Below are 112080 nucleotides of genomic sequence, written 5' to 3'. Positions count from 1 at the left end.
TGCCGCTGAAGGAAGTGGACCTCGCCTGACGGGCGCGACCGGGGGCGCCCGTCCGTCATGCTGAACTCGTCTCTGCATGACGGTAGCGGTTAAGCGCCCCTACCGCGCAAACCGCCGGAAAAAGCTGTCCTTGTTCCACTGCGGCCGCTTATCCTCATTGGCGACCCGCAGCGTCACCGCCGTCACATAATCGTTCAACTTCACCGACTCACCCGGCATCACCGGCTGTTTCGTGTCGTCGAAGGGCGAATGATAGATATTCGCCCGCCAGGACTTCTCCACCTCCGCTTCGGACGTTCCCGCCTTGAACCCATATTTGAAGAAGAGCGCCGGAATTCCCGCACGAATGAAGCTATATTGGTCCGACCGGATGAAGACATTGCGGTCCGGAAAGGGATCGGGCGTGATCGGCAATTGCATCTGTGCGCTCACCGCCGCCGCCTGCTGACCCAGGCTACTTTGGTCATAGCCGATGGGCGTCACGCTGGTCAGAGGGAAGATCGGCAGCGCCATGTCGAAATTGAGGTTGGCGACCATCGCACCGCGCGACACCGTCGGCCGCTCCGTGAAATATTCCGACCCCAACAGCCCCCTTTCCTCCCCCGTGACGATCGCAAACAATATGGAACGCCGGGGCTTCACCTCACCCGCCTGCAGGTTGCGAGCGATTTCGATCAGGCTTGCGACCCCCGACGCATTGTCGAAGGCCCCATTATAGATCGCATCGCCCTTCATCGGCGTACCCACGCCATAGCCATCGAGATGCGCCGACAGCACGACATACTCACGGGCCAGGCGCCTGTCCGAACCAGGCAGGACGGCGAGGAGGTTGAAGCCAGTCAAATCGGCTCGCCGCGCGGCCGTTCTCACCCTCAACCGCTGCGCCAACACAAAGCTCGGCACCGCCGCAGAACTGTCCGCCGCCTTCGCCAAACCGGCGAAATCATGCCCCGACCCCTCAAACAGCATGGCCGACTTGTCCGGGTCCAGTTGCGCGCTGAGGAAAGGCGTTGGACTGTCCCGCAGAGCGGCGTCCTTGAAATAGAGCGCAGGCTGCGCCGACAGCGCGATCCGCCGCGCCCAGGGTATCTCCACCTGCTTGGGCGTCACCAGCGTGATAAGCCCCACCGCCCCCCGCCGCGCCAGCCAGCTCGCCCGCTCCGACCGGGCATGGGATTTGAGCGCACCTGAAATCGTCGCGGGACCGCCGGAAATAACGACGACGATCTTCCCTTTGACGTCGATCCCCGCAAAATCATCATGTCCGGCTTCGGGCAGGTGCAGCCCGTAACCGGCGAAGACCAAAGGCGCGTCCAACGTCTCCGGGACCGGCCCCCCGCTACCGGAAAGGATCAGTTCGCTTGGGATAGCGAGCGCCCTGTCCCCGGAAGGCCCCGCCAGCACCGCACTGCTGCCGTCGGCAAGGATCGTCTGTTCGACAAAGTCGATGGGCTGGCGATAGCCGTCGCTACCCGCAGGCTTCAGCCCCAGTGCCCGGAACTGATCGACGACATAGGACGCCGCCCGCTCGAATCCACGCGATCCCGTCGCCCGCCCCTCATTGGCATCGCTCGCCAAAGTCTCGACATGCGCCCACCATTGCCCCGCGCGATCGGCTGCGGCCCCCTGCGCCGAAGCGCCCAGCAAAGCCAATGAAAAACAGGGCAAAAGCATGCGCATCGAAATTTCCCTCATATTTTTGAGGATGAAAAGCGATCATGCCTCTTCCCTTCCGACGAACAAGCAGAAACGAACCGCCATCTCCACTTGCCGCTGAAAAAGGCGGCGCTATCACCTTGAGCGCATAGGTTAATTTGATGAGAGGTTGGCGCCGTGGCAGGTGGATGGAAAAGCAAAGCCTGGCTGGTCGCGCCCTTCTCCGCCATGCTCGCCACGCCTGCGGCGGCAGCGACGCGCGGCTATACGATCACCAGCTTCGATGCGATCCGGGTTGATGCTCCCGTAGAGGTGATCATCACCACCGGCGCGGGCGCGTCCGCAAGGGCGGACGGGGATCAGGCCCTGCTCGACCGCCTAAAGGTGGACGTCTCCGGCCGACTGCTGATTGTGCGAATGGATCGCGCGCGCCCTGGCGAAAAATCGGGCGGCCGCGCTACCGTCAGGCTGTCCACCGGCACATTGGAAAGGCTGGTCCTGACAGGCGGCGGCTCGATTTCGGTCAGCCGCATGAAAGGGCTCCGCGGCGACATCCTCCTGGGCGGCAATGGCGACGTCAGCGTCGCGGCGGTCGATGTCGATCAACTCAATCTTGGCCTCGCAGGCGCGGGCCGCGCGACGCTGGCAGGTCGAGCGGCGATCGCCTCGGTCCGGGTGAACGGCCCCGGCGCGGTGGCGGCAGAAGGACTCCGGGTCCGGCAGGCGACGGTAGGGAATGACGGACCGGGAAATGTCGTTTTGACCGCAGACGTCACGGCGAAGGTCATGGCGTCGGGCTCGGGCGATGTGACCATCATGGGCAAGGCCGAATGCCAGGTCGATAACCGCGGCACCGGCCGGATATCCTGCGGCGGCGAGGCTTATTGAGCCTGCATGACCATCAAAAACATCAAACCATGATCCCGAAACTTCTCACCCGTTCGGGCTGAGCCTGTCGAAGCCGCCTTCCTTTGGAAAAGGGTAAAGCCCTTCGACATGCGATTGAGACAAGCAGCGCATTGCGACAGGGCGAACGGGCGTGTTGAAGTCAAACCATCTGCCACCCAATCCCAAGTCCGCTTTCCTTATCAAAGTCTTTACCGCACCACCGCTAGGACCAGAAGCCAACTAAAACCGCCGGATTTTCCGATGTTCGCTCGTTGCCTTCTTCTCTTCCTTTTCCTCGCCTCGCCGCAGACCGCGAATGCGCAGGTCGCGGTTGCGGTCGCGGATAGTGGCGACACCGGCTGGATGATCGTCTGCGCCCTGCTGGTGTTGCTCGCCGCGCTGCCGGGGCTGCTGCTGCGTAACGCGGGGCTGGTCAACGTGCGCAGCGCCCTATCGGTGGCCGCCCAAGGCATCGCTGTCGCTGCAGGCGCATCGCTGGCCTGGGCGATTGCGGGCTATAGCCTAGCCTATGCTCCAGGAAGCAGTTGGCTGGGTGGCGGCGCAAACCTGCTGCTCGCCAATCTCGGCTCTCTTCGCCAAGGGCTGACCATCCCGGAATCCGCCTTCGTCCTCTTCCAGATGGCGCTCGCCCTGCTCGCCGCCTGCCTCCTGCCCGGCGCGACGGCGGAGCGGGCGCGGCTCGGTTGGATGGCGGGGCTTGCGCCCCTCTGGCTGCTTATCGTTTACGCCCCGCTGGCCCATGCCATCTGGGGCGGGGGCTGGCTTGCGGAGTTCGGCGTCATCGATTTCGCGGGCAGCCTCGTTATCCACATGAGCGCGGGATTTTCCGCGCTGGCGCTGTCCCTGATCCTCGGCCGCCGTCGAGCTTCGCCGGTTGCGAGCCATGCGCCGGTACTCAGCCTCGCTGGCGGCACACTGATCTGGATCGGCTGGGCGGGTATCGTTGGCGGCTGGGCGCTAGGCGCAACGGACGACGCCGCTGCCGCCATCCTGAACACACATTTCGCGGCTTGCGCGGGAGCGCTGGCCTGGATGCTGGCAGACCGTGTCGCCACCGGGCGCGTGAGCGCCACCGGGGCGCTGTCTGGCGCAGTCGCGGGCTTGGTCGCCATCTCCGCTTCCGCGGCCTTGGCCGGCACGGGCGGCGCGATGCTGATTGGTCTCATCGCGGCGATTCTCTGCCGCGCCGGGAAAGCGATGCTCGGCAACCGGATCGATGACCCGGCAAGCATTTTCCTGCTCCACGGCGTTGCTGGCCTGATAGGCGCGCTGTTGCTGCCGCTATTTGTTCAGCCCTTGCTCGGCGGCGTCGGTTTTGAAGGTGACATCAGTCTGCGCGCCGTCATGCTCAGCCAGTTTGCAGGCGTCGCCGTCGTCGCACTGTGGTCAATGGCCGGAACAGCGATAGCGGCACTGTTGCTCTCCGTCGCATTGCCGATGCGTCTCACTTCGCAGGAGGCCACGGAGGGCCTCGACCAGATCGATCATGGCCAACAGGGCTGGGACTTCCGCTAGGTTCATGACGACCGCCGTCGGCATCTTCGCTCATCAGGAAGAGCGGCGGATCGGCGCTTGCCTCGCGTCTCTTCCACTGGATCGGCCAAATACCTGCTATCATATACTGGTGAACGGATCGACCGACGCTACCGCTGCGCGCGCGCGGAATGCGGCGGGGAATCGTGCGAATGTGCTGGTGCACGACATTGCAACCGGCGGAAAATCCCGGACCTGGAATCACTTCGTCCACGACCTGCTCGGTGGCGGCGAGGACGCCGTCATCTTTCTGGATGGAGACGCGGAAATCGCGCCCGGCTCGATCGACGCGTTGGTGAGAAGGCTTGGGAAAGGGCAGGCAAATGCAGCTGCGGGCATGCCGCGCAATGGCCGTATGGCAACCTACTACCGCCGGCTCCTGCGCGAGGAAGGCGGGCTCTTCGGTGATCTTTATGCGCTGTCGGGCAGCTTCGTGGATCGCATCCGTTCGCGCGAGTTGCGCCTCCCACAGGACTTGATCGGGGATGACGGCCTGGTGGCCGCCTGGGCGCACACTGACCTTGGAACCGACGCCGATTGGAGCCGCGATCGCGTCATCGCCTGCGAGGATGCCGGCTTCCTCTGCGAACCCGTGCGCCTCACTAGCCCCGCGACCTGGCGGATGCAATATCGCCGGATGATCAACTATTCGGTCCGCTTCTTCCAGAACCGGATCGTGTCGGACATCATGGGCCGGGTAGGGCCGGATGGCCTGCCGGACGAACTGCGGGATCTCTATCCGCTATGGCTCCCCCGCTTCACGCCCCGCTCCGGGCCGACGGGTTGGTTCGACCGCAAGGCACTCGCGCGGATGCGGGCAGCCGCTTAGCGGTCCTTGCCCGCCAGCTCCTTGTTGATGAACAGCGCCAAGCCGGTGACGATCGCGCCAGAGAGCAGATAAACTCCGGAAGCCGCCAATCCAAAGGTCACCGACAGCGCAAGCGCCACCAGCGGCGCGAACCCCGCCCCCACCAGCCAGGCAAGGTCCGACGTCAGCGCCGACCCGGTGTAGCGCGTCGCCGTCGAAAAGTTGGACGCCACGACGCCCGACGACTGGCCGAAGCTCAGGCCCAGCAGCATGAACCCCAGGATCATGAAAGCGATCTCAGCCAATTCCCCGCCGTTCAGCAGCAGCGGCGCGGCGATGCTGAAAATGCCAATGCCCAGCGCCGACCAGGCCAGCAGCTTGCGCCGCCCCACCATGTCCGCGACGAAGCCCGACACGATAATCGCCAGCACCCCGACAGTCGCGCCGATCGCCTCGATCACCAGGAACCGCTCCAGCGGCTGCTTCGTGTAAAGCGCGATCCAGGACAGCGGGAACACCGACACCATATGGAACAGCGCAAAGCTCGCCAGCGGAGCGAAGGCGCCGATAATGATGTTCCGCCCGTCGCTCCGCACCGTCTCCAGCACCGGCGAGGGCTGCAGCTCGCGCGCCTCGAACAGGCGCTCGAACTCATGGGTCACCACGATCCGCAGCCGGGCAAACAGCGCCACCACATTGATCGCGAACGCCACGAAGAAGGGATAGCGCCAGCCCCACTCAAGGAAGTCGGCCCGTGACAGCACCGAAAGGAAGAAGGCGAAGAGCCCGCTCGCCACCACCAGCGCCAGCGGTGCGCCCAGCTGCGGCATCATCGCATACCAGCCGCGCTTGTTCTGCGGCGCGTTGAGCGACAGCAGCGAAGCCAGCCCGTCCCATGTCCCGCCAAGCGCCAAGCCCTGCCCCGCCCGGAATATCGCCAGCAGCACCGCCGACCATATCCCGATCGTCTCATAGCCGGGCAGGAAGGCGATGAACGCGGTCGATCCACCCAACAGGAACAGCGCGATGGTCAGCTTCACCCCTCGCCCATAGGCACGATCGACCGCCATGAAGATGAAGGACCCGATCGGCCGAGTGATGAACGCCAGCGCGAAGATGGCGAATGACCAGAGCGTGCCCGCTAGCGGGCTGAGATAAGGAAAGACATGCGCCGGAAACACGATGCACGACGCGATCGCATAGACGAAGAAGTCGAAAAATTCCGACGTCCGCCCGATGATCACGCCAATCGCGATCTCGCCGGGGGCGACGCGATGATCGCGCGCGGTTACCTGGCGGGCATCGCGCTCCAGCGATGTGGAGGATGGCGTGGTGGTCGCGGCGTTCATCGGTTCGGACAGGCCTTCATGCTGCGGGAACGATCCATGCCAAACATCGTTGCAGCATAGCGAATCGTCCCGGTGGTCGAAAGGCCATTGCCCTATTTTGCGCCTGCGAGGGGATAGGACAAAAGGTCCAATGTCGATCCCGGAGAAGCCCTCCTATGCGGGCTGCATGACCGCACGTCCTGCCCGCCTCTCTCCCGCATTTTTGCGCCGATTCGCGCCTTTGCTGCTGCTTCCCCTGGGGGCGTGCAACTGGGTGGTCATGTCGCCCGCCGGCGATGTCGCGGTGCAGCAGCGGGACTTGATCCTCATCTCCACCCTGCTGATGCTGCTCATCATCCTGCCGGTCATGGCGATGACGATCTGGTTCGCCTGGCGTTACCGGGAACAGGCGCAGGCGAAGGATTATGACCCTGATTGGGACCATTCGACCAGCCTTGAACTGCTGATCTGGTCCGCCCCGCTGCTGATCATCATCGCGCTGGGCGCCATCACCTGGACCAGCACCCATCTTCTCGACCCCTACCGCCCCATCGAACGCATCGATTCCGCGCGCAAGGTCGATCCCGCCGCCAAGCGGCTCCAGGTCGAAGTCGTAGCGCTCGACTGGAAATGGCTGTTCATCTACCCGGAACTGGGCATCGCGACCGTCAATGAACTGGCCGCGCCGGTCGATCAGCCGATCGAGTTCAAGATTACCTCGGCCACGCTGATGAACAGCTTCTTCGTGCCCGCGCTCGCCGGACAGATCTACGCCATGCCCGGCATGCAGACGGTCCTCCACGCCGTCGCCAACAAGCCCGGCAATTTCGAAGGCTTCTCCGCCAACTATTCCGGCGCGGGCTTTTCCAACATGCGCTTCCGCTTCAAGGCGATGGATCAGGCCACGTTTGGCCGCTGGGTCGCCCAGGTGAAAGCCAGCAAGGCCAAGCTCGACCGCGCGGCCTATGTGAAGCTGGAACAGCCGAGCGAGAAGGTCCCGCCGATGTATTTTACGGGCGTCGAGCCCAAGCTCTTCCACGCCGCGCTCAACATGTGCGCCCAGCCCGGCAAGCGCTGCATGGACGAGGTCATGATGACCGACATGATGGGTGGCGGCGGCAAGGAATCCGCCCGCGACACGCAAGGACTACGCCATGACGGCACCATCGACGTTGGCGGCTTCCATCCGGTCGAGCCCGGCAAGAAGGGCGAGATCGCCCAGCCTGCGGGCATGACCCCGGCAGCAGAGCGCACGCCTGCCGAGCGGGGCAACGAAGCTCCGGGGCAGAAGGACGCCGATGGGCATGCTCATCATGGCCACTAAGTCCTTATATCACCCCTCTTCACCCTTCCCCCCGAGGCCCTGACGCCATGTCCCCCCATCCCGCATCCGAAAATAGCGGCATCTGGAAACTGATCCTCGGCCGCCTCGACTGGAGCGCGATCCCGATCCATGAGCCCATCGTGATGGGCACCTTCATCGCGGTCATCGTGGGCGGCGTGGCGATCCTTGGCATCGTCACCAAATATCGCCTCTGGGGCATGTTGTGGCGCGATTGGTTCACCACCGTCGATCATAAGCGCATCGGCATCATGTACATGATCCTCGGTCTCATCATGTTCGTTCGCGGCTTCGCCGACGCACTGATGATGCGCCTTCAACAGGCGTTGGCCTTCAACGGCTCCGAAGGCTATCTGAACGCGCATCATTATGATCAGATCTTCACCGCGCACGGCGTCATCATGATCTTCTTCGTCGCGATGCCGATGATCACCGGGATCATGAACTATATGGTCCCGCTGCAGATCGGCGCGCGCGACGTCAGCTTCCCCTTCCTCAACAATTTCAGCTTCTGGATGACCACCGCAGGCGCCGTCATCACCATGATGTCGCTGTTCGTGGGGGAGTTCGCGCGGACCGGCTGGCTCGCCTATCCGCCACTGTCGGGCATCGCCTATAGCCCAGGGGTCGGCGTCGATTATTATATCTGGGGCCTTCAGATAGCGGGCATCGGCACGCTGTTATCCGGCGTCAACCTGATCGCGACCATCGTCAAGATGCGCGCGCCCGGCATGAGCATGATGAAGCTGCCCATCTTCGTCTGGACCTCCCTCTGCTCGAACATACTGATCGTCGCCGCCTTCCCGGTGCTGACGGCCGTTCTCGCGCTGCTCAGTCTCGACCGCTATGTCGGCACCGCCTTCTTCACGAACGACATGGGCGGCAACCCCATGATGTATGTGAACCTCATCTGGATCTGGGGCCATCCGGAGGTTTACATCCTCATCCTGCCGCTGTTCGGCGTGTTCAGCGAAGTCACCTCGACCTTCTCGTCAAAGCGCCTCTTCGGCTATTCCTCGATGGTCTATGCGACGGTCGTCATCGCGATCCTCAGCTACCTGGTCTGGCTGCACCATTTCTTCACCATGGGATCGGGCGCCAGCGTCAACAGCTTCTTCGGGATCACGACGATGGTGATCTCCATCCCGACCGGGGCCAAGCTCTTCAACTGGCTCTTCACAATGTATCGCGGCCGCATCCGCTTCGAACTGCCGATGATGTGGACGGTCGCCTTCATGCTGACCTTCGTGGTGGGCGGCATGACCGGCGTTCTGCTTGCGGTGCCGCCCGCCGATTTCGTGCTGCACAATTCGCTGTTCCTGATCGCGCATTTCCACAATGTGATCATCGGCGGCGTGCTGTTCGGCATGTTCGCGGCGATCAACTATTGGTGGCCCAAGGCGTTCGGTTTCAAGCTCGACGGGACTTGGGGCGTGCGCAGCTTCTGGCTGTGGGTCGTGGGCTTCTGGGTCGCCTTCATGCCGCTCTATATCCTTGGCCTGATGGGCGTCACCCGCCGCATGCGCGTGTTCGACGATCCTTCGCTACAAATCTGGTTCCAGATCGCGGCCTTGGGCGCCGTGATGATCGCGGCGGGCATCGCCTGCATGTTCATCCAGTTCGGCGTGTCGATCATGAAGCGCGATCAGCTGCGCGACACGACCGGCGATCCTTGGGACGGCCGCACGCTCGAATGGGCGACCAGCTCGCCACCGCCCGACTATAATTTCGCCTTCACGCCCGTCATCCATGATGGCGACGCGTGGGCGGACATGAAGAAGCGCGGCTATCGGCGCCCGCTCTCGGGTTATGAAGCGATCCACATGCCCAGCAACACCGGCAGCGGCATCATCCTGGCGGGCCTCTCGGTGGCCTTCGGGGTCGGCATGATCTGGTACATGTGGTGGCTCGCGGGCCTCAGCTTCATCGGCATATTGGCCGTCGCGATCGGTCATACCTTTAACTACAAGCGCGACTTCTACATCCCTCAGGATGTGGTCGAGCGCACCGAGGGCGAGCGTACGCGTCAACTCGCCATGCAGGACTGAACCACCATGGCAAGCGCACCCACCCCAGATACTGTTTTTGGCGATCCCGCCTTCCTCGACAAGGACGGCAATCCGCTCTTCCACCTTCCCCATGAGCCCCATCATCCGGAAGGCTCCAGCACCATGCTGGGCTTCTGGATCTACCTGATGAGCGACTGCCTCATCTTCGCCTGTCTGTTCGCGACCTATGCGGTGCTGGGCGGCAGCTATGCGGCAGGACCGAGCCCCAAGGACCTGTTCGATCTGCCGCTGGTCGCGCTTAACACCGCGATGCTGCTCTTCTCGTCCATCACCTATGGCTTTGCCATGCTGGCGATGGAAAAGAACCGCGTGGCGGCCACGCAGGGCTGGCTGGCCATCACCGGCCTGTTCGGCCTCGCCTTCCTCTCGATCGAGCTGTACGAATTCGCGCACCTCATCCATGAAGGCGCGACCCCGATGCGCTCGGGCTTCCTGTCGGCCTTCTTCACCCTGGTCGGCACCCACGGGCTGCACGTGACCTTCGGCACCATCTGGCTGGTGACGCTGATGGTTCAGGTCGCGAAAAAGGGCCTGATCCCCGCCAATCGGCGCCGCCTCATGTGCCTGTCCTTGTTCTGGCACTTCCTGGACGTCATCTGGATCGGCGTCTTCACCTTCGTCTATCTCATGGGGATGCTGCGATGAGCGCGCAAGACCAACATCACGACGCCCATCACGCCGACGGCCATGCCCATGGCACCTTCGGCAGCTACATGATCGGCTTTGGCCTGTCGGTGATTCTGACGGCCATCCCCTTCTGGCTGGTCATGACCGGCGTGCTGAACGATCCGCAGTTGACCGCCTTCACAATCTTGGGCTTCGCGGTGGTGCAGATATTGGTCCACATGATCTACTTTCTGCACATGAACACCCGCTCCGAAGGGGGCTGGACGATGCTGGCGCTGATCTTCACGATCGTGCTGGTCGTCATCACCCTCTCAGGCTCCATCTGGGTAATGTATCATCTCAACCATAATATGATGCCGCAGATGCAAGGCATGAGCGCGCATGACATGAGCCAAATGCCGTGACAGCCGACGCACCCCGCCACCGGTCGGCGGGGTTCCTTATCGGCTTTACGATAGCGGCCGCGCTGGCCGTGGCCGGGCTTGTCAGCCTTGGCGTCTGGCAACTCAACCGTCTGACCTGGAAACGCGATCTCATCGCCAAGGTTGAAAGCCGCGTCCACGCCGCGCCAATCGCGGCCCCTTCTGCGGCAGGTCCGAACGACGCCTATCGTCGCGTGACAGCGTCGGGCCATTTTCTTCACGACCGCGCCACATTGGTTCAGGCTTCGACCGTGCGCGGGGCGGGCTATTGGGTGCTGACGCCGCTGGCGACGGATCGCGGCTTCACCCTGCTCGTCAATCGCGGCTTCGTGCCTCCTGAGAGGCGCACCCGATACACGCAGCCCACAGGACGCATCCGGATCACCGGCCTGATGCGCCTGACCGAGCCGGGCGGCGGTTTCCTGCGCAGCAATGATCCCGTCGCCAACCGCTGGTATTCGCGCGACGTGACCGCTATCGCGGCGGCGCGCCGGCTTCGCGCTCCTGTCGCCAATTATTTCATCGATGCGGAACGCGGGCCGCCTGACGCCCTGCCCGTCGGGGGCTTCACCGTCCTCCGCTTCCCCAACAGCCATTTATCCTATGCGCTCACATGGTTCGCGCTGGCGGCGCTGGTCGCTGGCGGGTACATGTTCGTCATGCGGCACGAATGGAAAGAGCGCCGGAGATGAAGCGATCGCTTCCCATAAGCGCCCGCTGGCTACCCGGTCAGTGGCCCGCCGACGCCGCCGGGCGCAAGAATATGGCGCTACTGGTGCAACTGCGCTGGATCGCCATTGCCGGACAGGTCGGCACCATCCTCTTCGTTCATTGGGGCATGGGCATTAACCTGCCGGTGGCGGCGATGCTGCTGGTGGCGTCGGTGGCCGCCGCCGTGAATGTCGTCAGCTTCGCCGCGCTCCGCCACCGCACCGATGTCGCCCGCGCCGAACTGTTCCTTGCGCTGCTCTTCGACGTGCTGCTGCTGACCGCGCAGCTTTATCTCAGCGGCGGCGCTACCAACCCCTTCATCGCGCTTTACCTGCTGCAGGTCGCGCTGGGCGTGGTTCTGCTCGACCGGCTGAGCATCTGGGGAATCGTCCTTATGGCGATGCTCTGCGCCGCGCTGCTCTCCTTCGTCTATCGCCCGCTGGGTCTCACCGACGCGCTGCAGGGGCATCTTTTCGACTTGCACATCTTCGGCACCTGGATTTGCCTCGCCATGATCGCGGTGCTGCTCGTCCTTTTCATGAGCCGCGTGACCGGCAACCTCCAGGCCCGCGAAGCCTATCTCGCTCAACTGCGCCAGCAGGCAGCGGAGGAAGAACATATCGTCCGCATGGGCCTTCTCGCCTCCGGGGCCGCCCACGAACTGGGCACCCCCCTCTCCCAGCTCGCGGTCGTGCTGGGCGACTGGCGTCACATGCCCGAAATCGCCGCCCATCCGCCCCTCCTTGAAGAGGTCGGGGAAATGCAGGCCGCCGTGCAGCGCTGCAAACAGATATTGACTAGCATTCTCATTTCGTCCGGCGAGGCGCGCGGCGAAGCCCCAGAAATCACTTCAATTCGCTATTTCATTGATGAAATCGCCGAAAGCTGGCGCTCCGCCAATCCCGGAATGCCACTCCGCTGCGACTTCGGCCCCCATGATTATCCCCGCATCATCGCCGATCCCGTAATCCGCCAAGCCATCGTCAACCTGCTCGACAACGCCCGCGAAGCCGGCGCCACCTATATCGATCTGCTCGTCGGCCGCGACAGTAGCTCGCTCAATATCGCCGTCCGCGACAATGGCAGCGGCTTTTCCGAACAGATGCTCGCCGACTTCGGCAAACCTTACCGCTCCAGCAAGGGCAAGCAGGGCGGCGGCCTCGGCCTCTTCCTCGTGGTCAACGTCGTCCGCAAACTCGGCGGCAGCGTAGCAGCCAGCAACGGCGCGGACGCCGGCGCATTGATCCTGCTCCGCCTGCCCCTCAGCACCGTCGCCTTGGAGGAACCGGCCGATGACAAGTGACAGGGTCCTCGTCCTGGTCGAGGATGACGAAGCCTTCGCCAAGACCCTTAAGCGATCCTTCGAACGACGCGGCTATCAGGTCCTGACCGCCGACAGCCACGCAGCGCTTCTCTCTCTGCTCGAAGAGCATAAACCCGGCTATGCGGTCGTCGATCTGAAGCTGGGTCCGGAATCCGGGCTGGTTTGCGTCCAGACCCTCCACGCCCATGATCCCGACATGCTGATTGTCGTGCTGACCGGCTTCGCCAGCATCGCCACCGCCGTGGAAGCGATCAAGCTCGGCGCATCCCATTATCTCGCCAAGCCATCCAATACCGACGACATCGAAGCCGCTTTCGCTCGATCGTCGGGCGATCCGTCAACGCCCCTCGCCCCCCGCCCGACGTCGATCAAGACACTGGAATGGGAACATATCCACGAAGTTCTGAAAGACAGCGACTTCAACATTTCGGAAGCCGCGCGCCGCCTCGGCATGCACCGCCGCACCCTGGCGCGAAAGCTGGCCAAGCGGCAAGTCGGCTGATCATATTTCCGATGGAGCGGGTGAAGGGAATCGAACCCTCGTCGTAAGCTTGGGAAGCTTCTGCTCTACCATTGAGCTACACCCGCGCGCTGCGAGCGGGATTAGCGGCTGTCCCGGACAACGTCAACGACCTCTCCGCAGCGCAAAAATATAGTCTAGTTTATAGCTGGCTATGCCTCACGCCGGTACAAACGGCCTATCCCGTGGAACGATCAACCAGGCGGCGTGTTGAGAAGTTTCAAGAAGATAAAATATCAAATGGGGACTTTATGAGCACGGCGGCGCCGGAGAACTCTGGAAACCGCTTCGAGTTGCTTGTCCAGAGCGTTACAGATTACGCCATCTACATGCTTTCCACGAACGGCACGGTCGTCAGTTGGAATGCGGGCGCACGCCGGTTCAAGGGATATGAAGCGGACGAGATTGTCGGCGAACACTTCTCCCGCTTCTACACGCCCGAGGATCGTGCCGCCGGCATTCCTGCGCTTGCCCTGGACACCGCCGAACGCGAGGGCCGCTTCGAAGCCGAAGGCTGGCGCGTGCGAAAGGACGGCACTCATTTCTGGGCCAATGTAGTCATCGACCCCATTCGCGATTCGACTGGCAAATTGATCGGCTTCGCCAAGGTGACGCGCGACCTGACCGAGCGGCGGCTGGCGCAGGAGGCGCTGCGGGCGAGCGAGGAGCGCTTCCGGCTGCTGGTCGAAAGCGTCACCGATTATGCGATCTATATGCTGGATCCGGTGGGCACGATCACCAGTTGGAACCCAGGCGCGCAACGCTTCAAAGGCTATACCGCGGAAGAGATCCTGGGCCAAAATTTCTCCCGCTTCTATTCCGAAGAGGACCGGATGGCAGGCGTCCCGTCCCGCGCCCTCGAAACGGCATCAAGGGAAGGCCGGTTCGAAGCCGAAGGCTGGCGCATCCGCAAGGATGGCTCCCGCTTCTGGGCCAGTGTCGTTATCGACTCTATCCGCAATCCCATGGGCACCCTGATCGGCTTCGCCAAGATCACGCGCGACCTCACCGAACGGCGCGAAGCTCAGTTGGCGTTGGAGGAAGCCCGCGAGACCATATTCCAATCGCAGAAGATGGATGCGATCGGGAAGCTTACCGGCGGCGTTGCGCATGATTTCAATAATCTGCTGGCCGTCATCATGGGCAGTCTCGATCTCGCCAGACAGCGGCTGCAAACGGGCGCCGACATTTCCCGCTATATCGACAATGCTATGACCGCAGCGGATCGCGGCGCCATCCTTACCCAACGCATGCTGGCTTTCGCGCGCAAGCAAGAATTGAAATTGCGCAACGTCGATTGCCCGGCATTGGTACGCAATATGGCGGGCCTGTTGAAATCAACCCTGGGCTCGACCGTGACGATCGAAACCCGCTTCCCCCTCATCCTCAACGCGGCCCATGCAGACCCGGCTCAGCTGGAGCTGGCGTTGCTGAACCTTGCGGTCAATGCGCGGGACGCAATGCCAGAAGGCGGGCGGATCATCATTGAGGGGATGGAAGCCCATCTGCAGGCCGAACAGCGCCCTGACCTCGGAACGGGCGATTATGTTCGCCTGTCCGTCATCGACGAGGGCGAAGGCATGGATGAAGCGACGCTGTCCCGCGCCCGCGAGCCGTTCTTCACAACGAAGGGCGTGGGCAAAGGAACGGGGCTCGGCTTGTCGATGGTGCATGGTTTCGCCCAGCAGTGCGGTGGGTCGTTGACCATTTCGAGCGAACCGGGTCAGGGAACGACGGTATCGCTGTGGTTGCCGGTCGCAACTGCTTCGGACGAACCATTGGACGAGGCTGAAAGCCAGGCCCAAGCTCCATATCCGCTAAGCGATCAGCCACTGGTCATCCTGGCCGTCGACGACGACGATCTGGTACTGACAAATACCGCAGGAATGCTCGAAGAGCTTGGCCACACCGTGTTTCAGGCGGCATCGGGCGCAGATGCCCTTCGCGTGCTGGGCGAGGGCGAAGTCGATCTGGTCATCACCGATCATGCCATGCCGCAAATGACCGGCGCGCAACTGGCCGACGCTCTGGACGAAAGCCACCCCGGCCTGCCCGTGATCATCATCACCGGCTATGCCGAGCTCCCGCCCCATGCCACGAAGCGGCTGCGCCTCGACAAACCTTTTAAGCAGGCCGATCTCGCCCGCATCGTTTCTCTCGCCCGGCTGAACCGCAGCGGCGAGCGACTGACCCCCCTCCCAGGGCGAGCCCCCCGGTTTTGACCAGAGCGCCATCCATTCTCCTCCCGTTTTGGCACGAACGCTGACCGCTCTCTTCATTATGGTCATCAATTTTCTGGAAAAAGCTGTTATAACAGCTGCGTCATAATCCCTGTCCAGCATCGCGGAGTCCGCCCGAGGACATGAACATCACGCCTACCTTTTCCGGCCCTTTCGACGATCGTGCGGACATCCTCCCGGCGCCAAGCCCCACTTCGCATTTCTTCACATCGCTTCGTACCCGCCTTCACTATATCGATTGGGGCAATCGCTCAGCCCCTACGCTCATCTTGGTTCATGGCGCGCTCGACCATGCTCGCAGCTGGGATTGGACGGCTCGGGCACTGGCGCGGGATTATCATGTCGTTGTCCCCGATTTGCGCGGCCATGGCGACAGTGCGTGGTCAGCCGAAGGCGCCTATCTGATGGCAGACTTCGTCTATGATCTTGCACAACTTGTGGAGCAGTTCGGCCGGGACAAGGTGACGTTGGTCGGCCACTCCCTCGGAGGATCGCTCGTCCTGCGCTATGCAGGGCTTTTTCCGGAGCGCGTGGAGCGGCTGGTTGCGATCGAGGGGCTGGGCCTATCGCCTGAGAGCCTCAAGGAGAAATCCTCCCGCCCCGCACCCGATCGCTGGCGGGAATGGATCGAACACCGCCGCGCAAGCGCTCGGCGGGCGCCCCGGCATTATCCCACGTTGGAGGCTGCCGTCGCCCGCATGCGAGAGCGCAATGACCACCTATCAGTCGAGCAGGCGCTGCACCTGACTGCGCATGGGGTCAACCGCAACGAAGATGGCAGCTATGGCTGGAAGTTCGATCCCTATTTGCGCAACCTCCCACCGCAAGACATGACGGATAATGATCTGCCCGATTTCTGGCGCAGGATCAGTTGTCCCATACTCCTTTGTCTTGGACTGGATAGCTGGGCATCGAACCCCATCAAGGATGGGCGCGCCGCTCATTTTCAAGACGTCCGACTGGTCGAATTTGCCGAGGCGGGACACTGGCTCCATCACGACCGGTTCGACGCATTTCTCGGGGAATTGCGCGCCTTCTTATGATTTAAACACAGAAATTGCCGCCTGATATTCATTCTTTAGTTGCTCGATAAAAGACGCCGCGGGCTGAATGTTTCGGATAGCGCCTATTCCTTGGCCAGCGCCCCACACGTCACGCCAAGCTTTCTTGCCGCACTCAGCGATAGAGCCGAAATCCATGCTCGCTGCCGTCGGCAGTTTGTCCGCGTCCAGACCGGCGGCCGCGATGCTGGGCCTTAAGTAGTTGCCATGCACGCCCGTGAAATAGTCGGAATAAACAATCTCAGCCGCACCACTATCCACTATCATCTGCTTGTAGCCGGGTTCGGCATTTGCCTCCTCCGTCGCGATAAAGGGGGAACCCATATAGGCTAGGTCAGCACCCATCATCCGGGCCGCCGCGATCGATCGACCGGTGGCGATCGCTCCTGAAAGGATCAACGGGCCGTCGAACCAGGCACGGATTTCTTCGACAAGGGCGAAAGGAGACAGTGTTCCTGCGTGCCCCCCTGCCCCTGCCGCCACGGCGATCAAGCCGTCGGCTCCCTTCTCGATCGCCTTCTTGGCAAACATATTGTTGATGACGTCATGCAATACTATCCCGCCATAGCTGTGGACCGCCTCATTCACCTCTGGCCGTGCGCCAAGCGAGGTTATGACGATAGGCACGCGATATTTGGCGCAAAGAGCTAGATCCTCCTGCAGTCGCGCATTGGTCTTGTGCACGATGAGGTTGACGGCGAAGGGCGCGTCCCGCTCCGTCAGCTCTTCTCGCAGTTGCCGAAGCCATTGTTCCAAAACGCCCGATGGCCGCGCGTTGAGCGATGGGAAGGCACCCACGATGCCGGCGCGGCATTGGGCGATCACCAGCGACGGCTGCGAGACGATGAACATCGGCGATGCGATGAGCGGCAAAGAAAGACGGCCTTCAAGCAGTGCAGGCAAAGTCATGGGATGAGCCTTCTTCCCGTTGTTCAATCCTCGCTAGCACCAGGCGTGGTCACAACAAAGCTCAACTTTGCCTTTGAGTATAATATTGAGCCTGCAAAGTCTGGAGGACTCAGTCCCGGACGATCTTGAGCAAACGACGCTCGACAGGGGCCAAAATACCCTGCAGTTCCGTTCCGCGCTTCAGAATGTCACCCGCTTCCCCCACCAGCGCCCACATGCCCTGGCGATGTCGAAGGGAGGGGCGTTTCTCGATCCGGTATTCCGGACGTTCGGTAGTCCGGCGAAATGCCGAAAAGACCGCGACATCACGGCCCAGATCGATGGCGTAATCACGCCAGTGACCGGCAGAGACCATACGTCCATAGAGGTCCATGATCCGTTGTAGCTCCAGCCGATCGAACCCCGTCTGACCCGCCGTAGTGGCTTGGGACGGGAACGGCGTGACGTTGGTCATCAGCCGCGACCACGCTCCCGAAACAAGGGGATGTCGTCATCCGGGCCGATATTCTTGCCACCCCTCTGCTCGATGAGCTCCGCCAGCCGCTTTTGCAGGTGCTGCATCTCCGCCTGAAGTTGCTCCAGCTTGTGCTTGTCCGGATCGTAGCAGTCGGTGCAAGGGGTGCCATAAGGCAGGAAATCGCGCTGATAGGCTGTGACGTCCACCAACATCTGACGTGCCGGGATACCCACCATGGTAGCGCCTTCAGGCACATTCTTCGTTACCACCGCGTTCGCCCCGATGCGGGCGCGCGAACCGACATGAACAGGTCCCAATATCTGCGCACCCGATCCAACGATCACCCCGTCTGCCAAGGTCGGGTGACGCTTGCCAGCAATGCCGTTCGCAGGATCAGTACCGCCCAGCGTGACATTCTGATAAAGGGTGACATCATCGCCAACCTCCGCAGTTTCCCCAATCACGGTAAAACCATGGTCGATAAAGAAGCGCTTGCCGATGCGGGCACCCGGATGGATGTCGTTGCCCGTCAGAAATCGTGAAAGGTGATTGACTGCACGGGCCAAGAAATACAGCCGCACATTATAAAGGCGATGCGCGACGCGATGAAAGCCAAGCGACCATACCCCTGGATAAAGCAGGATTTCCGCCCGTGAGCGCGGTGCGGGATCACGCGACTTGACCGAGTCCAGATAAGCAACAAGATTGCGGAACATGCAGACGGCCCCTGAAAACCGAACCTGCCCTACATAGGCGCATAGGGATGAGTTTTCCAGATGGCGGCTATTTCGGCTTCGTACCATAAAACAGAATGTTTCTTGGCGGCCTTTGATATACCAATCAAGGCGGTAGACAATCAACCAGAGGCCCGTGAATGACTGATCCCATCCTCGCCCATCTTGGCGATCTTCTACCCTTCATTCTGATCGGCTTCGGGGCCCAGATGATCGATGGCGCGCTCGGCATGGCCTATGGCGTCATTTCCAGCACCTTGTTGCTGGCGCTGGGGGTGCCTCCAAGCAGGGCATCCGCGAGCGTCCACGCGGCGGAAACCTTCACCACCGCGGTATCTGCGCTCAGCCACATTGCGCACCGCAATGTCGATTGGCGGCTGTTTGCGCGCCTCATTATTCCTGGCGTGATCGGCGGCGTCGCAGGCGCCTACATTCTGTCGAACATTGACGGTTCGATCATCAAGCCCTTCGTGCAGCTCTATCTCACAGGGATTGGCGTCTATCTGATCTGGCGGGGCTTTCATTTCCCCCCTCATGCACGCGATCCTAAATGGGTAGCTCCGCTTGGCCTGGTCGGCGGCTTCATGGACGCAACCGGAGGCGGCGGCTGGGGGCCAATCGTGACGTCCAACCTGCTCCTTCAAGGGTCCAGCCCACGTCACACGATCGGTACGGTGAACACGGTCGAATTCGTGCTGACCTTCGCTATCAGTCTCACCTTCATCCTGCATTTGGGCTGGCAGGCCTTTACGACTTACACTGTCGGCCTCTTGCTGGGCGGCGTCATTGCTGCGCCCTTCGGCGCGATGTTGGCCCGCCATGTCGCACCACGCGTGCTATTCACTGCGGTGGGCACGATCCTGACCGTCACCTCACTGTTCGGCGTCGCCAAATGGCTTGGATATATCGGCTAACGCTCTTATCTTCGGCTTTCTAATCGAGAAAGGCGATCAATGTCGAGCTACATGCCCACGCTGAAGCAGCTGCAATATCTGGTTGCGCTGAAACAGCATGGGCATTTCGGCAAGGCGGCCGATAGCTGCTATGTTACCCAATCCACCCTTTCGGCAGGTATCCGCGAGCTTGAGTCGCTGATTGGCGTCACTCTGGTTGAGCGGACGCGCCGCGTGGTTCGGTTCACGGCGCTTGGTGACCGCATAGTGGAGAAGGCGCATCGCGTGCTGCGCGAAGCCGAGGAACTGGCGGCGATTGCGGAGGCGTCGGGCAAGCCCCTTACAGGCGAGCTGCGGATGAGCGTCATCCCGACGATCGCCCCCTTCCTGCTGCCCCGTCTCTTGCCGCGCTTGCGTGCGGACAGGCCGGAACTCAAGCTCTATCTTCGGGAAGAGACATCCCAGGCGGCCATAGAATCCCTGCGCCATGGCAATGTCGATTGCGTGTTGCTGGCCCTTCCCTTCCCGACCGGCGAACTGGATAGCGAAGTGCTGTTTCAGGACCAGCTCTATGTCGCGTTTCCACACGACGATCCTCATGATCCACCCGAACTGATTGCGCCGGACATGATCGATGAGACAAAATTGTTGCTGCTGGAAGATGGTCATTGTCTGAAGGATCATGCCTTGGCTGCCTGCAATCGCCCCGAGATCCGCTCCAACGCGATGATGATGGGCACTTCGCTGCACACGCTTGTGCAGATGGTGGATAATGGCCTTGGCATGACGATCATGCCAGAAATGGCTATCAATGGCGGCATATTGGATCACACGCGCATCACTGCGCGGCCATTGCAATCCCAGCGATCGCATCGTGACATCGCTCTCGTCTGGCGCAAGAACAGCCCGAGGGAGAAGGAATTCCGGCTGCTCGCGGAGCTTCTGCGCGACGCTGCGGACCTCCCGCAGCCGAGCGTCGCCGCCTGACGTCAATCAGTCCAGCGGCGCGCCTTCGCCTCGTCCTCCGCTTTGGCTTCCACCCATGTGGCATTGCCCTCGGCGAAATGCTCCTTCTTCCAGAAGGGCGCTTCCGACTTCAACCAGTCGATGAGGAAGGCGCAGCTTTCCAGCGCAGCAGTGCGATGGCGCGATGCGGTACCCACGAAAACGATGCGCTCGCCGGGCGACAGTCGGCCGAAACGATGGATCACACGCACGCCCAGAAGCGGCCAGCGGGCCATCGCGTCATCCACAATGCGTTCGGCCTGTTGGGCCGTCATCGCGGGGTAATGCTGAAGCTCGAGCGCTGTCAGCCCATTCCCTCCCCGTACAATGCCGGTGAAGCTTGCAACGCCGCCACCGCCCGTTTCTTCCAGCGCTGCCAGTTCGGCTGCCGCGTCGAAATCCTCCGCCTGTATCGAAATCCGCTTCATCCGCCTGTGACCGGCGGGAAGATCGCCAGTTCCCTTGCCTGACCGATCGTTGTCTCTAGTGGAACGAACCGCTGGTCGAGTGCGACGCGCAACCGTTGATGGTCGCCGAGCGCCTCAGCGTAACCGCCCCCGCGATTTGCAAGCCTCTCGATAAGGCTGGCTATACTGCTGTCTGGAGCAGGCCGCTCAACCTCTTCATCGTCGCGACCAATCAGTTCACGGACCCAGGCGAAATAGAGGATTTTGAGCGTCGCCATGGGTCAATCCATATGCTTGACGCCGACCCGAAGATAGTCCCATCCGGTGATCAGCGTCAGTATTGCTGCGGCCCACAGCGTCGCGATGCCCACCAACTGCACGACCGGGAAATTGGGCACTGCACCAGCCAGGATCAACGCCCCCAGAGCGATCAGCTGAAATGCCGTCTTCCACTTCGCCAAGCGGGAGACCGGCACCGACACCTGAAGCCCCGCCAAGAACTCGCGCAGCCCGGATACCGCAATTTCGCGCAGCAGGATGATCATGGCGGCGACGACGTGGATACCTGCAATGTCGCGCGTGGCAGCCAGCATCAGGATGACCGCGCCCACCATGATCTTGTCGGCGATCGGATCCAGAAAGACGCCAAGCTTCGACACGGTTCCTTGTGCCCGCGCCAGATAGCCGTCGAAATAGTCGGTGATTCCCATTAGGCAATAGAGCGCGAAGGCGAAGGCATAGCCGGTCGTCCACCGCGCGCCAATTTCCGCCGGCCACAGCAGCGCGACCAGCAGCGGCACAGTGAATATCCGCGAAAGCGTCAGCAGATTTGGCAGCGTCAGCATGGCGGCGAACTGCCACAGTCCGTGCTCTTGCACAAGCAGAGGCGACAACGGCTTTCGCTGGCTTCGTGCGGACGGGGTTGGACAGAGGCCGCGGCAGCCGCTAGACCGCGCTCCGCTCGTCCACAGCGAAGAAGACCCCCTCGCCTATGCAAGCCTCCCTTAGGCTCCTCAACAAGCGACGTTTTCTGCCGCTTTTCATCACTCAGCTGCTCGGCGCCTTCAACGATAATCTGTTTAAGAACGCGATGGTGCTGTTCGTCGTGTACAGCGTCTATAATGACGAGCGGTCTGAAACATGGTTCAGCGCTCTGGCGACCGGCATATTCATATTGCCCTTTTTCTTGCTATCCGCCCTGTCGGGTCAGCTTGCCGACCAAAGGGATAAAGCGACCATCATCCGCTATGTCAAAGCCGCGGAAATCGTCATCATGCTGGTGGGTGCAACCGGACTGGGGCTCATCTGGAGCGGCTTCGCCGTCCATAGCCTCGCCATCCCGCTATTGCTCTGCGCCCTATTCGCGATGGGCATCCACTCTACGTTTTTCGGCCCGATAAAATATGCGATCCTGCCGCAGCATCTGCATGATGACGAAGTGCTGGGCGGCACGGGCCTCGTGGAGGCTGGAACCTATATCGCCATTCTAGCAGGGACAATCCTGGCCGGTATCATCCCGGTCGAAGCTGCCGCCATTGGCATAGTGATCACGGCGGCGGTCGGTTATGTGGCGGGGCGCGAAGTGCCTCCCGCCCCATCACTGCTCGACCGGCAGCCGATCGATTTCCATATCATCCGCTCTTCGGTAACGCTGGTGCGCGGCACCATGCATATCCGGCGGCTCTATCTCGCGATCATGGCGATCAGCTTTTTCTGGGCGGTGGGATCGATCCTGTTCATTCAGTTCCCACCGCTGGTCAAGAATGTGCTGACGGCCGATAAGGCTGTCGCCAGTCTATTCCTGGCCATCTTTTCGATCGGCATCGCCATCGGATCGATCGCCATCAACCGCCTGCTGAAGGGACATGTGTCGGCGCGCTATGCGCCCGCATCTGTCATCGGCATGGGCCTGTGCATAATCGCCTTTCACATCGTATGTGATCTTTGGACGCCTGCCGCGGCCGGGACGATGCTTTCGCTCCAGGGCTTCCTTGCCCATCCGCTCGCGGTGGCGCTTTCGGCCTGTTTGCTGGGCGTCGCGACATTCGGCGGCATGTTCGTGGTCCCGCTCTACGCCTTCCTCACCACTACCGTCGAAAAATGCGAGGCTGCCCGCACGGTCGCGGCGAACAATATCGTCAATTCAGGCGCCATGGTGCTGGGGTCCTTTTTCGCAATCGGCCTCAGCGTTGCCGGCATGTCTGTCGTCAATCAGTTGCTTCTGGTGGCCGCATTGTGCCTGCCCTGCGCCTGGATCGCCTGGACGCTGCACAAGGCTTGCGACTGAGGCGCAGCGTTAGAAAATGAAACTGTAGAAAGCCGTGAAGAAAGCGCAGAAGCTCAGCACGAAAAGCTTCCAGTCATTGTCATCCGACACGGCAGCCGGGACGCCCCGCGCTTCGAGCACATGATGCGGCAACCGCTGGCGGAAAGGGTGGCGGGCCGATTCAGTTGTCAAAGTGAGCGGTCGGGTTCGCATGGTCGCATGTTAACGCTTCATTTACCTTTTCGGCCATCCACAATCGTGGTTAACCAGAGAGTGTCCCGCGTCAGGACGATCTTGACTGTATCAAGTGATTAATACAGCATGGCCGAACCGATGAGAGACCCCCTCCCCGCGCCTCAGCCCGATCCACCCGCTCGCGACTTTGGCGCAGGGCCTCCCAGTGCGTTCGCTCCACCCACGCCTTGGCGGCGGCGTTTGCATATAGCAGGGTGGATCGTCGCGGCGATGCTCGCGCTGTTGATGCTGATGATCGCCTGGCTGGCGGTCACTGCTCCGCTGTCGCGCTCGCTCAAGCCGATTGCACCGCCGAGCGTGAGCCTCATGTCCGCTGACGGTCATCTCATTGCCCGGCGCGGCGCGATCATCGACCGGCCGGTCGCGATCGCCGACTTGCCCAAGCATGTGCCTCAAGCCTTCATGGCGATTGAGGACCGGCGCTTCTACAGCCATTGGGGCGTCGATCCGCGCGGCGTAGCGCGGGCCGCCTGGCACAATCTCTGGTCGGACGGGTCATCGCAGGGCGGCAGCACCATAACCCAGCAGCTTGCCAAGGGCGTGTTCCTGTCCAGCGATCGGACCTTCGGCAGAAAGGCGCGAGAGGCGATGATCGCCTTCTGGCTGGAAGCGTGGCTAACCAAGGACCAGATTTTCGAACGCTACCTATCCAACGTCTATTTTGGCGACAATGTCTATGGCCTGCGCGCGGCCTCGCTGCATTATTTCAACCGCCAGCCAGAGCGGCTCACCATCCCGCAAGCCGCGATGCTCGCCGGGCTGCTAAAGGCGCCCTCCCGCCTTGCCCCCACGACCAATCTGAAGGGCGCACGTGATCGTGCGGCGCTTGTGACCCAGGCAATGGTGGAGGCAGGCTACATCAGTAAAGCCACTCGGGATACGCTACGTCCAGCACGGCTCGACCTGAGGGAAGCGCCCAATTCCACCACGGGCACCTATTTCGCAGACTGGGTGCTGCCCGATGCGCGCGACCGCGCAGGCGCCGTCTATGGGGCGCAGACGGTCCCCACGACGCTAGATTGGCGTGTGCAGCGGCTCGCAGAGGCGGCCATCCGCCGCGCACCGCTGGGCAAGGCGGAAGCCGCGCTCGTGGCGATGAAGCCCGATGGCAGCGTCGTGGCAATGATAGGCGGCAAGAATTACCGCAAGAGCAGCTTCAACCGGGCGGTGCAGGCGAAGCGCCAGCCTGGATCAACCTTCAAACTGTTCGTCTATCTCGCCGCCTTCCGCGCAGGCATGACACCAGAAGATTTCGTGGAAGACACGCCGATCACGGCCGGCAGCTATCGTCCCGCCAACCATGGTGGCAAATATCGCGGACGAATCACCTTGCGGCAGGCCTTCGCCGCGTCGAGCAATGTCGCGGCAGTGCGATTGACGCAGAAGGTGGGTGTCGATGCTGTGATCAAGGTAGCGCGCGAGCTCGGCGTCACCGCCCCGTTGACCGAAGACCTAAGCCTCGCGCTCGGTACATCCGAAATCCCGCTGGTGGAGCTGGCGCAAGCTTATGCGACAGTAGCGGCGGGCGCTTACCCGGTGATAGCCCACGGCCTGCCGCCAGAGGAACAAGGCTGGTTCCAGCGGCTGATGAGTCGTCAGCGGCGTTTCAGTCAGGACCAGCTGGAAATGATCCGCGACCTGCTGTCGTCGGCCGCGAACCGGGGCACCGGCAGCGCGGCGGCGCTTCGCACCAGCACCTTCGGCAAGACTGGCACAACGCAGGACAGCCGCGATGCGATTTTCGTCGGCTATGCGGGCGGTCTGGTGACGGCAGTGTGGATCGGCAATGACGACAACTCGCCGCTGCCTGGCGGAGCGGCGGGCGGCGGTGTGCCTGCGCGGATTTGGCGCAATTTCATGGCAGGGGCGATCAACGAACCAGCCGAAGTGGCACCCGAGGAGCAGGATAGCGACCTGGTCAATGCCATCGCAAATGTGACGGTCGAGGCGGGGCTCGGCAATATGAGCGTCGGGATCGATCAGGACGGTATGTCCGTGAATATCGGCCCCAATCAGCTCCGCCTGCCGATCGACGAGCCCGAGCTGCCGCCTCCCGGGCCAACTCCATCGACACCGCCGCCGCGTATCGCGCCGACACAACCGGCAGACGAAGGCGTGGAACCCTGAGGATGATTGACGCCAAATTGGCGGTGACGGCATGCGCCTATGCTGAAGTAGGCGATTCGAAGGGCAGAAGATGGCATTTACCGCGAAGATATTGCTGCTGGGTTCGGGTGAACTCGGCCGCGAATTCGTCATCTCCGCCAAGCGGCTCGGATGCGAGGTGATCGCTTGCGACAGCTATGCCGGTGCCCCCGCCATGCAGGTCGCCGATGGATTCGAAATCTTCTCCATGCTTGACGCGGAACTGCTGCGCGCAGCGATCGAGCGGCACCAACCCGACTATATCGTCCCTGAAATCGAAGCGATCCGGACCGAAGTGCTGGCCGACGTAGAAGCGCAGGGCCGAACTGTCGTTCCATCCGCAAGAGCAACGATCATGACTATGAACCGCGACAGGATCAGGGAGGTGGCGGCGGTCGAACTTGGACTACGAACATCACGCTATCGCTATGCCGAAACCCTGGAGGAAGTGCTGGCTGGAGCGGAGCATACCGGCCTGCCCTGCGTCATCAAGCCAGTCATGTCATCGTCCGGCAAAGGCCAGAGCACCGTCCGGTCGCCGGACGAACTGGAGCGCGCATGGAATTATGCAGTCGCCAACATGCGCGGGGATCGCAGCCGCGTGATCGTCGAGGAATTTGTCGATTTCGACTATGAAATCACCCTGCTGACAGTGCGCAGCCGGGACGGAGTGAGCTTCTGCCCGCCGATCGGTCATCGGCAGGAACGGGGCGACTATCAGGAAAGCTGGCAGCCGGCGCCGATGACCGGCCACGCTCTTGCCGCCGCGCAAGACATGGCGCGCGCCGTGGTCGATAACCTTGGCGGATACGGCATCTTCGGCGTGGAATTCTTCGTGAAGGGCGAAGATGTGATCTTCTCCGAACTTTCCCCCCGCCCGCATGACACCGGCATGGTGACGCTGATCTCACAAGATTTAAGCGAGTTCGACCTGCATGCCCGTGCAATCCTGGGCCTGCCGGTCCCGGAGGTGCAGGCGCGCGGGGCTTCTGCCTCCGCGGTCCTGCTGGCAGATCGCGAATCGGCGGACTTTCGTGTGGAGGGATTGGCCGACGCTCTCGCCGCGCAAGAGGGACATGTTGACCTGCGCATCTTCGCCAAGCCCACGACGCGTCCCTATCGGCGCATGGGGGTGACGCTTGCCCTAGCGAACGATACCGACAGTGCCCGCCGCATAGCCGCTGACGCAGCCGCCAAACTGCGGATTATCTACGAAGGATAGCGTGATCGCCCGACCTGTCCTAAAGGGTCAAGGATGAGCGCCCCCCTCTATAACAAGGATATATTGCGGCTCGCCGCCAGCATCCCGCATCATCAGCGTTTGGCCGCCCCACAAGCAAGCGTCGAGAAGCGCTCGCCTACCTGCGGTTCGCGCGTCACGGCTGATGTGCGGATGGAGGACGGTAAGCTGGCCGCTCTCGGCCTGGATGTGAAAGCCTGCGCTCTTGGCCAGGCTTCGGCCGCCCTGATGGCGGCCCAGGCGATCGGTATGACCGCCGATGAACTGGCGGACGCGCGTGACAAGCTGACCGCCTATTTAGCGGGCCAAAGCGATGACCTGGATTTCTGGCCTGGGCTCGCCGTGCTGGCGCCCGCACGCGGATATCCGGCGCGTCATGCTTCGATACGGCTGGGTTTTGAGGCAATTGCCGAGGCCGCGCGGATGGCGGACGCTTGATGTCCAATCCGGCTGTTACAGCGGCACAGGCCCGATTTTCCGCAACTGACGTTCTACTGTCGGAAGGCGTGATCCTCCTCGGCGCGGCGGTACTGTTCGTTATGCTCTTCCGCCGCTTCGGACTTGGCGCGGTGCTGGGCTATCTCGTCGCGGGCGCACTGGTCGGACCGCAGGGGCTTGGCCTCGTCGGCGGCGGAGAATCGAAGCTGGCGATCGCGGAGATCGGCATCGTCCTGCTGCTTTTCCTCGTGGGCCTTGAACTTCATCCGGCCCGGCTGTGGCGATTGAAGCGGGACATTTTCGCGCTGGGACTTGCGCAGGTGGTGATCTGCGGACTGGCGCTGACTGCGATTATCTTCTTCACCACCGGCTTTACCTGGGGCGCGGCGATCGCGCTTGGTCTGCCGCTGGCGTTGTCGTCCACCGCGCAGGTTCTGCCCAGCCTCAAGAGCAGCGGCCGGATCAACTCACCTTTCGGTGAGAAGGTTTTTTCCATCCTGTTGTTCCAGGACCTGTCGATCGTCCCGCTGATCACAATCGTGGCGGCCCTTTCGCGCAATCCTGCTGATGCGGGAGGTCCGCCGGGTTGGATGCTAGCAGGCTATACCGTAGCCGCGATCGCCGGACTGGTCTTAGCGGGCCGATTCATCCTGCGTCCGTTATTGCAACTGGTCGGCCGCCTTGGCGAGCGGGAACTATTTGTAGCGGTAGGGCTGTTCACCGTCCTGGCCGCTGCCGCGCTGATGCATGCGCTTCACCTCTCGACCGCACTTGGCGCCTTTGTGGCAGGTGTGATGCTCGCCGACTCTCCTTACCGGCACGAGATTGAGGCGGACGTTGAACCATTCCGTTCGATCTTGCTCGGTCTCTTCTTTCTCGCCGTCGGCATGGTTCTCGACTTGCACACTGTTGCCGCCAATCCTGTCTTCGTAATCGGTATGGCGGCCATGCTGGTTCTCACCAAGGCGCTGCTGATCAGCGGCCTTGCCCGGCTGTTCGGTATGGAATGGTCGCAAGCGGTGGGTGCTGGTCTGCTTTTGAGCCAGGGCGGCGAGTTCGGCTTCGTCCTGTTCGCACAGGCGCAAAATGCCCTGCTGGTCGCGCCCGAAGGCGCCAGCCTGTTCAGTGCGATCGTCACCTTTTCCATGGCGACGACCCCCTTCCTCATGCTCTTCGCCCGCCGGTTCGAGTTCGCCAAGCCTAAAAACCCCACCGATCTGGCTGGACCGGACGAGGCGACACGCGGCACGGCGATCATCGTTGGCTATGGTCGCTTCGGCCAGACGGTGGCCCAGATGCTGATGGGCCATGGGTTCGAAGTCGTGCTGATCGACAAAAAGCCAGCGCAGATCGAGGTTTCGAGCCGGTTCGACATGAAAGTCTATTACGGCGACGGGACACGGATCGACCTGCTGCGCCGGTCAGGGGCAGAGGAAGCGCAGCTGATCGCCTTCTGCCATGACGATCCTTCGCTCGACAGCCGGGTGCTTGAACCCATTGCCGAGGCTTTCCCGCAAGCCGCCCTGCTCGTCCGCGCCTTCGATCGACGCCAACTTCTCGCTCTCAAGGACATGGATCTTGCGGGCATCGTTCGCGAAGTCTTCGAATCGGCTATCTGCATGGGCGTGCAGGCGATGGCGACATTGGGCGTTCCCCAGCCGGAGATCGAGGAAGTCGAACGCCAATATCGCCAAAATGACGAACAGCGCTTGACCGTACAGAGTGAGCAAGGAACATTGATGGCTGCCAAGGAACTGATGTTCCGGCCCGGCCGCCGCATGCATCTTATCGCGCGGGGCGAGGAAGAGGAAAAAGCATGATCGCAGTCCTGGCCGCTTTGTCGGCCGCGCTAGCCATCGCGGCGGGCGCTTTTGGTGCCCATGGTGCATCCAGCCCCCAACACGCGGAGTGGCTGCGGACCGGCGGCCTCTATCAGCTGATCCACGCGGTCGCGGCGCTCACCTTGGCCAACGCCGCACGAGGCCCTGCGCTGCTGCTTCTGACTGGCGCGGCGATCTTCGCTTTTTCGCTCTATGCGATGGCGATAGGCGGGCCGCGCTGGCTGGGTGCGATCACGCCGATCGGCGGCACCTTGATGATCGCAGGATGGCTATGGACGGCATGGATCTACTGGCGCGGCTGACAGCCTGCCCTTGCCCCGAACAGCACCCAAGCATAGATTAACCCATATGGCCGAACAGCATCACCACCATCATGAACCGACGGGGCAAAGCCTGGCGGAAGCGGCGCGCACCACGCTCGAAGCGCAGAATGAGCAGTGGACGCCGATGCGCGCTGCGATCTTTGATGCCTTGGCGGCGGAAGAAAAACCGACATCGGCCTATGACATCGCCGACAATGTCTCCAGGACGCGTGGCAAGCGGGTAGCGCCCAACAGCGTCTATCGCATCCTCGACCTGTTCGTCGCGAACAACATCGCAATGCGCGTGGAAAGCGCCAACGCCTATATCGCCAATGCGCATCCGGGCTGTCACCATGACTGCATCTTCCTCGTGTGTCGAAGCTGCAAGGAAGCGACTCATGTCGATGACGACGCAGTGACCGGCGATGTGCGCGCAGTCGCGGAACATCAGGGATTTCGGCCAGAACGCCCTGTAATCGAGATTTTGGGAACTTGCGCCAAGTGTATGGCGTGAAGGGAGCGTTGCGCTTTACCCAGGAACGGCCTAGCGCGCTCGGGAGTCTATGTCTTTCATGAATGATCGCCCCTCCACACCGCTGCTCGACCAGATTGTCTGGCCGGCGGACCTGCGCACGCTGAAGCCGGAACAGCTTCACCAGCTTGCCGACGAACTGCGGCAAGAGGTGATCTCCGCCGTTGGCGTTACCGGCGGCCATCTGGGTTCAGGACTGGGTGTAGTTGAGCTGACCACCGCCATCCATTATGTGTTCGACACGCCCAACGACAAGCTGGTCTGGGACGTCGGCCACCAATGCTATCCGCACAAGATTCTGACCGGCCGGCGCGACCGCATCCGTACGCTGCGGCAGGGCGGCGGCCTGTCTGGCTTCACCAAGCGGGCCGAAAGCGAATATGATCCGTTCGGCGCGGCGCATAGCTCGACATCGATCAGCGCGGCGCTCGGTTTTGCTGTAGCCAGCAAGCTTTCGGGCAAAGCCGGCAAAGGCATTGCGGTTATCGGTGACGGCGCCATGTCGGCCGGCATGGCCTATGAGGCGATGAATAATGCCCGCGAGGCCGGGAACCGGCTGATCGTGATCCTCAACGACAATGACATGTCCATCGCACCTCCGGTGGGCGGCCTGTCGGCCTATCTTGCGCGCCTAGTGTCCAGCCGTGAGTTCCTTGGCCTGCGCGATCTGGCGAAGCGCCTCGCGCGCCGGCTGCCCCGGCCGCTGCACAATGCTGCCCGCAAGACGGACGAATTTGCACGCGGCATGGCGATGGGCGGCACCTTGTTTGAGGAACTGGGCTTTTATTATGTAGGCCCGATCGACGGACATAATCTGGACCAGCTGATTCCTGTCCTCGAAAATGTGCGCGACGCGGCCGAAGGTCCCTGCCTCGTCCATGTTGTTACGCAAAAGGGCAAGGGTTATGCGCCCGCTGAAGCCGCAGCTGACAAATATCATGGCGTGCAGAAATTCGACGTCATCACGGGCGCTCAGGCAAAGGCTCCTCCTGGCCCGCCCAGCTATACCGCCGTGTTCGCGAAGGCGCTGATTGCCGAAGCGCAACGCGACGAGACCATCTGCGCAATCACAGCAGCGATGCCCTCGGGCACAGGCCTCGACAAATTCGCTGAGAGCTTCCCGGCTCGCTCCTTCGATGTGGGCATCGCCGAACAGCATGCAGTGACCTTCGCGGCCGGACTGGCTGCCCAAGGCATGCGCCCCTTCTGCGCGATCTATTCGACCTTCCTGCAGCGCGCCTATGATCAGGTCGTGCATGATGTTGCGATCCAGAATTTGCCGGTGCGTTTCGCTATTGATCGGGCGGGACTGGTGGGCGCGGATGGATCGACGCACGCTGGCAGTTTCGACATTACCTATCTCGCCACGCTCCCGAACATGGTTGTCATGGCTGCGGCCGACGAGGCAGAACTGGTGCACATGGTTCACACCTGCGCGGTCTATGATGATGGCCCGATCGCCGTTCGCTACCCACGCGGCAACGGCATAGGCATACCGCTGCCTGAAACGCCCGAGCGGCTGGAAATCGGCAAGGGCCGGATCGTACGAGAGGGGCGGCAGGTCGCTATTCTCTCCCTCGGAACCCGGCTTGAAGAAGCGCTGAAGGCCGCCGAGGTGCTGGAAGCCAAGGGTCTGTCCACGACCGTAGCTGACCTGCGGTTCGCCAAGCCACTCGATGAGGCGATGATCCGCCGCCTGCTGACGACCCACGAAGTCGCCGTGACGATCGAGGAGGGCGCGATCGGCGGTTTGGGCGCGCATGTGCTGACGCTGGCTAGCGACCTTGGTCTGATAGACAATGGCCTAAAGCTGCGGACGATGCGCTTACCGGACGTTTTTCAGGATCAGGACAAGCCTGAGCTGCAATATGCCGACGCGCGTCTGGACGCGGTAGCGATTGTGGAGACGGTGCTGACAGCACTTCGCCACAACAGTCCCGGCATCGGCACAGAGGCTCGCGCTTGAATCGCAACCAAATGGTTGCTTAACTCACCCAGAGGGCGCATGTCTGCAATCAGGAGGTTGCCGACATGCCTGAGTCCATCACAAAGAGCGTCGATATCGCCGCGCCCATTGAACGCGTCTGGGATGCGCTCATCAATCATGAGAAGTTCGGAACGTGGTTCCGTGTAGCGTTGGATCAGCCTTTTGTTGTCGGCCAGCCATCCACGGGACATATGACCTATCCAGGCTATGAGGATTATCGCTGGGAGGCGCGGGTAGTAGCGATCGAGCCCATGAGGCGCTTCGCATATGAGTGGCCAGCCACCGGCGGCGACAAGGAGTTGATGGAGAGTGGCGTGCCCGTCCCGGAATGGACGCTGGTGGAATTTCTACTCGAACCGACGGGGGATGGCACGCTGCTGACGGTGACCGAAAGCGGCTTTGATAAGGTGCCGGAGCCTCGACGGAGCGATGTCATGCGCTCCAATGATGGCGGTTGGACGGAGCAGGTTCAGACCATCCGCGCCTATGTTGAAGGTTGAGAACGCCCCTGCCCGGCTTTTTGCGGCTCTGGGCGATGTAACGCGGCTGGGATTGATAAGTCATCTCTCCGACGGCACGGCGCGCTCCATAGTTCAACTGGGCGAAGGCTTGCCGATCACTCGGCAGGCCGTTGCAAAGCATCTGGATGTGCTACTAGGCGCTGGATTGGTGGAACGCACCCGGAGTGGCCGGGAAGCGCTCTTCGCTCTGCGCGCGGAAGCGGTTGCGGAAGCGCGAGACTGGCTTGCTCAGGTCGGTAGCCAGTGGGAAGAAACTTTGGGCCGGTTCAAGACCTTTGTCGAGAACCAGCCCTAAGCCTTTGTTGCAATTATTGCTGTGGGACAGCCGCGCGCGCATCCTGGCCGTCGCCTTCCGGAGCGGCGATGATTTCACGAGTCGTAGCGCCCTTATCCACAACCTCGGTCCCCGGATCACCAACGGAGGAACGAATGCCCGCAGCAGCATTGGCGCGACCCGCAGCCGTCAAGGCAGCCGCCTCGGCAGCGCTGCGCTGAGCCGGGCCACCAAACATGGCTTCCACTGCAGCGCGGCTGGAATCGACTGACGCGGCGGCTGGAGTGCCGGGTGCGGGCGGGACCAGCGCGTAATCAGGCGGGATCACCAGTGGAGCCTGGCGCGACACGGCGAACTCATCGGGGCGGTCACGGTTGAAAAGGCCGCCGCCACCGCCGCAAGCGGACAGCATCGAAATCAGGCCAGCGGCGAGGATCAGTTTACGCATTAGTTCAATGACTCCGTCTTTGCGCCCTTCTCGCGCAGCAGAAGCGCCCGCGCAAGAAGGATCAACACGCCGAAAGTGATGGCCGCATCAGCCAGGTTGAAAATCAGGAAGGGCCGCCATTCACCGAAATGCAGGTCGGCATAATCGACCACATAGCCGAGGCGCACGCGATCCACGATATTGCCGATCGCACCGCCAAGGACGAGGCCGAGCGCCGCAACGTCCTGCCGCGCCTTTTCACGCCACATCCACACGCCCACGAAACCCGCGATCAACATGGTCATCCCGACCAAAATCCAGCGCATCATGTTCGTGTCCGCGTGGAAAAAGCCCATCGAAACGCCCCGATTTTCGAGCCAACGCAGGCGGAAGATCGGCAGGATTTCGATGCCGTCATCCAACCGGCTCTTAAGGGCGAGCGGATAGGTGACGGTATATTTGATGAGCTGGTCCATCGCCAAAATGACGATCGCGACAATCAACCCAAGGGGGCGGTGATTGACGACGGCCATCAGCAGTACGAGCCGCAGGATTTGAGTGGCAAAGATGACACGAGAGAACCCCAGAGAAGCGCCATATTATTCCTGTTTTCCTGCAGCCCCATCCCGCGCTGGGCATATAGCCCGGTACAGCGCGTGTAGGACAGAGCAAAGATCATGCACCAAGCACTTCATCGCAGCGGTTGCAAAGGGTGCCGTCTTCCTCAACTTCCGGCAGCAGGCGCCAGCAGCGGCCGCATTTGTGCCAGTCGCTGGGCTTGACGATAATGCCGTCGCCCACACCCGTTTCGATGCGCGCGACGATGGCGATTTCGGCGAAGTTCACACCGTCACTGGGGACCTGCTCGCCCATGGTGACGTCGGCCTCTAGGCTGGAGCGGATCACCTTTTCGCGGCGGAGCGGTTCGATGGCTTCGTTGACCTGATTGCGCTGGCTGCGCAGGGCGGTCCATTTGCCTTCGAGGCCGCTGTCGAGCCAAGCCGCATCGATCTCGGGCCATTCAAGGAAGTGCACGCTTTCTTCTTCATTTGGATAGCGGCTTTGCCACACTTCCTCAGCAGTGAAGGGTATGATCGGCGCGGCATAGCGGACGAGCGCGTGGAACAGCGTGTTGAGCACCGTGCGATAAGCGCGGCGCTTAAGGTCCGACTTCGCATCGCAGTAGAGGCAGTCCTTGCGGATGTCGAAGAAGAAAGCCGACAGGTCGCTGTTGGCGAAATCGAACAGGGCGCGGGTATAGCGGCTGAATTCCAGCCAATTCTCGCTCCCCGCCGCCTTATCGACCACGGCCCTGAGGTCCGCATCGAGCTTGGAGAGCAGGTGGAGCATGTAGCGCTCCAATTCCGGCATTTCGTTGACGGGCAGCTTTTCCTCTTCGGAAAAATCAGAAAGAGCGCCAAGCAAGTAGCGGAAACTATTGCGGAGTTTGCGATAGGCGTCAGAGGATCCGGCCAGCACTTCCTTGCCGATGCGGACGTCATCGAAATAGTCGGTGCTTGCGACCCAGACGCGAAGGATGTCGGAGCCGCTTTCGCCGATCACCTTCAGCGGATCGACCACATTGCCGAGGCTCTTCGACATTTTCCGGCCCTGGCCGTCCAGCGCGAAGCCGTGGGTGAGGACGGCGTCATAAGGTGCGCGACCGCGGGTGCCGCTGGCTTCCAGCAGCGAGGACTGGAACCAGCCGCGATGCTGGTCGGAGCCTTCGAGATAGAGGTCGGCGCGGACGCCTTCTCCATAGCGGCCCTCGACCACGAAGCTGTGGGTTGAGCCGCTGTCGAACCAGACATCGAGAATGTCGTTCACCACCTCATAGTCATTGAGGTCGTAATCGGGACCAAGAAACGCCTGGTGATCCGCACCGAACCAAGCGTCGGCGCCCGCGCTCTTGAAAGCTTCGATGATGCGAGCGTTGACCGCCTTATCAACGAGATACTCGCCCGTCTTCCGATTAACATAGAGGGCGATAGGGACGCCCCAGGCGCGCTGGCGGCTGATCACCCAATCGGGGCGGCCCTCCACCATCGAGCGGATGCGGTTGATCGAGCGCTCCGGCACCCACCGGGTCTTTTCGATGGCGTCGAGCGCGGTGCCGCGCAGGGTCGCGCCGTTACCTTGGGCAGCGAGGATCGCTTCTTCTTCGGCGCAGCGCGGGATGATGCCGTCGCCGATCGCCCGGTCCATCGGGATGAACCATTGCGGGGTGCAGCGGAAGATGATCTTCGCCTTGGAACGCCAGCTGTGGGGGTAGCTATGCTTGAAGTCGTCCGACGCGGCGAGCAGACCGCCAGCCTCCCTAAGGTCCGTGCAGATCGGTCCGTCCTTGCTGACGAACTTCGGGTTGATGACCGACCCCTGGCCGCCGAGCCACGCCCAATCCTCGCGATATTTTCCGTCATTTTCGACGGCGAAGACGGGATTGATGCCATGCGCCTTGCAGAGTGCGAAGTCGTCCTCGCCATGGTCAGGGGCCATGTGGACAAGGCCAGTGCCGGCGTCCGTGGTGACGAAATCACCGGGCAGGAACGGGCGGGGCTTGGCGTAAAAGGCGAGCGCAGCCTCATCCACAGGAGCGGGATCCTGGCTTCCGCCGGGATGACGAAGGAGGTTGTAGATCGGATGGCGCGCCACAGCTCCAGTGAGTTGCGAGCCCTTGAAGTGCTTGTGCGGCTGCGCATGGAGCAGGCCAGTGCGCTCCTTGAACGGGCCGATCAGAGCTTCGGCGATAAGGAACTTCCGCCCCTCACCTTCAAGCAGGACATAATCGACTTCCGGCCCGTAGGCCAAAGCCTGGTTCACCGGGATAGTCCAAGGCGTCGTCGTCCAGATCACCGCATGGGCGCCGACCAGTTCGGGCGCGTTGGGCGCATCGACAATCTCGAACGCCACATCGATCTGGGTCGAGACGATGTCCTCATATTCGACTTCCGCCTCGGCCAACGCAGTCTTTTCGACCGAGGACCACATGACGGGCTTCGCCCCGCGATAAAGTTGGCCGCTCTCCGCAAATTTCAGCAGTTCAGACACGATGGTAGCTTCGGCGTCGAACTTCATGGTGAGATAGGGATCGTCCCAATCACCCATTACGCCGAGGCGCTTGAACTGCTCCTTCTGAACCCCGACCCATTTGTCCGCATAGGCACGGCATTGAGCGCGGAATTCCTGTGCGGGAACCTCGTCCTTATTCTGCTTCTTTTTGCGATACTCCTCCTCGATCTTCCATTCGATCGGAAGGCCGTGGCAGTCCCAGCCGGGCACATAGGGCGCGTCCTTGCCGAGCAGCGACTGGCTGCGGACGATGATGTCCTTCAGCACCTTGTTCATCGCATGGCCCATATGGATGTCGCCATTGGCGTAGGGCGGGCCATCATGAAGGATGAAGCCTTCGCGGCCCTTCCGCCGTTCGCGCAGCTTGCCGTAGAGGTCCATTTCCTCCCATCGCGCGAGGATCGCCGGTTCTTTCTGCGCCAGGCCCGCCTTCATCGGGAAGTCGGTGACGGGGAGAAAGACGGTGGACTTGTAGTCAGGCTGATCGGTCATCTTCGGTCCGGCACTAAAACTCACCGTTCGTGCTGAGTGGGGACTGAGCTTGGCGAAGGCCCGTATCGAAGCATCTGCGCAAGACCAAATCCTTCGATACGCCATTTCGACAAGCTCAATGGCTACTCAGGACGAACGGAGTAAAATGGAAAGTGCGCCCTACGCGAGGTGTGGCGTTCTCGCAAGGATTTGCCGCGCGGCGTCGCAGTCCTTGGCGATCTGGGCTGTGAGCGCCTCCAGCCCGTCATATTTCGCCTCGGGCCGGAGATAGTCGATCAGTTGCACTTCGATGCACTGATCATAAAGGCTTTCGGCGAAATCGAAGAAGTGGGGCTCCAGCAATTCCTTCGGCGGATCGAAGCTGGGGCGGACGCCAAGATTGGCCGCTCCATCCAACACGCGGCCGTCGGGCAGCAATCCGCGAACCGCGTAGATGCCATAGGCGGGGCGAAGATAATGGCCAAGGTCGATATTGGCGGTAGGAAAGCCGATCGTGCGGCCGAGCTTGTCGCCGTGCTGAACCAGCCCCTGAATGGCGAAAGGCCGGGTCAAAAGGCGAGTAGCCGTCGCGCAATCCCCCGACTTCAGCGCTGCGCGGATGCGGCTGGAGGACACGACTTCCCCGCGCTCATCGGTGACAGGCGCGACTGCTTCGGCACTCATGCCGCGCGCCGCGCCAAGCTGCGCCAAGGTCGCCACCGTGCCGCTGCGGCCCTGGCCGAAGGTGAAATCCTGGCCTGTGACCACGCCTGCGACGCCCATCCCTTCGACCAGCAGTTCGACGAAATGCTCGGGGTCCAGCGCAGCGAGTTGGCGGGTGAAGGCGAAAACGAGCATGGCGTCCGACCCTGCCTTGGCAAAAAGAGCTTGCCGCTGATCCAGCGTGGTAAGGCGGAACCAGGGCGTATTCGGGCGGAAAAGGCGCATCGGATGCGGATCGAAGGTCGCAATGATGACGGGACGTCCTTCCGCGCGGGCGCGAGCGACTGCCCGGCCGACGACCGCCTGATGGCCGAGGTGAAACCCGTCAAAATTGCCCAGCGCCATGATGCTCCCGCGCAAATGGGCGGGGATCGGGACGCCACTTTCAAGCCGCTCCATGGCGGTGGCTATAGGGACCTGCCCCGCCGCTGGCAATGCGGCTTCATGGCGCAGTGCGGCGGCGGAAGGTGACGAAGCTGTAGGCGGGATATTCGCCCTGCGCGGCATGATCCTGCCGCGCGACCTCCTGCCATTCGGTAGCGTCGGGATAGGGAATGGCCGCATCGCCGGGCGTATCCAGATGAACCTCGGTGAGTTCGATGCGGTCGGCTTGTGGAAGGAACAGATGGTGGATTTCCGCGCCGCCGATCACCATGACCACGGGCGCGTCCGCCAAACGGATCGCTCCGGCAACGTCATGAGTGACCTCCGCGCCTTCACGGCTCCATCCGGCGTCGCGAGTGAGGACGATATGACGGCGGCTGGGAAGCAGGCCCGGCAGGCTGTCGAAAGTCTTGCGGCCCATGATCATGGGATGACCAAGGGTGAGCGCCTTGAAATGCTTGAGGTCCGCTGGAAGCCGCCAGGGGAGTCCGCCGTCCCTACCGATCACGCCATTGTCGGCGCGGGCGAGGACAAGGACGATCTCCGGCTTTGCACTCACAGCGTTAGCCGGGTGACATGGCCCATCTTGCGCCCGGCACGCGCTTCATGTTTACCGTAGAGGTGCAGATGGGCAGCCGGATCGGTCAGGATCGCCTGCCAGTCATTCGCTTCGTCGCCGATCAGGTTGCGCATTTCCACCCGCTTGGCGGCGAGGCGGGTGTCACCCAAAGGCAGACCGCAAATGGCGCGGACGTGATTTTCGAACTGGCTGGTGACGGCGCCTTCGATGGTCCAATGGCCGCTATTGTGCACGCGCGGAGCCATTTCGTTGAAGACCGGGCCATCGGCGCTGGCGAAAAACTCCAGGGTCAGTACGCCGACATAGTCCAGTGCGGCAGCGACCTGCGCGGCAAGGGCCCGCGCACCCTCTACCTGCGCCTCGATGCGTTCACCTGCAGGAGCCGTGGAGGTGGACAGGATGCCATCGACATGGACGTTGGCGGGCGAATCCCAGAAGCGGACTTCACCGTCCGCGCCGCGCGCCAGGATGACGGAAAACTCCTCCTCAAAAGTCACGAAGCCTTCAAGGATCGCGCTCTGCCGGCCGATCGCGTTCCAGGCGCCGACTGCATCGCCCGGCTCGTTCAGGCGCGCCTGCCCCTTGCCGTCATAGCCCATGCGGTTGGTTTTCAGGATCGCGCGGCTGCCGATGGTGGCGATCGCCTGCTCCAGATCGTCGAGGCTCTCGACCGATGCGAAGGGCGCGGTGAGCCCGCCCAGGTCGCGCACGAAGCTCTTTTCCGCCAGTCGGTCCTGCGCCACGCGCAACGCTTGTGCGCCCGGACGGACCAGGCCGTGGGTGGCGAGCACTTCGACCGCTGAAGGGTCGATATTCTCGAACTCATAAGTGACGACATCGACGCTGTCTGCGAAAGCCGCCAGCGCGGCTGCATCCTCATAGGCGCCCTGGGTCCAGCGCGGAGAGACGTCAGCAGCCGGGCCGCTCGTCTCGGGTGCATAAATGTGGGTGCGATAGCCCAGTTGCGCGGCGGCGATCGCGATCATGCGGCCGAGCTGGCCGCCGCCAAGAATGCCGATGGTGGAACCGGGCGCGATGGTCGTCATCTTATTCGGGCGTCTCCGCGACGTCGTTGGTCTGCTTTTCACGCCACATATCGAGCCGCTCCGCCAGCGCGTCGTCGGTGGTGGCCAGGATCGAGGCGGCGAGCAGCGCGGCGTTAATCGCGCCGGGCTTTCCGATAGCAAGAGTGCCAACAGGTATGCCGCCGGGCATCTGCACGATCGAAAGGAGGGAATCCATGCCCTTCAGCGACTTGGATTCGACCGGCACACCCAGCACCGGGAGGCGCGTCATCGAAGCGGCCATCCCGGGGAGATGAGCCGCGCCCCCTGCCCCGGCGATGATGACCTTCAGGCCGCGGGACACCGCGCCGGTCGAATAGTCGTAAAGCCGCTGCGGCGTGCGATGGGCCGAGACCACCTTGCATTCATGCGGGACGCCGAGAGCGGTCAGCGTCTCGGCCGCATGACGCATCGTTTCCCAATCGGAACGCGATCCCATGATGATGCCGACTTTAGCGGTCATTCGCCTGACTTCCCCTGATGGCGCGGAAAGCAAAGCCCCTTAGCGGCAGGACCGGAAAGGGGCAATGCGGGATTTGGAACGCTCAACGCTCCGACAGATAATAGCGCTCCTTCGCGGTCAGATCGTCGGCCAGGTCATAGACGATCGGCTGGCCGGTCGGGATCTCCAGTTCGGTGATTTCGTCATCGGGGATACCGGACAGATGCTTGACCAGAGCGCGCAGCGAATTGCCGTGGGCGGAAATAAGGACGCGCTTGCCCGCCTTCAATTCCGGCACGATCCGGCTTTCCCAATAGGGCAGCACGCGCGCGATCGTATCCTTGAGCGATTCCGTGGAAGGAATGGCGATGCCGTCATAGCGGCGGTCTTTCGACAGGTCGAACTCACCGCCCGGCTCCAGCGCCGGCGGCGGAATGTCGAAGCTGCGGCGCCAGATCTTGACCTGCGCATCGCCATGCTTAGCGGCCGTCTCCGCCTTGTTAAGGCCGGTGAGCCCGCCATAATGCCGTTCATTCAGACGCCAGTCCTTTTCGACAGGCAGCCACAGCCGGCCCATTTCCTCCAGCGCCAGGTTCAACGTCTTGATCGCGCGGGTCTGGACCGAGGTGAAGCAGCGATCGAAGTCCAGTCCCTTGGCCGACAGCAACTGGCCAGCAGCGCGCGCTTCCTCCACGCCCTTTTCCGTCAGGTCCACGTCCCACCAGCCGGTGAAGCGGTTTTCCAGGTTCCAGGCCGATTGGCCATGACGGATGAGAACGAGTGTGGGCATGAAACGCTTCTCCTGCACTAAGCGAATGTTGGCGCTTCCCATAACGCCGGAAATCACGGGCGCAAGCTTGTGCGCCCCGCGCGCCGCCCCACATTGCAGTCGGTCCGCCGATCGGATAGCTCGAAGGACAATTGAAAAAGGAACTGGCAACTTGGCATTTGTGAAGGGTGTTTGGCGCATATTGGTCGCCATCAAGGACGGGCTGGTGCTGCTGCTCCTGCTTGGTTTCTTCGGCCTGCTCTATGCCGCCCTGTCCTGGTCCCCCAAGCCTGCCCGCAGCGTCAGCAGCGGCGCCTTGCTATTGAAGCTCGACGGCACGATCGTCGAGCAGCCTGCGGAGATCGATCCCTTTTCCCTGCTGACCGGATCGGGGCAGGAGACCAGGGAATATCGGCTGTCCGACATCGTTACCGCGCTGGAAGCAGCCAGGACCGATGACAAGGTCAAGGCGGTTGTCCTGAACCTCGATGGGTTCCTGGGCGGCGGCCAAGTTGCCCTGTCACGCGTGGGCAAGGCGCTGGACGGCGTTCGCGCCGCGAACAAGCCGGTCTTCGCCTTTGCGACCATCTACAGCGATGACAGCTATCAACTTGCTGCCCATGCCAGCGAAAGCTGGGTCGATCCGCTGGGCGGCGTCGCCATTCTGGGCCGCGGCGGTTCAGGGCTTTATTACAAGGGCCTGATCGACAAGCTGGGCGTCAACACGCACGTCTATCGCGTCGGCACTTACAAGAGTTTCGTCGAACCCTTCATCCGCTCCGATCAATCGCCCGAGGCGCGGCAGGCCAATCAGGCGCTGGCTGATGCGCTGTGGGAAGGTTGGCAGCAGGAAGTCGCTCGGGCCCGCCCGAAAGCCAAGCTGGCCGCCTATGCCGCCAATCCTGCAGGCGCAGCCGAAGCCGCACGCGGCAACCTGGCGAAGGCGGCCCTGAGTGCGGGACTGATCGACCGGCTGGGCGATGAAGCGGCTTTCGGTGAGCGGGTGGCGCAAGTTGCTGGCGAACCTTCCGACGAACGGCCTGGCGACTTCGCCAGCATCGACCTTCCCACTTACGCCAAGGCGCACCGGCCAGCCAATAATGGCCAGATCGGCGTGATCACGATCGCAGGCGAGATCGTCGATGGCGATGCGGGACCCGGGAGCGCGGCCGGAGACACGATCTCCGCGCTGCTTTACAAGGCCCTGTCCGAAAAGGAACTGAAGGCGCTGGTGGTCCGCGTCGATTCCCCCGGCGGCTCCGTCATGGCATCGGAAAAGATCCGGCAGGCCATCATGGAGGCCAAGCGGGAAGGACTGCCTGTCGTCGTGTCGATGGGCAATGTCGCGGCAAGTGGCGGCTATTGGGTTTCGACCCCCGCCGACCTGATCCTCGCCGAGCCCGGCACGATCACCGGATCCATCGGCGTCTTCGGCATCTTGCCGAGCTTTGAAGGAACGCTGGCCAAGCTCGGCATCACCACGGATGGCGTGCGCACCACGCCGCTATCGGGCCAACCGGACCTTGCGGCCGGGACGACGCCGGAGTTCGATCGCATCATGCAGATGGGGATCGAGGATATTTACGGCCGCTTTGTCGGCTTAGTGGCCAAGGCCCGCCGCAAATCGCCCCAGCAGATCGACGCCATCGCCCAAGGCCGCGTCTGGGACGGCGGCACGGCGCGACAGATCGGCTTGGTCGATCGCTTCGGCGGCCTTGAAGAGGCGATCGCGGAAGCAGCCAAGCTCGCCAAGCTCGACCCCGCGAAGGCAAAAACCTACCGCATCGAGAAGGAACCCGACAAATTCGCCGAGTTCATCCAGTCGATGACCGAACGCGACGACGAGGATGCCGACACGGGACGCGACATGCTGAGCCGCCAGGCGATGATCCAGCGCCGCTGGGCAATGCAGGCCATCGCTGATGTGCGGGAATTGCTGAGCGGTGCAGGCGTGCGCGCCGATTGCCTTGAATGCAAAGGTTATGGCGCACCGAAGGCCGTGAGTGCAGCTGATCAGCGAGGCTTGATGGCGTTGCTGACTTCGATTTGGCGGGGGTGAGAGAAGTTAAAAGCGGCCATATCGCAAGACCCTTGCGCTTCGCCGATCTTCGCGCGAGGCGATTGGAACTCCCAGCGGGCGAGCACATTTGGCGAAGATGCTGCACCATATCTCCCTCGGCACGACCGACCTGGAACGAGCGCGCGCCTTTTATGACCCGGTCATGCATGAGTTGGGCATGCGGCGAACGTTGGATGTCAGTGACGCCATTGGGTACGGCGTTGGCATCACCGTCTTCAGCCTCAACCTTCCCGCAGACGGCGGCGGCGCGTCGGTTGGCAACGGGGTCCATGTTGCTTTCGAGGTTGAAAAACGAGCCGCTGTCGATGCATTTTTCAAGGCCGCAATAGCCCATGGCGGCTCAGGTGAAGGTGCGCCTGGCCTAAGACCCGAGTATGACGCCAATTACTATGCCGCCTTCGTTCGCGATCCGGACGGAAACAAGATCGAGGCTGTCACGTTCACCGCTGCCTGAAATGATACCGGCGATTGGCAAATCAAAGACGCTTTACTTACCCCGATAGACTGGCAACCCCAACCCTCTCCAGATCGCGATGGCCCGCAACAGAAAACCCAGCACCGCAGCCACGACGCCCGCGACGGGTACATCCAGCCCCCACCAATGCAGCACCACGAACAAGCCCGATGCCAATGCGGCCGCAGTCACATAAAGCTCTGGGCGTAGCAGGATGGATGGCTCATGGGCGAGCAGGTCGCGAAGAATGCCGCCTACGCAACCCGTGACCACGCCCATCATGGCTGCGACGAGAGGCGGGATGCCGTAGCTCATCGCTTTGGCGGCTCCGAACACGGCGAAGGCCGCAAGGCCGATGGCGTCTAGCCAATCCAGCGCGCGGTCGCTCCATAGCCTGCGCGGGGTGAACCAGACGAGCAGGGCCGCGATCATGCAGGTGATGGCGGGGACCGGATCATGCACCCAGAAGACCGGCGCACCGATCAGCAGATCGCGCACGGTGCCGCCTCCCACCCCCGTTATCAGTGCGAAGAAGGCGAAGGTGACAAGCGTTTGGCCCAGCCTCGCGGCGGCCAGCGCGCCAGATGCCGCAAAGACGAAGATCCCCACGATGCTGAGCGTTTCCAGCACCGGGCCGATCTGATGAAGGGCGATCGCAGATGGTATCATGAGGCGAGTTAGCCTCTGGCACCACTAGCTGTCGAGGGACGGCACAAGATAGAGTGCTGCGCCGACGTGCCGCTATTCCGGTTCGCTCGCCCTGTCGTACAGGCCGGCGCCAGAATAGCGGCGCTTGGCTTTACTTGGCCAATTCCGCCTCGATCGCCGACACCAGCGCGGGATCGTCGGGCGTGGTGGCGGGCGCGAAGCGTGCGGCGACCGTGCCGTCCTTGGCGATCAGGAATTTTTCGAAGTTCCACAGAACTTCAGGCTCTTCGGTCGGCGTCATGCCATATCCCTTGAGCTTGTCGCGGAACGCGTCGCCTTCGCCCTGCGCCTTGGGCTGCTCGCTGGTGAGGGCGGCATAAAGCGGGTGCTTTTCCGGGCCGGTCACGACGATCTTTTCGAACATGGGGAAATCGACGCCGAAATTGGTCGTGCAGAAAGTCGCAATCTCATCATTGCTGCCCGGCTCCTGCGCGCCGAAGTCGTTGGCGGGGAAACCCGCGACGACCAAGCCCTTGTCCTTATAATCGCGATAGAGCTTTTCGAGCCCCTCATATTGCGGGGTGAGGCCGCATTTGGAGGCGACATTGACCGCCAGCACCACCTTGCCCGTATAGTCCGCCAGGCTGGCGTCTGCGCCCTTGATCGTCTTCAGCGGAATTTGCTGGATCGAAGTCATGATCGTCTCCTTGAGATTCTTGAACGCGCGGACCTTGCCATCATATGGCCGCGCCGAAAAGCCTGCCCGCACCCGCCGTCACCACCATCGCCAACATGCCCCAGAAGACCACTCGGCCGACCGAACGGGCAGCCTTCCCCCCGCCCAGCCGCGCGCCGACATAACCAAGCAGCGCCAGGCACAGTAGCGATGTAATAACGATCACCGGAAGCGCTATGGAGGCAGGGCATAAGGCTGCTGCAACAACCGGGGCGAGCGCGCCCGCAGAAAAGGTCGCGGCGGATGTAAGCGCCGCCTGCACCGGCCGCGCGGTGCTGATGTCGGAAATGCCCAGCTCATCGCGGGCATGGGCGGCCAGTGCATCGGCGTCCATCAACTGCCGTGCCACCTCCCCGGCCAGTTCAGGCGTGAGGCCGCGCTCCACATAGATGCCGCGCAGTTCCTGCCACTCGACATCCGGTTGCTGCGCGATCGCTCGCTTTTCCTTGGCAAGGTCCGCCCGCTCCGTGTCGGACTGCGCGCTGACCGACACATATTCGCCGGCCGCCATGGACATGGCGCCCGCGACCAACGCTGCTATGCCCGACAGCAGAATCGCCTCACGTGCGGCCCCCGAGGCGGCGATGCCCGCAAGCAGGCTGGCGGTCGAGACGATGCCGTCATTCGCGCCTAGGACCGCCGCACGCAGCCAGCCCACGCGATTGACATAATGGACGGCGTGGTGCGCTTGCTCTGGCGCGCCTGCCGCTGATCCTTCCATCGCCGCCATGCCTTCGCGTCTCCTGCTGTCAGCCGTTTAGCCCCTCGGCCTTTTCCGCCAATTCCAGCCAGCGTTCCTCGGCCGCATCCTTGTCCGCGCGCGCCTGCTCGATCGCCTTGGTTAGCGCGGCGAAACGCTTGGGATCGCGGGCGTAGAGCGCAGGGTCAGCCATCGCCTCTTCATCGCGCGCTATGGCCTTCTCCAGTTCCTCGATGGTCTTGGGCAGCAGGTCCAGGTCACGCTGATCCTTGTAGCTGAGCTTGGTCGCGGCGGTCCTGGGCGGTGGCGGAGCGGCAGCGGCTTTCTTTTCCGCTTTGGGCGCGCTTTTCGGCTGGCGCTTGGCCACCCAGTCCGCATAGCCGCCGACGATCACATCGACCTGCCCCGAGCCGTCGAGGCCGAGCGTCACGGTCACTGTCCGGTCAAGGAAATCCCGGTCGTGACTGACAATCAGCACCGTGCCATCATAATCGGCAATGACCTCCTGCAGCAGGTCGAGCGTTTCGAGGTCAAGGTCGTTGGTCGGTTCGTCCAGCACGAGCAGGTTCGATTCGCGCGCGAACTCCCGCGCGAAGAGCAGACGCGACCGCTCGCCGCCCGACAGCGTGCCCACGCGCGCTTCGGCCAAAGACGGGTCGAAGAGAAATTCCTTCAGATAGCCGTGGACATGCTTGCGCACCCCGCGCACGTCGATCCAATCGCCGCCTTCGGCCAACACGTCGCGCACACGCTTGTCGGCCTGCATCAGGCTGCGCTGCTGGTCGATGAAGATCATGTCGAGCGACTTGGCCTGCCTCACCACACCGGAATCCGGCGCGAGCTCGCCGGTCAGCAGCTTCAAGAGCGTCGTCTTGCCCGCGCCATTGCCGCCGACGATGCCGATCCGGTCGCCGCGCTGGATGCGCAGGGTGAAGTCCTTGATGACTGTGCGCGCGCCGAAGCTCTTCGTTACATGTTCCGCGGTGATGACGCTCTTCGTCTTGCTGTCGTCGGCAGCGACGGCGATCTTGGCGACGCCCTGCGGTCCGACCATCGCGGCACGCTGGGCGCGCATTTCCCACAGCTTCGCGAGGCGGCCCTGGTTGCGCTTGCGGCGGGCGGTGACGCCGCGCTGGAGCCAATGCGCCTCGATCTTGAGCTTTGCGTCGAGCTTTTCGGCCGCGCGGGCTTCTTCGGCATATACGGCTTCCATCCAATCCTCGAACCCGCCAAAGCCGATCTCGTTGCGGCGGATGGACCCCCGATCGAGCCACAGCGTCTGCCGCGTCAACCGGGTCAGGAAGGCGCGGTCGTGGCTGATGACGATGAACGCCCCGTTGTAGCGGCCCAGCCAGCCTTCCAGCCAATCGATTGCGTCAATGTCGAGATGGTTGGTCGGCTCGTCGAGCAGCAGCAAGTCGGGCTCGCTCGCCAATGCGCGGGCGATGGCGGCGCGGCGGCGCTCGCCCCCGCTGGCAGTCGCGGCTTCGCGGGACAGGTCGATGCCGAGCTGGCTCGCAATCGCCTCCACCTCATGCGCGGGCGGTGCAAATTGACCGGCCAGCGCAAAGTCTCGCAACGTCGCGAACTCAGCAACGTCCGGGTCCTGCTCGAGCATGATGACCCGCGCGCCGGGACGGACGGATCGCGTGCCCTCATCGGGCTCTACCTGCCCCGCGATCAGCTTCAGCAGCGTCGTCTTGCCCGCGCCATTGCGACCGATCAGCGCAAGCCGGTCCCGCTCGCCCACAAAAATGTCGAGATGGCGGAAAAGCCAATGCGTGCCTTGGCTGAGGCCAAGATTTTCAAAGGAGAATATGGGTGCCGGCATGGCCGTGCAGCTAGGACTTCCAGCGCGCCGGGGCAAGAGCATGTGGAACCGGAAGCTGTCCAAAGGCTTTCAACGCCCGTCAGCGTCCATTCATCGCAGCCGTTACAAACAGGACGTCTGCTTTCCCAAGGAGATACGTCCATGAAGTCTGCCTTCGCCATGATGGCCCTCGCCGCCGCATCGCTCCCCGCAGCGGCGATCGCGCAGACGAGCGTCACCATCGCCGAAACCGCTCCGGTCGTGACACTGAATGTCACCGAAACGGTGGAAGCCGCTCCGGACCGCGCCGTTGTGGGCACCGGCGTGCAGACGCGCGCGCCCACCGCCACGCAAGCGATGCGCGACAATGCAGCGAAGATGGACCGCCTGATCGCCACGCTCGCCAAGGCAGGCATCGCCAAGAAGGACATCCAGACCAGCGGCATCAATCTCAGCGCCCAATATGACTACAGCAACCGCGAGGGACAGCCTGCCGGGCCACGCTTCATCGGCTATGAAGCGTCGAACCAACTGACCATCAAGCTGCACGACATCAAAAAGGTGGGCCCACTGCTCGATACGCTGGTCGAAGCGGGTGCGACCAATGTGAACGGTCCATCCTTCTCGATCGAAAACCCTGCGCCGATGCTGGCGCAGGCGCGCGCGGCTGCGCTGAAGAGTGCCAAGTCACAGGCGGACTTCTATGCCCAAGCGGCCGGTTACCGTTCGGCCCGCCTGATCTCCATTTCGGAAAGCAATAGCGGGGGCAATCCCCCGATGCCGATGCTCGCCGCCCGGTTCAAGGCGGATGCCGAGCAGGCTACGCCGGTCGAACCCGGGCAGGTCGGATCGTCCGTCACACTAACCGTCCAATATGCGTTGGAGCGCTAATCCCGCTCGGATCGCCGCTTTGACGCCACCATTCACCACCTGTTCAATGCTTCGGCGCTATGGCATGCCCTATGACGATGAAGCATAGCATCCTGATTACCGGTCTGGCCGCCCTCGCCGCGATGGCGGCCACGCCTTCCCAGGCCGAGATCGGGCAGCGCGGTGAACAGGACGCCGCGCGCCGCGCCATGCTCGACGGGCAAACCATGCCCTTCTCCCTCATCAAGCGCCGGGTCGATGCCGCCATGGGCGGGGCAACCTATCTTGGTGCGGAATTCAATCCCTCCTCCAACCGCTATCGCTTGAAATATGTGAAGGACGGTAAGGTGGTTTGGGTTGATGCGGACGGGCGCACAGGCGATATAACCGGCTGGGCGCACTGACGCGCCAGGCAAAACACTAAGAAACGGGGCCATATGCGTCTGCTGATCGTCGAAGATGAACCGAGCCTCGGGCAACAGCTCCGCAATACCTTGGAAGGCGCGGGCTATGCCGTGGACCTCGCAACCGATGGCGAGGACGGTCATTTCCTGGGCACGACCGAAAGCTATGACGCCGTAGTCCTGGACCTGGGCCTGCCCACCATCGACGGGCTGACCGTGCTGGACCGCTGGCGCAAGGAAGGCCGGGGCTTTCCCGTCCTCGTGCTGACCGCGCGAGACAGTTGGTCGGACAAGGTGGCGGGCCTGGATGCCGGCGCCGACGATTATCTGGCGAAGCCGTTCCAGAGCGAGGAGTTGATCGCCCGCCTGCGCGCGCTCATCCGCCGCGCGTCGGGCAACGCTTCGAGCGAACTTACCGCGGGCGACGTGCGGCTGGATACCCGCTCAGGCAAGGTCACGCTGAAGGGCGAGCCGGTAAAGCTGACCGCTCAGGAATATAAGCTGCTGTCCTACCTGCTCCATCATAAGGGCAAGGTGGTCAGCCGCACCGAACTGATCGAACATATATATGATCAGGATTTCGATCGCGATTCCAACACGATTGAAGTCTTCGTGACCCGCATCCGCAAGAAGCTGGGCGCGGATGTCATCACGACGATCCGGGGACTGGGATACAGCCTGGACGAGCCCGGCCGCTGACGACCCGTAATCTCCATTCCACGCGTATGGCTCTGACATAAGCGCCATGGCAAGCCCGTCCGAATCCACCACTCCTCCCCCAGTTCATTCCACGGGGTCGCTGAGCCGACGCATGATCGGGATTGCGGCGCTGTGGATCAGCGTCCTGTTGTTAGGCGGAGGGCTGGCGCTCGACCGGGTCTTGTCCGCGGCGATCACGCGCAATTTCGACGATGGCCTCAATTATGTGCTGACCGCGATGATCGCGTCGGCGGAAATCGGGCCGGATGGCGAAGTGCTGTTCAATCGCCCGCTAGCCGATCAACGCTTCCTGGAACCCAATAGCGGGCTTTATTATCAGATCAGCGCCAAGGGGCATGAGGATTGGCGATCGCGATCCTTGTGGGACCGTGCGCTGCGCGTTCTGCCCGAACATGATGACCGCACTTTTCACGCCTATGACAGCAAGCAGTTTCCCGGCGAAGACCTGCGCATCATGGAGCGGACGATCGTCCTGCCGGGCTCCAACACGCGATGGATGTTCATGGTCGCCGCCGCTCGCGCAGGGCTGGATGACCAGATCAGAGCCCTGCGATCGACACTGACGCAAAGCTTCGCGCTGCTCGCGCTGGGGCTGATCGTGCTGACGACGCTGCAGACCCTCTATGGGCTGCGGCCGTTGCGCCGTGTGCGGAAGGAAATCGTGCGCATGCGCACCGGGGAAAAGAGCCGCGTCACCGAACCCATGCCCGCCGAAGTGCTTCCCATGGTCGAGGAATTGAACGCGCTCCTCGCCCATAATGAGCGCCAGGCTGAAGAAGCGCGGACCCATGCAGGCAATCTGGCCCACGCGCTCAAGACGCCGCTGACGGTCATCATGAATGCCGCGACAGCGCAGGCGGCTGACCTTGGCGAAACGGTCATCCGTGAAGCCACGACGATGCGCCGGCAGGTCGATCACCATCTCGCCCGCGCCCGCGCGGTCGGGCGGCGTGGCGCGGCGCAGAGCCGGGCCGAGGTCTGGGGCAGCCTTCAGGCTGTCGAGCGCGCGGTGCAACGCCTTTACCCCGAGACCCGCATCGACATGGATGGCGACAAGGAGGCCACGGTCCGCGTAGAGCGGCAGGACCTTGACGAGATGCTCGGCAACCTCATCGAAAATGCTGCGAAATATGGCGGCGGCAGCGTGTTCGCGACGGTCAGCCGCGTTAGCGCGATGGTGGAAATTGTGGTGGAGGATGACGGCATGGGCATCCCCCCAGAGGAACGCACGCGCATTTTCGACCGGGGCGTCCGGCTTGACTCGGGGAAGCCCGGCACCGGCCTTGGCCTTGCGATCGTCCGTGATGTCGCGGAAATCTATGGTGGCTCGGTCGGGATGGAGGAAAGTGAAGATCTGGGCGGTCTGCTGGTGCGGCTTCGCCTTCCCGCCGCCTGATGCGGCAGGCGCTCTATCTAACGGGTGGGTTTGTCGCGCTGGCGCTTGGCGCGCTGGGCATCTTCCTGCCGCTGCTGCCCACGGTGCCCTTCATGATATTGGCCGCGTTTTTCTTCGCTCGATCAAGTCCGGCGCTGGAAGCAAGGCTTCTCGATCACCAGCATTTTGGACCGCATATCCGGCGGTGGCGCGAGCGCGGAGCCATCAGCCGCCGGGGTAAGCGCGCGGCCCTCGCGGCCTTCGCCTTCAGCGCACTGCTGGCGCTATTCCTGGCGCCCTTCCCGTGGTTCCTGGCTCCGCTGACTGCCGCGCTGATCGGCGGCACATGGATTTGGACACGGCCGGAAGCGTGAGGATGCGGAGCCATACAACCCGCCATCATGCTGACCTTTCAGCGAATCCGCCACATCGCAGTCTGATTGGCTCGAGCCCTATCGGTCAGAGGCTTCCCATGTTAGCGAGAGAAACTTTTTCCAGCCGTCCCTCAGCCGCGGAGAAAGCGGCGGGCCCCTCGAACTCCGGCACTGTGCAGATGTAGAGCGTGCCCCCATTCGTGCCGCCGATGGCGCAGGCCAGGGCACGGCGGCCTTTGGCGAGAGACACGCAATGCGTCACATCGCCACTAGGCGCTATGCGGATGACGCCGAGACCGGAGTGCACCACCCCGTCGCTATACGCCACAGGGCTCGCGCTCCATACCGCGCCGTGATTGTCCAGGCAGATGCCGTCCGGTATTCCCCCTTGAGGCAGTGCGCCGAACAACCGGCGGTTGGACAGCGCGCCACTGTCCGGATCGATGTCGAAGCATGTGATCCGCATCGCGGTGGATTCCGCCACATAGAGCGTGCGCCCGTCCGGACTGATCGCCATACCGTTGGGCGACATCATATCTGATGCCGCGATCTTAGTGGCGCCGTCAGGCTGAACCAGGATTATGTCGGTCGGATCGGGCATGCCGTGGGCCTCATTGGTCCAGATGTCGAAGCCCGGCTGGCTGACATAGGCACGGCCCCCATGGACGACCATGTCGTTGAGAACGAAACGGCAGAGACCGGTCAGATCCGCATATTCTGTCGCACCTTGAGGTCCGATGCGCAGTAGCTTGCGCTGCTTCGACAGAACGGCCAGCAGGTCGCCGTTCGCGAGAAAGCCGAGGCCACCGACGAAATCATCTGGCTCTTCATGAACGATTTCCGCCTGATCATTCATGCCCAGTCGATATATCCGGCCCGCCGTGATGTCCGAGAAGGTGAGCGCACCATCATGCCAGCGTGGACATTCCGGCAGGTTCAGCCCTTCGACGATTACCGTGGGTTCCGATAACAGGATCATGCCGCCACCCTCTCCTTCGGGATGGCGCCTGTTCATCCGGCGACTATCCGCTCATGACGAACGGCTAACCCACTGGCCGGATCGTGACAATAAGCCTCAGTTCATCGCCAGGATCATATTCCGGACCTGCGGAAAGACTTCCTTTTCCCATTTGCTGCCGGAAAAGACGCCATAATGGCCAGCGCCGATCTGCAGATGGTGGCGCTTGAGATGCGGCCGCAATCCGGTGCACAGCGCATGCGCGGCAGCCGTCTGGCCCACCGCGCAAATGTCATCCTTCTCGCCTTCCACGGTCAACAGCGCAGTCTTGCGGATCGCGCCCGGATTGACCAGCCGGTCACGATGCTTCAGCTCGCCTTTCGCCAGCAGGGTCCGCTGAAACACACGGTCCACGGTCTCCAGGTAAAATTCCGCAGCCATGTCGAGGACCGCGAAATATTCCTGGTAAAAGCTTTTGATCCTGGCCGCCTCCGCGTCGTTGCCGTCGGCGAGCAGTTGATACAGCTCACGATGCTGAGCCCCATGGCGTTCCAGATTCATCGACATGAAGGCCGACAGTTGCAGGAAGCCAGGATAGACTTTCCGCCCCGCGCCGGGATAGCGCAGCGGGACCCTGGTGATCAGATGTTTTTCGAACCAGTCAAGCGGCCGCTCGTTGGACAACTCGTTAACGATCGTGGGCGCGGCTCGCGGATCGATAGGACCGCCCATCAGCGTCATTGATCGCGGCGTCGCCGCGTCGCCATCCTCGGCCATGAGGGCCACGGCCGCGAAGGCCGGCACGCAAGGCTGGCAGACCGACAGCATATGTGCGCCCGGCCCCATTTCCTGAAAGAAGGTGATCACATAATCGACATAGTCGTCAAATCCGAACACTCCGGCTGACGTTGGGACATCGCGCGCATTCTTCCAGTCGGTTATATAGACGTCATGGTCGCGCAGTAGCGTACGCACCGTGCTGCGCAGCAAGGTGGCGAAATGACCGGACATGGGCGCGACGAGCAGGACGCGCGGCTGCTCCGTTTCGACTTCGTCCTTCACGAAATGAAGCAGATTGCCAAAAGGCAGGTCGAGCAGCACTTCTTCCCGCACCGCAACAATGGCGTTGCCGCTGCGGACTTGGTCGATACCGTAGGCGGGCCGCTTGTGGGTCAGCCTGGCGCCCTGGAACACATCCATCAGCGCGAACATGCGCCGGGGCATGGGAAGGTCCGCCATGGGTCCCAATTTGTCCCGGAGCCCCAAAGCTAGCTCTGCACCGAAGCGGGCCGGAGCCAGCATATCTTCCAGAGCTTGATAACCGTTATACAGCATCATCATAATATGAATGGTGCCCCAAAATGTTCCCCCGGCCGATTCGGCCTCTATCGTTCGTTTATACCGCTTTTGCGTATTGCACCGCATCAATGTTTGATGGAAGATAAGTTTAAAGTGGGAGGATCGTCATGGCCGCTGCGGAATTGACCATATCGAGCAAGATATATTCTTCATGGTCGCTCAGAGGTTGGCTGCTATGTCGGCTCGCGGGGCTGCGCGTCGTGGAAAAGATGGTCTCGCTGGAAAATATGGAGAACCGCGCGGAGCTTCTGCTGCTGACCCCGTCAGTGCTGGTGCCCCGCCTGACGCATGAGGGAGCGAGCGTTTGGGACACGCTGGCGATCGCGGAATATCTTCATGAACTTTATCCCAATGTGGGCATGTATCCCCAGGATCGCATAGCGCGCGCCCATTGCCGGTCCGTGTCGGGGGAGATTCACTCCGGTTTCGCCAATTTGCGGTCTGCGCTGCCCATGAACCTGAAGGTGCGTCATGACAAATTCCCGATCTTTTCGGGCGCCAAGCCGGACATTGAACGGGTCGAGGCGATCTGGACCGAATGTCTTGGCACCTATGGCGGCCCCTGGCTGTTCGGCGACAGCCCGACCGTCGCCGATGCGATGTTCGCGCCAGTTGCGCAGCGTTTCCTGACCTACGCAGTGCCGCTGTCTCAAAAGGCCGCCGCTTATTGCAATACGATCAACAGTTGGGACCTGATGCGCGAATGGATCGATGAGGCGCGCAAAGAGCCTGACGAGGTAGAGGAACTCGACATAGAGTTCTAAAATCAGCTGCCGCCGCTCAAGCGTGTAACTGACTCAGCCAACTGCCGATCACGGCCCGGCCCGCCGCAACCGCGCCCGGCCCATGCTCATCATGGTCACGCCGCAGGGCGACACCGCATTGCTGCGCAATGTCCAGGTCGGCCCAGAAATGGGTCAGCCAATCCTCAAAGCGCGGGTCCTCGCCCATCTCAGCATGGAATTGCAGCGCCAGCAGGTTGCGGCCCCGCCGAAACGCCTGATGTTCATAGGCCGATGTGGACGCCAATAACTCAACGCCACGAGGCAGTTCGAACGTATCGCTGTGCCAGTGCAGCACGGGCACGCCCTGCAGATGCCGAAGCGGGGAATCGGCCCCAGCGTCGTTCAGTGTGACCGGCGCGAAGCCCAGTTCCATGGCCTCGCCCGGATATACCCGAGCCCCCAGCGCCGCCGCGATCATCTGACTGCCCAGGCACACGCCCAGCGTGGGCAAGTCCTGCTCCAGCCGCGCGGCGAGCTTTTCGATCTGCACGGGAATCCAGGGATGGATGTCATGTTCATAGACGCCCATCGGCCCGCCCATCATGATCAGTAGATCAGGCGTGCACAGATCGACATGGTCAAATTCCGGGCTCGCCACATCGATCCGCTCGATCTCATAGCCGGCGGCCTCGATCGGCTGGAGAAACCCCGCCGCTCCCTCTCGCGGCACATGTCGGACAATCAATGCTTTTTTCATTGCTGGGCGCTTGCCTAGCCAATGACGGCCGCAATCGCCACCACAGGCTTTCTTGACGGAGCGATAATCCTCCTATCGGCTGTCGGCCGCCCTGTTCCGGCGGATGCGCCAGAGCGCCGCAAAACCGATGGCGCCCCAGATGATGTTCAGCACCATCGACGGGATCGCTCCATGCCACCAAGTATTGAGGACGAAGAAGCTCGCCCCGAGCGCGTTCATCCACTGGAAGGCGGCGGAATTGCCGGACAGACGGCCCATCGAGACCAGGAGATAGGCGCCGAGCACCAGGATCGCGCCGAGCCAACCGACAAGTTCGATGAAGAATGTCACAACAATCCCCCTCTCCCTTCCTCCCTTGGCAGGTCTGCCCCGCTTAGGTGATGGACGAGTATCACTCCTGCCCTTGCGGAAACACCCCTCCGCCAGCTTCGCCGGTTCTCCTCCAGTTGCGGACGAGGAACTTGACGAAAAAAGGCCGCCTCCTGCTGGGAGACGGCCCTTCTTCTTACTTTAATCCGTCAGCCGATCAGGCCGCCAGCTTGCGCAGCACATACTGCAAGATTCCGCCATTCATGAAATATTCCAACTCATTGACGGTATCGATCCGGCAAAGCGCAGTGAAGGTGAAGGTCGAACCGTCGGCCCGCTTGACGAGTACTTCCACATCCTGGCGCGGCTTCAAGCCAGCGACATTCTGGATGGTGAAGCTTTCATCGCCCGTGAAGCCGAACGTGTCTTTGTTCTCGCCATTCTTGAACTGCAGCGGCAGCACGCCCATGCCGACCAGGTTCGAACGATGGATACGCTCGAAGCTTTCGACGATCACGGCGCGGACGCCGAGCAGGTTGGTGCCCTTCGCCGCCCAGTCGCGCGACGAACCGGTGCCATATTCCTTGCCGCCGATGACAACCAGCGCGGTGCCGTCCGCCTTGTGCTTCATCGCGGCGTCATAGATCGGCATGACTTCGCCTTCATAGCGGGTCATGCCGCCTTCGACGCCGTCCAGCATCAGGTTCTTGATGCGGATGTTGGCGAAGGTGCCGCGCATCATAACTTCGTGATGGCCACGGCGCGCGCCGTAGCTGTTGAAGTCGGCCTGCGCGACCTGATGCTCGCTCAGCCACTTGCCCGCGGGCGAGGTCGCCTTGATCGAACCGGCCGGCGAGATGTGGTCGGTCGTGATCGAATCACCGAAGATCGCCAGCGGCTTGGCGTCGAGGATGTCGGTGACGTCCTTCGGGGTCATGGTCAGGCCCTCGAAATAGGGCGGGTTGGCGACATAGGTCGAACCAGCGCGCCACGCATAGGTGTCGGAGCCCGTGACGTCGATCGCCTGCCAATGCGCGTCGCCCTTATAGACATTGGCGTAGCGCGCCTGGAACATCTGACGGTCCATACAGCCCGCCATGGTGGTGGCGACTTCATCATTGGTCGGCCAGATGTCCTTCAGATAGACGTCCTGACCGTCCTTGCCCTGGCCGATCGGGGTGGTGATGAAGTCCTCGATCACCGTGCCCTTAAGAGCATAAGCAACGACCAGCGGCGGCGAGGCCAGGAAGTTGGCGCGAACGTCAGGCGACACGCGGCCTTCAAAGTTGCGGTTGCCCGAGATGACGGCGGCCGCGACCAGGCCGTTGTCATTGATCGCCTTGCTAATCGGCTCAGCCAGCGGACCCGAGTTGCCGATGCAGGTGGTGCAGCCATAGCCGACCAGGTTGAAGCCGATGGCGTCTAGGTGCGACTGAAGCCCAGCCTTTACGAGATAGTCGGTGACGACCTGCGAACCCGGCGCCAGCGAGGTCTTGACCCAGGGCTTGGGCTTCAGGCCCAGCTCGTTCGCCTTCTTGGCGACGAGGCCGGCGGCGACCAGAACGCCGGGGTTCGACGTGTTGGTGCAGCTAGTGATCGCGGCGATGGTGACGTCGCCGTCGCCAATGTCGAAATCCTTGCCTTCGACCGGAACGCGCTGCTGCGCCTTCTTGTAAACCTTTTCCATGTCCGCGTTGAACACGTCATCGACTTCCGGCAGCGCGACGCGGTCCTGCGGACGCTTCGGCCCTGCAAGGCTGGGGACGACGGTGGAAAGGTCCAGTTCCAGCGTGTCAGTGAAGACCGGCTCGACGGCGGGGTCGATCCAGAAGCCCTGCTCCTTGGCATAGGCTTCGACCAGCGCGATATTTTCGTCGGTGCGGCCGGTCAGACGCATATAGTCCAACGTCTTGTCGTCGATGCCGAAGAAGCCGCAGGTCGCGCCATATTCCGGCGCCATGTTGGCGAGCGTTGCGCGGTCGGCGAGCGACAGGCTGGCAAGGCCGGGGCCGAAATATTCGACGAAGCGGCCGACCACGCCCCGAGCGCGCAGCATTTGCGTGCAGGTGAGGACGAGGTCGGTGGCGGTGACGCCTTCCTTCAACACGCCGGTGAACTTGAAGCCGACGACTTCGGGAATGAGCATGGAGACCGGCTGGCCCAGCATCGCCGCCTCAGCCTCGATGCCGCCCACGCCCCAGCCCAAAACACCCAGGCCGTTAATCATGGTGGTGTGGCTGTCGGTGCCGACGCAGGTGTCGGGATAGGCGACGGTCACGCCGTCAGGGCCTTCGCTCGACCAGACGGCTTGCGCGATATTTTCCAGGTTCACCTGATGGCAGATGCCGGTGCCGGGGGGCACGGCGTAGAAATTGGCAAGGCTCTTGGAGCCCCATTTCAGGAAGTCGTAGCGCTCCATATTGCGCTGATATTCGATTTCCACATTCTGCTCGAACGCCTTGGGCGTGCCGAATTCATCAACCATGACCGAGTGGTCGATGACGAGGTGGACGGGGACCTGCGGATTGATCTTGCCGGCGTCAGCACCCAAGGCGTTCATCGCGTCGCGCATGGCGGCAAGATCGACCACGCAGGGAACGCCGGTGAAGTCCTGAAGCAGCACGCGGGCGGGACGATACTGGATCTCGCGCTCGGCCTTGCCCTTGTCATTCTGCCATTCGACGATCGCCTTGATGTCGTCGGTGGTGACGGTCACGCCGTCCTCAAAACGGAGCAGGTTTTCCAGCAGCACCTTCATCGAGAAGGGAAGACGCGAAACGTCGCCCAGCTTGGCGGCGGCCTTCTTCAGCGAATAATAGGCAATGTCCTTGCCCCCGACCGTCAAAGTGTCGCGCGTGCCGAGTGTATCCTGTCCGATGGCGGTCATGAGTCGTGCGTCTCCTCGCATTGCTCCGGCCGGGAGCGGGAGGAAAACGACATTCCGCCATATCTTCGCCGGACAGCGAAAGAAGCAGCCGGCGAGGTGACGGGATGCGCCCCAACCATCGGCCGAAGCGGGTATGTCCCTTGATGCGCGCCGCCATAGCGCCTGCTCGCCTCAAGTCAAATGCGAAGGCGCGAAATGGGACGTTCCGAGAATCTTTCTTATAGACGCGGTCATGAAGGGCGGGATACATTGAGCCGTGGCCGCGTTCTGGCAAGACGGAGCGGGCTACCATGAAATCAAGCGGGTCGCACGCTCTGACGTTAGCCGTTGCATCAACTTGGCGTTGAAATTGTTTTCAAATTTTACGCCCGATGCCCGAGAATATATGTCTGAGGAGGAAGAGACGATGCGCCCAGTTTCGAGCCTCGCGACCGGGAAGTCATTTGACCCGGCCCTAAGGGGATACATCATACATTATCATGTTGGGGAAGCTAATCATTGCCCCAGTTGCGGCCGCAGCCAGTGGATCGTCGGCCGATTAATGGCGGAATGCGCCTATTGCGAAACCGCCTTGCCGCTGGAAAATAATCGCGGCGTTGGCGCGTGCGCCCGCTTCGTGCACACCCACACATCCGTACCGTTCGAACAGGGCGGTCCCGTAACCGCCTGACCTGCTGGTCATCGCTGCCGCAGGGGGGAAGTCTCAGGCGGCGGCGACGCCTTCCACCTCCACCACATCGTCACCCGCGTAGTAGCCCTTTACGCGTACGCGCTTTTCGACATGATCGATGGGCACGCGGAGCAATATCAGGCGGAATGTGCCGCCCAGATCGCGCTGGAGCAGAAACCCGGCCTCGTCGCGCAGCAACCTGCCCGTCTCGTCAACTCCAGCGCCAATCTCGGTCATCGCGTCAATCTATGGCGTTCTTGATCCCTTTTCCAGCCAATAGGCCAAGAACCAGGAAAATCGCGAACAGGGCGATCGCGAGGAAGAACAGAATCTTGGCGATACCTACAAAAGCACCCGCCGCGCCGCCGAAGCCCAAAATGGCCAGCACCGCGGCGATGACGAGAGAAATGATAGCGAACCGGATCATCGAATAATCCTTCTTGTAAAATCAACTATATGTCTGAAACGGCCGACCCGCGGGACAGTTCCTCATTCCCGCGCCCACCTCTCCCACCGTCTTTGGGGCGATTGTAGCGAGGCGAGAGAATGGATTGGATGGCGCTCAGGTGCCATCAACCGACCTGGCAGCAAAGCCCGCCTCTTTCATGACGCTTATTTGACAGAATCTGCTTCACCACCCGCCCAATTCGGCATCAATCGGCATGTCGGAGTCATAGCCTATCCTCAATAGGACATATTGTCTCATGGGAGTGCGCCGATGAAGTTGACTCGCCTGATCACCGCCACTTTGTGCACAGGGACGCTTCTGGCAGCAGCCGCGCCGCTTAGCGCGCACGGCATCTGGTTCGCACAGCGCGCGCGGCAGCTTGCCCTTATCTATGGCGTGGGCGGCGATGATCTCGACGCGGTCAAGCGCCTGCCGCTGATCAAGGCGGTCACCGGCTATGATGCGGATTGGGCTCCGGTCAGCACCCGGTTGCGCGAGGCGGGCGTGATCCCCGTCGTCGATAGCGATGAGCCGGTCGCGGCCGTAGCCGCCGTCATGGACTATGGCCTTTGGAGCAAGACTCCGGACGGCGAGTGGCACAATAAGGGCCGCGACGAAGTGCCTACCGCCACACTCGCCGAACATAATTGGAAATATGCGGTCCACCTGAACCAGGTCCCGACCCGCCAGGTGCCGCTGTTCGAAGGCCACACGCTGCAGCTCGTCCCTGTCGGCATCGCCATTCCGCAGAAGGCAGGCGAACCGATCAAGGTTCGCGCTTATTATCAGGGCAAGCCGATGGCGGGCGTGACCGTCATGTCGGACTATGTGAATGATCCCGATGAGGCGGCTCCGGCCAAGACGGCTGCTGACGGCACCGCCACCGTCAAGGTCCGCAATCAGGGCATCAATGTGCTGATGGCGATCTATGTCGGTGCTTCGGACAACAAGGCGAAGGCCGATCACAGCGAATACCGCGCCTCACTCTCCTTCGTCCTGCCGCATCTGCCGGAATGATCCTCATCCATCAGGAGCTTACGCATATGAAGACCGATCTTTTCCGCACCGGCCTCGCCGCCATCGCCCTGGTCGCTGCGCCCACGGCCCTTTACGCCCATGGCAGCATGAAGCCCCAGCATGGCGGCCTCGTGCAGATGACGGGCGAGACCATGTTCGAGCTGGTCACCGGCCCCAAGGGCGTGGACGTCTATCTGAGCGAAGAGGACGAGCCCATTCCCGCCGCCGCCTACACCGCCAAGCTGACGCAGACCGCCGCGGGCAAGAAGACAGAAGCGGCGCTAAAGGCGGCTGGCGGCAACAAGCTTTCCGCCCCCGGCTTCAAAGCGGCCAAGGGCGCGAAGATCGTCATCGCCCTGGTCGACAAGAGCGGCGCGAAGACCTTCGCCACCTTCCAGACCAAGTAAGGCAGGCCAATGCACAGCGCGCCCCTCCCCCCGCTCCTCTCCCCCGGCGTGCGGCGGGCCGCGCTGCTGCTCTTGGGAGTGATGCTGGCGCTCATGAGCTCGACGCTCTGGGCCCATGGCGTCAACGAGAACGACAAGGCGTTCATCGAAGGCGCTTCTGGCGTAAACATCATCCCCTATATGTATCTGGGCGCCAAGCACATGGTCACGGGCTATGACCATCTGCTCTTCCTCGCCGGGGTCATCTTCTTCCTCTACCGCCTCAAGGATGTCGGCGCTTATGTGACCCTGTTCGCCATCGGGCACAGCACCACGCTGCTGCTGGGCGTCATCTTCGACATTCGCGCCAATCCCTTCATCATCGACGCGATCATCGGCCTTTCGGTCGTGTATAAGGCGATCGACAATCTGGACGGCTTCCGCACCTGGTTCGGCTTCTCACCGAACCCCAAGGCAGCGGTGCTGATCTTCGGCTTTTTCCATGGCTTCGGCCTTGCCACCAAGCTGCAGGAACTCACGCTGGCGAAGGATGGGATGATCCCCAACCTCATCAGTTTCAACATCGGCGTCGAGATGGGCCAATTCATGGCGCTCACCATCATCCTGCTGCTGATGAACCTGTGGCGCATGAGCGACAGTTTCCGCCGCAGCGCCATCGTCGCCAATGCCGCGCTGATGACCGCCGGCTTCCTACTCATCGGCTACCAGCTGGCCGGCTACTTCACCCAAGGGGCCTGACATGAATACGCAGACCATTGCCGCGCTCCCGGCGCAGGTTTCTCCCTCTCCCTCGACGCTGGCTAAGGCGACCGGCGGCGCGGTGATTGCCGCCACCGCGATCCTGACGCTGTTCGTGCTACCCGCCGAATATGGGGTCGATCCGACCGGCGTCGGCACCGCGCTCGGCCTCACCGGCATGGTGTCCGGCGAAGCGCAGGAGGCTGTTCCGACAACGCTCGCCGCCCCGGCGGCAGGTTCCATCGCCACGCCGACCAAGGAAAGCATCTTCAAATCCACGCCCTGGCGTCAGGACGAGATGACCATCAGCTTGCCCCCGCACAGCGGCCAGGAAGTGAAGGCTCATATGGGAAAAGGCGACAGCTTCATCTTCACCTGGAAATCCAGCGGCCCGATCAAGGCTGAGATGCACGGCGAAGAACTGAACGCCGCGGACGACGCCTTCACCGACTACTGGAAGGAACTGGAGATCAGCGGCGGCCAGGGCGACTTCACAGCCCCCTTCGGCGGCATCCACGGCTGGTACTTTCGCAACAAGGGCGACACGCCGGTGACGGTCACGGTCAAGACCGTCGGATTCTACAAGGACCTTTACCAGCCCAAGGCTGAGTGAGCGTATAAGGGATAATCAAGGACAGGTGCCATGAGCAGTATTGCGGGCCAAGCGCCCAACATCGGCCTGAGGGCCACAGCATCTCCCATCGACGCGGCGAAAGCACGCACCCGCCTCGTCGCGATCGACGCGCTTCGCGGGCTGGTCATGCTGTTCATGCTGGTCGATCATGTGCGGGAAACGTGGTTCCTGCACCTTCAGGTGACGGACCCGGTGGACGCCAATACCACCGATCCGGGCCTTTTCTTCACCCGTCTGCTCTCAACCTTCTGCGCCCCGACGTTCGTCGCGCTGACGGGCCTTTCCGCGTGGCTTTATGGCCAGTCGCACAGCAAGGGAGAGGTGTCGGAATTTCTGTTGAAGCGCGGCCTGTTCCTGATCTTCCTGGAGTTCACCGTGGTCGGCTATGCTTGGCCGACGCAGGCGCCCGCCTTCCCACCGACGGCCATATGGCTGCAGGTGATCTGGGCGATCGGCATCAGCATGATCGCGCTGGCGGCGCTGCTACACCTGCCGCGTCCCGCGCAGTTTGCGGTGGGCCTGGCGATCGTTTGCCTTCACAATCTGCTCGACCCGATCAAGCTGACGGCGGACCAGCCCGGTTACGCGCTCTGGGCGATCCTGCACCAACGCTCGCTGATCGAGTTTGGCGGAACCGCGATTAAGACCACCTATCCGGTGCTGCCGTGGATCGGCGTCATCCTACTTGGCTATGCCTGCGGTCCCTGGTTCGCGAAGGGCAGCGATCCAGAACGGCGGATCAAGCGCCTAGTCATCACCGGCCTGTCGCTGGTCATCGGCTTCATCGTCATCCGCTATCTCAATGCCTATGGCGACAAGCCCTGGTTCATCGCGGAAACACCGTTGCGCACGGTGATGAGCTTCCTTGCGCTCACCAAATATCCGCCCTCGCTGCTGTTTCTGATGCCGACGGTCGGCACCGGCTGCCTGCTGCTCGCCCTGTTCGAAACCTATCAGGACAGCAAGCTGATGCCGCACCTCGCCCTCCTGGGCGGCGCGCCGATGTTCTACTATGTGCTGCATCTCTACACGCTGAAGGTGATCTACAATATCGCGCTGGTCCTCTACGGCCCGACCAAAGGCACGGTGTTCGGCGTCGATCACCTGCGTTGGGTGTGGATCTGGGTCTTCATCCTGATCCCGGTACTTTATTTCCCGACACGCTGGTTCGCCCAACTAAAACAGCGGCGGAAGGATATTTGGTGGCTTAAGTATCTCTAACGTAACGATCCTGCAAAACTCGGGCCGCCTTCCTACCGAAGGCGGCCATTTTTATTGGGTTTTTGGGCAGTCGTAGTTGCGAACCAGACGCAGCATTTTCCCCTGTCCCTCGCCCTCATATTCACAATTATGCACCGTGGGGCACATCAAGTTTAACGTAATATGTCTGTAACCTGATCCTAGCCTTCCATTCCAGAAGAGGTGGCAAATCACCCAGTGGACCGGCATCCGGAAAGAAAAGGACCCAAAGAATGTCCGTTTGGAGAGAAGATAAGAACAGGCCGGCTCACCCCGTTCGCAGGACAAGTGGGAACAGCGACTTTATCAGGGGTAGCAATATGCGCACATATTCGGCTTTTCGTCTGGCCCTCGCCGCCAGCGCAGCCTGCATCGCCTTCGCACCGGGCGCCTATGCTCAGGCGCCGGCATCGGGCGATAACGCAGAAATCGTCGTCACCGGCCTGAAGCGGCAGTATTTCGGGGACACGCCGGTCAAGGAAATCCCGCAGGCCGTCCAGTTCCTGGAAGGCAAGCTGCTCGACGACCTCAATATCACCCGCCTCGATACCGCGCTCGAACTGGCGAGCGGCGTGTCCAAGCAGAATAATTTCGGCGGCCTGTGGGACAGCTTCGCGATCCGCGGCTTTGCGGGCGACGAGAATTTCCCAAGCGGCTTCCTGGTCAACGGCTTCAACGGCGGCCGCGGCTATGGCGGCCCGCGCGACGCATCGAACGTAGAGCGCATCGAAGTCCTAAAAGGCCCCAACTCCGCGCTCTTCGGCCGCGGCGAGCCCGGCGGCACGATCAACATCGTCACCAAGAAACCGCTGTTCAAGGAATTCGGCAGCTTCTCCATCGCGGGCGGTAGCTGGAACAACTATCGCGTCGAAGGCGACTTCAACCTGCCGCTCAACGACATGTTCGCGGTGCGCATCAATGGCGCGGTCGAAGATGCCGACAGCTTCCGCGACACGGTTCACACCCGCAAATATGTGGTGACGCCCTCTTTCCTGGCGAAATTCTCTGAGCGGGACATCCTCACCTATGAGATGGAATATGTGAACCAGGAAGTGCCGTTCGAGCGCGGCGTGGTTGCAATTCCGACGGTCCAGGCGAACGGAACGATCAACTATAAGCTTGGCGCGATCCCGAACTCGCGCTTCCTGGGTAATCCCAACGACGGCCAGACCAAAGTCGAAGTGCTGGGCCATCAGCTGCAATATCAGCATGACTTCAGCGACGATTGGACGCTGATGCTGGGCGCGGGATACAAGGACACGACCTTCACCGGCTTTTCCAGCGATCCCGAACTGGTGCTGAGCCGCCAGCTGATCGACAATGACGGGCAGACCCTGTCCCGCCAGCGCCGCTTCCGCGATTACAGCACCACACATATGGTGTTCCGCGGGGAAATCAGCGGCAAGATCGAGACCGGCTCGATCGTCCACAATATCCGCATCGGCGGGGATTGGGACCGCTTCAAGATCGAGACATTCCAGACCCGCTATCGTCCCAGCGCTGCGGATCAGTCTTACTCCATCAACATCTTCAACCCCAATTACAACATCCCCGCGCCGATCCCCACGACGGTCATCCAGAACGCGACCGAGATCCAGAAGGCCTGGGGCGTCTATGCTCAGGACCAGATCGAAATTACCGAGAAGTTCAAGGTTCGCTTTGGCGGCCGCTATGACGACTTCTCGCAGGACATCGATCTGCGGCTCAACAACACGAATCCGAAGAAGGCCTATACCAAGTTCAGCCCTATGGCCGGCATGGTGTTCGAACCTACCCGCTCCATCTCGCTCTATGCGAGCTACGGCAAAGGCTTCCGCCCCAACAGCGGCGTGGGCTTTGATGGCCAGCCCTTCGATCCGGAAATCAGCACCTCCTATGAAATCGGCGGCAAGTTCGTGACGCCGGACGGTCGGATCACCAGCACGCTGTCTCTCTACAAGATGAAGAAAACCAACGTGCTGACCACCGACCCGGTCAACGCTGGCTTCTCCAAGCCTGTGGGTTCGGCGCGCAGCAAGGGGATCGAGTTCGACCTAAATGCCAAGCTGCCAGCCGGGTTCGAGCTGTTTCTGACCTATGCCTATACCGACGCGGAGTGGGCCACGAACGCTCTTGATCCGAATTTCGCCGCTCCCATCCGGATAGGCGATCCCCTCATCAACATCGCCAAGCATCAGGGTAACTTCCTGCTGTTCAACAACTTCAACATCGGCGGACATGATGCGATGCTGGGCGCGGGTGTGAACTATGTCGGCCGCCGCCTGGGTGAAACCGCGACGACCTTCTTCCTTCCCAGCTACACGCTGGTAAAGGTCCTCGGTTCGTTCAACATCACCGAACAGATCAAGATCTCGGCGGATGTGAACAATCTCTTGAACAAGAAATATTACGCCAGCTCCTATGCGGCACTGTGGGTCCAGCCGGGCACGCCGCGCCAGTTCACGGTACGGGCGACATTCGACTTCTAATGCTTTAAAAAATTCGGGACTTGCAGTTCCGATGGCCGCCGGTGATCCGCCCCTCCAAGCCTGAGGGTCACCGGCGGTCTTTGCATTTCTTTCGAGGGAAGCGATGAACCGGGCGCAACTGTTTCGCATCCACAAATATGCCGGTCTCACCATGGCGGCGCTGCTGCTGGTGCAGGCGTTGACGGGCGCCCTCCTCCTCTACCGTGGACCTGCCGCCCGCTGGATGGACCCGTCAGCCATGGTCAGCCACGGCCGCGCACCCCTTATCTCGCCGGGCGCGGCCGTGCTTCAGGCCGAACGGGCATCCCCCGGCTTTGCCGTCTCGCGCCTGTTCGCGCCCGATGCCGACAATGCCACCTGGCTCGCGGAGATGCGCGGCGGTGGAGGAAGGACGCGCTACGCCTCCATAGATCCCGCCGGGGGCAGGCTGCTACGCGCCGGAACGGTCTGGCATTTCCCGGTCGAAGCCGCGCTGCAGATCCATTACCGGCTGATGGCGGGCAAGCCAGGCATGATGATCATCCTGCTCAATGCGCTTGCACTGCTCACCATGGCGGCGACCGGCCTTGCCTATTGGTGGCCCAAGCGCGGGCCGATTTCCAAACATCTGTCAATCCGCTGGAGCATGGCCTTCCGCTTGGTGCTACGGCAGGCGCATCGGACGCTGGGCGTCGTCATGGCGCTGCTGCTGGCTTTCATGGCCGTCACCGGCTCGCTGCTGATCGTCCCGGACCTCATTGAACCAAGCGCCCCAATCGTCGATCGCACCCCCACAGATGCCGCCGCGATCGATCGCGGACTGGCGCTGGCGCAGAGCGCGTTCACTGAGAGCGCCTTGCGCGATTTTCGTCTTTCCACCGACCGCCTGACCGTCAATTTTCACGCGCCGGAGCGCAACCCTAGGGCCGTACACCGCGCGATCGTCACCCTATCCGCTCCCCACATCATCAGCGCCACCCGCGCCGAGAATAATGGTGCGCTCTGGATGACCATCCTCCCCCTCCACACCGGAAACAGCTTTGGCGTGATTGGGCCGATATTATTGATGATCGTTGCGCTCGGCCTGTTGGCGCTTTGCATCTCCGGGCCGATCATGTGGTGGCAGGCGAAGGGACTGCGCCGCCGCACTCTTGCCAGAAAGCAAACCGCATGACCCTGCTCTACACTTCCGATCCCGAGCGCGGGCGGATCTGGCGCGAGATTTTCGCAGCCGAGGCGCCCGGCATCGGCTTTGTAACGCCGGAGGAAATGGGCCACCCGGCAACGATCCGCTATCTGGCCGCCTGGGACCCTTCGGCTGACCTGCTCAGCCAGCTGACTGGTCTTGAAGTCCTGTTCTCGGTCGGCGCTGGTGTCGATCAGTTCGACATGAGCAAGCTGCCATCCCATGTCCGTTTGGTGCGCATGATCGAACCCGGCATTACCGAGGGCATGGTCGAATATGTCTGCGGCGCAGTGCTGGCCCTGCATCGGAACTTCATCGATTATCGCATCGCACAGCGGGAGCATCGCTGGGAGCCGATCGACCTCGTTCCCGCCGCCGCGCGACGCATCGGGGTGATGGGGCTTGGGCAGCTGGGTCAGGCCGTGCTGAAGGCGCTCCGCCCCTTCAGCTTTTCACTGTCGGCATGGAGCCGCTCGCACCATCAGTTGGAGGGCGTCAGCTGCCACGCGGGGGAAGCAGAAATGTCCACCTTTCTTCAAAGCTGCGACATCCTCATCTGCCTCGTCCCGCTCACTATCGAGACGCGCGGCATCTTGTGCCGGGATACGCTGTCCAGACTGCCTCGCGGCGCGGCGCTCATCAATGTCGGGCGGGGCGGCCATCTGGTGGAGCAGGATCTGCTGTCGCTGCTCGATGAAGCGCATCTTTCCGCCGCCATTCTGGACGTCACCGATCCGGAGCCACTGCCGAAGGGCCATCCTTTTTGGGATCATCCGCGCATCATGCTGACCCCTCATATCGCCAGCGTGACCCGTGCGGACACGGCTGCACGGGCGCTTATCGCCAACATCCGCAGACATGAGGCGGGAGAGCCGATGGAGGGCGAGGTGAGCCGCAAGCGGGGTTATTGAAGCAGCAATATTATGTGCCGCTGCCTAGACCCTCGCTGCCTTGCGACCACAGCTTTTCTGGCCTGATGTCAGGTCCGATCGAACCGCAGCAAACTATGCCGAAACACTGCTATAAAAGCTTCTGATCTGCGTCCCATGCCGAACCAATCGGAGACATGTTCTGGACGGCCCATGCCGTAATGACCTCATCGAAACGGCTTACCAGCCATCCGACAAAGAGGGGGAACCCACCCATGCCCAACTTCCGGCCCAAATATATCAGCTTCGACTGCTATGGCACGCTCACCCGTTTCCGCATGACCGAAATGGCAACGGCCTTCATGGCTGACCGCGTCGCAGCGGAAAACCTGCCTACCTTCTGCAAGGATTGGTCTGCCTATCGCCTCGACCAGGTGCTGGGCCCGTGGGAACCCTATCAGGAAATCATCCGCAACTCGCTGCGCCGCACCTGCAAGCGTTGGGGCGTGGAGTATCGCGAAGCGGATGCCGACGCCGTCTATAATGCCGTCCCGACCTGGGGCCCACATGAGGATGTGCCGGGCGGCCTGTCCAAGATCGGCGACAAGATCCCGCTCGTCATCCTGTCCAATGCGATGAACGACCAGATTCATCACAATGTCGGCATGCTGGGCGCGCCCTTCCACGCCGTCTATACCGCGCAGATGGCGCAGGCGTACAAGCCGCGCATGCAGGCGTTCGAATATATGTTCGACCAGCTCGGCGCGAAGCCCGAAGAGATGATGCACGTCTCCTCCAGCTTCCGCTACGACCAGAATACCGCGACCGACCTGCATTTCGGCTGCCGCGTGTTCGTGGGCCGCGGGCATGAGCCGTCCAACGCCTTCTACCGCGACGTCGAGATCCCGCATATCGGCGCACTGCCGGCGGTCGTGGGTCTCTAAACCCGGCGATGAACGCATCCCCCCTCTCCTACTGGCTTGCGAGCGCGCCCGCCTTTACCGGCGGGGCGCAGGGTGCGGTCGAAGGCAAGGCTGACGTCGCCATCATCGGCGGCGGCTTTACCGGGCTGTCGGCGGCGCTGGCGCTGGCGAGGCGGGGCGCGAATGTCGTGCTGCTGGAGGCGGGGCGTGTCGTCGGAGAGGCGTCAGGGCGCAACGGCGGCCAGTGCAACAACGGCACCGCCCATGACTATGGCGCGCTGTCCGCCCGCTTCGGCCAGGATATCGCCAAAGCCTATTATCGGGCCCATGTCGATGCCGTCGATCTGGTCGAACGGCTGGTGCGCGAGGAAGGCATCGACTGCGCCTTCAATCGCTGCGGCCGGGTGAAGCTCGCCGCCAAGCCCAAACATTATGAGAAGCTGGTGCGGGCGCATGACCTGCTGGCCGCCGAGGTGGACGAGAATGTTCGCCTCGTACCGCCAGAGCGCATGGCCGAGGAAGTGGGATCGGACGCCTTTCACGGCGCGCTGATCCAGACGACCAGCGCGCAACTGCATCCGGCGCGCTTCGGCGTCGGTCTCGCCGAGGCAGCGGCGCGGGCAGGCGCGAGGATTCACGAGCATGCGGAGGTGACCGGCCTCGATCGTCTGGCGAACGGCTGGCGCGTCACTACGCCCAACGGCCAGGTGGTGGCCGATCAGGTGCTGGTCGCCACCGGCGGCGCGCCAGTCGCCGCGCCTTTCGGCTTCTTCCGGCGGCGGATCGTCTCGGTGGGCAGTTTCATCATCGCCACGGAGCCTTTGGAAAACGCGCTGACCGACAGGCTGCTGCCGAACCGGCGCAACTATGTCACCAGCAAGAATATCGGCAATTATTTCCGCCTGACCGCCGACAATCGCCTTATCTTCGGCGGGCGGGCGCGCTTTGCCATCAGCGATCCGCGGTCCGACCTCAAGAGCGGGCGCATCCTCGAACAGACCATGGGAGAGATCTTCCCGGCACTCAAAGGCGTGGGCATCGATCATGTCTGGGGCGGGATGGTGGACCTGACCGCCGACCGCCTGCCGCGCGCGGGCGAGCAGGACGGGCTATTCTATTCCATGGGCTATAGCGGCCATGGTGTGCAGATGGCCACCTATATGGGCCAGATGATGGCGCGGGTGATGGGCGGCGACAAAAGCGCCAACCCCTGGGCCAATCTCGACTGGCCGAGCGTCCCCGGCCATTTCGGCAAGCCCTGGTTCCTGCCGCTCGTCGGCCTGTGGTATAAATGGCAGGATGTGATCCATTGACGGACAACCTCCCCTTTTCGCGGCGAGAGCTGCTGGGCACGATGGGCGCGGGTCTGTTGCTGCCCGAAACGGCATTCGCCGCGCCATCGAAGCCGCGCGTCGGCGGGCGCATTCGCGTCGCCAGCATGTCCAGTTCGACCGCCGACACGCTGGACCCGGCCAAGGGCGCGCTATCAACCGACTATGTCCGCCATTACATGTTCTACAATGGCCTGACGGAACTGGACCGGCACCTGACCCCCCGCCCCGCTCTGGCCGACCGGATCGAGAGCAAGGACCAGAAGCTCTGGCACTTCCGCCTGCGTCGCGGCGTCACCTTCCACGACGGCGCGACGCTCACCGCGAAGGATGTCGTCTGGTCACTGCTGCGGCACAAGGACCCGGCGACCGGCTCCAAACTCGCGACCATCGCAGAACAATTTGCGGAGGTGAAGGCGAACGGTCCGCATGATGTCACGATCCGCCTGACCGGCCCCAATGCCGACTTGCCCACCATTCTTGCCCAATCACACTTCCTGATCCTGCGCGCGGGGCAGAAGGAGTTCCGCACCGCCAACGGCACGGGCCCCTATCGCTGCGCCCAGTTCCGCCCCGGCGTGCGGACGCTGGCCCGGCGCAACGCCAATTATTGGAAGCCCGGGAAGCCCTATCTGGAAGAGATCGAACTGATCGGCATCCCCGATGAAGTCAGCCGGGTGAATGCGCTGCTCTCGGGCGACGTTCACCTCATCAACGCGATCAATCCCCGATCGACCAAGCGCGTGCTTGCTTCGCGAGGCCATGGCCTGCTGGAAACCAAGTCGGGCCTCTACACCAACCTCATCATGCGGCAGGATGGGCTGCCCACCGGCAATCCGCATTTCGTGGCGGCGATGAAATATCTGATCGACCGGCCGCTCATCAAAAGGGCGCTGTTCCGCGACTATGCGACGATTGGCAATGATCATCCGATCCCGCCCTTCCACCCCTATTACCGCAGCGACCTGCCCCAGACGCGGCTCGATCTCGACAAGGCGAAATGGCATCTTCAGCGCGCTGGGCTCAGCGGCGTGCGCCTGCCCGTCTATGCCTCTCCCGCGGCCGAAGGATCGGTCGACATGGCGTCCATCCTTCAGGAATATGGATCACGCGCCGGCCTCAATCTGGCGGTCAACCGGGTTCCCGGAGATGGCTATTGGTCAACCCATTGGATGCGGCACCCTTTAAGCTTCGGCAACACCAACCCCAGGCCGACCGCCGACCTCATCTTCAGCCTCTTCTACAAATCGGACGCCGCCTGGAATGAATCCGGCTGGAAGAATCCCCGCTTCGACCGGCTACTGATCGAGGCGCGCGGCGAGTCCGATCAGGCCCGCCGCAAACAGCTTTATGGAGAGATGCAGGGGCTGGTGCGCAACTATTGCGGCGTCGGCATCCCTGTCTTCATCAGCTTGATCGACGGCCATGACCGGCGGTTGAAGGGACTGTACCCCGTGCCGCTGGGCGGCTTCATGGGGTATCAGTTCGCCGAACATGTATGGTGGGAAGGCTGATGGCGGGCGGGTCCACATCATCCGGGGTCAAGGCCGCCCTTATCCTCACCGCCAAGCGCTTCGCCTCTTCGCTGCTGACGCTCTTCCTGGTGAGCGTGGTGGTTTTCACCATTGCCCAGCTGCTCCCCGGCGACGCCGCGCAGGAAGCGCTCGGCCAAAGCGCCACCGTCGAGCAGGTGGCCGCCCTGCGCCACGAAATGGGCCTCGATCGCCCTGCCCATGAACGCTACGCCTCCTGGCTCAGCGGCATGGTCAGCGGCGATCCGGGGCAATCGCTGGTTGCCAATATGCCAGTGTCCGAAGTCATCTCCAGCCGCCTGCCCAACAGCCTCCTGCTCGCCGCGCTGACCGCGCTGGTGGCGGTGCCCGTCGCGCTCTCGATCGGCATTGGCTCCGCCATGAACCGGGGTGGGCGGCTTGACCGCGCGCTCAATATCTCGACCCTCTCCATGGTCGCGGTGCCCGAATTTCTGGTCGCCACCCTCGCCGTGCTGATCTTCTCCGTGAAGCTGCGCTGGCTGCCGTCGATCGCGTTGGTATCGGACGATATGAGCTGGGGCGAATATCTGCGCGGCGCGGCGATGCCGATCTTCTCCTTGAGCATCGTCGTCATAGCTCAGATGGCGCGCATGACCCGCGCCGCCGTGATCGACCAGATGGATCGCCCCTATGTCGAAATGGCTGTGTTGAAGGGCGTGCATCCCGTGCGCGTGGTGCTGAGGCACATCATGCCCAATGCGGTCGCGCCGATCGTGAACGCGATGGCGCTCAGCCTTTCCTACCTGCTGGGCGGCGCGATCATCGTGGAGACGATCTTCAACTATCCCGGCCTTGCAAGCCTGATGGTGAACGCAGTCACCAGCCGCGACATGCCGCTGCTGCAAGCCTGCGCCATGATCTTCTGCGCGGCCTATCTCATCCTGATGCTGATCGCCGACGTCACCGCCATCCTCGCAAATCCCAGGCTGCGCGCACAATGACAGCTTCCTCCATTCGCTGGGCAAAAGCCCTTCCGCTCTCGGCCCAGATCGGGCTGCTCTTCGTCCTTTTCTGGCTGGCGGTCGCACTCGTCGGGCCGATGCTTGCGCCCTACCCAGTCGGCGCGTTCGTCGCCTATGACGTGTTTGACGGCATGTCCGCGCAGCATTGGCTTGGCAGCGACTATCTCGGCCGGGATGTGCTGAGCCGGCTCCTTTCCGGCGCGCGCTACACGGTGGGCCTCGCCGCCGCCGCCGCCCTGCTGGCGAGCGCGACCGGCACGGCGCTGGCGCTGACCGCCGCGGTCGGCGGCGCGAAAGTGGACGAACCGCTATCCCGCTTCATGGACACGCTGATCTCCATCCCGTCCAAGATCCTGTCCCTGGTGCTCGTCGCTGCCTTCGGTTCGTCATTGCCGCTGCTTCTGCTGATCGCCGCCATCACCTATGTGCCCGGCAATTATCGGATCGCCCGCGCACTCGCGGTGAACCTGGCGCAGATGGATTATGTGCAGGTCGCCCGCGCCAGAGGCGAAGGCCGCATCCACCTTGCCCTTTCCGAAATCCTGCCGAACATGATCCATCCACTGCTCGCCGATTTCGGCCTGCGCTTCGTGTTTATCGTGCTGCTGCTGTCGGGCCTTTCCTTCCTGGGCCTCGGCGTGCAGCCGCCTGACGCCGATTTGGGCTCGCTGGTGCGGGAGAATATCTCCGGGCTTGGCGAAGGGGCCTTGGCGATCATGATGCCCGCCATTGCGATCGCGACGCTGACCGTCGGCGTCAACCTGCTGATCGACGGTCTCAAGGGGAGGCCCGCATGACCGCTCATGTCGAAGTCAAAGGGCTGCGCGTGACCGCCTGCAACGCAGCGGGCGAGACTTTCCCCATCGTGAGCGACATCGACTTCGCGTTGAAGCGGGGCGAAGTGCTGGCGCTGATCGGAGAATCCGGGTCGGGCAAGACCACCATTGCCCTGACGCTGCTCGGCCATGCCCGCCCCGGCGCGAAGATCGCAGGGGGCTCCATCCGGGTAGGCGATAACGAAATCCTCTCGCTTGACGCAAAAGGCTTGGCGGCGCTGCGCGGCAACCGGATCGCCTATATCGCGCAGTCGGCGGCCTCCGCCTTCAACCCGTCGCGCACAATCATGGACCAGGTGATCGAACCCGCGCTGATCCATAATCTCATGCCGCGCGCGGCGGCCGAGAAAAAGGCGATCGAATTGTTCCGCGCTCTCGCCCTGCCATTTGCCGACACGATAGGGTCGCGCTACCCGCATCAGCTTTCGGGCGGACAGCTGCAGCGGCTGATGGCCGCGATGGCGCTCATCACCGATCCTGAACTGGTTATCCTGGACGAGCCGACGACCGCGCTCGACGTCACCACCCAGATCGAGGTGCTGCGCGCCTTCAAGGCCGTGGTGCTGGAACGCGGCGCGACCGCCATCTATGTTTCTCATGACTTGGCCGTGGTCGCGCAGATGGCGGACCAGATCGTGGTCCTCAACCAAGGCCGCATCCGCGAACAGGGCAGCGCGGACCAGATTCTGCACCGCCCCGCGGATGATTATACCAAGACATTGATGGCCGCCGCGCGCCCTGCCATCCGCCCCGCACCCAAGCAGGCGAACATCCCCGCCGCACCTTTGCTCGAAATCCGCGATATGACGGCGGGCTATGGCAAGATCGGCAAGGATGGATGCCCGCGCATACCGGTGTTGCGCGATATCAACCTGACCATAGAACGGGGCGCAACGCTTGGCGTGATCGGCGAATCCGGGTCGGGCAAGTCGACCATGGCGCGCGTGATCGCCGGGCTTCTTCCTCCCGCCCAAGGCGATATCCTGCTCAATGGAGAGCCTTTGCCGCCGGGCCTTCAGGGCCGCAGTCGGGACCAGTTCCGGCGCATCCAGCTGGTGTTCCAGAATGCCGACACCGCGCTCAACCCAGCCCAGAGCGTCGGCCAAATCCTTTCCCGCCCGCTAGCCTTCTATCATGGCCTGAAAGGGAATGGCGCGCGCCTCCGGGTTTTGGAACTGCTCGACCTCATCCGCCTGCCCGCGACCGTCATCGACCGTCGTTGCGGCGAATTGTCCGGTGGGCAGAAGCAGCGCATCAACTTAGCCCGCGCGCTCGCCGCCGATCCGGAACTCATCCTCTGCGACGAAGTCACCTCCGCCCTCGACACCGTTGTGGGCGCGGCGATCCTCGACCTCATGGCGGAACTGCGCAAGGAACTGGGCGTCGCTTACATGTTCATCAGCCACGATATTTCCACCGTGCGGGCGATCTGCGATGACATATTGGTCCTCTATTCTGGCACGATGGTCGAAAAGGGCGCGCGCGAAGGTTTCCGCTCCGCTCCCTTCCATCCCTATACCGACCTGCTGATCAACTCGGTGCCCGAAATGCGCGCGGGATGGCTGGAAGAAAGCGGTGCAGGCCGTGCCCCGCCGCTGATCGGCGCACCGGCCGACGAACCCGATCTCTGCCGCTTCCTGGCCCGCTGCCCGGCGCGCATCGACGGCCTCTGCAACATCACGCCACCGCCGCGCCACAGCCTGTCGAAGGGCAACAGCATCCTGTGCCATCATGGAGAAGATAGTTTGACGCAAGTTCAGGGCGTCGCTGCATGAACGGACGCTTCGTTCGTCTGGGCGAAACTGATCGCTCTCGCATCATCCTGCATGTGGATGGCCATCCGGTGACGGCGCTGGAAGGCGACACACTCATGGTTGCGGTCCTCACCACTGGCGGGACGCTCCGCCAGTCGGAGTTCGGCGACGGCAACCGCGCGGGCTTCTGCCTGATGGGGGCCTGTCAGGATTGCTGGGTCTGGACCGAAGGCGGCGATCGCCTGCGCGCCTGCTCCACCCTCGCAGCAGCGGGCCAGCGCATCCTCACCAGCCAGCCGGAGGCGACATGGCCGAACCTCGCATAATTATCGTCGGCGCGGGGCCTTCCGGCGTGCGGGCGGCGGAGGCTGTGGTGAAGGCGGGACTGCGCCCCACCGTCATTGATGAGGCGCGGCGCGCGGGCGGCCAGATATACCGCCGCCAGCCCGACAATTTCACCCGGCCCTATGAAAAGCTCTACGGCACCGAAGCCGCGCGGGCGAAGGCGCTGCACGACAGCTTCGACGCCTTGCAGGGACAGATGGACTATCTGCCCGAAACGCTCGTTTGGAACATCGCTGACCAACAGGTCTGGACGGTGAGCGGCAACGCCCATCAAACCCTTCCCTATGACGCGCTGATCCTCTGCACCGGCGCGACCGATCGGCTGATGCCGATCAAGGGATGGAACCTCGCTGGCACCTACAGCCTTGGCGGCGCGCAGGTCGCGCTCAAGTCGCAGGCGGTCTCGATCGGCCGCGAAGTCGTCTTCATGGGTTCTGGCCCGCTCCTCTATCTCGTCGCCTCGCAATATGTGCAGGCAGGCGCGAAGGTCGCCGCCGTCCTCGACACCTCTCCATCGGGCGCCCGCATCAAGGCGCTGCCAGACCTGCTGGCCCTGCCGTCAGTGCTTTGGAACGGCATCCAGCTCACTCGCGCGCTGGCCAAGGCGGGCGTCGCTGTCCACCATCAGATCACTCCCGTCGAAGTCGTGGGCAAGGCGGATAGCGGCGTCACCGCCGTCCGCTACCGCACTGCTTCGGGCGCGGAACAGACGATCGCTTGCGACGCGGTGGCGGTGGGCTACCACCTCCGTCCCGAAACCCAGCTCGCCGATCTCGCCCGTTGCGCGTTCGTCTTCGATCCGGCCACGCACCAATGGCTGCCGCAACGGGATGAGGCCGGCCGCGCCAGCGTGGAGGGCGTTTACCTGGCAGGTGACGGCGCAAAAATCCTGGGCGCCCGCTCTGCCGAAGCCAGCGGAAAGCTCGCCGCCCTCGCCGCGCTCTCCGACCTTGCTATCGTTACCGGCGAGGGCGAGATGAACCCCCTGCGCCGGGAGGTAGCGACCTACACCAAATTCGCACGCGGCCTTGCCAAGGCGTTCCCCTGGCCAGCCAGCCAAGCGGCTGGGCTCCCTGACGAAGCCATCGTCTGCCGCTGCGAAGCGGTCAGCGCAGGCGATCTCCGCTCCGTCATGCGCGAAACCGGCGCGGTCGAAGCCAATCGCGCCAAAGCCTTCAGCCGCGTCGGCATGGGCCGCTGCCAAGGGCGCTATTGCGGTCTCGCCGCAGCCGAACTCATCGCCGCCGAGGCCGGAATCGCGGTCGAGCAAGTCGGCCGTCTGCGCGGGCAAGCGCCGGTCAAGCCGCTCCCCATCGCCATCGGAGTAGAAGAATGAGCGCGGCCACCGACGTCATCATCGTGGGCGGCGGCCTCATGGGCAGCTCGGCCGCGCTCTTCCTGCGCGGCCATGGCATGTCCGTCACGCTGCTCGAAACCGACCTGATCGGGCGGCAGGCAAGCGGCACCAATTTCGGCAATGTCCGCCGCCAGGGCCGCGCGCTGCACCAATTGCCCCTCGCCAACCGCGCGCTCGCCATCTGGCGCAAGTCGAAGGAATTGCTGGGCGCGGACGTGGAATATCTCCAGTCCGGCCACATCCGCGTCTGCTATCGCGAGCGGCCCGAGCTGGTCGGCGCGATGGAGGAATATGCCGACAAGGCGCGGCTTGAGGGGCTGGACCTCGAACTCCTCACCGGCAACGCGCTGCGGGCGAAGTTCCCCTTCTTCGGGGCCGATGTGCTCGCGGGCTCCTATTCCGCGATGGACGGCCACGCCAACCCGCGCCTCGCCGCCCCCGCCTTTGCCCGCGCTGCCCAGCGTATGGGCGCGACGGTGCATGAGAATACGAAGATCGTGGATGCGCAAAAGGTCGGCGAGGATTTCCTGGTGACCGCCGAAGATGGCCGCACCTTCCGCGCGCCGATCCTACTGATCACGGCGGGCGCATGGGGCAATGCCCTTTCCTCGCAATTTGGCGAGCCGGTGCCGATCGTCCCCAAGGGACCCAATATGAGCGTCACCGAGCCGGTGCCCTATGCGATCCACCCGGCCGTCGGCGTGATGACCCCGCTGGAGGAGGAAACCGTCTATTTCCGTCAAGTCGCCCGCGGCAATATCGTGCTCGGCGGCTCGACGCGCGGGCCATCCTATCCCGACCAATATCGCGCCTATGTCCTGCCGCAGAATACGCTGAGCCAGCTGAAGCAAATCCGCCGCCTTGCGCCCGCTTTGGGCAAGCTCAACATCATCCGCGTCTGGTCCGGGATCGAGGGCTACCTGCCCGACAGCCAGCCCGTCATGGGCCCCAGCGCCACCACGAGCGGCCTTTATTACGCCTTCGGCTTTTCAGGCGCGGGGTTCCAGATCGGCCCGGGCGTGGGCGAAACGATGGCGGAAGTCATCGCCAAGGGCGCGACGGATATCCCGATGGAGCCTTATCAAATTGGCCGGTTTGCCGAAGTCGAATAACTCCACTTAACCCCTCCGCAACCCCTTCCCCGTTCGGGCTGAGCCTATCGAAGCCCCTCACTTGTCCTTCACAGGAAGTGAAGCCCTTCGACAAGCTCAGGGCGAGCGGAGGTTTGTATAGAGGCTGGCTATCAAAACTCGATCAACGCCGTCTTCATCTTGAGGTTCGCCACATAGGCTTCCCTACCCAGATCCTTCCCGATACCCGACTGTTTGTATCCGCCCGTCGGCAGTATGAAGTCGTTGCTCCGCCCATAGCGGTTCACCCACACCGTCCCCGCCTCCAGCGAGCGCGTAGCCCTCAAAGCCCGCGCGACATCACCAGTATGCACCCCGGCCGCCAGCCCATAGTCGCTGTCATTGGCGAGCGCATAGGCCTCTTCCTCGTCACTGAAGGTCTGGACTGTCAGCACCGGCCCGAAAATCTCGCCCTGCACCACCTCGCTTTTCTGCTCCACATTCCGCAGCAGCGTCGGCGCGAAATAGCTCCCCTCCTGCGGCGAAGTCGCCCGTCCACCGCCAGCCAGCACCTCCGCGCCCTCTGCAATGGCCCGCTTCACGATGCCGTCCATCCGATCGAGCTGGCCTTCCGATATAATCGGCCCCAGCGTCGTATCCATCCGCCAGGTCGGCCCCGCCTTATGCGCGGCGAAGGCCGCCAGAACCCGGTCGATGACCTGATCCGCCACCTTCTCCTGCACCAGCAGTCGAGACCCCGCTACGCACACCTGCCCCGCATTGAGCGTAATAGCCCGAGCAACCAGCGCCGCCGCCTTGTCCAGCCCCGCATCGGCAAAGACGATCTGCGGGCTCTTCCCGCCCAGTTCCAGCGTCACCGGCTTGGGTCCAGTCTCCGCACAAGCGGCCATGATCGCCGCGCCCGTGCGGGTGGACCCGGTAAAGGTCACCTTCGCTACCTCCGCCCGCCGCACGAGCGGATCGCCGACAGAGCGCCCATCGCCCTGCACGATGTTGAACACGCCCGCCGGCAACCCGGCCTCGATCGCCAGTTCGGCCAGCCGCACGATGCTGAACGGCGTCATTTCCGAAGGCTTCAACACCACCGAATTGCCAGCAGCAATGGCGGGCGCGATCTTCCACGCCGACATCACCAGCGGCAGGTTCCAGGGCGCGATCGCCGCCACCACGCCATAAGGTTCCGCAATGGTCAGCCCCAGCTTGTCAGGCGTCGTCGCTGCGACCTCGCCGCCGATCTTGTCGGCCCATTCGGCGAAGAAGCGGACAGTCTCGGCAGTGTAACTCAAATCCCAGCCGTTGATCTCGCCAATCGTCCGCGTCGATCCCAGCGCCTCCAGCGGGGCCAGCGTCGCCGCATCTGCATCGATCAGGTCGGCCCAGCGCCGCAGCACCTTCATTCGCCCGCGCGGGTCGGTCTGCGCCCAACCGCTCTTATTGTAGGCCGCCTGCGCATTTTCCACCGCTTCGGCCAATTGCCCCGCATCCGCGCAATCCAGTTCCACCTGCACCCGCCCGTCAGATGGCCGGCGCACGACGATCCCTTCGCCGCGTCCCTGAACCCGGCACCCGGCGATGAAATTGTTGGCGCTTCCCACGCTGATCAGATCGGGGTTGAAACCGTCCACGGCATAATCTCCTGCTACGCGTCTTCGCGTTAAATTAGGGCAGTGCTGCGGCATTTGCGGTGCTTGCGCGGGAAAGCCGACGCGATAATGTTCCAAAAAAAATGAGAAGGCAGCAGCCAATGCTTGTCCGCGCACCCTAATATCCGTTCATCGATTCATGAACCAGAGGCGGTTTCCCTATCCGCCAAGGAGCAACACGCATGGCGACAGGCATAGAGGCGATGGTGGACCTGAGGCGCATGACCGCCGAGGATTTGGCCGCCGCCCACGACCTTTCCCACGAACAGAAATGGCCGCACCGGATCGAGGATTGGGAGATGATGTTCTCGCTTGGCTCCGGTTATGTAGCGGAGCGCGATGGCGAGATCGTCGGCACCGCGATGAGCTGGCTCTATGGGGAAGATACCGCCACTCTCGGCATGGTTATCGTCTCGCCCAACGCGCAGGGCATGGGCATTGGCCGCCGTCTGATGGACGCGGTGCTGGATGATCTGAAGGGCCACACGGTGATGCTGAACGCCACGGATGAAGGCTTGCCGCTCTATCGCAAGATGGGCTTTGAACCGATGGGCTCCATCTTTCAGCACCAGGGCGCGGCCTTTGCCGTCCCCATGGCGGAACTCATCCCCGACGAACGCGTCCGTCCGCTGGGAAACAAGGATATGGACGTTCTGCGCACCCTCGCTCGCCGCGCTACCGGCATGGACCGCGACAAGCTGCTCGATGCGCTGGTGCCGGGCGCGCAGGGCGTGGTGCTGACGCGCAGCAATGAGCCGGTAGGCTTTGCCCTCTTCCGCCGCTTCGGCCGGGGCTATGTCGTCGGCCCCACCATCGCGCCGGACACCGGCGGCGCGAAGGCGCTGATTTCGCACTGGCTCGGCTCGAACAGCGGCATCTTCTGCCGCCTCGATGTGCCGGAAGAAAGCGGCCTTTCCGGCTGGCTTGATGAACTTGGCCTACCCTGCGTTGGCCGCGTCATGCGCATGACTCGTGGCCAGCACCCGAAGGCGGACCCCGAGCTCAGGATTTTCTCTCTTACGACGCAGGCCCTCGGATGACTCTCTCCCTCAACAATTCCGCGCTGCTGATCGAACGCGCCTTCATCGGCGGCGAATGGACCGGTGCTCGGTCTGGCGCCACCCTGCCGGTCGATAATCCGGCGACCGGCGCGGTGATAGGCACGATTCCCGACTGTGGAGAGGCGGAAACGCAGGCCGCCATCGCCGCCGCAGAGGCTGCCTACCCGGCTTGGCGCGCCCGCACGGCCGCCGACCGGGCTGCATTGCTCGAACGCTGGCACGCGTTGGTTCTGGACAATATCACCGACCTCGCCTGCATCATGACCGCCGAGCAGGGCAAACCTATCGCGGAATCGGAGGGCGAGATTCGCTACGCCGCGACCTTCATCAAATGGTTCGCGGAAGAAGCCCGCCGCATTGATGGCGCGATCATTCCCGCGCCCGAAGCCAATCGCCGCATCCTCGTCATGAAGGAGCCGGTGGGCGTCTCCGCCGCGATCACTCCCTGGAATTTCCCGGCGGCGATGATCACCCGCAAATGCGCGCCCGCCCTGGCGGCCGGTTGCCCGGTCGTGGTGAAGCCGTCCGAACTCACCCCCTATTCCGCTCTGGCCCTCGCCAAACTGGCGGAGGATGCAGGCTTCCCCGCAGGGGTCTTCAGCGTCGTCACCGGCAACGCCACCGCCATTGGCGGCGTCATGACGTCCAGCCCGATCGTGCGCAAATTGTCCTTCACCGGCTCCACCCGCGTCGGCGCGCTGCTGATGCGGCAGTCGGCCGACACCATCAAGCGGCTCAGCTTGGAACTTGGCGGCAACGCGCCGCTGATCGTGTTCGACGATGCCGATCTCGACCTGGCCGTCGCCAGCGCCATGGCCAGCAAGTTCCGCAATGCGGGCCAGACCTGCGTCTGCGCCAATCGCATATTGGTGCAGGACGGCATCCATGACGCCTTCGCCGAACGCCTCGCCAAGGCCGTTTCCGCGCTAAAGGTCGCGCCGGGCGATCAGCCGGGCAGCACCATCGGCCCGCTCATCAACCGCGCAGCGGTCGAAAAGGTGAAGGCCCATGTCGATGACGCGCTCGCCCATGGCGCAAAGATTTTCGCCCAGGCTCCGGAAGGGGCAACCGGCGAACGCTTCGCCACTCCGGTCATCCTGACCGGCGCAACCCGCGACATGCGCCTCGCTGATGAAGAAACCTTCGGCCCGGTCGCGCCCCTGTTCCGCTTCACCCATGAAGAGGAAGGGATCGAGATCGCCAACGGCACCAGCTATGGCCTCGCCAGCTATTTCTACACCGAAAATCTGCACCGCGCCTTCCGCGTGGCGGAGCGGCTGGAAGCAGGTATGGTGGCGCTCAACACCGGCGGCATCTCGATGGAGATGGCCCCCTTCGGCGGCGTAAAGATGTCCGGCCTTGGTCGCGAAGGCGCGCATGCGGGGATCGAGGAATATCTGGAGACTAAGACATTCCATGTCGGTGGTTTGAAGCTCTAACGTCCATCAAACCCACATCTTCTCCGTTCGGGCTAAGCCTGTCGAAGCCCTCTACTTCTCAATAAAGAACAGCCCTTCGATAGGCCCAGGGCGAACGGGAGCAGGCCATGTCCGCCAACCGCAACTACAGCATCTCCGTCATCCCCGGCGACGGCATTGGCAAGGAAGTGATGCCCGAAGGCATCCGTATCCTGGAACGCGCCGCCAGCCTCTACGGCTTCTCGATCGAGCAGAAATGGCAGGACTTCGCCTGCTGCGACTATTACGCCAAGCATGGCCAGATGATGCCCGATGACTGGAAGGCGCAGATTGGCAACCCGGACGCGATCTTCTTCGGCGCGGTCGGCTGGCCCAATACGGTGCCCGATCATATCTCGCTTTGGGGGTCGCTGCTCCAGTTCCGGCGCGAATATGACCAATATGTCAACCTGCGCCCCGTTCGCCTGATGCCTGGGGTTCCCTGCCCACTCGTGGGCCGTGAACCGGGCGATATCGACTTCTGGGTCGTGCGTGAGAATACGGAGGGCGAATATAGCTCGGTCGGCGGCAAGATGTTCCCCGGCACCGCGCGCGAAGTCGTGATCCAGGAAACGGTGATGACGCGCCACGGCACCGACCGCGTCCTGCGCTATGCCTTCGAGCTTGCGGCGACGCGGGAGCGCAAACATGTCACCTCCGCCACCAAGTCCAACGGCATCGCCATCACCATGCCCTGGTGGGACGAGCGCGTGGAGGAGATGGCGAAAAACTACCCCACCGTCACCCACGACAAATATCATATCGACATTCTGACCGCTCAGTTCGTGCTGAACCCCGATCGGTTCGATGTGGTTGTCGCCTCCAACCTTTTCGGCGACATTCTCTCCGATCTCGGCCCCGCCTGCACCGGCACCATCGGCGTCGCCCCATCGGGCAACATCAACCCCGATCGCACCGCGCCATCCCTGTTCGAACCGGTCCACGGCTCCGCCCCCGATATTGCGGGCAAGGGCATCGCCAATCCGGTCGGCCAGATTTGGTCCGCCGCCATGATGCTGGAACATCTGGGCGAAACGGAAGCCGCCGCCGCCATCATGCGCGCGGTGGAATCGGTACTCGCTGAACCGGCACTGCGGACCGGCGACCTAAAGGGCAAGGCCAGCACCGTGGAATGTGGCAAGGCGATCGCAGAGGCATTGGGCTAACCACCACAGCCGTCACCCCGGGCTTGACCCGGGGTTCCCCTTCTCTTCAAGCCTGCACCTTAACCGGGCAGCGGGACCCCGGATCAAGTCCGGGGTGACGAATGCGGGCATTTCATCCCGCAGCACAAAATGCCGCACCACTTCCCCAAAAAACCGCGCCCTTCCCATCCGTCCTATGAAATCGGCTAATCCGGCCATCACAGCGAGCTAGTCTGACTCCAACAGACAACACCGCGAGTTACCCGATGACGCTGAAATCGAACCGGTCCCTGCTCGATATCGACCGCGACCATCTGATCCATCCCGTCACCTCCTTCCGCGCCCATGAAGCGCGCGGCGCGACCCTGCTGCAAAGCGGTAAGGGCATGTGGCTGACGGACATGGACGGCAATCAGCTGCTCGACGCTTTCGCGGGCCTCTGGTGCGTCAATGTCGGCTATGGTCAGGACAGCATCGTCGAAGCCGCCGCCGCGCAGATGCGCCAGCTTCCTTATGCGACCGGATATTTTCATTTCGGCTGCGAAACAACAGTTCGCTTGGCCCAGAAGCTAGCAGACCTCAGCCCCGAAGGACTGGACCATGTTTACTTTACCCTGGGCGGCTCCGACGCTGTAGACTCTGCAATTCGCTACATCATCCATTATTTCAACGCCATCGGCCGTCCTTCCAAGAAGCAATTCATCGCCCTCGACCGCGGTTATCACGGCTCCAGCACCACCGGCGCTGGCCTGACCGCCCTGTCAAATTTCCACCGCCTGTTCGATCTGCCCCACGCCTGGCAGCATCATATTCCCTCGCCCTACCCCTATCGCAGCGAACTAACCGACGACGCCGCGATCATCGCTCGCTCGGTTCAGCAGCTAAAGGACAAGGTGGCTGAACTGGGCGCGGATAATGTCGCCGCCTTCTTCTGCGAACCGATCCAGGGTTCGGGCGGCGTCATCGTTCCGCCCAAGGGCTGGCTCAAGGCCCTTCGCGACACATGCACGGAACTCGACATCCTCTTCGTCGCCGATGAAGTCATCACCGGCTTCGGCCGCACCGGCCCTCTCTTCGCCTGCGAGGAAGAAGGCGTCACCCCCGACCTCATGACGCTCGCCAAGGGCCTGACTGCCGGCTACGCGCCGATGGGCGCACTGCTCATGTCGGACAAAGTCTATCAGGGCATCGCCAACGGAGCCGCCCCTGAACTCGCGATCGGACACGGCTTCACCTATTCCGGACATCCCGTCAGCGCGGCAGTGGGCCTGGAAGTGCTGCGCCTCTATACTGAAGGCGGCATCCTCGCGAACGGGCGGAGCGTCGGCAGGCGCTTCGCCGCGGGCCTCAATGCCATCGCGGACCATCCGCTGGTAGGCGACACACGCGGTCGCGGGCTCCTCGGCGCGATCGAGCTTGTGGCTGACAAGGACAGCAAGGCACGGCTGGATTCCGCCCTCAAAATCCCCGACCGCCTCTTCGCGCAAGGCTATAAGAACGGCGTCATCTTCCGTTCCTTTCCCGACAACATTATCGGCCTCGCCCCTGCTCTCTGCGCGTCGGATGAGGAGATGGACGAGATCTTCGCACGCATTCGGAAAACGCTCGACGATCTGCTGGAAGAGGCAGATATTCGCGCGGCGGTGGGATAAGAAACAGGGGGGAGCAAGCGCATGTTGGGTGGCCCAAGACTGGACCGGATCGACCTCAAGATCCTGACGCAGCTTCAGCAATCCGGCCGCATCACCAATGTCGAACTGGCCGACGCGGTGGGCCTGTCGCCCAGCCCTTGCCTCACCCGCGTCAAGCGGCTGGAAAAGGCGGGCTACATCACCGGCTATGGCGCTCATATCAACCTGCACAAGCTCGGCGAATTCCTGACCGTCTTCACTGAAGTCACCCTGACGGAACATCGGGCGGGCGACTTCTCCCGCTTTGAGACGCGCATCCGCAAGCTGGACGAGATCGTCGAGTGTCATCTCGTCAGCGGCGGCTATGACTATCTGCTGAAGTTCGTGACGCGAGGCGTCGCCCATTATCAGTCGATTATCGAGGGAATGCTGGAAAGCGACTATGGGATCGAAAAATATTTCAGCTATGTCGTGATCAAATCGCCTTTCATAAAGCATCACTATCCGATCCAGCATCTCTTCGGCGAACAGAAATGATCGACGACCTTCTCGAACCCCTGATCGCTTTCCGCCGCGACATTCACGCGCATCCCGAACTGGGTTTTTGCGAACACCGAACGGCGGGCCGTATCGCAGAGCAACTTCGGGCGCTGGGTCTCGAAGTGCATGAGGGGATCGGCGGCACCGGCGTCGTTGCAGTATTGCGGAACGGCACTTCCACCCGCAGCATCGGGCTGCGCGCCGACATGGACGCATTGCCGATCCATGAGCAAACCAACCTGCCCTATGCCAGCAAGACCGAAGGCACTTTCCATGGCTGCGGTCATGATGGCCATGTCGCGATGCTCCTGGGCGCAGCGCAGCACCTCGCCCGAAGCCGCAACTTCGACGGCGCCGTAAACTTCTTCTTCCAGCCCGCCGAAGAGGGCCTGGGCGGCGCGCGCGAAATGGTGAAGGAGGGGCTGTTCGAGCGCTTCCCATGCGACCGCGTCTTCGGCCTGCACAATTGGCCGGACCTGCCCGCTGGGACGGTCGCCACGCGTCCCGGTCCAATCATGGGCGCTGCCGACAAGTTCGAAATCATTTTGGAAGGCCGCGGCGGCCATGCAGCGATCCCGCAGGACACGCCGGACGCCATTCTCGCTTCAGCCAGCTTGGTGACGCAGCTCAACAGCATCGTCGCGCGCCGCATCGCGCCAACCGCCTCGGCAGTGCTGTCGATCACCCAGATACACGGCGGCCACACGCATAATGTGATCCCGGCAGAGGTGAAGGTCAGCGGCACCGTTCGCACCTTCGACCCCAATGTGCAGGATGTGATCGAAGATGCGATCCGTAGCATCGCCGCAGGGGTGGCGCTCGCCAATCGTGTGACCGCGACGGTCGACTATCAGCGCTATTATCCCGCTACGATCAACGATGCAGAAGCCGCGCAGGAAGCGCTGGACGCCGCCGCGACAGTAGGAACTGCGCAACTGGCGCCCGAACCCGCCTTCACCTCGGAAGACTTCGCTTTCATGCTGCAAGCGTGCAAGGGCGCATATATCTGGCTAGGCCAAGCGCAAGCGGAAGGCTCCGTGCCGCTCCATAACCCGCATTACGACTTTAACGACGATGTGCTGGGCATCGGCATCCGTCTGCATGTCGCGCTCGCCGAACGGTATCTCGCTAAAGGCTGAAGCCGAAGCCTGCGACCGCCATCGTCGATTGCAGCGTCTCGCCCTGCGCGCGAGCAAGCTCGCGGCTGTCGCTCAGCAATCGCTCATGCGCCACACCGACAAAGGCGTTGATCTTGTCATTAAGGCGGAAGCGCAGCCGCACCGACGCCTCCGCGTCAGTGAAACCAGCGCCCACGCCGTCCGCTTCCACCCTCTGCGCTGACCAGGCAATCGCGGCGCGGGGCTCGATATAGATCTTATCCGTAATCGGCAGCTGATAAATGACCTGTGCGTCTCCGGTCACCAGCCCATCGTCGGACAGAAAAGCATAGCCCTCCCAGCTCACGCGCGATCCAATCGACCCCTGCACACCAACCATTGCGTAGCTGTCATGCGGATGAGGCTGGAAATCATGCCGTACCCCCGCCAGCAGCACGACATTGTCGCTGATGGATCGGCCATAGAGAAGCCGCGCCTGCACATCGTCGATACGATTACCGACCGCCCCGCCACCTTCCACCATCAACATCAGCTGGTCGGTGCTGTCACCGTAGGAAAAGCTGCCGTCCCACAGGAATATCTCGTCGCCTTTGCCTGCGCGCACTTCAATGAAGTCGAAGCCGCCGCTGAGCGCAGCCTTGTCCTCTTCGGCGGGCTCTTGCGCCAACACGGGCTCCGCCGCGGCGAGAGCGCAAATGCCAATGAGGGAACAGAGGAAGGCGTGGCCCACGATCTACCTTGATCAATTGTTGTCCAAGATCAGATTAGCCGCGATCGGCAGAGCATAAGCGCGAAGCAACGGCGCTAAGCCGCCAATCATGATAAGTTGTCTTGAAGCTGCAGCAGATCATGCCGCACCGGCTTTTAGAACCAGAATCGTACGCCCATGACCAGGCTCGTAGTCGATGCACCCTCCCCCTCTGCCCGCGCCAAACGCACGGTATCGCCGAGTTTCCGCTCCCAATTGATCCCCAGATAGGGCGCGAATTCCCGCGCGAATTCATAGCGCAGTCGCAAACCCAGTTCGACATCGGAGAGGCCCGAACCAATGCCAAGTTCGGGCACATCCTGCGCAGCTATATTTAGCTCGGCGGCTGGCTGCAGGATCAGACGCTGCGTGATGCGCTGGTCATAGCTCGCCTCCAACCGCAGACGCGCGTCGCCCTTGGTGGACAGAAAAGCCTGTGCCCCAACCTCGAACCAGTAGGGGGCAAGCCCTTCGATACCGACAACCGCATAGGTCCGGTCGGGGTCGGGCCGGAAATCGTGCCGCACCCCCGCTTCCAGATTGAACCAGGGATCGATGGCGCGGCTGTAAAGCGCCTGAACCTCCGCGCTTTCCAGGCGGCCGCCAATTTCGCCCTCACCTTCGGTCTTGAAGGCGAAGCGATTGATGTCGCCGCCGACCCAGCCTTCGCCTTCCCAATGGTAGCCGTCCGCACCCTTGCCCATGCGATATTCCAGCCGGTCGAGCATGATCTGCGAGAAGGTCATGCCGCCGCTTTCCTTCAGCATCGCGGCACGCGCTCGCGCCATGTCCGCCCGGCTGTAAAAAGCTTCGGCGGCATGATCGGTCGGGGCGGGCGGCGCCTCGCCCTTGGGGATGGCGTCGCCGGGGGCCGCCATGGTGTGACCGGCGTGAGGATCGGCCGCAGCGGGCGATTCTGCGGCCTGATGGGCTGGGTGATCCTGCGCCTCCGATTGCTCGGCAGGTCCGACAGTTCCATGGTCCATCTGACTATGATCCATTTCCTGCGCCCATACAGGAACCGAAGCGGATGCCAGCAGGAATGTGGCGGCGGAAATCAGCATCTTCATGCCGTCCCTCCTTCATGCCGCACGGTCACGACGCGCATCATCCCGCTGTGCATGTGCATCAGCATATGGCAATGGAACGCCCAATCCCCCAGCGCATCAGCGGTAAGGTCGAAGCTCACCTTCCCCCCGGGTAGCACATTCACCGTATGCTTGACCGGATCATGCGCACCCGCACCGGTCACCAGTTGGAAGAAGTGGCCGTGCAAATGAATGGGATGCGGCATCATCGTGTCGTTGATCAGGTTCACGCGCACCCGCTCCATATGGCGGAAGGCGATCGGCTCAGCACCGTCGGACAGCTTCACCCCGTCGAAGGACCACATATAGCGCTCCATGTTCGCGGTGAGGTGAATGTCTAATGTCCGCGTCGGCGTCCGCGTATCCTTGAAAGGTTCCAGCGACTTCAGATCAGCATAGGTCAGCACCCGATGCTCGACATTCTCCAGCCCGGTCGGTCGATCCGCCGTCCGATCGGCGGGCATGGGGGAGAGCGTCGCTACGCCCGGCCCCATCTTCACCTGGGGTGCGACAGAAGGATCGAGCATCTTCATCGAATGCCCCGCCATGCTTTCATTGGCAGGCTGGCTGAGGTCGATGACGCCTCCCTGTCCCATGTCCATGCCGGACATGTCCATGCCCATATCCTTCATGCCCAGCAGCGGCCTTTCGCGCACCGCCGGCACCTCCGCCACCATCCCGATGCGCGGCGCCAAAGTCGCCCGCACCAGCCCGGACCTATCGATCGCCTCCGCAATCAGCCCATAAGCCTTCGCCTCTTTGGGCTGCACCACCACATCATAGGTTTCGGCGATGCCTATCTGAAACTCGTCCGTTTCGACGGGTTGGACATGCTGGCCGTCGCACTGCACCACCGTCATCGACAGTCCCGGCAGCCGTACGTTGAAATTAGTCATGGCCGAGGCATTGATGATTCGCAGCCGCACGCGCTCACCGGGCATAAACAGCCCCGTCCAATTCTCCGCCGTGCCATGGCCGTTGACGAGGAAGCTGTAGGTGGAGCCGGTGACGTCGGAAATGTCAGTCGGGTCCATCCGCATCGCGCCCCATTCGAGCCGCTCCTTCGCGCTCTGGTCCTTGCCGGCCATCAAACCCGCCAGCGTCTGCCGCTGCATGTTGAAATAGCCGCCGGATTGCTTCAGCCGCTTCAGCAGCACGTGCGGATGGACCGGACTCCAGTCGGACAGGACGATCACATGCTCGCGCTCGCTTTGCACAGGATCGACGCCCGCGGGATCGATCACGATCGGCCCGTAGTGGCCAGTTGCCTCCTGCATCCCCGAATGGCTGTGATACCAATAGGTGCCAGACTGGCGGATCGGAAATTCATAGGTGAAGGTCTTACCGGGCCGGATACCGGGGAAGCTTACTCCCGGCACTCCGTCCATTTGGAACGGCACGATCAATCCATGCCAATGGATTGATGTGTCTTCCTTCAGCTGATTGGTGACGGACAGTCGGACATTCTGCCCTTCCTTCAACCGGATTAGCGGCGCGGGCAGCGTGCCGTTGATCATTACCGCATGGGCCGAGCGCCCGCCGATCGAAAAGTGGCTCTCCCCCACGTTTAATGCAATCTGCTCGCCGCTCAGCACACCGGGCGCAGGCGCAAGCCCAGCCGTGCCGCTATGCGCCCAAGCTGGAAAGACACGGGCCAGCGCCAGCGCGCCGCCAACGCCGCCCAGACCACGGATCAAGCTGCGGCGATCAATATCAGGTAGGGACAAGGGCATGAAATGCTCTGCAAAAGGGATGATCCCCCTTATACGCGGACCACGCCGACATCCCTCAATTGTTCGGCCAATTTGTTGCGCGCCCGGTAAAGGCGTGTCTCCACGGCCTTTTCGCTCACTCCCAGCGCTTGCGCCGCTTCCGCTTGACTCATTCCCTCGATGGTCCGCAGCAACAGCACATCTTTAAGATTGGCAGGCAGTGCCGCGATCGCTGCATGGATCTGGGCCAGTTCCGCGCGCGATTGAAGCTCGCGCTCCGGCGTCAACGCGTCATCCGCGACGGCAACAGCTTCCTCAATGGGTCGGGCGAAGGTGAAGAAGCGCCGCACCGCCCGCCGCCTGGCCCAGTCATGGCATTTGTTGATCGCGATCCGCGCAATCCACAGCCGGAAAGGGCGCGCGCCGTCATAGCGGGTCAACGCAGCGAAGGCGGCAATGAATGTTTCCTGCGTGATGTCCAGCGCCTCGGTCGCGTCGCCGACATGCCCCCGCGCTAGCCGGAATACACCGTCGCGATGCCGTCGCATCAGCTCGCCATAGGCGCTCTGCTGCCCGGCAAGCGCCGACGAGGCCAGCTCGGCGTCGCTTTGTTGGGAAAGCGGCAGGTTCACCGCCCTGGGTCGGTCAGAACCTTGACGACCGCGGCATCAAATTGCGCGGCCTGATCGGGCCGCAGCACCGCACGCATGGCGAAGATATGCTTCAGCGTCTCTTTCTGCAGCATCCCCATGACATGATGCGAACGATCGACCGCCTCGCTCACCTGAGGGCCATAGCCATGCTCGGCCGCTATCGCCTGCGCCAGCCGGGCGTTGTCGGCGCGCATCTCCGCTTCCATCGCAGCACGCCGCTTGGCGAAATCCGCCTCCAGCGCATGGATGCGCCGTTCCTGACTCTCGTCCAGCTTCAACTTCTTGTGGATGAGGGAGTGGACCTCGCTTTCCACCCGAGGCTGCGGAGCGATCCAGACGCGCGCCACCAGCACCGCCGCCAAAGCCGCCGCAAAGGCGACCAGCGCGACCAGCCCATATCGTCCTGCCCCCTTCACCATTTACTGGCCCAACAAACGTGACGGCGCGTAATCGGACATGCCAATCACTACTGGCTGCGACGCTGCCTGAGCCGGGCTACCCGGCACCACGCTGCTGACCCAGCCAACGCCAATGGCCATGATCCCCGCCAGCGCCAGACTGCGCCGCGCAACTGCACGCTCCCGGCGATGGGCAACGCCTGCCATTACCGCCTCATCCATCATCGCGAGACGAGGATCCGTTGGCGCTGCGCGGAGTTGGCCAAGCCATTGATCAAGGTCGCTCATCACTCACACTCCCTATACACGCCCAGGATACGCTCGCCGCCCGCCAATCCCTCATGCAAAAATTTATGCACGTCCGTCGAGGGGTGACATAATCCGCCGCGTAATATCCCTAATCGCAACCCGATTGGAGATGAGTTCCATGCGCCGTATCCTGTTCACCGCCGCCGTCGCGCTTGCCACCCTCCCCGCCGTGGCTATGGCGCATCCCAAGCTGCTTTCCTCTAACCCTGCCGCGAACGCCACCGTCGCCAAACCGAACAAGCTGACGCTGACTTTTTCCGAAAAGCTGCTCGCTCCTCTGAGCGGCGTCGATCTCACCATGACCGGCATGCCGGGGATGGCCGATCATGCGCCGATGCCGATCAAGGGCTTCAAGACTGCTGTTGAAGGCGATGGCAAAACCTTGGCCATCACCCTACCCCGCGCGCTTCCGGCGGGTAGCTATGATCTTAGCTGGCATATCGTCGGCGCTGATCAACATAAGATCGCGGGCAAATACAGTTTCTCGGTAAAGTAACCCGTGCCGATCGACGGGCTCCTCGTCGCCACGCGATTCGGCCTTTACGCCGACTTAGCGGCTCTCGCTGGGCTCCCACTATTCTGGTGGAGCATGCGCAAGGGCACTGGTGCCGAAGCCCGCGGCATTCTGGCAGTGCTTGCCTTTGGCGGCATTGCCTTTTCGGCGCTATGGCTGCTCGCCAGCGCTGCCGCTATGGCTGGAACTTCCCTGTTCGCTTCTGACTGGAGCGTGGTGGACATCCTACTGCGCGAGACCATGATCGGCCCGCTCTTGGGCGTGCGCGCGGTCGCGTTGCTCCTGATCCTAGTGCTTCTCCTCGTCTCGCGGAGAGCGGACGGACCACCCGTCACCATCGCCCTGCTCGCAACGGTGGCAGCAGCCACTCTCGCCTGGTCAGGTCATGCAGGCGCAACCGAAGGCGTGGCTGGAACGGTCCACCGGGCGGCGGACGTCCTTCACATCCTCGCCGCGTCCGCTTGGGTGGGCGCGCTGCTCGCTCTACTAACCAGAATTTTCTGCAGTGCATCGGATGTGCAGGAAACAGAGCAGACTGCACTCATGCTCCATCGTTTTTCGCTGTTCGGCACCTTGTTCGTGATCACCCTCATCGTCAGCGGTGCGATCAACAGCGTGATGATCGTTGGCTTCGCCAATCTCCCGCTCCTGCTGCACAGCCTCTATGGCTGGCTGCTGCTGGCGAAAATCGCGCTGTTCGGCGGTATGCTGATCCTGGCCGCAGCCAATCGCTGGCGCCTGACGCCAGCCCTCACGCGCGCCGCCAATTCCGGCGACCTGGCACCTGCCCAGGCTCGGTTGCGTATGTCGCTGACCTTTGAAACGATCATGGCTTTGGGTATCCTGGCGTTGGTCGCTGCGCTCGGCACCCTCGACCCGCTGGGTGGCTAGATCCAGCCTTCCAGCACCTGATTAGGCGGCCGGTGTCCGTCTGCCCAACTGCGGATATTCGCGATCACTCGCGCGCCCGTTGCGTCCCGTCCCTCGAAAGTAGCCGATCCCATATGAGGCAACAGCACGACGTTGGACAGCGCCAGCAGCCGCGGATCGACCGCAGGTTCATGCGTATATACGTCGAGCCCGGCCCCTGCGATCCGGCCCTCGGCCAGCGCCGCGATCAGCGCTGGTTCATCCGTGATCTCGGCACGTGAAGTATTGATGAGATAGGCGTCCGGCCGCATGAGCGCGATGCGGCGCGCATCGATCATGCCCCGGCTGTCTGCATTGAGCGGACAATTGATCGACACGATGTCGCTTTCGCGCAGCAGAGAATCCAGCTCGGGATGCCAGGTGGCGCTCAGTTCTTGCTCCACCTCAAACGGCAAGCGGTGACGATTGTGATAAGCGATCGACAGCCCAAACGCAGCCGCGCGCTTGGCCACCGCCCGGCCGATCCGGCCCATGCCGATGATGCCCAGCTTCTTGCCGCCGATGCGATGTCCCAGCATACCCGAAGGGCTCCAGCCGGGCCAAGCGCCCGACCGCACCAGCTTTTCCCCTTCCGCCAGCCGGCGGGGCACTGACAGGATCAGCGCCATCGTCATGTCGGCTGTATCTTCGGTCAGCACGCCGGGTGTGTTGGTGACGATGATCTCCTTCCGCCGCGCCGCGCCGAGATCGATATGATCAACGCCGCTGCCAAAGCTCGCGATCAACTGCAGCCTTTCCGGCGCAGCCGCGATCAGCGCTGCATCGATCTGATCGGTGACGGCGGGCACCAGCACGTCGCATTGCGCCATGGCGCGGGTCAGCGCCGTGCGATCCATCGGCACGTCGCCAACATTGAAGACCGCGTCAAACAGTTCGGCCATCCGCGCCTCCACATTGGGAGGCAGGCGGCGTGTCACGACGACACGCGGCTTGGCGGGACGCGGTTTCTTGGCCATGCTTGGCCGCTATTCCTGGTGGCAGCGATGGTCAAGCACCTTGTACTTCCCGCCAAAGACAATGGTTGTCGGTCGCCTCTGTCAGCCGCTATAAAGGGCCGGGCACATGAAGGGAAAAGATCAGGCATGAAGGGCTATTTGCCGCGCGCAGGCATCGCCGCCGCCGCGCTATGCATTGCAAGCGGCACATCCGCCTCACCAGCCAAGCCCGTCCCTTATTGGGCCTCGCTCAGTCAAGACGAGGCGCGGATGCGCGTCGGCCCCAGCCTCGATTATCCATCCAGCTGGGTCTATCGCCGTCGCGACCTGCCAGTGAAGGTCGTGCAGGTGCTTGGCCTCTGGCGCAAGATAGAGGACCCCAGCGGCGCTCAAGGTTGGATGCACGTCCGTCTGCTGAGCGACACACCCACGGCCATTGTTACGGCATCGATCGCTCCGATGCGCCAGTCCGCAAGCGAGGGCGCCCGCACCGTCTTCCGCGCGGAAAAGGGCGTGGTCGGCCGGTTGTCATCATGCAGCGACAGCTGGTGCGGCTTTGATGTAGGTGGGCAGCGCGGTTTCGTCCGAGTCACCGATATATGGGGCGCGACCTCCTGATGGTTCAGGTCTGCGCTTCACCTTCGCGATCGACGATGGCGAAGCTCTCGCGCTGAGCTTCGGCCTCGGCGCCTTCTTCGCCACCGAATTGGTCCGCATGCATCAGACGCTTCACTAGGGGCGCGATCGCCATGACCACTATGCCGATGCCGATCGACCACCAGCCAATCTGGCTATAAACCGAAAGAACGCCATCGCGCGAAGCCGCGCCTGCCTCGCCCCCCGTAGCCGCGGCGATCATCCCGGCGGCATATTCGCCAAGCGCCATCGCCAGGAACCATATCCCCATCATCAGGCCGATCATCCGCGAAGGGGCGAGCTTCGACATGGCCGACAACCCCACCGGCGACAGACATAGCTCGCCCAGGGTGTGGCAGAGATAGAGAAGGAAGATGAACAGCACGGGCGTCAGCGTCCCGGGCGCGCCGGTTCCCGCTACCAGGATCAGGAAGCCCGCACCAACCAGCGCCAGCGCCAGCCCGAACTTCGCGGGCGTGGAAGGCTCCCGCCCCCGTTTCGCCAGTGCGATCCACAGCGCCGCGATCACAGGTCCAAAGATGAGGATATAGGCGGCATTGACCGACTGAAACATCGATGCAGGTACGTCGAAGCCGAGAATATGCCTGCTAGCGTAACGATCAGTAAATAGGCTGAGCGACGACCCCGTCTGCTCATAGAGGCCCCAAAATAGTGGGTTTATGACCAGCAGGAACAGCGCCGCCAGCATGCGGTCGCGGCCAATGCGCTCCATCCGGCCGAACGCTTCCCACAGAATGTAGAGCACCATCAGTACGCTTGCCCCGGCCAGCATCCATCCAACGACGGCATGCTGCTGGATGAGTACCCAGCACAACAGGATGGCAAGCAGGCTCGACAGATAGACCAGCCATTCCCGGCTGATGATCCCGCCAACCCGCTCAGCGAGTTGTTGCGGATTGGGCGGCTCTCCCCCGCCCTGCAGCAGCGGCTTGGCTAGGGCGAAGCCAATGACGCCGGCAATCATCCCGACTGAAGCCGCACCGAAACCCCAATGCCATCCCCAGCGCTGCCCCAAATAGCCGCAGATCACCGGGCCGATCGTGGCGCCAACATTGATGCCCATGTAGAAGATCGTGTAGGCGGGATCGCGCCGCATATCGTCTCGCGGATAAAGCTGGCCCACCAGCGCCGAAACGCTGGCCTTCAGAAATCCTGTCCCAATGATCACCGTCGCAAGCCCCAACCAGAACAGGCCAAGGCCCATGCTGTCGGCTGATCCGTCCGCCTCAAGGCCCAGGATGATATGGCCAATTGCGATAACGATGCCGCCGAACAGCACCGCCTTGCGCTGCCCCAGATAGCGGTCGGCCAGATAGCCGCCCATCAGCGGCGCGATGTAGATTAGGGACATGTAGGCGCCATAGGAGTGCGCCGCGTCTCGATCGGAAAAAAGGAAATGCTGCGTCAAATAGAAGATCAGCAACGCACGCATGCCGTAGAAGGAGAAGCGTTCCCACATTTCCACAAAGAACAGCAGGAACAATCCGCGCGGGTGGCCAAGCCAGGTCTTGCCTGCGGGCGCTACGTTCATAGGTGAGCTCGCCATCCCTATCCTGTCCGGCCAAATGCTGTGCGTAAAGTAGAGCGGAAATCACGGGGCTGTCAAAGCAGGGAGGCCCTTGCGCGCCGAGCGCTGCCGCGCCATCTGGATCGCCATGTTCAACGACGCCTCCACTCCGCTTTCGCTCCTACGCACCCGCCGGTCCGGCAAGCCTCGCGACCTCATCGCGCCGGGCCCCGACGCCGGACAGCTGCAGCAGATATTGGAGATCGCCCTGCGAACGCCAGACCATGGGAAGCTCGCCCCCTGGCGCTTCGTCATCGTTCCGCTGGACCAGCGCGGTCGCCTCGCAGATCTGCTGGTCAGCGCCTATCGCCGGGAGAAGCCGGATGCTGGACGGTTGGAGCTGGAGGCGATGCACCAATTCGCACATCAGGCGCCCACACTGGTCGTGGCGCTATCCGCTCCGGTCCTAGGTAGTAAGATCCCTGTGTGGGAACAGGAACTGTCTTCCGGGGCGGCAATCATGAACTTGCTCCACGCGAGCCACGCGCTGGGTTTCGCGGCCGGATGGCTGACTGGCTGGCCCGCTTATAATGAAGATGTCCGCGCCGCTTTCGCCCCGGCAGGCAAACGGATTGCCGGATTCATTTTCATCGGCACCCCCGGCAAGCCGCAGGAGGAACGGCCCCGGCCGGTTTATGACGAGATAGTTTCCGTCTGGAACAGCTAGTTACGGGCACTCTCGGCCACGACCGGGCGCTCGCCTTGACCTGCTTCGCTGTATTATGGCACCGATGCACCTATGGCTGACGACTCCAAGCCCGTTTATCTCCGCCTGCGCGACATCATCGCGGCGTCGATACTCGATGGCAGCTACAGCGATGGCGATATGCTTCCGTCTGTGCGGGCGCTCGCAGCCAAAGAAGGCGCCAATCCGCTGACGGTCGCCAAGGCATATCAAAGTTTCCAGGACGATGGCCTAGTGCTGGTCAAGCGCGGGGTAGGTATGTTTGTCGCGGAAGGCGCGACCCGCCGCCTGCGTGAAGCGGAACGCCGTCGCTTCCTGGACACTGTCTGGCCGCCGGTTGCAGAACAGATCAAACGCTTGGGCATTTCCGCCGAGGATCTAGACCTGCGACGGGTTTGAGGGCGCAGTTCAACGCATCGCCTAAAATTCCGGTCGCGAGTAATGAGTCCGGTGGGCTAGCCCTGCATTTGATACTGTTTGAGTAAATCATATAGCGTCGGCCGACTGATCCCCAACATCTTCGCCGCGCCTGAGATATTGCCATTTGTCCGCGCAATTGCCCGGCGGATCGCGCGCCGATCCGCTAGTTCGCGAGCGGCCTTAAGGTTCACGACGTCGCCTCCCTCCAGTCGATCGCCGTCAAGGTCCAGATTGGCGGCCGTGACATATTTACCGTCCGCCATGATCGCTGCGCGTTTGATGCGATTTTCCAGTTCGCGCACATTTCCCGGCCAGGCCCAGGCATCGAGCGCGGCGAGCGCATCAGGCGCTAGCCCTTTGACTTGCGGGTTCATATCTTTAGCGAAACGGCTCAGGAAATGGCGCGCCAGCAGCGCAGCGTCCCCGGGCCGCTCCTTCAGCGCTGGTATCCGCACCACGATTTCCGCCAACCGATAATAGAGATCCTCACGAAAAGCGCCTGCAGCGATCATCGCCTCCAGATCATGATGCGTCGCGCAAACGATGCGCGTGTCCACCACCAGCGGCTCCCCGCCTTCGGACCCCACCACCCGCTCGCGCACGAAACGCAGCAGCTTCATCTGCAGCGCCGGTGATATGTCGCCCACTTCGTCCAGAAAAAGCGTGCCGCCATGTGCGAGCGCAATTTTGCCTGCCTCTCCCCCGAACAATTCGGCTTCCAGCAAATCCTCAGGGATCGCTGCGCAACTGATCGTTATAAAGGGACCTCCGCGCCGGGGGCTCGCATCATGCAGCCCTTGAGCCAGCAATTCCTTGCCAGTCCCGCTTGCGCCGGTCAGCAGCACCGAAACCTGCGTCGCCGCAACCCGCTCGATGGTCCGGGCGACCTTCATCATTTCCGGGGCTGCGGTGATAAGCCGCCCCAGCACGCGCGCATCCTCTGGGGCAGCCTCCGCCAGCCGGGCATTTTCCTTCTCTAGCGCATGGACGTGGAAGGCGCGACGGACGATCAAGCCGAGTTCGTCGATATCGACAGGCTTTTGATAGAAGTCATAAGCTCCGCTTGAAATGGCGCTCAGCGCGCTTTCCCGAGCACCATGGCCGGACGCGACGATGATCTTCGTGTCCGGCTTGATCTGCAGCATCTCCGCCAGCGTCGCGAAGCCCTCGCTAGTTCCATCGGGGTCAGGCGGCAAACCAAGGTCCAATGTCACGACATCGGGCGTTTCGGCCCGCAACATCTCGATCGCTTCCTCACGATCGCCAGCGATGAACAGCTGATAATCCTCATAGGCCCAGCGTAATTGCCTTTGGAGCCCTGGGTCATCCTCGACGATCAGCAACTTGGGTCGCATGTCGCTCATCAGGCTGCCTCCCCCTTAGTTTCTTGGCTCAACGCCAGCGGCAGGCACAGCGTAAATCGGCTGCCGACGCCCGGCTTGCTTTCCACCTTGATGCTGCCAGCCATGCTCTGCGCCAGCGCTCGTGCTTCGAAGGCGCCAATGCCGAAACCACCGGCCTTGCTGGACGAAAAGGGCTTGAACAGATCACGGCGGATATATTCGGCGGTCATACCGCGCCCTTGGTCGATCACATCAACGGTGGCACTTCGCTCATCGCCACCAAGGCGAATTTCCACCGGATGACCGGCGTCACTCGCGTCAATCGCATTCTGCAGCAGATGGACGATGATCTGTTCCACCCGTGCCGGATCAGCCAGAGCAAGGGGCGCCGCCCCGATAAGACGGATCGCATGCTGACGCGACCGGCTGTTTGCTATCTTGCTCGCCACCTCACCCAGCGACATAGGCCGTGGCTCTTCCGTGCGCGCCTTGTGATGCTGGGACAGGCGAGCCAGCATATCGTTCATCTTGCCCACCGACTCCTTCAACGTCAGCACCATGTCGGCCCGGAAATCAGGGTTTTCGGCATGCCGTTCGGCATTGCGGGCGAGAAGTGAAAGCTGGCTCACCAGATTCTTGACGTCGTGCATGATGAACGCGAAGCGGCGGTTGAACTCGTCGAACCGCTGTGCATCATTCAACGCCTGCTGCCCCTGCGCTTCGCTCAAATAGCTGGCCGCCTGACGACCCACGGTGCGCAGCATGTCCAAATCTTCCCAATCCAGCCGCCGGTCGATCGCAGGCCGCGCCAGCAGAATCGCGCCGATCAACCGGCCGAAGTGGATGAGCGGAACCAGTACCCAGGCTCGGCTATCAGCCCGCATCCAATCGGGCATCTCACCTGCTTCTTGCAGAGTCGGTCCCTGATCGATGTCGATGATCCACCCGCTGCATTCGATCAAAAGCGCCAAGGGCGGGGGGATGACTGCATTCTCCGGCAGTTCGCCTTCCCAGTTCCACTGCATCTCGAAAGTCAGGGCGCCATCGTCGGAGCGCAGCATCAATATGGCCGCAGGAGAATCGGTGATGTCCGCCACCGCCTTCGCAACACGCTCACTCAGCGGCGGTGCGTCATTTCCCGGCCTGCCGATCGTGTTGCCAAAACGCATCCACTCGCTGCGATAATCATAGCGATGCTGAAAGACATGTTTTGCCACCTGCACCTTCCACAATGCGCGCATCCGTGGCGACGGCAGCAGCACCAAGGCGCTTACCGCCATGAAGAAGACACAACCAATCTCGATCACTCGCGCATAGGGTCCAGCGATCAGCTCGATCGCCACCGCCAGTGCCGCCACAACAATGACGTAGAGCGTGATGGACATCAGCGAAAGCGCACGAAAGGTGAGTGCGCGCGAGAGTTGCACCTGGGCCTTGTCCCGTCGCATACCCGCCGCGATGACGGGCGCCAGCAACGCCATCAACGGTCCGCGCAGCGCGTAAAGCTCATTGGCCCGGTTGATCGCGAAATAGCCGATCACATAGAGGTTGAAATCATAAGTCCACATTGCCGCGAGCGCGCCGAGCAGCAGCGCCACCCGGCCACGCTGTTGTGGCGGCCAGCTTATATAGAGATGATGGACCAGCATCAGGCTACCGATCGCCGTCATCATGTGCAGGCTCAAGGACACCTGTACCAGCCTGTGGTGCAGGTCGCTGGCGCTGGGCAGTTGCCGCCAGATCAGGTCGGTAAAGGTCTGCAATAGGATCAAGCCTGCCACTGCGGCATAGACTGACCCGATCGCCACCATCGATCCTGCCCGGTCCGCAGCCTCCCTGCGCAACATCACGAACAGCAGCAGCAGCCAGGCGGCATTACGAATATTCTCGCCGATCCCGGTCAGCGGCTTATCGACGCCTCCGAACGATACATAAAGCGACCAGCAGGAGGTGAGCAGCACAGCGACCGCCAGCATGCGCTGCTCCACCACGTCCTCGCGACGGCGCAGGATAAATATGCCAATCGCCGCAAACAGGACGGCGGCGAGCGCATGGCCCCAATCCCCAACAAATTGCAGTAAAACTCCCATCGCCCTGCCTCAGCGCGCGCCTTCAGGCCACAGGATTACCCGCAATGTCTGGATCAGGATCAGCAGGTCCAGAAATGGCGTATAATTTTTGGCGTAATAAAGGTCATATTCCAGCTTGTTGCGGCTGTCCTCGATCGATGCGCCGTAAGGATAGTTGATCTGGGCCCAGCCTGTGATGCCTGGCTTCACCATATGACGTTCGGCATAGTAGCGCAGATGCTGTTCGAGATTGTCCACGAACTGACGCCGTTCGGGACGCGGTCCCACAAAGCTCATCTCTCCTTTCAGCACCGTCCAGGTCTGCGGCAGCTCATCGATCCGCAGCTTGCGCAACCAATAGCCCAGCCGCGTGATGCGCGGGTCGTCTTTCTCCGCCCAGACTGCCTGTCCGCTAACCTCCGCATCCTGCCGCATGGTGCGCAGCTTCACGATCCAGAACTCTTCGCCGTAAAGCCCGACGCGCTGTTGGCGGTAGAAGGCTGGGCCTTTGCTATCCAGCTTCACTAGGATCGCGGCGATCAAAATGACGGGTCCGGTGAGCAGCAGCAGAATCGAACTGGCGAGGATATCGAAAAGCCGCTTAGCGATGCTCGACAGGCGGCGTCCCGCGGAAAAGCCATCAGAAAAGATCAGCCAACTGGGATTGACGCTGTCCAGATCGACGCGCCCGGTTTCCCGCTCAAGGAAGGTCGAAATCTCGTTTACATGAACGCCGGTGGTCTTGATCCGCAACAGGTCGGACAATGGCAGGGCATTGCGCCGCTCCTCTAGCGCCAGCACCACCTCGCTCGCCCCCAGCCGTACCACGAAGTCCGCCAGATTATAAATGGCGCTGCGATTGATCGATTCCGGAATGACCTGCGCACCATCGTTCATCGCAATGTAGCCGACAACCAGGAAACCTGCGCCCTTGCGCTGCTCCAGTTCCTTGATGCGATTGGCCCGATTTCCCGCGCCCAGCACCACCAGCCGCCGCTTGAAGGCTTCTCCGCCCAGCATCGATCCCAGCAAAAGGCGCACCGCCAGCAGGAGTAGGATGGCAAGGCCCATCGCATAGAGGGAATTTGACCGCCACAATGTCAGGTCGGGCAGCGCAAAATGCATGACCGACAGGAATATGACGCCCAACGAAATCGCCACGAGTAGCCGCGCAAAGGCGAAGCGGATCGACTGAAGCGCCCCGGTTCCGTAAACGCCCACTGCGATCATCGCGGTCTGGATCGCCAAGGCAAAGCTCAGCAACGGCGCGGCGCGGGTCAGGATAGGATCGACATCCATACCGATCTGCTGGGCGCGCAATATCCATCCGGCTTCCGCAGCGGAAAGCAACAGCAGCAGATCGAGCAGCCCCAATAGCAGCACGGCGTGCGGCACATAATGTTTGAACAGCCTGATCATAGGTCGCGCGCAATCCCGCTGCTGCCTAACGAAAGCAGCTTATTGGCATCGGATCAGCTTACATCGGGTGTAAGAAAATCCGACAGTGCACGCACCGTGAAGGAAAATCCCAAAGATTTTCTGAAGATGACTGGCGAGCTGACAAGCACAAGTCCGATCGACTCGCCCTTAAAGTCAATTTCGCTGGCGGAGACGGTTAGCAGCGTCGTGCGCGGCATTTCCAACCACCCGGGCAGCACTATCTGCGGACTCTGCAGCTTCGGTAATGACGCGGCTTTCCTTTTCCTCACGTTCCTTGGTGAGGTAGAAGAACGTGATAGCCAAGATGAGGGCGATCGTCACCAGCGCGAAGATCACGCCAGTGCCGCGCAATCGCCCCGCCTGCCTCATATCGTGTGGACGGTCCTGATCTCGAGGAGGACCGCCGTTCCTATCACCCTCCTCCATCGTCCATCTCCCATGCGCCCTTCCCACCGGGAAAGGTCGCCGGAACCGGCCTTACACATCAGTCGGCATCCAGGTCGGAATCTTGTCTTGTCTCCCGCCCGCGGCTAAGGCGATCGACATCGTCCATGATCTCGTCGAGCACGGCGGAATCGGTCGTCTCCTGGGTACGGCGCGACGGCAAATCGCCGCTATCGAGTATCTGTTCTAGCGCCGCCCGACCACGCGCCACCCTGCTCTTGATCGTGCCCACCGCGACGCCGCAAATCTCTGCCGCCTCTTCATAGGCAAAGCCGCCGGCGCCGACCAGGATCAACGCCTCGCGCTGGGGCTGGGGCAGTTGCAACAGCGCGCGTTGCATATCGGAAAGCTCGACATGCTTATCCTGTCCCGCAGGCGCGGCGAGAAGACGATCCGCCGTCAAGTCGTCCCAGTCGCCGCGGAAGCGGGAGCGCCGCATCTGAGAAAGATAGTGATTGCGCAGAATGATGAAGGTCCAGGCACGCATGTTGGTCCCGGCCTGAAAGCGGCCACGCGCCGCCCATGCCTTCAACAACGTCTCCTGCACTAGATCGTCGGCAACGTCGCGATTACCCGAAAGCGACCGACCAAAAGCGCGCAAGTGCGGAATGACCGCTGCAAGCTCGCGTTTGAAATCCGTATCGGACAGCGACTCCCGCTTATCCTCCTGGTGCTCCGCCTCTTGGCCAAGCCCTTCGCTCATGGGAACAACCCTCTCACTGGCTGTCGCCCGCGCCTCATGAACCGAAGCCGTCAAAGCCATATGTGCGTCCGCATCCTATATACTCATTGCTGTACGGAACCAATGATGATTACCCGTAATAGCTCCACAACACGATCAGCATGCCGATGATGACCAAGGGCAGGGAAATGCCGAGAATGTAACGGACTATGTGTGGCGTTGATCCTGACCGGGCGTCTTCGGTAGCAATATGCTGTTCCTCTTCCGCCATGTTTTACCTCCCGATCGTTACGCCTGAATAACGCGGGGAGATAGGCGGGGTTCCGCTGCCGCCCAGTCTTTTGTGCAAGTCGAGCGGCCTCGCTCAAACTGGCGCGGTCGCCTCGTCGAAGAACAGCGCCTGTGAAATGGCAGCTTTCACCGTCGATCGCTGGAACGGCTTCGTGATCAGGAAGGTCGGCTCGGGACGCTCGCCAGTCAGCAGCCGCTCTGGGAAAGCGGTGATGAAGATCACCGGCACCGAAAATTCAGCCAATATGTCCTTCACCGCATCGATGCCGCTGGAATCATCGGCAAGCTGTATGTCGGCAAGGACCAGGCCCGGACGTTCGGCCATGGCTTCGCGTACGGCGTCTTCACGGGTCACCGCAATGGCGGTAACTTCATGGCCGAGGTCGCGCACGATCGTCTCGATATCCATCGCGATGATCGGCTCATCCTCGATGATCAGCACCTTGGCCCGCGTCTGCGCCTCAATCTCGCTGAGAGCCTCTTCAACCAGCGCCTCAACGTCCGCCGCATCCAGGCCAATCAGATAGCCTACGTCATCGACCGTGAAGCCTTCCAGAGCAGTCAGCAGCAGTGCCTGGCGAGGAAGCGGCGTCAGACGGGCAAGCCGGGCCTGTGCCACAGCTTCCTGACCGTCGCCGCCCGACAAAACCGGGCTATCCTCCAAATGAGAAGAGGACCAGATCGCGTGAAACGTTTTGTACAGGCCAAGGCGGGGATCGACATCAGCCGGGAATTCTTCGGGCGCAGCCACGATCGCTTCCAACGTCGCGCGCACATAAGCGTCGCCATGGGCCTGACTGCCTGTCAGGGCGCGGGCATAGCGGCGCAGGAAAGGAAGATGGGGGTGCAGTTGCTGTCCAAGCGACATCGGTAAATCTTCTCCCAGCCCATAGGGCGAATTGCTACGAAACACTCGCTGAGCAGGAGGATGGATCGGCAATGCCGATGTGGCAAGCCCCCGCCCCTTTCAGCCGCCGTCCGGAAAGCGGCAAAAAATGCTTCGAGGTGCGGAACCATCGACAGACAGATTTGTTTCACAGCCGTTCGTTTTTTACTGATAACCGATTTGCTGTTGCTATTCGCGACCGTCGATTGACGCCGCGAACGAAAGCCGCAAAAGAAAAAGCCGGTGTTATGCTAGCGTTGCAGAGGGGCGTATTTTGGTTGCTTCAACGACGGAACGGGATGTGAAGGGAGGGGACAGGAAAGATGTCGGCGCCACCACCCCGGAGTCGGGTGTGACTGGCAATGCCTCGCCCAAGCGGCGCCCCTCGCCCGGTAAGGATGAGGGTCAGGTCGCCAACGCCTTGCGCTCTGTTTATCAGCGCGCTGTCGATGAGGATATTCCTTCCGAAATGCTCGACCTTCTGAGGAAGCTGGATTAAGCGTCCATCCATGGTCAACTTGTTTGACCAATTGGGGCGGAGGGCAGGTTGGTGCTTTTCGAAGATAATAAAATAAAGGGCAGGTCCATCGTCGCTGCGACTCAACTGCATTCCCCTTCCCTCTTGGTCTCACGATCTTGATTATCGCATGACCGGGGCGCCCCTGTCCCACCCAGTTGATTGCTCATGCGCAGCCTGAACAGCCTCATTCACTCAACAGGCATCAAGATGTTCCTCATCTTGACGCTCGCCTTGCTGCCGCTCGGCCTGATCGCCCTCATCGCCTCCCTTCAGGCAATCCGGACCGCCGATCTTGAAAAGGAAGCGTTGCTCCGCGTTTCGGTAACGCAGAGCGCGCGCAAGCTGACTACAGATCTGGCATCGGACCGCACGGCATTGATGCTCACTGCCAACGCGCTATCCACGGGCAGCGAAGGTCCCGAGATGTGCGAGCGGCTGGCAATCTTCCTGACGTCGCACGACCGGGAGGGCGGCCGATATTATATCTATGATCGCAGCGGCCGGCGCCTGTGCGGATCGTCCCAGGCGGAGCCCGTCGGCTTGCCCCCGGCTGCACGCTTCCACGCAGCGCCTGCGCAATTGCTGCCGGCGTCGGGTTATCTGCTTAGCCGCGCCGTCAGCAACAATGGCCGCATCGCTGCACTAGCCTATTATTCCCGCTCCTATCTGGAAGCAATCACCAGCCCGACCACCGCGCTGCAAAACCGGCAGTTGAGCTTGCGTCAAGGCGAGCAACTGCTGATCGTCAGCCGTCCACTTAGCAATCTTCAGGGCCATAGCACCAGCTTATCGGCACGGCTCGATCCTCCTGACATTTTGCTCACCATGACGCTGCGTGATCCTCCGGTCACGCTCGCTCGAATGCTCTCCCTCTTCCTGCCCCTGGTCATGTGGTTTGCCGCTGCAGCCATCGGTTGGTTCGTGGTCAACCGATTGCTCATACGGCCGCTCGTGGTGCTGCGCCGGACCGTTGCCGCTTATCATCCCGGCGAGGTGCTGGAGCCGACGCGCCGCATCCGCACGCCCGCGCAAGAAATCGTCGCTCTGGGCGACACCTTCCGCGCGATCAGCGAGGATGTCGCCACGCATGAAGCGGAAATGGCCGAAGGGCTCGAAACCCAGCGCAAGTTGACGCGCGAAGTGCATCATCGCGTCAAAAACAACCTTCAGATCATCGCCAGTCTCATCAGTCTGCACGCCCGCGCTGCGCATGAACCCGAGGCGGTGGAAGCCTATGCCTCGATCCAGCGCCGCGTCGATGCGCTTTCCGTGGTCCATCGCAATCACTATGCCGAACTGGAGGAGCATCGCGGAGTCGGCGTACGATCGCTCATTAGCGAATTGTCGGCCAGCCTGCGCGGCACGGCTCCAGCAGAAGCACGCCGCTTCGGCATCCAGATCGACAGCGATAACCTGCACATCAGTCAGGATGTCGCGGTGCCCATCGCCTTCCTGCTGACGGAACTGGTCGAACTGGCGATGCTGTCCGATCCACGGACGGCAATGCGTATCTCGGTTCAGTTGGAGCCGGGCCGGGATGATCGCGCCGTTCTACATATCAGTTCGCCAGCACTGCGCGAGTCAGACGAAATGAGCGCTCGCATCAAGGAACGCTATGGTCGGGTTCTCACCGGCCTTTCACGCCAATTACGCGCGCCGCTTGAGCATGACGCGGCAGTGGGCGATTATGCGATCGTAATCACCGTCATTCCCTGACGGCTACACCCGCTGATAATCACGGCGGAAATCGGCAGCAAAGGTTGCGAACCGGCCCTCGGCGATACTGTCGCGTATCGCTTGCATCATCGCTTGGTAGAAATGGATGTTATGCTGCGTCATCAGCATTGCCCCCAGCATTTCTCCGGCCTTCACCAGATGATGCAGGTAAGCACGGCTCCATGTCCCGCAAACCGGACAGGTGCAACGAGGATCCAGCGGCGACAAATCCTCGGCAAAGCGAGCGTTCCGGATATTAAGCGGCCCAGCCCAGGTGAATGCTTGGCCATTGCGCCCGCTGCGTGTCGGCAGGACGCAATCGAACATGTCGATGCCCCGCTCTACCGCGCCAACGATGTCATCGGGTTTACCGACCCCCATGAGGTACCGCGGCTTGTCCTGCGGCAGCATGGCGGGCGCATAGTCCAGGCAAGCGAACATCGCCTCTTGCCCCTCGCCCACTGCCAAGCCGCCCACCGCGTAGCCGTCGAAGCCAACTTCGATCAGCTTCTGAGCCGAGACGCGCCGCAGATTTTGGTCGAGTGACCCCTGCTGGATGCCGAACAGTGCCGCCCGCTCTGCATGCTCGCCGCCCGCATCAAAGCCATCCCGGGACCGCTTCGCCCAGCGCATGGACCGCTCCATGCTGTGCGCCGCTTCATCATGGGTGCAGCCGTTCTTCGTACATTCGTCGAACGCCATGACGATGTCGCTGTCCAGCAACCGCTGGATTTCCATCGATCGTTCCGGCGTCAGCATATGCCGCGATCCGTCGATATGGCTGGCGAAAGCGACGCCCTCTTCGCTCATCTTCGTGAGGGCTGACAGACTCATCACCTGATAGCCGCCGCTGTCCGTCAGTATAGGCCGTTCCCACCCCATGAAGCCGTGCAGCCCGCCTAAGCGCGCAACCCGCTCCGCGCCAGGGCGCAGCATCAGATGATAGGTGTTACCCAAGATGATGTCGGCGCCCGTCGCGCGGACCTCTGCGGGGCGCATCGCCTTGACAGTAGCGGCGGTACCGACCGGCATAAAAGCCGGGGTGCGGATCTCGCCGCGGCGCATCTGGATGGCGCCGGTACGGGCTTTGCCGTCGGTGGCGGCGATGGCGAAGGAAAAACGGGGTCGAGTCACGCTGCGCGCTCTAGAGCATCACACGGATGAGTGAGAACCGCTTTTTTCCAAACAGCCCGCCTTGCTGCGAATGGTCGCAAGAATGGGCTGCTCAGCCAGCCTTTCGCACGCCATCGAAGGCAACCACGGCATCGATGTCAAAGCCCTTCACCCGGCGATAATTGCCGATGAAGCACAAGCAGTCCGCCGCTAGGTGCAGGCGCCAGCTTTCCCCCTCTTCATTATGAAGCAGGAGCGTCACAATCTGTGAGTCGGTGCGATGTCTGTCCATGCACCTCCTCATAATTAATGAAAGTTAACAAAGCCCTGCACCGCCTGCTGCTGTTATGGACGCTAACCGTCTTTGTTGCATTAATGCAACGTTAACCACAAGAGTCAGGCATTTACGGCGACTTACGAGCAACAGTGCCATACAAAAAGGGTTAACGCGGCACAGTTCGGCTGCGCGGCAGTTGCATCGGGACGCCAATCTTGTTTTCCTCAGCTTGTATCGAAATGCGGGGGCACAGATGATTGATTCCGGACGGTTTAATCCGGCGCGTGATGAGGTGGAGGACGCTTCGCCAATGCATCTGCCTGTCGAAGACATTCACAGTTTTCCCGTTACGGAAAGCACGCCTCAAGCGCGCGACAGCAGCCATTCGATGTTGTTCGATCTGGGGCAGATCGATGTCAGCTGGGACGAACCGATAGACACTTTGTGGGCCTTCATGACCCCCGCGAATCGGCCCAACTACAATTTGCCCATGCTGCGCGACATTCGGCTGTGGCAGACCGAATCCAAACGCCTTTTCGATGAGGGCGCATTGCCGCTCAAATATATGGTGCTTGGTTCCCGCTTCCCGGGCGTCTTCAACCTGGGCGGCGACCTGGAACTGTTCGCTGGTTGCATCGAGCGCGGCGACTTACCGGGCCTCGTCAAATATGGCCATGCCTGTATCGACGTCGTGCACCGCGCGTGGCGCAATGCTGATATGCCGCTCATTTCGATCGCGCTGGCGCAGGGGGATGCGCTGGGCGGCGGATTTGAAGCACTTCTTTGCTTCGATGTGGTGGTGGCGGAGCGCAGCGCCCGCTTCGGCCTGCCCGAAATGCTCTTCGGCCTCTTTCCGGGCATGGGTGCCTATTCCATCCTCGCTCGTAAGCTTGGCCGCCGCATGGCGGAGCGCATGATCCTGTCTGGCAAGGTCTATACGGCCGAGGAAATGTACGACATGGGCGTCGTCTCCATATTGGCCGAAGATGGCGAAGGTGAGCAGGCGGTACGGGATTATATCAGCGGCAACCGCCCCCATCATGCCGGTCATGTCGGCGTGTTCGAGGCCGGCCGGCGGGTCGATCCACTCGACTACACTGAACTTAAGGACATCGTTGAAAACTGGGCGGCGACGGCGCTCAAGCTTGATCCCAAGGACCTGCGCATGATGCGGCGGCTCGCTTCGGCTCAGACGCGGCTCACAAAATAACCTAGCTCAGGCGCGGCGTCGGTCATGCATGAGCGTGACGACGTTGCTCCTGTCCCGCTTCATCTGGGCCATCATCGCCAGCAAGTCGTCAAGGGGTATCGGTTTGCTCAGCACGAAGCCCTGGACATTGGTGAAGCCCATCTCGCGCGCGTAGCGGAGCTGCTCTTCGGTTTCGATGCCCTCCGCCACCGTCTCCACATCCAGTGAATGGGCCAGATAGGCGACCGACTGCGCAATGGCCCGATCGCGCCCCTTCTCACCCACGCCCCGCATGAAACTCTGATCGACCTTCAGCGTATCAAAGGCATAGTCGCGCAGATAACCGAGCGACGAATAGCCTGTCCCAAAATCATCCAACGCCAGGCGCAAGCCGATGCGCTGCAGTTCCGACAGGATCAGGCTGGTCCGCCCACTATCTTCAAGGAAGATAGACTCGGTCACCTCCAACTCCAGCCGGCGCGCCTTGAGCCCTGATCCCATCAGCGCTGCGATGACAGCACGAGGCAGCCCGTCACTCTTGATGAGCGCGGGGGAAATGTTGACAGCGACTCGGACATTATCTTCCCACCGCATGGCGTCTCGGCACGCCTGCTCCAATGCCCATGCCGTGATAGGCTCGATCAGCGAACTGCTCTCGGCAACGGGTATGAACTCGGCGGGCGATATCCGTCCCAGAACAGGGTGATCCCAGCGCATCAACGCTTCGCAGATCGCTATCTTGCCGGTCACAGTGTCGAAGATCGGCTGATAGTGCAGCAACAGTTCGCCATTGGCCATGGCGCTGCGTAGGCCCATTTCCAGTTCATAGGTGCGGTTTTGCCGTTCCTTCATCGACCAGTTGAACTGGGCATGGCGGTTCCGCCCGGCATGCTTTGCGTGGTAAAGTGCCATATCGGCATGCTGCAGCAATTCTTCGGTGTCACGCCCGTCGTCCGGCGCGACAGCGATGCCCATCGAGGCAGTGACGGTGAGATGGTAGCCGCTGACATCGAAGTCGTGGCTGAACTCGGCCATGACATCGCCCGCAATCTGCTCCGCAATGGTGCGATCCGCGCCCGGACAGATCAGGATGAATTCGTCACCGCCAAAGCGCGCCACATGACCCCGGCCATCCAAAGCATGAGAAAGCCGGGCGGCGACGGTGCAGAGCAATTGGTCGCCGATGATGTGGCCCAGCGAGTCGTTAATCTCCTTGAACCTATCGAGGTCCATCCAGAACACGGCCATCGGGTCCTGATCTGACCGCCGCTTGTCGAACAGTTCGCGCAGACGCATCTGCATAGCCATGCGGTTTTCCACGCCGGTCAGGCTGTCGAACCGCGCCAGCCGCTCAAACTTTGTGGCGAGCTGCGTCTTTTCATGCTTGCCCTGCAGCGCTTCGACAACGATGCGATGGGTCGTCCGGCTGATTTCCGCCATCGCGAAGATCATCAGGAACAGCATCGTCGCCAGCACCCAGTAGCCTAGGCCGCCTGCGATGGTGAGGCCCAGCGTTGTCGGGAGAAGCGCGAAGCAGGTCTGGCCAATGGCGATATGAACCCGGCCAGCATTGCGTCCCGCGATGCCGCCCGAATAGGCGGCGACAAGACATACGCTCAGCATATGCAATGATGCGTCCCCGGTCAACGTCAGCGTCGCAAAGGCGAGCAGGCCTAGCAGCGCGGCATAGCCCCAGGCGCCCAGTTCATAGGCGAGGCCCCAGATCGGCTGAGCCGGGCCGTCCTGATGGGCCAATTGCCGCTGGAAATAGACGGCAGATACCGATCGACTAAGCGCGACGAGGACGATCAGCACCGCAATCGCAGTGATCTCTATACGATGCGCATTATAGGCGACGACGAAGCTGAGCGCTCCGCCCGCCAACGCGCCGATCATCAGCGAAGCAGGCGAGGCATAGAGCGATTTGACGAGACTGTCCTGGACCTCAGCGCTCTGCTGAGTATCGAGCGCAAGGCGCGCGCGCAATATTGCGCTCCAGTGGCGGAAGAGGCGTGACACGTTCTCGCCATCTTTGGCGAAACATGATTTCCAATTGGTAAATTCACCCCAACAAAGATCGCCGGAATGGAGGCTCTTGGATCACCTGGCGAGGTGATTCTGTAAGCGTGATGACGCATCCCCTCACCGAGCCCTCTCTTCCTAAAAGGCAGAGGGATCAGGTCGCGACATCACTTAAACATCGACGAGAAAAGGCCGGTGGATCTCTCCACCGGCCCTTCCTCATTCGCTTGAGCGAAGGACTTAGAAGTCCATGCCGCCCATGCCACCCATGCCGCCGCCGGGCATGCCCATCGGCGCCTTGTCGTCGGCGGGCAGTTCGGCGATGGTCGCCTCGGTGGTGATCAGCAGGCCGGCGACCGAAGCCGCATCCTGCAGGGCAGCGCGAACGACCTTGGTGGGATCGATGACGCCAGCGGCGACAAGGTTCTCATAAGTGTCGGTCGCGGCGTTGAAGCCCTGGGTCTCGTCATTTTCACGCAGCAGGTTGCCGGCGACGACGGCACCGTCCACGCCCGCATTCTGGGCGATCTGGCGCAGCGGCGCTTCAATCGCCTTGCGGATGATGTCGATACCACGGGTCTGGTCGTCGTTGGCGCCCTTGAGGCCTTCGAGAGCCTTGGTCGCGTACAGCAGGGCCGTGCCGCCGCCGGGGACGATGCCTTCTTCAACGGCTGCGCGGGTTGCGTGCAGCGCGTCATCGACGCGGTCCTTGCGCTCCTTCACTTCGACTTCCGAAGCACCGCCGACCTTGATGACGGCGACGCCGCCAGCCAGCTTGGCCAGACGCTCCTGAAGCTTTTCACGATCATAGTCGGACGTCGTCGTCTCGATCTGAGCGCGGATCTGCTCGGTGCGGCCCTTGATCGCATCGCCTTCGCCGGCGCCATCGACGATGGTGGTGTTGTCCTTATCGATCGTGATGCGCTTGGCGGTGCCGAGCATGCCGAGGGTGACGTTTTCGAGCTTGATGCCGAGGTCTTCGGAGATCACTTCGCCCTTGGTCAGGACGGCGATGTCTTCCAGCATGGCCTTGCGGCGGTCGCCGAAGCCAGGCGCCTTGACCGCAGCGACCTTCAGGCCGCCACGCAGCTTATTGACGACCAGGGTCGCCAGCGCTTCGCCCTCGATATCCTCAGCGATGATCAGCAGGGGACGGCCCGACTGAACGACGGCTTCGAGGATCGGCAGGATCGACTGCAGGTTCGACAGCTTCTTTTCG

General features: G+C 62.2%; 113 protein-coding genes and 1 tRNA gene (2 of these 114 cut by a window edge). 65 read left to right on the top strand and 49 right to left on the bottom strand.

The annotated features are described in order from the left end of the window. Window positions 1-29, top strand: the 3' end of a protein-coding gene (locus ACFO3E_RS08690) for an NAD(P)/FAD-dependent oxidoreductase (protein WP_380803825.1). 1198 nt of this gene lie to the left of the window's left edge; the window shows 29 of its 1227 coding nt (coding positions 1199-1227); its start codon lies off the left edge, out of view; it ends in the stop codon at window positions 27-29. A gap of 70 nt (window positions 30-99) precedes the next feature. Here the strand turns inward: ACFO3E_RS08690 and ACFO3E_RS08685 are convergent, their stop codons facing one another. Continuing rightward, a complete protein-coding gene (locus ACFO3E_RS08685) occupies window positions 100-1680 on the bottom strand; it encodes a M28 family metallopeptidase (protein WP_380803822.1) in 1581 nt (526 codons plus the stop codon). A gap of 204 nt (window positions 1681-1884) precedes the next feature. Here ACFO3E_RS08685 and ACFO3E_RS08680 point away from each other — a divergent pair, with 204 nt between their 5' ends. The 3 genes from ACFO3E_RS08680 (at window position 1885) to ACFO3E_RS08670 (ending at window position 4927) form a co-directional block, all read left to right on the top strand. Continuing rightward, window positions 1885-2544 (top strand): GIN domain-containing protein, encoded by a 660-nt coding sequence (locus tag ACFO3E_RS08680; RefSeq protein ID WP_380803869.1) that lies wholly within the window; start codon window positions 1885-1887, stop codon window positions 2542-2544. A 261-nt stretch (window positions 2545-2805) separates the two neighbouring features. Beyond that, window positions 2806-4080 (top strand): ammonium transporter, encoded by a 1275-nt coding sequence (locus ACFO3E_RS08675; RefSeq protein ID WP_380803819.1) that lies wholly within the window; start codon window positions 2806-2808, stop codon window positions 4078-4080. 4 nt (window positions 4081-4084) lie between these two features. Continuing rightward, window positions 4085-4927: a glycosyltransferase family 2 protein gene (locus tag ACFO3E_RS08670; protein WP_380803816.1), complete on the top strand. Its 843-nt coding sequence runs from the start codon at window positions 4085-4087 to the stop codon at window positions 4925-4927. Here the strand turns inward: ACFO3E_RS08670 and ACFO3E_RS08665 are convergent. Further along, window positions 4924-6255, bottom strand: a complete 1332-nt coding sequence (locus ACFO3E_RS08665) for an MFS transporter (RefSeq protein ID WP_066524151.1) — start codon at window positions 6253-6255, stop codon at window positions 4924-4926. The genes ACFO3E_RS08670 and ACFO3E_RS08665 overlap by 4 nt on opposite strands. A 166-nt stretch (window positions 6256-6421) precedes the next feature. Here ACFO3E_RS08665 and cyoA point away from each other — a divergent pair, with 166 nt between their 5' ends. The 7 genes from cyoA (at window position 6422) to ACFO3E_RS08630 (ending at window position 13231) form a co-directional block, all read left to right on the top strand. Then, window positions 6422-7558: a ubiquinol oxidase subunit II gene (cyoA, locus tag ACFO3E_RS08660; RefSeq protein WP_380803867.1), complete on the top strand. Its 1137-nt coding sequence runs from the start codon at window positions 6422-6424 to the stop codon at window positions 7556-7558. A gap of 47 nt (window positions 7559-7605) precedes the next feature. Beyond that, window positions 7606-9624, top strand: a complete 2019-nt coding sequence (gene cyoB, locus ACFO3E_RS08655) for a cytochrome o ubiquinol oxidase subunit I (protein WP_380803813.1) — start codon at window positions 7606-7608, stop codon at window positions 9622-9624. A 123-nt stretch (window positions 9625-9747) separates the two neighbouring features. Further along, window positions 9748-10290, top strand: a complete 543-nt coding sequence (gene cyoC / locus ACFO3E_RS08650) for a cytochrome o ubiquinol oxidase subunit III (protein WP_380803864.1) — start codon at window positions 9748-9750, stop codon at window positions 10288-10290. Further along, on the top strand, window positions 10287-10676 hold the full coding sequence (cyoD, locus tag ACFO3E_RS08645; RefSeq protein ID WP_380803811.1) for a cytochrome o ubiquinol oxidase subunit IV: 390 nt from the start codon (window positions 10287-10289) through the stop codon (window positions 10674-10676). The genes cyoC and cyoD overlap by 4 nt, the downstream gene beginning before the upstream one ends. Continuing rightward, window positions 10673-11386 carry an SURF1 family protein gene (locus tag ACFO3E_RS08640; RefSeq protein WP_380803809.1) on the top strand — a complete coding sequence of 238 codons (714 nt, stop codon included), beginning with the start codon at window positions 10673-10675 and terminating at the stop codon, window positions 11384-11386. Before cyoD ends, ACFO3E_RS08640 begins: the two co-directional genes overlap by 4 nt. After that, window positions 11383-12708, top strand: coding sequence for an ATP-binding protein (locus ACFO3E_RS08635; RefSeq protein ID WP_380803807.1), 1326 nt, complete (start codon window positions 11383-11385; stop codon window positions 12706-12708). Before ACFO3E_RS08640 ends, ACFO3E_RS08635 begins: the two co-directional genes overlap by 4 nt. After that, window positions 12698-13231: a response regulator transcription factor gene (locus ACFO3E_RS08630; protein ID WP_066524159.1), complete on the top strand. Its 534-nt coding sequence runs from the start codon at window positions 12698-12700 to the stop codon at window positions 13229-13231. Before ACFO3E_RS08635 ends, ACFO3E_RS08630 begins: the two co-directional genes overlap by 11 nt. Before the next feature lie 12 nt (window positions 13232-13243). Here ACFO3E_RS08630 and ACFO3E_RS08625 read toward each other — a convergent pair. Further along, window positions 13244-13317, bottom strand: a tRNA-Gly gene (locus ACFO3E_RS08625). Between the two features lie 183 nt (window positions 13318-13500). Here ACFO3E_RS08625 and ACFO3E_RS08620 point away from each other — a divergent pair. Next, complete coding sequence (locus ACFO3E_RS08620; protein ID WP_380803804.1) at window positions 13501-15471, top strand: hybrid sensor histidine kinase/response regulator; 1971 nt, start codon at window positions 13501-13503, stop codon at window positions 15469-15471. Window positions 15472-15611: 140 nt separating this feature from the next. Next, on the top strand, window positions 15612-16532 hold the full coding sequence (locus ACFO3E_RS08615; RefSeq protein ID WP_380803802.1) for an alpha/beta fold hydrolase: 921 nt from the start codon (window positions 15612-15614) through the stop codon (window positions 16530-16532). Here ACFO3E_RS08615 and ACFO3E_RS08610 read toward each other — a convergent pair. The 3 genes from ACFO3E_RS08610 to epsC all read right to left on the bottom strand — a co-directional run bounded on the left by ACFO3E_RS08610 (window position 16527) and on the right by epsC (window position 18632). Further along, window positions 16527-17459, bottom strand: a complete 933-nt coding sequence (locus ACFO3E_RS08610) for an NAD(P)H-dependent flavin oxidoreductase (protein WP_380803799.1) — start codon at window positions 17457-17459, stop codon at window positions 16527-16529. The two genes, ACFO3E_RS08615 and ACFO3E_RS08610, sit on opposite strands and share 6 nt — an antisense overlap. 109 nt (window positions 17460-17568) lie before the next feature. Then, on the bottom strand, window positions 17569-17913 hold the full coding sequence (locus tag ACFO3E_RS08605; protein ID WP_066524167.1) for a DUF2794 domain-containing protein: 345 nt from the start codon (window positions 17911-17913) through the stop codon (window positions 17569-17571). After that, window positions 17913-18632 carry a serine O-acetyltransferase EpsC gene (epsC, locus tag ACFO3E_RS08600; RefSeq protein WP_380803796.1) on the bottom strand — a complete coding sequence of 240 codons (720 nt, stop codon included), beginning with the start codon at window positions 18630-18632 and terminating at the stop codon, window positions 17913-17915. The genes ACFO3E_RS08605 and epsC overlap by 1 nt, the downstream gene beginning before the upstream one ends. 158 nt (window positions 18633-18790) lie before the next feature. Between epsC and ACFO3E_RS08595 the strand changes: the two genes are divergently transcribed. Both ACFO3E_RS08595 and ACFO3E_RS08590 read left to right on the top strand, forming a co-directional pair. After that, the gene (locus tag ACFO3E_RS08595; RefSeq protein WP_066524171.1) at window positions 18791-19564 is read left to right on the top strand and encodes a sulfite exporter TauE/SafE family protein; all 774 of its coding nucleotides are present in this window, start codon (window positions 18791-18793) and stop codon (window positions 19562-19564) included. Between the two features lie 39 nt (window positions 19565-19603). Beyond that, window positions 19604-20530, top strand: coding sequence for a hydrogen peroxide-inducible genes activator (locus ACFO3E_RS08590; protein ID WP_380803793.1), 927 nt, complete (start codon window positions 19604-19606; stop codon window positions 20528-20530). Between the two features lie 2 nt (window positions 20531-20532). Here ACFO3E_RS08590 and ACFO3E_RS08585 read toward each other — a convergent pair whose 3' ends face one another. From ACFO3E_RS08585 to pgsA, 3 genes are read right to left on the bottom strand one after another with little or no spacing between them, the layout of a single operon-like run. Beyond that, a complete protein-coding gene (locus ACFO3E_RS08585; protein ID WP_380803790.1) occupies window positions 20533-20976 on the bottom strand; it encodes a molybdenum cofactor biosynthesis protein MoaE in 444 nt (147 codons plus the stop codon). Then, window positions 20973-21233 carry a MoaD/ThiS family protein gene (locus ACFO3E_RS08580; RefSeq protein WP_380803788.1) on the bottom strand — a complete coding sequence of 87 codons (261 nt, stop codon included), beginning with the start codon at window positions 21231-21233 and terminating at the stop codon, window positions 20973-20975. The genes ACFO3E_RS08585 and ACFO3E_RS08580 overlap by 4 nt, the downstream gene beginning before the upstream one ends. A gap of 3 nt (window positions 21234-21236) precedes the next feature. Beyond that, window positions 21237-21800, bottom strand: a complete 564-nt coding sequence (gene pgsA, locus ACFO3E_RS08575) for a CDP-diacylglycerol--glycerol-3-phosphate 3-phosphatidyltransferase (protein WP_066524179.1) — start codon at window positions 21798-21800, stop codon at window positions 21237-21239. A 146-nt stretch (window positions 21801-21946) separates the two neighbouring features. On the opposite strand from pgsA, the gene ACFO3E_RS08570 reads away from it, so the two are divergent. Then, a complete protein-coding gene (locus ACFO3E_RS08570; RefSeq protein WP_380803785.1) occupies window positions 21947-23242 on the top strand; it encodes an MFS transporter in 1296 nt (431 codons plus the stop codon). A gap of 9 nt (window positions 23243-23251) precedes the next feature. Here ACFO3E_RS08570 and ACFO3E_RS08565 read toward each other — a convergent pair whose 3' ends face one another. After that, on the bottom strand, window positions 23252-23434 hold the full coding sequence (locus ACFO3E_RS08565; protein WP_380803783.1) for a hypothetical protein: 183 nt from the start codon (window positions 23432-23434) through the stop codon (window positions 23252-23254). A gap of 108 nt (window positions 23435-23542) precedes the next feature. Here ACFO3E_RS08565 and ACFO3E_RS08560 point away from each other — a divergent pair, with 108 nt between their 5' ends. The 9 genes from ACFO3E_RS08560 to ACFO3E_RS08520 all read left to right on the top strand — a co-directional run bounded on the left by ACFO3E_RS08560 (window position 23543) and on the right by ACFO3E_RS08520 (window position 32777). Then, a complete protein-coding gene (locus ACFO3E_RS08560) occupies window positions 23543-25603 on the top strand; it encodes a transglycosylase domain-containing protein (protein WP_380803781.1) in 2061 nt (686 codons plus the stop codon). Between the two features lie 70 nt (window positions 25604-25673). After that, window positions 25674-26843 carry a formate-dependent phosphoribosylglycinamide formyltransferase gene (gene purT / locus ACFO3E_RS08555; protein ID WP_380803779.1) on the top strand — a complete coding sequence of 390 codons (1170 nt, stop codon included), beginning with the start codon at window positions 25674-25676 and terminating at the stop codon, window positions 26841-26843. Between the two features lie 33 nt (window positions 26844-26876). After that, window positions 26877-27299 (top strand): iron-sulfur cluster assembly scaffold protein, encoded by a 423-nt coding sequence (locus ACFO3E_RS08550; RefSeq protein WP_380803777.1) that lies wholly within the window; start codon window positions 26877-26879, stop codon window positions 27297-27299. Further along, entirely contained in the window at window positions 27299-29119 is a 1821-nt protein-coding gene (locus ACFO3E_RS08545) for a cation:proton antiporter domain-containing protein (RefSeq protein ID WP_380803774.1), read from the top strand. The genes ACFO3E_RS08550 and ACFO3E_RS08545 overlap by 1 nt, the downstream gene beginning before the upstream one ends. Further along, window positions 29116-29442, top strand: a complete 327-nt coding sequence (locus ACFO3E_RS08540; protein WP_066524189.1) for a DUF423 domain-containing protein — start codon at window positions 29116-29118, stop codon at window positions 29440-29442. The genes ACFO3E_RS08545 and ACFO3E_RS08540 overlap by 4 nt, the downstream gene beginning before the upstream one ends. A 46-nt stretch (window positions 29443-29488) precedes the next feature. Next, on the top strand, window positions 29489-29956 hold the full coding sequence (locus ACFO3E_RS08535) for a Fur family transcriptional regulator (protein WP_066524191.1): 468 nt from the start codon (window positions 29489-29491) through the stop codon (window positions 29954-29956). Window positions 29957-30005: 49 nt separating this feature from the next. Then, window positions 30006-31940, top strand: a complete 1935-nt coding sequence (dxs, locus tag ACFO3E_RS08530; protein WP_197486297.1) for a 1-deoxy-D-xylulose-5-phosphate synthase — start codon at window positions 30006-30008, stop codon at window positions 31938-31940. 65 nt (window positions 31941-32005) lie between these two features. Next, window positions 32006-32461: an SRPBCC family protein gene (locus ACFO3E_RS08525; RefSeq protein WP_380803770.1), complete on the top strand. Its 456-nt coding sequence runs from the start codon at window positions 32006-32008 to the stop codon at window positions 32459-32461. Continuing rightward, window positions 32448-32777: an ArsR/SmtB family transcription factor gene (locus ACFO3E_RS08520; protein WP_066524194.1), complete on the top strand. Its 330-nt coding sequence runs from the start codon at window positions 32448-32450 to the stop codon at window positions 32775-32777. The genes ACFO3E_RS08525 and ACFO3E_RS08520 overlap by 14 nt, the downstream gene beginning before the upstream one ends. A 13-nt stretch (window positions 32778-32790) precedes the next feature. On the opposite strand, the gene ACFO3E_RS08515 is transcribed toward ACFO3E_RS08520, so the two are convergent. The 8 genes from ACFO3E_RS08515 to gpmA all read right to left on the bottom strand — a co-directional run bounded on the left by ACFO3E_RS08515 (window position 32791) and on the right by gpmA (window position 40706). After that, window positions 32791-33204, bottom strand: a complete 414-nt coding sequence (locus ACFO3E_RS08515) for a DUF3035 domain-containing protein (RefSeq protein ID WP_066524196.1) — start codon at window positions 33202-33204, stop codon at window positions 32791-32793. Beyond that, complete coding sequence (gene lspA, locus ACFO3E_RS08510) at window positions 33204-33716, bottom strand: signal peptidase II (protein WP_380803767.1); 513 nt, start codon at window positions 33714-33716, stop codon at window positions 33204-33206. Before lspA ends, ACFO3E_RS08515 begins: the two co-directional genes overlap by 1 nt. Window positions 33717-33858: 142 nt before the next feature. Continuing rightward, window positions 33859-36744: an isoleucine--tRNA ligase gene (gene ileS / locus ACFO3E_RS08505; RefSeq protein WP_380803765.1), complete on the bottom strand. Its 2886-nt coding sequence runs from the start codon at window positions 36742-36744 to the stop codon at window positions 33859-33861. 159 nt (window positions 36745-36903) lie between these two features. After that, window positions 36904-37845 carry a bifunctional riboflavin kinase/FAD synthetase gene (locus tag ACFO3E_RS08500; RefSeq protein ID WP_380803763.1) on the bottom strand — a complete coding sequence of 314 codons (942 nt, stop codon included), beginning with the start codon at window positions 37843-37845 and terminating at the stop codon, window positions 36904-36906. A gap of 43 nt (window positions 37846-37888) precedes the next feature. Then, window positions 37889-38389, bottom strand: a complete 501-nt coding sequence (locus ACFO3E_RS08495) for a dihydrofolate reductase (RefSeq protein ID WP_380803760.1) — start codon at window positions 38387-38389, stop codon at window positions 37889-37891. Beyond that, a complete protein-coding gene (locus tag ACFO3E_RS08490; protein ID WP_380803757.1) occupies window positions 38386-39456 on the bottom strand; it encodes a 5-(carboxyamino)imidazole ribonucleotide synthase in 1071 nt (356 codons plus the stop codon). Before ACFO3E_RS08490 ends, ACFO3E_RS08495 begins: the two co-directional genes overlap by 4 nt. Before the next feature lies 1 nt (window position 39457). Continuing rightward, entirely contained in the window at window positions 39458-39937 is a 480-nt protein-coding gene (gene purE / locus ACFO3E_RS08485; protein WP_380803755.1) for a 5-(carboxyamino)imidazole ribonucleotide mutase, read from the bottom strand. A gap of 82 nt (window positions 39938-40019) precedes the next feature. Continuing rightward, complete coding sequence (gene gpmA, locus ACFO3E_RS08480; protein WP_380803753.1) at window positions 40020-40706, bottom strand: 2,3-diphosphoglycerate-dependent phosphoglycerate mutase; 687 nt, start codon at window positions 40704-40706, stop codon at window positions 40020-40022. A 151-nt stretch (window positions 40707-40857) separates the two neighbouring features. On the opposite strand from gpmA, the gene sppA reads away from it, so the two are divergent. Continuing rightward, window positions 40858-42744: a signal peptide peptidase SppA gene (sppA, locus tag ACFO3E_RS08475; protein ID WP_380803750.1), complete on the top strand. Its 1887-nt coding sequence runs from the start codon at window positions 40858-40860 to the stop codon at window positions 42742-42744. 97 nt (window positions 42745-42841) lie between these two features. Next, on the top strand, window positions 42842-43219 hold the full coding sequence (locus ACFO3E_RS08470) for a VOC family protein (RefSeq protein WP_380803747.1): 378 nt from the start codon (window positions 42842-42844) through the stop codon (window positions 43217-43219). Window positions 43220-43252: 33 nt separating this feature from the next. Here ACFO3E_RS08470 and ACFO3E_RS08465 read toward each other — a convergent pair whose 3' ends face one another. The 4 genes from ACFO3E_RS08465 to ACFO3E_RS08450 all read right to left on the bottom strand — a co-directional run bounded on the left by ACFO3E_RS08465 (window position 43253) and on the right by ACFO3E_RS08450 (window position 47134). Beyond that, window positions 43253-43888 carry a trimeric intracellular cation channel family protein gene (locus ACFO3E_RS08465; protein ID WP_380803744.1) on the bottom strand — a complete coding sequence of 212 codons (636 nt, stop codon included), beginning with the start codon at window positions 43886-43888 and terminating at the stop codon, window positions 43253-43255. A 130-nt stretch (window positions 43889-44018) separates the two neighbouring features. Further along, window positions 44019-44564, bottom strand: coding sequence for a glutathione peroxidase (locus tag ACFO3E_RS08460; RefSeq protein WP_066528558.1), 546 nt, complete (start codon window positions 44562-44564; stop codon window positions 44019-44021). 40 nt (window positions 44565-44604) lie between these two features. Further along, the gene (locus ACFO3E_RS08455; RefSeq protein ID WP_380803741.1) at window positions 44605-45333 is read right to left on the bottom strand and encodes a VIT1/CCC1 transporter family protein; all 729 of its coding nucleotides are present in this window, start codon (window positions 45331-45333) and stop codon (window positions 44605-44607) included. Window positions 45334-45352: 19 nt separating this feature from the next. Continuing rightward, window positions 45353-47134 (bottom strand): ABC-F family ATP-binding cassette domain-containing protein, encoded by a 1782-nt coding sequence (locus ACFO3E_RS08450; protein ID WP_380803739.1) that lies wholly within the window; start codon window positions 47132-47134, stop codon window positions 45353-45355. Window positions 47135-47275: 141 nt separating this feature from the next. Here ACFO3E_RS08450 and ACFO3E_RS08445 point away from each other — a divergent pair, with 141 nt between their 5' ends. The 5 genes from ACFO3E_RS08445 (at window position 47276) to ACFO3E_RS08425 (ending at window position 50856) form a co-directional block, all read left to right on the top strand. Beyond that, window positions 47276-48004: an SIMPL domain-containing protein gene (locus ACFO3E_RS08445; protein WP_066524221.1), complete on the top strand. Its 729-nt coding sequence runs from the start codon at window positions 47276-47278 to the stop codon at window positions 48002-48004. A 77-nt stretch (window positions 48005-48081) separates the two neighbouring features. Beyond that, on the top strand, window positions 48082-48387 hold the full coding sequence (locus tag ACFO3E_RS08440; protein WP_380803736.1) for a hypothetical protein: 306 nt from the start codon (window positions 48082-48084) through the stop codon (window positions 48385-48387). A 33-nt stretch (window positions 48388-48420) separates the two neighbouring features. After that, window positions 48421-49086, top strand: a complete 666-nt coding sequence (locus ACFO3E_RS08435; protein ID WP_066524223.1) for a response regulator transcription factor — start codon at window positions 48421-48423, stop codon at window positions 49084-49086. A gap of 112 nt (window positions 49087-49198) precedes the next feature. Then, on the top strand, window positions 49199-50503 hold the full coding sequence (locus ACFO3E_RS08430; RefSeq protein WP_066524224.1) for a sensor histidine kinase: 1305 nt from the start codon (window positions 49199-49201) through the stop codon (window positions 50501-50503). Then, window positions 50503-50856: a YbaN family protein gene (locus ACFO3E_RS08425; RefSeq protein ID WP_066524226.1), complete on the top strand. Its 354-nt coding sequence runs from the start codon at window positions 50503-50505 to the stop codon at window positions 50854-50856. Before ACFO3E_RS08430 ends, ACFO3E_RS08425 begins: the two co-directional genes overlap by 1 nt. An 85-nt stretch (window positions 50857-50941) precedes the next feature. Here the strand turns inward: ACFO3E_RS08425 and ACFO3E_RS08420 are convergent, their stop codons facing one another. Further along, window positions 50942-51835, bottom strand: coding sequence for an SMP-30/gluconolactonase/LRE family protein (locus ACFO3E_RS08420; protein ID WP_197486299.1), 894 nt, complete (start codon window positions 51833-51835; stop codon window positions 50942-50944). A 96-nt stretch (window positions 51836-51931) separates the two neighbouring features. Then, complete coding sequence (locus ACFO3E_RS08415) at window positions 51932-53155, bottom strand: polyhydroxyalkanoate depolymerase (protein ID WP_066524230.1); 1224 nt, start codon at window positions 53153-53155, stop codon at window positions 51932-51934. Window positions 53156-53280: 125 nt separating this feature from the next. On the opposite strand from ACFO3E_RS08415, the gene ACFO3E_RS08410 reads away from it, so the two are divergent. Next, on the top strand, window positions 53281-53937 hold the full coding sequence (locus ACFO3E_RS08410) for a glutathione S-transferase (protein WP_066524231.1): 657 nt from the start codon (window positions 53281-53283) through the stop codon (window positions 53935-53937). A 16-nt stretch (window positions 53938-53953) separates the two neighbouring features. Here the strand turns inward: ACFO3E_RS08410 and ACFO3E_RS08405 are convergent, their stop codons facing one another. The 3 genes from ACFO3E_RS08405 to acnA form a co-directional block, all read right to left on the bottom strand. Next, window positions 53954-54655, bottom strand: coding sequence for a glutamine amidotransferase (locus tag ACFO3E_RS08405; protein ID WP_066524232.1), 702 nt, complete (start codon window positions 54653-54655; stop codon window positions 53954-53956). Between the two features lie 72 nt (window positions 54656-54727). Then, the gene (locus ACFO3E_RS08400) at window positions 54728-54985 is read right to left on the bottom strand and encodes a CBU_0592 family membrane protein (protein WP_156518370.1); all 258 of its coding nucleotides are present in this window, start codon (window positions 54983-54985) and stop codon (window positions 54728-54730) included. 196 nt (window positions 54986-55181) lie between these two features. After that, window positions 55182-57851 (bottom strand): aconitate hydratase AcnA, encoded by a 2670-nt coding sequence (gene acnA / locus ACFO3E_RS08395; protein ID WP_066524235.1) that lies wholly within the window; start codon window positions 57849-57851, stop codon window positions 55182-55184. A 385-nt stretch (window positions 57852-58236) separates the two neighbouring features. On the opposite strand from acnA, the gene ACFO3E_RS08390 reads away from it, so the two are divergent. After that, complete coding sequence (locus ACFO3E_RS08390) at window positions 58237-58521, top strand: hypothetical protein (protein ID WP_380803729.1); 285 nt, start codon at window positions 58237-58239, stop codon at window positions 58519-58521. Window positions 58522-58554: 33 nt separating this feature from the next. Here the strand turns inward: ACFO3E_RS08390 and ACFO3E_RS08385 are convergent, their stop codons facing one another. After that, a complete protein-coding gene (locus ACFO3E_RS08385; protein WP_066524237.1) occupies window positions 58555-58758 on the bottom strand; it encodes a DUF5818 domain-containing protein in 204 nt (67 codons plus the stop codon). 4 nt (window positions 58759-58762) lie between these two features. Then, the gene (locus ACFO3E_RS08380) at window positions 58763-58948 is read right to left on the bottom strand and encodes a DUF1328 domain-containing protein (RefSeq protein WP_066524240.1); all 186 of its coding nucleotides are present in this window, start codon (window positions 58946-58948) and stop codon (window positions 58763-58765) included. A 291-nt stretch (window positions 58949-59239) separates the two neighbouring features. Between ACFO3E_RS08380 and ACFO3E_RS08375 the strand changes: the two genes are divergently transcribed. The 17 genes from ACFO3E_RS08375 to ACFO3E_RS08295 all read left to right on the top strand — a co-directional run bounded on the left by ACFO3E_RS08375 (window position 59240) and on the right by ACFO3E_RS08295 (window position 77679). Further along, window positions 59240-59986 (top strand): DUF4198 domain-containing protein, encoded by a 747-nt coding sequence (locus tag ACFO3E_RS08375; RefSeq protein ID WP_380803725.1) that lies wholly within the window; start codon window positions 59240-59242, stop codon window positions 59984-59986. Between the two features lie 26 nt (window positions 59987-60012). Continuing rightward, window positions 60013-60393 (top strand): hypothetical protein, encoded by a 381-nt coding sequence (locus ACFO3E_RS08370; protein WP_066528560.1) that lies wholly within the window; start codon window positions 60013-60015, stop codon window positions 60391-60393. A gap of 9 nt (window positions 60394-60402) precedes the next feature. Continuing rightward, on the top strand, window positions 60403-61131 hold the full coding sequence (locus ACFO3E_RS08365) for a HupE/UreJ family protein (protein WP_066524244.1): 729 nt from the start codon (window positions 60403-60405) through the stop codon (window positions 61129-61131). A gap of 1 nt (window position 61132) precedes the next feature. Then, window positions 61133-61744: a hypothetical protein gene (locus ACFO3E_RS08360; protein WP_066524245.1), complete on the top strand. Its 612-nt coding sequence runs from the start codon at window positions 61133-61135 to the stop codon at window positions 61742-61744. A gap of 30 nt (window positions 61745-61774) precedes the next feature. Beyond that, complete coding sequence (locus ACFO3E_RS08355) at window positions 61775-62986, top strand: acetyltransferase domain-containing protein (protein ID WP_082919531.1); 1212 nt, start codon at window positions 61775-61777, stop codon at window positions 62984-62986. 338 nt (window positions 62987-63324) lie between these two features. Next, window positions 63325-65472, top strand: a complete 2148-nt coding sequence (locus ACFO3E_RS08350) for a TonB-dependent siderophore receptor (RefSeq protein WP_066524246.1) — start codon at window positions 63325-63327, stop codon at window positions 65470-65472. Between the two features lie 103 nt (window positions 65473-65575). After that, window positions 65576-66625, top strand: a complete 1050-nt coding sequence (locus tag ACFO3E_RS08345) for a PepSY-associated TM helix domain-containing protein (protein WP_380803720.1) — start codon at window positions 65576-65578, stop codon at window positions 66623-66625. After that, a complete protein-coding gene (locus ACFO3E_RS08340; protein ID WP_380803717.1) occupies window positions 66622-67548 on the top strand; it encodes a 2-hydroxyacid dehydrogenase in 927 nt (308 codons plus the stop codon). The genes ACFO3E_RS08345 and ACFO3E_RS08340 overlap by 4 nt, the downstream gene beginning before the upstream one ends. Window positions 67549-67781: 233 nt before the next feature. Next, a complete protein-coding gene (locus tag ACFO3E_RS08335) occupies window positions 67782-68450 on the top strand; it encodes a haloacid dehalogenase type II (protein WP_066524251.1) in 669 nt (222 codons plus the stop codon). Between the two features lie 8 nt (window positions 68451-68458). Then, window positions 68459-69742, top strand: a complete 1284-nt coding sequence (locus ACFO3E_RS08330) for an NAD(P)/FAD-dependent oxidoreductase (RefSeq protein WP_380803715.1) — start codon at window positions 68459-68461, stop codon at window positions 69740-69742. Next, complete coding sequence (locus tag ACFO3E_RS08325) at window positions 69739-71274, top strand: ABC transporter substrate-binding protein (protein ID WP_066524253.1); 1536 nt, start codon at window positions 69739-69741, stop codon at window positions 71272-71274. The genes ACFO3E_RS08330 and ACFO3E_RS08325 overlap by 4 nt, the downstream gene beginning before the upstream one ends. Beyond that, window positions 71274-72254, top strand: a complete 981-nt coding sequence (locus ACFO3E_RS08320) for an ABC transporter permease (protein WP_380803713.1) — start codon at window positions 71274-71276, stop codon at window positions 72252-72254. The genes ACFO3E_RS08325 and ACFO3E_RS08320 overlap by 1 nt, the downstream gene beginning before the upstream one ends. Beyond that, window positions 72251-73072: an ABC transporter permease gene (locus tag ACFO3E_RS08315; RefSeq protein ID WP_066524259.1), complete on the top strand. Its 822-nt coding sequence runs from the start codon at window positions 72251-72253 to the stop codon at window positions 73070-73072. Before ACFO3E_RS08320 ends, ACFO3E_RS08315 begins: the two co-directional genes overlap by 4 nt. Continuing rightward, window positions 73069-74886 carry an ABC transporter ATP-binding protein gene (locus tag ACFO3E_RS08310; protein ID WP_380803710.1) on the top strand — a complete coding sequence of 606 codons (1818 nt, stop codon included), beginning with the start codon at window positions 73069-73071 and terminating at the stop codon, window positions 74884-74886. Before ACFO3E_RS08315 ends, ACFO3E_RS08310 begins: the two co-directional genes overlap by 4 nt. Continuing rightward, window positions 74883-75191, top strand: a complete 309-nt coding sequence (locus ACFO3E_RS08305; RefSeq protein ID WP_380803707.1) for a (2Fe-2S)-binding protein — start codon at window positions 74883-74885, stop codon at window positions 75189-75191. Before ACFO3E_RS08310 ends, ACFO3E_RS08305 begins: the two co-directional genes overlap by 4 nt. Next, window positions 75173-76546 carry an FAD/NAD(P)-dependent oxidoreductase gene (locus tag ACFO3E_RS08300; protein WP_380803704.1) on the top strand — a complete coding sequence of 458 codons (1374 nt, stop codon included), beginning with the start codon at window positions 75173-75175 and terminating at the stop codon, window positions 76544-76546. The genes ACFO3E_RS08305 and ACFO3E_RS08300 overlap by 19 nt, the downstream gene beginning before the upstream one ends. Next, the gene (locus tag ACFO3E_RS08295; protein ID WP_380803701.1) at window positions 76543-77679 is read left to right on the top strand and encodes an NAD(P)/FAD-dependent oxidoreductase; all 1137 of its coding nucleotides are present in this window, start codon (window positions 76543-76545) and stop codon (window positions 77677-77679) included. Before ACFO3E_RS08300 ends, ACFO3E_RS08295 begins: the two co-directional genes overlap by 4 nt. Window positions 77680-77810: 131 nt before the next feature. Here ACFO3E_RS08295 and ACFO3E_RS08290 read toward each other — a convergent pair whose 3' ends face one another. Continuing rightward, window positions 77811-79283 carry an aldehyde dehydrogenase family protein gene (locus ACFO3E_RS08290; protein ID WP_225870566.1) on the bottom strand — a complete coding sequence of 491 codons (1473 nt, stop codon included), beginning with the start codon at window positions 79281-79283 and terminating at the stop codon, window positions 77811-77813. A gap of 200 nt (window positions 79284-79483) precedes the next feature. Here ACFO3E_RS08290 and ACFO3E_RS08285 point away from each other — a divergent pair, with 200 nt between their 5' ends. The 6 genes from ACFO3E_RS08285 to ACFO3E_RS08260 all read left to right on the top strand — a co-directional run bounded on the left by ACFO3E_RS08285 (window position 79484) and on the right by ACFO3E_RS08260 (window position 86274). Continuing rightward, a complete protein-coding gene (locus ACFO3E_RS08285) occupies window positions 79484-80341 on the top strand; it encodes a GNAT family N-acetyltransferase (protein ID WP_380803699.1) in 858 nt (285 codons plus the stop codon). Next, a complete protein-coding gene (locus ACFO3E_RS08280) occupies window positions 80338-81801 on the top strand; it encodes an NAD-dependent succinate-semialdehyde dehydrogenase (RefSeq protein WP_066524276.1) in 1464 nt (487 codons plus the stop codon). The genes ACFO3E_RS08285 and ACFO3E_RS08280 overlap by 4 nt, the downstream gene beginning before the upstream one ends. Window positions 81802-81908: 107 nt before the next feature. Further along, the gene (locus ACFO3E_RS08275; RefSeq protein ID WP_380803696.1) at window positions 81909-82985 is read left to right on the top strand and encodes a tartrate dehydrogenase; all 1077 of its coding nucleotides are present in this window, start codon (window positions 81909-81911) and stop codon (window positions 82983-82985) included. Between the two features lie 245 nt (window positions 82986-83230). After that, entirely contained in the window at window positions 83231-84616 is a 1386-nt protein-coding gene (locus ACFO3E_RS08270) for an aspartate aminotransferase family protein (protein WP_066524280.1), read from the top strand. A gap of 21 nt (window positions 84617-84637) precedes the next feature. Next, a complete protein-coding gene (locus ACFO3E_RS08265) occupies window positions 84638-85132 on the top strand; it encodes an Lrp/AsnC family transcriptional regulator (RefSeq protein WP_066524286.1) in 495 nt (164 codons plus the stop codon). After that, window positions 85129-86274: a M20 aminoacylase family protein gene (locus tag ACFO3E_RS08260; RefSeq protein ID WP_380803692.1), complete on the top strand. Its 1146-nt coding sequence runs from the start codon at window positions 85129-85131 to the stop codon at window positions 86272-86274. The genes ACFO3E_RS08265 and ACFO3E_RS08260 overlap by 4 nt, the downstream gene beginning before the upstream one ends. On the opposite strand, the gene ACFO3E_RS08255 is transcribed toward ACFO3E_RS08260, so the two are convergent. From ACFO3E_RS08255 to ACFO3E_RS08230, 6 genes are all read right to left on the bottom strand, one after another. Beyond that, complete coding sequence (locus ACFO3E_RS08255) at window positions 86264-86920, bottom strand: copper resistance protein B (RefSeq protein ID WP_197486301.1); 657 nt, start codon at window positions 86918-86920, stop codon at window positions 86264-86266. The genes ACFO3E_RS08260 and ACFO3E_RS08255 overlap by 11 nt on opposite strands. Window positions 86921-87117: 197 nt before the next feature. Continuing rightward, complete coding sequence (locus tag ACFO3E_RS08250; protein WP_380803689.1) at window positions 87118-88071, bottom strand: copper resistance protein B; 954 nt, start codon at window positions 88069-88071, stop codon at window positions 87118-87120. Continuing rightward, complete coding sequence (locus tag ACFO3E_RS08245; protein WP_380803686.1) at window positions 88068-89822, bottom strand: copper resistance system multicopper oxidase; 1755 nt, start codon at window positions 89820-89822, stop codon at window positions 88068-88070. Before ACFO3E_RS08245 ends, ACFO3E_RS08250 begins: the two co-directional genes overlap by 4 nt. Window positions 89823-89851: 29 nt before the next feature. Next, a complete protein-coding gene (locus tag ACFO3E_RS08240) occupies window positions 89852-90433 on the bottom strand; it encodes an RNA polymerase sigma factor (RefSeq protein WP_380803684.1) in 582 nt (193 codons plus the stop codon). Continuing rightward, window positions 90430-90873, bottom strand: coding sequence for a periplasmic heavy metal sensor (locus tag ACFO3E_RS08235; protein ID WP_066524295.1), 444 nt, complete (start codon window positions 90871-90873; stop codon window positions 90430-90432). Before ACFO3E_RS08235 ends, ACFO3E_RS08240 begins: the two co-directional genes overlap by 4 nt. Beyond that, window positions 90874-91140, bottom strand: coding sequence for a hypothetical protein (locus tag ACFO3E_RS08230; RefSeq protein WP_380803681.1), 267 nt, complete (start codon window positions 91138-91140; stop codon window positions 90874-90876). Window positions 91141-91279: 139 nt separating this feature from the next. Here ACFO3E_RS08230 and copC point away from each other — a divergent pair, with 139 nt between their 5' ends. Continuing rightward, on the top strand, window positions 91280-91657 hold the full coding sequence (gene copC / locus ACFO3E_RS08225; RefSeq protein WP_066528572.1) for a copper homeostasis periplasmic binding protein CopC: 378 nt from the start codon (window positions 91280-91282) through the stop codon (window positions 91655-91657). Between the two features lie 3 nt (window positions 91658-91660). Next, window positions 91661-92566 (top strand): copper homeostasis membrane protein CopD, encoded by a 906-nt coding sequence (gene copD / locus ACFO3E_RS08220; RefSeq protein WP_380803678.1) that lies wholly within the window; start codon window positions 91661-91663, stop codon window positions 92564-92566. On the opposite strand, the gene ACFO3E_RS08215 is transcribed toward copD, so the two are convergent. Continuing rightward, complete coding sequence (locus ACFO3E_RS08215; RefSeq protein ID WP_066524298.1) at window positions 92563-93561, bottom strand: 2-hydroxyacid dehydrogenase; 999 nt, start codon at window positions 93559-93561, stop codon at window positions 92563-92565. The genes copD and ACFO3E_RS08215 overlap by 4 nt on opposite strands. A gap of 126 nt (window positions 93562-93687) precedes the next feature. Between ACFO3E_RS08215 and ACFO3E_RS08210 the strand changes: the two genes are divergently transcribed. Continuing rightward, window positions 93688-94158: an SH3 domain-containing protein gene (locus tag ACFO3E_RS08210; RefSeq protein ID WP_380803675.1), complete on the top strand. Its 471-nt coding sequence runs from the start codon at window positions 93688-93690 to the stop codon at window positions 94156-94158. A 4-nt stretch (window positions 94159-94162) separates the two neighbouring features. On the opposite strand, the gene ACFO3E_RS08205 is transcribed toward ACFO3E_RS08210, so the two are convergent. After that, complete coding sequence (locus ACFO3E_RS08205) at window positions 94163-95743, bottom strand: peptide MFS transporter (protein ID WP_380803673.1); 1581 nt, start codon at window positions 95741-95743, stop codon at window positions 94163-94165. 109 nt (window positions 95744-95852) lie between these two features. On the opposite strand from ACFO3E_RS08205, the gene ACFO3E_RS08200 reads away from it, so the two are divergent. Both ACFO3E_RS08200 and ACFO3E_RS08195 read left to right on the top strand, forming a co-directional pair. Continuing rightward, entirely contained in the window at window positions 95853-96431 is a 579-nt protein-coding gene (locus ACFO3E_RS08200) for a nitroreductase family protein (protein ID WP_066528576.1), read from the top strand. Between the two features lie 72 nt (window positions 96432-96503). Continuing rightward, complete coding sequence (locus ACFO3E_RS08195) at window positions 96504-96848, top strand: GntR family transcriptional regulator (RefSeq protein WP_066524302.1); 345 nt, start codon at window positions 96504-96506, stop codon at window positions 96846-96848. 56 nt (window positions 96849-96904) lie between these two features. Here ACFO3E_RS08195 and prsR read toward each other — a convergent pair whose 3' ends face one another. The 7 genes from prsR to ACFO3E_RS08160 form a co-directional block, all read right to left on the bottom strand. Beyond that, a complete protein-coding gene (gene prsR / locus ACFO3E_RS08190) occupies window positions 96905-98233 on the bottom strand; it encodes a PEP-CTERM-box response regulator transcription factor (RefSeq protein ID WP_066524303.1) in 1329 nt (442 codons plus the stop codon). Then, window positions 98233-100302, bottom strand: a complete 2070-nt coding sequence (gene prsK / locus ACFO3E_RS08185) for an XrtA/PEP-CTERM system histidine kinase PrsK (protein ID WP_066524305.1) — start codon at window positions 100300-100302, stop codon at window positions 98233-98235. Before prsK ends, prsR begins: the two co-directional genes overlap by 1 nt. Before the next feature lie 9 nt (window positions 100303-100311). Further along, window positions 100312-101700: a TIGR03013 family XrtA/PEP-CTERM system glycosyltransferase gene (locus tag ACFO3E_RS08180; RefSeq protein WP_380803668.1), complete on the bottom strand. Its 1389-nt coding sequence runs from the start codon at window positions 101698-101700 to the stop codon at window positions 100312-100314. Between the two features lie 174 nt (window positions 101701-101874). Beyond that, window positions 101875-102072, bottom strand: a complete 198-nt coding sequence (locus ACFO3E_RS08175) for a hypothetical protein (protein WP_380803666.1) — start codon at window positions 102070-102072, stop codon at window positions 101875-101877. A 133-nt stretch (window positions 102073-102205) separates the two neighbouring features. Continuing rightward, a complete protein-coding gene (locus ACFO3E_RS08170; RefSeq protein ID WP_066524310.1) occupies window positions 102206-102868 on the bottom strand; it encodes a sigma-70 family RNA polymerase sigma factor in 663 nt (220 codons plus the stop codon). Between the two features lie 109 nt (window positions 102869-102977). Continuing rightward, window positions 102978-103118 carry a hypothetical protein gene (locus ACFO3E_RS08165; RefSeq protein ID WP_197486302.1) on the bottom strand — a complete coding sequence of 47 codons (141 nt, stop codon included), beginning with the start codon at window positions 103116-103118 and terminating at the stop codon, window positions 102978-102980. A 93-nt stretch (window positions 103119-103211) separates the two neighbouring features. After that, window positions 103212-104006 carry a response regulator gene (locus ACFO3E_RS08160; protein ID WP_066524312.1) on the bottom strand — a complete coding sequence of 265 codons (795 nt, stop codon included), beginning with the start codon at window positions 104004-104006 and terminating at the stop codon, window positions 103212-103214. Between the two features lie 292 nt (window positions 104007-104298). Here ACFO3E_RS08160 and ACFO3E_RS08155 point away from each other — a divergent pair, with 292 nt between their 5' ends. Further along, window positions 104299-104523: a NepR family anti-sigma factor gene (locus ACFO3E_RS08155; protein WP_156518372.1), complete on the top strand. Its 225-nt coding sequence runs from the start codon at window positions 104299-104301 to the stop codon at window positions 104521-104523. 186 nt (window positions 104524-104709) lie between these two features. Continuing rightward, entirely contained in the window at window positions 104710-106260 is a 1551-nt protein-coding gene (locus ACFO3E_RS08150) for a sensor histidine kinase (RefSeq protein ID WP_380803662.1), read from the top strand. 3 nt (window positions 106261-106263) lie between these two features. Here the strand turns inward: ACFO3E_RS08150 and tgt are convergent, their stop codons facing one another. Both tgt and ACFO3E_RS08140 read right to left on the bottom strand, forming a co-directional pair. Continuing rightward, window positions 106264-107394: a tRNA guanosine(34) transglycosylase Tgt gene (gene tgt / locus ACFO3E_RS08145; RefSeq protein ID WP_380803659.1), complete on the bottom strand. Its 1131-nt coding sequence runs from the start codon at window positions 107392-107394 to the stop codon at window positions 106264-106266. 91 nt (window positions 107395-107485) lie between these two features. Continuing rightward, window positions 107486-107665 (bottom strand): hypothetical protein, encoded by a 180-nt coding sequence (locus ACFO3E_RS08140; RefSeq protein WP_066524319.1) that lies wholly within the window; start codon window positions 107663-107665, stop codon window positions 107486-107488. Between the two features lie 238 nt (window positions 107666-107903). Here ACFO3E_RS08140 and ACFO3E_RS08135 point away from each other — a divergent pair, with 238 nt between their 5' ends. Next, the gene (locus ACFO3E_RS08135) at window positions 107904-108860 is read left to right on the top strand and encodes a crotonase/enoyl-CoA hydratase family protein (RefSeq protein WP_066524320.1); all 957 of its coding nucleotides are present in this window, start codon (window positions 107904-107906) and stop codon (window positions 108858-108860) included. Window positions 108861-108866: 6 nt separating this feature from the next. On the opposite strand, the gene ACFO3E_RS08130 is transcribed toward ACFO3E_RS08135, so the two are convergent. Together ACFO3E_RS08130 and groL are read right to left on the bottom strand one after the other, a co-directional pair. Then, window positions 108867-110858: a putative bifunctional diguanylate cyclase/phosphodiesterase gene (locus ACFO3E_RS08130; RefSeq protein ID WP_380803656.1), complete on the bottom strand. Its 1992-nt coding sequence runs from the start codon at window positions 110856-110858 to the stop codon at window positions 108867-108869. A gap of 243 nt (window positions 110859-111101) precedes the next feature. Then, window positions 111102-112080 carry the 3' portion of a chaperonin GroEL gene (gene groL / locus ACFO3E_RS08125; RefSeq protein ID WP_066524326.1) on the bottom strand. It continues 668 nt past the right edge of the window, so the window shows 979 of its 1647 coding nt (coding positions 669-1647); its start codon lies beyond the right edge, outside the window — the gene reads right to left on this strand; the stop codon is at window positions 111102-111104.

The sequence above is a fragment of the Sphingobium tyrosinilyticum genome (assembly GCF_042654265.1).
GTDB classification, from domain to species: Bacteria; Pseudomonadota; Alphaproteobacteria; order Sphingomonadales; family Sphingomonadaceae; genus Sphingobium; species Sphingobium tyrosinilyticum.
Note: the sequence above shows the minus strand (reverse complement) of the source record. Positions and strands in the feature narration are given on the sequence as shown.

Excerpts from the sequence above, each read along its gene's own strand:
- ACFO3E_RS08170 (WP_066524310.1), bottom strand. The coding sequence starts at position 102,868 with ATGAGCGAAGGGCTTGGCCAAGAGGCGGAGCACCAGGAGGATAAGCGG.
- ACFO3E_RS08265 (WP_066524286.1), top strand. The coding sequence starts at position 84,638 with ATGTTGGGTGGCCCAAGACTGGACCGGATCGACCTCAAGATCCTGACG.
- ACFO3E_RS08140 (WP_066524319.1), bottom strand. The coding sequence starts at position 107,665 with ATGGACAGACATCGCACCGACTCACAGATTGTGACGCTCCTGCTTCAT.
- ACFO3E_RS08360 (WP_066524245.1), top strand. The coding sequence starts at position 61,133 with ATGAATACGCAGACCATTGCCGCGCTCCCGGCGCAGGTTTCTCCCTCT.
- ACFO3E_RS08270 (WP_066524280.1), top strand. The coding sequence starts at position 83,231 with ATGACGCTGAAATCGAACCGGTCCCTGCTCGATATCGACCGCGACCAT.
- ACFO3E_RS08295 (WP_380803701.1), top strand. The coding sequence starts at position 76,543 with ATGAGCGCGGCCACCGACGTCATCATCGTGGGCGGCGGCCTCATGGGC.
- ACFO3E_RS08665 (WP_066524151.1), bottom strand. The coding sequence starts at position 6,255 with ATGAACGCCGCGACCACCACGCCATCCTCCACATCGCTGGAGCGCGAT.
- ACFO3E_RS08340 (WP_380803717.1), top strand. The coding sequence starts at position 66,622 with ATGACCCTGCTCTACACTTCCGATCCCGAGCGCGGGCGGATCTGGCGC.
- cyoA (WP_380803867.1), top strand. The coding sequence starts at position 6,422 with ATGACCGCACGTCCTGCCCGCCTCTCTCCCGCATTTTTGCGCCGATTC.
- ACFO3E_RS08285 (WP_380803699.1), top strand. The coding sequence starts at position 79,484 with ATGGCGACAGGCATAGAGGCGATGGTGGACCTGAGGCGCATGACCGCC.
- ACFO3E_RS08135 (WP_066524320.1), top strand. The coding sequence starts at position 107,904 with ATGATTGATTCCGGACGGTTTAATCCGGCGCGTGATGAGGTGGAGGAC.
- ACFO3E_RS08630 (WP_066524159.1), top strand. The coding sequence starts at position 12,698 with ATGACAAGTGACAGGGTCCTCGTCCTGGTCGAGGATGACGAAGCCTTC.
- ACFO3E_RS08385 (WP_066524237.1), bottom strand. The coding sequence starts at position 58,758 with ATGACCGAGATTGGCGCTGGAGTTGACGAGACGGGCAGGTTGCTGCGC.
- ACFO3E_RS08390 (WP_380803729.1), top strand. The coding sequence starts at position 58,237 with ATGTCTGAGGAGGAAGAGACGATGCGCCCAGTTTCGAGCCTCGCGACC.
- ACFO3E_RS08465 (WP_380803744.1), bottom strand. The coding sequence starts at position 43,888 with ATGATACCATCTGCGATCGCCCTTCATCAGATCGGCCCGGTGCTGGAA.
- ACFO3E_RS08515 (WP_066524196.1), bottom strand. The coding sequence starts at position 33,204 with ATGCGTAAACTGATCCTCGCCGCTGGCCTGATTTCGATGCTGTCCGCT.
- ACFO3E_RS08545 (WP_380803774.1), top strand. The coding sequence starts at position 27,299 with ATGTCCAATCCGGCTGTTACAGCGGCACAGGCCCGATTTTCCGCAACT.
- ACFO3E_RS08685 (WP_380803822.1), bottom strand. The coding sequence starts at position 1,680 with ATGCGCATGCTTTTGCCCTGTTTTTCATTGGCTTTGCTGGGCGCTTCG.
- ACFO3E_RS08150 (WP_380803662.1), top strand. The coding sequence starts at position 104,710 with ATGCGCAGCCTGAACAGCCTCATTCACTCAACAGGCATCAAGATGTTC.
- purT (WP_380803779.1), top strand. The coding sequence starts at position 25,674 with ATGGCATTTACCGCGAAGATATTGCTGCTGGGTTCGGGTGAACTCGGC.
- ACFO3E_RS08275 (WP_380803696.1), top strand. The coding sequence starts at position 81,909 with ATGTCCGCCAACCGCAACTACAGCATCTCCGTCATCCCCGGCGACGGC.
- ACFO3E_RS08300 (WP_380803704.1), top strand. The coding sequence starts at position 75,173 with ATGGCCGAACCTCGCATAATTATCGTCGGCGCGGGGCCTTCCGGCGTG.
- ACFO3E_RS08205 (WP_380803673.1), bottom strand. The coding sequence starts at position 95,743 with ATGGCGAGCTCACCTATGAACGTAGCGCCCGCAGGCAAGACCTGGCTT.
- ACFO3E_RS08260 (WP_380803692.1), top strand. The coding sequence starts at position 85,129 with ATGATCGACGACCTTCTCGAACCCCTGATCGCTTTCCGCCGCGACATT.
- ACFO3E_RS08595 (WP_066524171.1), top strand. The coding sequence starts at position 18,791 with ATGACTGATCCCATCCTCGCCCATCTTGGCGATCTTCTACCCTTCATT.
- ACFO3E_RS08435 (WP_066524223.1), top strand. The coding sequence starts at position 48,421 with ATGCGTCTGCTGATCGTCGAAGATGAACCGAGCCTCGGGCAACAGCTC.
- ACFO3E_RS08470 (WP_380803747.1), top strand. The coding sequence starts at position 42,842 with ATGCTGCACCATATCTCCCTCGGCACGACCGACCTGGAACGAGCGCGC.
- ACFO3E_RS08675 (WP_380803819.1), top strand. The coding sequence starts at position 2,806 with ATGTTCGCTCGTTGCCTTCTTCTCTTCCTTTTCCTCGCCTCGCCGCAG.
- ACFO3E_RS08250 (WP_380803689.1), bottom strand. The coding sequence starts at position 88,071 with ATGAAGATGCTGATTTCCGCCGCCACATTCCTGCTGGCATCCGCTTCG.
- copC (WP_066528572.1), top strand. The coding sequence starts at position 91,280 with ATGCGCCGTATCCTGTTCACCGCCGCCGTCGCGCTTGCCACCCTCCCC.
- cyoD (WP_380803811.1), top strand. The coding sequence starts at position 10,287 with ATGAGCGCGCAAGACCAACATCACGACGCCCATCACGCCGACGGCCAT.
- ACFO3E_RS08420 (WP_197486299.1), bottom strand. The coding sequence starts at position 51,835 with ATGATCCTGTTATCGGAACCCACGGTAATCGTCGAAGGGCTGAACCTG.
- ACFO3E_RS08165 (WP_197486302.1), bottom strand. The coding sequence starts at position 103,118 with ATGGCGGAAGAGGAACAGCATATTGCTACCGAAGACGCCCGGTCAGGA.
- ACFO3E_RS08280 (WP_066524276.1), top strand. The coding sequence starts at position 80,338 with ATGACTCTCTCCCTCAACAATTCCGCGCTGCTGATCGAACGCGCCTTC.
- ACFO3E_RS08445 (WP_066524221.1), top strand. The coding sequence starts at position 47,276 with ATGAAGTCTGCCTTCGCCATGATGGCCCTCGCCGCCGCATCGCTCCCC.
- ACFO3E_RS08315 (WP_066524259.1), top strand. The coding sequence starts at position 72,251 with ATGACAGCTTCCTCCATTCGCTGGGCAAAAGCCCTTCCGCTCTCGGCC.
- purE (WP_380803755.1), bottom strand. The coding sequence starts at position 39,937 with ATGACCGCTAAAGTCGGCATCATCATGGGATCGCGTTCCGATTGGGAA.
- ACFO3E_RS08585 (WP_380803790.1), bottom strand. The coding sequence starts at position 20,976 with ATGAAGCGGATTTCGATACAGGCGGAGGATTTCGACGCGGCAGCCGAA.
- ACFO3E_RS08200 (WP_066528576.1), top strand. The coding sequence starts at position 95,853 with ATGTTCAACGACGCCTCCACTCCGCTTTCGCTCCTACGCACCCGCCGG.
- epsC (WP_380803796.1), bottom strand. The coding sequence starts at position 18,632 with ATGTTCCGCAATCTTGTTGCTTATCTGGACTCGGTCAAGTCGCGTGAT.
- ileS (WP_380803765.1), bottom strand. The coding sequence starts at position 36,744 with ATGACCGATCAGCCTGACTACAAGTCCACCGTCTTTCTCCCCGTCACC.
- ACFO3E_RS08180 (WP_380803668.1), bottom strand. The coding sequence starts at position 101,700 with ATGATCAGGCTGTTCAAACATTATGTGCCGCACGCCGTGCTGCTATTG.
- ACFO3E_RS08500 (WP_380803763.1), bottom strand. The coding sequence starts at position 37,845 with ATGGAGCGGCTTGAAAGTGGCGTCCCGATCCCCGCCCATTTGCGCGGG.
- ACFO3E_RS08455 (WP_380803741.1), bottom strand. The coding sequence starts at position 45,333 with ATGGCGGCGATGGAAGGATCAGCGGCAGGCGCGCCAGAGCAAGCGCAC.
- ACFO3E_RS08615 (WP_380803802.1), top strand. The coding sequence starts at position 15,612 with ATGAACATCACGCCTACCTTTTCCGGCCCTTTCGACGATCGTGCGGAC.
- acnA (WP_066524235.1), bottom strand. The coding sequence starts at position 57,851 with ATGACCGCCATCGGACAGGATACACTCGGCACGCGCGACACTTTGACG.
- ACFO3E_RS08375 (WP_380803725.1), top strand. The coding sequence starts at position 59,240 with ATGAAGTTGACTCGCCTGATCACCGCCACTTTGTGCACAGGGACGCTT.
- prsK (WP_066524305.1), bottom strand. The coding sequence starts at position 100,302 with ATGGGAGTTTTACTGCAATTTGTTGGGGATTGGGGCCATGCGCTCGCC.
- pgsA (WP_066524179.1), bottom strand. The coding sequence starts at position 21,800 with ATGCTGACGCTGCCAAATCTGCTGACGCTTTCGCGGATATTCACTGTG.
- ACFO3E_RS08590 (WP_380803793.1), top strand. The coding sequence starts at position 19,604 with ATGTCGAGCTACATGCCCACGCTGAAGCAGCTGCAATATCTGGTTGCG.
- ACFO3E_RS08580 (WP_380803788.1), bottom strand. The coding sequence starts at position 21,233 with ATGGCGACGCTCAAAATCCTCTATTTCGCCTGGGTCCGTGAACTGATT.
- ACFO3E_RS08680 (WP_380803869.1), top strand. The coding sequence starts at position 1,885 with ATGCTCGCCACGCCTGCGGCGGCAGCGACGCGCGGCTATACGATCACC.
- ACFO3E_RS08570 (WP_380803785.1), top strand. The coding sequence starts at position 21,947 with ATGCAAGCCTCCCTTAGGCTCCTCAACAAGCGACGTTTTCTGCCGCTT.
- ACFO3E_RS08425 (WP_066524226.1), top strand. The coding sequence starts at position 50,503 with ATGCGGCAGGCGCTCTATCTAACGGGTGGGTTTGTCGCGCTGGCGCTT.
- ACFO3E_RS08245 (WP_380803686.1), bottom strand. The coding sequence starts at position 89,822 with ATGCCCTTGTCCCTACCTGATATTGATCGCCGCAGCTTGATCCGTGGT.
- ACFO3E_RS08210 (WP_380803675.1), top strand. The coding sequence starts at position 93,688 with ATGAAGGGCTATTTGCCGCGCGCAGGCATCGCCGCCGCCGCGCTATGC.
- dxs (WP_197486297.1), top strand. The coding sequence starts at position 30,006 with ATGTCTTTCATGAATGATCGCCCCTCCACACCGCTGCTCGACCAGATT.
- lspA (WP_380803767.1), bottom strand. The coding sequence starts at position 33,716 with ATGGCCGTCGTCAATCACCGCCCCCTTGGGTTGATTGTCGCGATCGTC.
- ACFO3E_RS08620 (WP_380803804.1), top strand. The coding sequence starts at position 13,501 with ATGAGCACGGCGGCGCCGGAGAACTCTGGAAACCGCTTCGAGTTGCTT.
- ACFO3E_RS08330 (WP_380803715.1), top strand. The coding sequence starts at position 68,459 with ATGAACGCATCCCCCCTCTCCTACTGGCTTGCGAGCGCGCCCGCCTTT.
- ACFO3E_RS08610 (WP_380803799.1), bottom strand. The coding sequence starts at position 17,459 with ATGACTTTGCCTGCACTGCTTGAAGGCCGTCTTTCTTTGCCGCTCATC.
- ACFO3E_RS08345 (WP_380803720.1), top strand. The coding sequence starts at position 65,576 with ATGAACCGGGCGCAACTGTTTCGCATCCACAAATATGCCGGTCTCACC.
- ACFO3E_RS08450 (WP_380803739.1), bottom strand. The coding sequence starts at position 47,134 with ATGCCGGCACCCATATTCTCCTTTGAAAATCTTGGCCTCAGCCAAGGC.
- ACFO3E_RS08525 (WP_380803770.1), top strand. The coding sequence starts at position 32,006 with ATGCCTGAGTCCATCACAAAGAGCGTCGATATCGCCGCGCCCATTGAA.
- ACFO3E_RS08540 (WP_066524189.1), top strand. The coding sequence starts at position 29,116 with ATGATCGCAGTCCTGGCCGCTTTGTCGGCCGCGCTAGCCATCGCGGCG.
- ACFO3E_RS08335 (WP_066524251.1), top strand. The coding sequence starts at position 67,782 with ATGCCCAACTTCCGGCCCAAATATATCAGCTTCGACTGCTATGGCACG.
- ACFO3E_RS08230 (WP_380803681.1), bottom strand. The coding sequence starts at position 91,140 with ATGAGCGACCTTGATCAATGGCTTGGCCAACTCCGCGCAGCGCCAACG.
- ACFO3E_RS08355 (WP_082919531.1), top strand. The coding sequence starts at position 61,775 with ATGAGCAGTATTGCGGGCCAAGCGCCCAACATCGGCCTGAGGGCCACA.
- ACFO3E_RS08415 (WP_066524230.1), bottom strand. The coding sequence starts at position 53,155 with ATGATGATGCTGTATAACGGTTATCAAGCTCTGGAAGATATGCTGGCT.
- cyoC (WP_380803864.1), top strand. The coding sequence starts at position 9,748 with ATGCTGGGCTTCTGGATCTACCTGATGAGCGACTGCCTCATCTTCGCC.
- ACFO3E_RS08235 (WP_066524295.1), bottom strand. The coding sequence starts at position 90,873 with ATGGTGAAGGGGGCAGGACGATATGGGCTGGTCGCGCTGGTCGCCTTT.
- ACFO3E_RS08605 (WP_066524167.1), bottom strand. The coding sequence starts at position 17,913 with ATGACCAACGTCACGCCGTTCCCGTCCCAAGCCACTACGGCGGGTCAG.
- ACFO3E_RS08350 (WP_066524246.1), top strand. The coding sequence starts at position 63,325 with ATGCGCACATATTCGGCTTTTCGTCTGGCCCTCGCCGCCAGCGCAGCC.
- gpmA (WP_380803753.1), bottom strand. The coding sequence starts at position 40,706 with ATGCCCACACTCGTTCTCATCCGTCATGGCCAATCGGCCTGGAACCTG.
- ACFO3E_RS08320 (WP_380803713.1), top strand. The coding sequence starts at position 71,274 with ATGGCGGGCGGGTCCACATCATCCGGGGTCAAGGCCGCCCTTATCCTC.
- ACFO3E_RS08195 (WP_066524302.1), top strand. The coding sequence starts at position 96,504 with ATGGCTGACGACTCCAAGCCCGTTTATCTCCGCCTGCGCGACATCATC.
- ACFO3E_RS08410 (WP_066524231.1), top strand. The coding sequence starts at position 53,281 with ATGGCCGCTGCGGAATTGACCATATCGAGCAAGATATATTCTTCATGG.
- ACFO3E_RS08550 (WP_380803777.1), top strand. The coding sequence starts at position 26,877 with ATGAGCGCCCCCCTCTATAACAAGGATATATTGCGGCTCGCCGCCAGC.
- ACFO3E_RS08160 (WP_066524312.1), bottom strand. The coding sequence starts at position 104,006 with ATGTCGCTTGGACAGCAACTGCACCCCCATCTTCCTTTCCTGCGCCGC.
- ACFO3E_RS08490 (WP_380803757.1), bottom strand. The coding sequence starts at position 39,456 with ATGACGACCATCGCGCCCGGTTCCACCATCGGCATTCTTGGCGGCGGC.
- ACFO3E_RS08370 (WP_066528560.1), top strand. The coding sequence starts at position 60,013 with ATGAAGACCGATCTTTTCCGCACCGGCCTCGCCGCCATCGCCCTGGTC.
- ACFO3E_RS08310 (WP_380803710.1), top strand. The coding sequence starts at position 73,069 with ATGACCGCTCATGTCGAAGTCAAAGGGCTGCGCGTGACCGCCTGCAAC.
- ACFO3E_RS08305 (WP_380803707.1), top strand. The coding sequence starts at position 74,883 with ATGAACGGACGCTTCGTTCGTCTGGGCGAAACTGATCGCTCTCGCATC.
- cyoB (WP_380803813.1), top strand. The coding sequence starts at position 7,606 with ATGTCCCCCCATCCCGCATCCGAAAATAGCGGCATCTGGAAACTGATC.
- ACFO3E_RS08535 (WP_066524191.1), top strand. The coding sequence starts at position 29,489 with ATGGCCGAACAGCATCACCACCATCATGAACCGACGGGGCAAAGCCTG.
- ACFO3E_RS08635 (WP_380803807.1), top strand. The coding sequence starts at position 11,383 with ATGAAGCGATCGCTTCCCATAAGCGCCCGCTGGCTACCCGGTCAGTGG.
- ACFO3E_RS08560 (WP_380803781.1), top strand. The coding sequence starts at position 23,543 with ATGGCCGAACCGATGAGAGACCCCCTCCCCGCGCCTCAGCCCGATCCA.
- ACFO3E_RS08430 (WP_066524224.1), top strand. The coding sequence starts at position 49,199 with ATGATCGGGATTGCGGCGCTGTGGATCAGCGTCCTGTTGTTAGGCGGA.
- ACFO3E_RS08670 (WP_380803816.1), top strand. The coding sequence starts at position 4,085 with ATGACGACCGCCGTCGGCATCTTCGCTCATCAGGAAGAGCGGCGGATC.
- ACFO3E_RS08365 (WP_066524244.1), top strand. The coding sequence starts at position 60,403 with ATGCACAGCGCGCCCCTCCCCCCGCTCCTCTCCCCCGGCGTGCGGCGG.
- ACFO3E_RS08565 (WP_380803783.1), bottom strand. The coding sequence starts at position 23,434 with ATGCGAACCCGACCGCTCACTTTGACAACTGAATCGGCCCGCCACCCT.
- ACFO3E_RS08440 (WP_380803736.1), top strand. The coding sequence starts at position 48,082 with ATGAAGCATAGCATCCTGATTACCGGTCTGGCCGCCCTCGCCGCGATG.
- ACFO3E_RS08520 (WP_066524194.1), top strand. The coding sequence starts at position 32,448 with ATGTTGAAGGTTGAGAACGCCCCTGCCCGGCTTTTTGCGGCTCTGGGC.
- ACFO3E_RS08215 (WP_066524298.1), bottom strand. The coding sequence starts at position 93,561 with ATGGCCAAGAAACCGCGTCCCGCCAAGCCGCGTGTCGTCGTGACACGC.
- ACFO3E_RS08380 (WP_066524240.1), bottom strand. The coding sequence starts at position 58,948 with ATGATCCGGTTCGCTATCATTTCTCTCGTCATCGCCGCGGTGCTGGCC.
- ACFO3E_RS08460 (WP_066528558.1), bottom strand. The coding sequence starts at position 44,564 with ATGACTTCGATCCAGCAAATTCCGCTGAAGACGATCAAGGGCGCAGAC.
- prsR (WP_066524303.1), bottom strand. The coding sequence starts at position 98,233 with ATGAGCGACATGCGACCCAAGTTGCTGATCGTCGAGGATGACCCAGGG.
- ACFO3E_RS08405 (WP_066524232.1), bottom strand. The coding sequence starts at position 54,655 with ATGAAAAAAGCATTGATTGTCCGACATGTGCCGCGAGAGGGAGCGGCG.